The 113750-nt window shown below is 62.0% G+C and carries 110 protein-coding genes and 5 tRNA genes (2 of these 115 cut by a window edge); 29 read left to right on the top strand and 86 right to left on the bottom strand.

Features of this window, described 5'->3' with window-relative positions; translation table 11 throughout:
• On the bottom strand, positions 1-230 hold the beginning of the coding sequence (tgt, locus tag N0P34_RS10075; protein WP_275606884.1) for a tRNA guanosine(34) transglycosylase Tgt. 913 nt of this gene lie to the left of the window's left edge; 230 of the gene's 1143 nt are visible here — the first part of the coding sequence; its start codon is at positions 228-230; its stop codon lies beyond the left edge, outside the window.
• Positions 231-358: 128 nt separating this feature from the next.
• Between tgt and N0P34_RS10070 the strand changes: the two genes are divergently transcribed.
• Positions 359-814, top strand: coding sequence for a hypothetical protein (locus N0P34_RS10070; protein ID WP_275606883.1), 456 nt, complete (start codon positions 359-361; stop codon positions 812-814).
• 19 nt (positions 815-833) lie between these two features.
• Here the strand turns inward: N0P34_RS10070 and N0P34_RS10065 are convergent, their stop codons facing one another.
• The 7 genes from N0P34_RS10065 to proS all read right to left on the bottom strand — a co-directional run bounded on the left by N0P34_RS10065 (position 834) and on the right by proS (position 7101).
• The gene (locus N0P34_RS10065; RefSeq protein WP_275606882.1) at positions 834-1463 is read right to left on the bottom strand and encodes an exopolysaccharide biosynthesis protein; all 630 of its coding nucleotides are present in this window, start codon (positions 1461-1463) and stop codon (positions 834-836) included.
• Positions 1460-2545: a tRNA preQ1(34) S-adenosylmethionine ribosyltransferase-isomerase QueA gene (gene queA / locus N0P34_RS10060; protein WP_275606881.1), complete on the bottom strand. Its 1086-nt coding sequence runs from the start codon at positions 2543-2545 to the stop codon at positions 1460-1462. Before queA ends, N0P34_RS10065 begins: the two co-directional genes overlap by 4 nt.
• Positions 2546-2610: 65 nt before the next feature.
• The gene (locus tag N0P34_RS10055) at positions 2611-3060 is read right to left on the bottom strand and encodes a DMT family transporter (protein WP_275606880.1); all 450 of its coding nucleotides are present in this window, start codon (positions 3058-3060) and stop codon (positions 2611-2613) included.
• 84 nt (positions 3061-3144) lie between these two features.
• Positions 3145-3624: a peptidylprolyl isomerase gene (locus N0P34_RS10050; RefSeq protein WP_275606879.1), complete on the bottom strand. Its 480-nt coding sequence runs from the start codon at positions 3622-3624 to the stop codon at positions 3145-3147.
• A gap of 78 nt (positions 3625-3702) precedes the next feature.
• A complete protein-coding gene (locus N0P34_RS10045) occupies positions 3703-4389 on the bottom strand; it encodes an ABC transporter ATP-binding protein (protein ID WP_275606878.1) in 687 nt (228 codons plus the stop codon).
• On the bottom strand, positions 4382-5689 hold the full coding sequence (locus N0P34_RS10040; protein WP_275606877.1) for an ABC transporter permease: 1308 nt from the start codon (positions 5687-5689) through the stop codon (positions 4382-4384). The genes N0P34_RS10045 and N0P34_RS10040 overlap by 8 nt, the downstream gene beginning before the upstream one ends.
• A gap of 62 nt (positions 5690-5751) precedes the next feature.
• Positions 5752-7101 carry a proline--tRNA ligase gene (proS, locus tag N0P34_RS10035; protein WP_275606876.1) on the bottom strand — a complete coding sequence of 450 codons (1350 nt, stop codon included), beginning with the start codon at positions 7099-7101 and terminating at the stop codon, positions 5752-5754.
• Between the two features lie 294 nt (positions 7102-7395).
• Here proS and N0P34_RS10030 point away from each other — a divergent pair, with 294 nt between their 5' ends.
• Entirely contained in the window at positions 7396-7704 is a 309-nt protein-coding gene (locus N0P34_RS10030; protein ID WP_275606875.1) for an MmcQ/YjbR family DNA-binding protein, read from the top strand.
• A gap of 98 nt (positions 7705-7802) precedes the next feature.
• Here the strand turns inward: N0P34_RS10030 and N0P34_RS10025 are convergent, their stop codons facing one another.
• The 32 genes from N0P34_RS10025 to N0P34_RS09870 all read right to left on the bottom strand — a co-directional run bounded on the left by N0P34_RS10025 (position 7803) and on the right by N0P34_RS09870 (position 38490).
• Positions 7803-8054: a DUF1467 family protein gene (locus tag N0P34_RS10025; RefSeq protein WP_275606874.1), complete on the bottom strand. Its 252-nt coding sequence runs from the start codon at positions 8052-8054 to the stop codon at positions 7803-7805.
• A 64-nt stretch (positions 8055-8118) separates the two neighbouring features.
• The gene (locus N0P34_RS10020; protein WP_275606873.1) at positions 8119-9792 is read right to left on the bottom strand and encodes a ribonuclease J; all 1674 of its coding nucleotides are present in this window, start codon (positions 9790-9792) and stop codon (positions 8119-8121) included.
• 71 nt (positions 9793-9863) lie between these two features.
• Positions 9864-10694 (bottom strand): biotin--[acetyl-CoA-carboxylase] ligase, encoded by an 831-nt coding sequence (locus N0P34_RS10015; protein ID WP_275606872.1) that lies wholly within the window; start codon positions 10692-10694, stop codon positions 9864-9866.
• Positions 10695-12140, bottom strand: a complete 1446-nt coding sequence (nuoN, locus tag N0P34_RS10010; RefSeq protein WP_275606871.1) for an NADH-quinone oxidoreductase subunit NuoN — start codon at positions 12138-12140, stop codon at positions 10695-10697.
• A 9-nt stretch (positions 12141-12149) separates the two neighbouring features.
• Positions 12150-13724, bottom strand: a complete 1575-nt coding sequence (locus N0P34_RS10005) for an NADH-quinone oxidoreductase subunit M (protein WP_275606870.1) — start codon at positions 13722-13724, stop codon at positions 12150-12152.
• Complete coding sequence (gene nuoL, locus N0P34_RS10000; RefSeq protein ID WP_275606869.1) at positions 13724-15850, bottom strand: NADH-quinone oxidoreductase subunit L; 2127 nt, start codon at positions 15848-15850, stop codon at positions 13724-13726. Before nuoL ends, N0P34_RS10005 begins: the two co-directional genes overlap by 1 nt.
• Before the next feature lie 10 nt (positions 15851-15860).
• Positions 15861-16169 carry an NADH-quinone oxidoreductase subunit NuoK gene (gene nuoK / locus N0P34_RS09995; protein WP_275606955.1) on the bottom strand — a complete coding sequence of 103 codons (309 nt, stop codon included), beginning with the start codon at positions 16167-16169 and terminating at the stop codon, positions 15861-15863.
• 15 nt (positions 16170-16184) lie between these two features.
• Positions 16185-16793 carry an NADH-quinone oxidoreductase subunit J gene (locus N0P34_RS09990; RefSeq protein WP_275606868.1) on the bottom strand — a complete coding sequence of 203 codons (609 nt, stop codon included), beginning with the start codon at positions 16791-16793 and terminating at the stop codon, positions 16185-16187.
• Between the two features lie 11 nt (positions 16794-16804).
• Positions 16805-17293 carry an NADH-quinone oxidoreductase subunit NuoI gene (gene nuoI / locus N0P34_RS09985; protein ID WP_275606867.1) on the bottom strand — a complete coding sequence of 163 codons (489 nt, stop codon included), beginning with the start codon at positions 17291-17293 and terminating at the stop codon, positions 16805-16807.
• Positions 17293-18390: an NADH-quinone oxidoreductase subunit NuoH gene (gene nuoH / locus N0P34_RS09980; RefSeq protein ID WP_275606866.1), complete on the bottom strand. Its 1098-nt coding sequence runs from the start codon at positions 18388-18390 to the stop codon at positions 17293-17295. Before nuoH ends, nuoI begins: the two co-directional genes overlap by 1 nt.
• Positions 18391-18399: 9 nt before the next feature.
• Entirely contained in the window at positions 18400-20502 is a 2103-nt protein-coding gene (nuoG, locus tag N0P34_RS09975) for an NADH-quinone oxidoreductase subunit NuoG (protein WP_275606865.1), read from the bottom strand.
• Between the two features lie 4 nt (positions 20503-20506).
• Positions 20507-21814 carry an NADH-quinone oxidoreductase subunit NuoF gene (nuoF, locus tag N0P34_RS09970; protein WP_275606864.1) on the bottom strand — a complete coding sequence of 436 codons (1308 nt, stop codon included), beginning with the start codon at positions 21812-21814 and terminating at the stop codon, positions 20507-20509.
• 2 nt (positions 21815-21816) lie between these two features.
• Positions 21817-22020 (bottom strand): hypothetical protein, encoded by a 204-nt coding sequence (locus tag N0P34_RS09965; protein WP_275606863.1) that lies wholly within the window; start codon positions 22018-22020, stop codon positions 21817-21819.
• A complete protein-coding gene (gene nuoE / locus N0P34_RS09960; RefSeq protein ID WP_275606862.1) occupies positions 22021-23361 on the bottom strand; it encodes an NADH-quinone oxidoreductase subunit NuoE in 1341 nt (446 codons plus the stop codon).
• Entirely contained in the window at positions 23361-24551 is a 1191-nt protein-coding gene (locus N0P34_RS09955; RefSeq protein ID WP_275606861.1) for an NADH-quinone oxidoreductase subunit D, read from the bottom strand. The genes nuoE and N0P34_RS09955 overlap by 1 nt, the downstream gene beginning before the upstream one ends.
• The gene (locus N0P34_RS09950) at positions 24551-25168 is read right to left on the bottom strand and encodes an NADH-quinone oxidoreductase subunit C (RefSeq protein WP_275606860.1); all 618 of its coding nucleotides are present in this window, start codon (positions 25166-25168) and stop codon (positions 24551-24553) included. The genes N0P34_RS09955 and N0P34_RS09950 overlap by 1 nt, the downstream gene beginning before the upstream one ends.
• An 8-nt stretch (positions 25169-25176) precedes the next feature.
• The gene (locus N0P34_RS09945) at positions 25177-25758 is read right to left on the bottom strand and encodes an NADH-quinone oxidoreductase subunit B (protein WP_275606859.1); all 582 of its coding nucleotides are present in this window, start codon (positions 25756-25758) and stop codon (positions 25177-25179) included.
• Positions 25749-26114, bottom strand: coding sequence for an NADH-quinone oxidoreductase subunit A (locus tag N0P34_RS09940; protein WP_275606858.1), 366 nt, complete (start codon positions 26112-26114; stop codon positions 25749-25751). The genes N0P34_RS09945 and N0P34_RS09940 overlap by 10 nt, the downstream gene beginning before the upstream one ends.
• Before the next feature lie 367 nt (positions 26115-26481).
• Complete coding sequence (locus N0P34_RS09935) at positions 26482-27027, bottom strand: hypothetical protein (RefSeq protein ID WP_275606857.1); 546 nt, start codon at positions 27025-27027, stop codon at positions 26482-26484.
• Positions 27028-27252: 225 nt separating this feature from the next.
• Positions 27253-27834 carry a hypothetical protein gene (locus tag N0P34_RS09930; RefSeq protein WP_275606856.1) on the bottom strand — a complete coding sequence of 194 codons (582 nt, stop codon included), beginning with the start codon at positions 27832-27834 and terminating at the stop codon, positions 27253-27255.
• Positions 27835-28153: 319 nt separating this feature from the next.
• Complete coding sequence (locus N0P34_RS09925) at positions 28154-28702, bottom strand: porin family protein (RefSeq protein ID WP_275606855.1); 549 nt, start codon at positions 28700-28702, stop codon at positions 28154-28156.
• Positions 28703-28918: 216 nt separating this feature from the next.
• Complete coding sequence (gene msrA / locus N0P34_RS09920) at positions 28919-29536, bottom strand: peptide-methionine (S)-S-oxide reductase MsrA (RefSeq protein WP_345774460.1); 618 nt, start codon at positions 29534-29536, stop codon at positions 28919-28921.
• 288 nt (positions 29537-29824) lie between these two features.
• A tRNA-Asp gene (locus N0P34_RS09915) sits at positions 29825-29901 on the bottom strand.
• A 218-nt stretch (positions 29902-30119) separates the two neighbouring features.
• A tRNA-Asp gene (locus tag N0P34_RS09910) sits at positions 30120-30196 on the bottom strand.
• Positions 30197-30666: 470 nt separating this feature from the next.
• A tRNA-Val gene (locus N0P34_RS09905) sits at positions 30667-30742 on the bottom strand.
• A 127-nt stretch (positions 30743-30869) separates the two neighbouring features.
• Entirely contained in the window at positions 30870-31142 is a 273-nt protein-coding gene (locus N0P34_RS09900) for an HU family DNA-binding protein (RefSeq protein ID WP_275606853.1), read from the bottom strand.
• 186 nt (positions 31143-31328) lie between these two features.
• The gene (locus N0P34_RS09895) at positions 31329-32576 is read right to left on the bottom strand and encodes a TCR/Tet family MFS transporter (RefSeq protein ID WP_345774459.1); all 1248 of its coding nucleotides are present in this window, start codon (positions 32574-32576) and stop codon (positions 31329-31331) included.
• Positions 32577-32682: 106 nt separating this feature from the next.
• Entirely contained in the window at positions 32683-35109 is a 2427-nt protein-coding gene (gene lon / locus N0P34_RS09890; protein WP_275606851.1) for an endopeptidase La, read from the bottom strand.
• 297 nt (positions 35110-35406) lie between these two features.
• A complete protein-coding gene (gene clpX / locus N0P34_RS09885; RefSeq protein WP_275606850.1) occupies positions 35407-36684 on the bottom strand; it encodes an ATP-dependent Clp protease ATP-binding subunit ClpX in 1278 nt (425 codons plus the stop codon).
• Positions 36685-36854: 170 nt separating this feature from the next.
• Positions 36855-37484 (bottom strand): ATP-dependent Clp protease proteolytic subunit, encoded by a 630-nt coding sequence (locus N0P34_RS09880; protein WP_275606849.1) that lies wholly within the window; start codon positions 37482-37484, stop codon positions 36855-36857.
• Between the two features lie 257 nt (positions 37485-37741).
• Complete coding sequence (locus tag N0P34_RS09875) at positions 37742-37969, bottom strand: hypothetical protein (RefSeq protein WP_275606848.1); 228 nt, start codon at positions 37967-37969, stop codon at positions 37742-37744.
• A gap of 128 nt (positions 37970-38097) precedes the next feature.
• The gene (locus tag N0P34_RS09870; RefSeq protein ID WP_275606847.1) at positions 38098-38490 is read right to left on the bottom strand and encodes a YciI family protein; all 393 of its coding nucleotides are present in this window, start codon (positions 38488-38490) and stop codon (positions 38098-38100) included.
• 150 nt (positions 38491-38640) lie between these two features.
• Between N0P34_RS09870 and N0P34_RS09865 the strand changes: the two genes are divergently transcribed.
• Entirely contained in the window at positions 38641-39897 is a 1257-nt protein-coding gene (locus N0P34_RS09865) for a cytochrome P450 (RefSeq protein WP_275606846.1), read from the top strand.
• A 315-nt stretch (positions 39898-40212) separates the two neighbouring features.
• On the opposite strand, the gene N0P34_RS09860 is transcribed toward N0P34_RS09865, so the two are convergent.
• The 3 genes from N0P34_RS09860 to N0P34_RS09850 all read right to left on the bottom strand — a co-directional run bounded on the left by N0P34_RS09860 (position 40213) and on the right by N0P34_RS09850 (position 43615).
• A complete protein-coding gene (locus N0P34_RS09860) occupies positions 40213-41679 on the bottom strand; it encodes an NAD(P)H-hydrate epimerase (protein WP_275606845.1) in 1467 nt (488 codons plus the stop codon).
• A gap of 125 nt (positions 41680-41804) precedes the next feature.
• A complete protein-coding gene (gene glnA, locus N0P34_RS09855) occupies positions 41805-43214 on the bottom strand; it encodes a type I glutamate--ammonia ligase (protein WP_275606844.1) in 1410 nt (469 codons plus the stop codon).
• A 62-nt stretch (positions 43215-43276) separates the two neighbouring features.
• The gene (locus tag N0P34_RS09850; RefSeq protein WP_275606843.1) at positions 43277-43615 is read right to left on the bottom strand and encodes a P-II family nitrogen regulator; all 339 of its coding nucleotides are present in this window, start codon (positions 43613-43615) and stop codon (positions 43277-43279) included.
• 420 nt (positions 43616-44035) lie between these two features.
• Between N0P34_RS09850 and N0P34_RS09845 the strand changes: the two genes are divergently transcribed.
• Positions 44036-44120, top strand: a tRNA-Leu gene (locus N0P34_RS09845).
• Positions 44121-44168: 48 nt separating this feature from the next.
• On the top strand, positions 44169-45548 hold the full coding sequence (tig, locus tag N0P34_RS09840) for a trigger factor (protein WP_275606842.1): 1380 nt from the start codon (positions 44169-44171) through the stop codon (positions 45546-45548).
• A gap of 248 nt (positions 45549-45796) precedes the next feature.
• Here the strand turns inward: tig and N0P34_RS09835 are convergent, their stop codons facing one another.
• The 6 genes from N0P34_RS09835 to N0P34_RS09810 all read right to left on the bottom strand — a co-directional run bounded on the left by N0P34_RS09835 (position 45797) and on the right by N0P34_RS09810 (position 52249).
• Complete coding sequence (locus N0P34_RS09835; RefSeq protein ID WP_275606954.1) at positions 45797-46336, bottom strand: peptidylprolyl isomerase; 540 nt, start codon at positions 46334-46336, stop codon at positions 45797-45799.
• 44 nt (positions 46337-46380) lie between these two features.
• The gene (gene coaD / locus N0P34_RS09830) at positions 46381-46875 is read right to left on the bottom strand and encodes a pantetheine-phosphate adenylyltransferase (protein ID WP_275606841.1); all 495 of its coding nucleotides are present in this window, start codon (positions 46873-46875) and stop codon (positions 46381-46383) included.
• Positions 46876-47092: 217 nt separating this feature from the next.
• The gene (gyrA, locus tag N0P34_RS09825) at positions 47093-49852 is read right to left on the bottom strand and encodes a DNA gyrase subunit A (RefSeq protein WP_275606953.1); all 2760 of its coding nucleotides are present in this window, start codon (positions 49850-49852) and stop codon (positions 47093-47095) included.
• A gap of 108 nt (positions 49853-49960) precedes the next feature.
• On the bottom strand, positions 49961-51184 hold the full coding sequence (locus N0P34_RS09820) for an MFS transporter (RefSeq protein WP_275606840.1): 1224 nt from the start codon (positions 51182-51184) through the stop codon (positions 49961-49963).
• The gene (locus tag N0P34_RS09815) at positions 51181-51762 is read right to left on the bottom strand and encodes a helix-turn-helix domain-containing protein (protein WP_275606839.1); all 582 of its coding nucleotides are present in this window, start codon (positions 51760-51762) and stop codon (positions 51181-51183) included. The genes N0P34_RS09820 and N0P34_RS09815 overlap by 4 nt, the downstream gene beginning before the upstream one ends.
• 79 nt (positions 51763-51841) lie before the next feature.
• Positions 51842-52249, bottom strand: coding sequence for a helix-turn-helix domain-containing protein (locus N0P34_RS09810; RefSeq protein ID WP_275606838.1), 408 nt, complete (start codon positions 52247-52249; stop codon positions 51842-51844).
• Positions 52250-52389: 140 nt separating this feature from the next.
• Between N0P34_RS09810 and N0P34_RS09805 the strand changes: the two genes are divergently transcribed.
• The 4 genes from N0P34_RS09805 to dtd all read left to right on the top strand — a co-directional run bounded on the left by N0P34_RS09805 (position 52390) and on the right by dtd (position 57104).
• Positions 52390-53268, top strand: a complete 879-nt coding sequence (locus N0P34_RS09805; RefSeq protein WP_275606837.1) for an NAD(P)H-binding protein — start codon at positions 52390-52392, stop codon at positions 53266-53268.
• A 145-nt stretch (positions 53269-53413) separates the two neighbouring features.
• Positions 53414-55834: an MMPL family transporter gene (locus N0P34_RS09800; RefSeq protein ID WP_275606836.1), complete on the top strand. Its 2421-nt coding sequence runs from the start codon at positions 53414-53416 to the stop codon at positions 55832-55834.
• Positions 55835-55935: 101 nt separating this feature from the next.
• Complete coding sequence (locus N0P34_RS09795; protein ID WP_275606835.1) at positions 55936-56463, top strand: hypothetical protein; 528 nt, start codon at positions 55936-55938, stop codon at positions 56461-56463.
• Between the two features lie 200 nt (positions 56464-56663).
• Positions 56664-57104 (top strand): D-aminoacyl-tRNA deacylase, encoded by a 441-nt coding sequence (gene dtd / locus N0P34_RS09790; RefSeq protein ID WP_275606834.1) that lies wholly within the window; start codon positions 56664-56666, stop codon positions 57102-57104.
• Positions 57105-57201: 97 nt separating this feature from the next.
• Here the strand turns inward: dtd and N0P34_RS09785 are convergent, their stop codons facing one another.
• The 3 genes from N0P34_RS09785 to ssb form a co-directional block, all read right to left on the bottom strand.
• Complete coding sequence (locus N0P34_RS09785) at positions 57202-58746, bottom strand: ABC transporter substrate-binding protein (protein WP_275606833.1); 1545 nt, start codon at positions 58744-58746, stop codon at positions 57202-57204.
• Between the two features lie 424 nt (positions 58747-59170).
• Positions 59171-60100 (bottom strand): aldo/keto reductase, encoded by a 930-nt coding sequence (locus tag N0P34_RS09780; RefSeq protein WP_275606832.1) that lies wholly within the window; start codon positions 60098-60100, stop codon positions 59171-59173.
• A gap of 127 nt (positions 60101-60227) precedes the next feature.
• Positions 60228-60767 carry a single-stranded DNA-binding protein gene (gene ssb, locus N0P34_RS09775; protein ID WP_275606831.1) on the bottom strand — a complete coding sequence of 180 codons (540 nt, stop codon included), beginning with the start codon at positions 60765-60767 and terminating at the stop codon, positions 60228-60230.
• A 305-nt stretch (positions 60768-61072) separates the two neighbouring features.
• On the opposite strand from ssb, the gene N0P34_RS09770 reads away from it, so the two are divergent.
• The 9 genes from N0P34_RS09770 to N0P34_RS09730 all read left to right on the top strand — a co-directional run bounded on the left by N0P34_RS09770 (position 61073) and on the right by N0P34_RS09730 (position 70658).
• On the top strand, positions 61073-62569 hold the full coding sequence (locus N0P34_RS09770) for an acetyl-CoA hydrolase/transferase family protein (RefSeq protein ID WP_275606830.1): 1497 nt from the start codon (positions 61073-61075) through the stop codon (positions 62567-62569).
• Between the two features lie 182 nt (positions 62570-62751).
• Positions 62752-63135 carry a rhodanese-like domain-containing protein gene (locus N0P34_RS09765; protein WP_275606829.1) on the top strand — a complete coding sequence of 128 codons (384 nt, stop codon included), beginning with the start codon at positions 62752-62754 and terminating at the stop codon, positions 63133-63135.
• 107 nt (positions 63136-63242) lie between these two features.
• Entirely contained in the window at positions 63243-63887 is a 645-nt protein-coding gene (locus N0P34_RS09760; RefSeq protein ID WP_275606828.1) for a LysE family translocator, read from the top strand.
• 269 nt (positions 63888-64156) lie between these two features.
• Positions 64157-67051 (top strand): excinuclease ABC subunit UvrA, encoded by a 2895-nt coding sequence (gene uvrA, locus N0P34_RS09755; RefSeq protein ID WP_275606827.1) that lies wholly within the window; start codon positions 64157-64159, stop codon positions 67049-67051.
• 530 nt (positions 67052-67581) lie between these two features.
• Complete coding sequence (locus tag N0P34_RS09750) at positions 67582-67734, top strand: hypothetical protein (RefSeq protein ID WP_275606826.1); 153 nt, start codon at positions 67582-67584, stop codon at positions 67732-67734.
• 198 nt (positions 67735-67932) lie between these two features.
• Complete coding sequence (locus N0P34_RS09745; protein ID WP_275606825.1) at positions 67933-68082, top strand: DUF1127 domain-containing protein; 150 nt, start codon at positions 67933-67935, stop codon at positions 68080-68082.
• A 147-nt stretch (positions 68083-68229) separates the two neighbouring features.
• Complete coding sequence (locus tag N0P34_RS09740; RefSeq protein WP_275606824.1) at positions 68230-68790, top strand: type 1 glutamine amidotransferase domain-containing protein; 561 nt, start codon at positions 68230-68232, stop codon at positions 68788-68790.
• Positions 68791-68835: 45 nt separating this feature from the next.
• Positions 68836-70218, top strand: a complete 1383-nt coding sequence (trmFO, locus tag N0P34_RS09735) for a methylenetetrahydrofolate--tRNA-(uracil(54)-C(5))-methyltransferase (FADH(2)-oxidizing) TrmFO (RefSeq protein ID WP_275606823.1) — start codon at positions 68836-68838, stop codon at positions 70216-70218.
• Positions 70215-70658: a YiiD C-terminal domain-containing protein gene (locus N0P34_RS09730; protein ID WP_275606822.1), complete on the top strand. Its 444-nt coding sequence runs from the start codon at positions 70215-70217 to the stop codon at positions 70656-70658. The genes trmFO and N0P34_RS09730 overlap by 4 nt, the downstream gene beginning before the upstream one ends.
• Before the next feature lie 112 nt (positions 70659-70770).
• On the opposite strand, the gene N0P34_RS09725 is transcribed toward N0P34_RS09730, so the two are convergent.
• From N0P34_RS09725 to yajC, 4 genes are read right to left on the bottom strand one after another with little or no spacing between them, the layout of a single operon-like run.
• Positions 70771-71616: a phytoene/squalene synthase family protein gene (locus tag N0P34_RS09725; RefSeq protein ID WP_275606821.1), complete on the bottom strand. Its 846-nt coding sequence runs from the start codon at positions 71614-71616 to the stop codon at positions 70771-70773.
• Entirely contained in the window at positions 71616-72023 is a 408-nt protein-coding gene (locus tag N0P34_RS09720) for an MTH938/NDUFAF3 family protein (protein WP_275606820.1), read from the bottom strand. The genes N0P34_RS09725 and N0P34_RS09720 overlap by 1 nt, the downstream gene beginning before the upstream one ends.
• Positions 72007-74562 (bottom strand): protein translocase subunit SecD, encoded by a 2556-nt coding sequence (secD, locus tag N0P34_RS09715; RefSeq protein WP_275606819.1) that lies wholly within the window; start codon positions 74560-74562, stop codon positions 72007-72009. Before secD ends, N0P34_RS09720 begins: the two co-directional genes overlap by 17 nt.
• Before the next feature lie 57 nt (positions 74563-74619).
• Complete coding sequence (gene yajC / locus N0P34_RS09710) at positions 74620-74973, bottom strand: preprotein translocase subunit YajC (RefSeq protein ID WP_275606818.1); 354 nt, start codon at positions 74971-74973, stop codon at positions 74620-74622.
• A 247-nt stretch (positions 74974-75220) separates the two neighbouring features.
• Here yajC and N0P34_RS09705 point away from each other — a divergent pair, with 247 nt between their 5' ends.
• The gene (locus N0P34_RS09705; RefSeq protein ID WP_275606952.1) at positions 75221-76039 is read left to right on the top strand and encodes an ATP-binding protein; all 819 of its coding nucleotides are present in this window, start codon (positions 75221-75223) and stop codon (positions 76037-76039) included.
• A 155-nt stretch (positions 76040-76194) separates the two neighbouring features.
• On the opposite strand, the gene N0P34_RS09700 is transcribed toward N0P34_RS09705, so the two are convergent.
• From N0P34_RS09700 to N0P34_RS09650, 11 genes are all read right to left on the bottom strand, one after another.
• Positions 76195-77103, bottom strand: a complete 909-nt coding sequence (locus N0P34_RS09700; RefSeq protein WP_275606817.1) for a M23 family metallopeptidase — start codon at positions 77101-77103, stop codon at positions 76195-76197.
• Positions 77104-77779: 676 nt separating this feature from the next.
• The gene (gene surE, locus N0P34_RS09695) at positions 77780-78547 is read right to left on the bottom strand and encodes a 5'/3'-nucleotidase SurE (protein WP_275606816.1); all 768 of its coding nucleotides are present in this window, start codon (positions 78545-78547) and stop codon (positions 77780-77782) included.
• Between the two features lie 3 nt (positions 78548-78550).
• Positions 78551-79879, bottom strand: coding sequence for a serine--tRNA ligase (gene serS / locus N0P34_RS09690; protein WP_275606815.1), 1329 nt, complete (start codon positions 79877-79879; stop codon positions 78551-78553).
• Between the two features lie 117 nt (positions 79880-79996).
• On the bottom strand, positions 79997-80827 hold the full coding sequence (tatC, locus tag N0P34_RS09685; protein ID WP_275606814.1) for a twin-arginine translocase subunit TatC: 831 nt from the start codon (positions 80825-80827) through the stop codon (positions 79997-79999).
• Positions 80828-80829: 2 nt separating this feature from the next.
• The gene (tatB, locus tag N0P34_RS09680) at positions 80830-81555 is read right to left on the bottom strand and encodes a Sec-independent protein translocase protein TatB (protein ID WP_275606813.1); all 726 of its coding nucleotides are present in this window, start codon (positions 81553-81555) and stop codon (positions 80830-80832) included.
• 53 nt (positions 81556-81608) lie between these two features.
• Entirely contained in the window at positions 81609-81821 is a 213-nt protein-coding gene (locus N0P34_RS09675; RefSeq protein ID WP_275606812.1) for a twin-arginine translocase TatA/TatE family subunit, read from the bottom strand.
• A gap of 133 nt (positions 81822-81954) precedes the next feature.
• Positions 81955-82605 carry an SMC-Scp complex subunit ScpB gene (gene scpB, locus N0P34_RS09670; RefSeq protein ID WP_275606811.1) on the bottom strand — a complete coding sequence of 217 codons (651 nt, stop codon included), beginning with the start codon at positions 82603-82605 and terminating at the stop codon, positions 81955-81957.
• Positions 82602-83390, bottom strand: a complete 789-nt coding sequence (locus tag N0P34_RS09665) for a ScpA family protein (RefSeq protein WP_275606810.1) — start codon at positions 83388-83390, stop codon at positions 82602-82604. Before N0P34_RS09665 ends, scpB begins: the two co-directional genes overlap by 4 nt.
• 92 nt (positions 83391-83482) lie before the next feature.
• Positions 83483-85735, bottom strand: a complete 2253-nt coding sequence (locus N0P34_RS09660; RefSeq protein WP_275606809.1) for an SPOR domain-containing protein — start codon at positions 85733-85735, stop codon at positions 83483-83485.
• 77 nt (positions 85736-85812) lie between these two features.
• Entirely contained in the window at positions 85813-87558 is a 1746-nt protein-coding gene (gene argS / locus N0P34_RS09655) for an arginine--tRNA ligase (RefSeq protein WP_275606808.1), read from the bottom strand.
• A gap of 30 nt (positions 87559-87588) precedes the next feature.
• Positions 87589-88782 (bottom strand): deoxyguanosinetriphosphate triphosphohydrolase, encoded by a 1194-nt coding sequence (locus N0P34_RS09650; protein WP_275606807.1) that lies wholly within the window; start codon positions 88780-88782, stop codon positions 87589-87591.
• Between the two features lie 83 nt (positions 88783-88865).
• Between N0P34_RS09650 and N0P34_RS09645 the strand changes: the two genes are divergently transcribed.
• The 3 genes from N0P34_RS09645 to xth are packed head-to-tail and all read left to right on the top strand — an operon-like array spanning position 88866 to position 91171.
• Complete coding sequence (locus N0P34_RS09645; RefSeq protein ID WP_275606806.1) at positions 88866-89219, top strand: iron-sulfur cluster assembly accessory protein; 354 nt, start codon at positions 88866-88868, stop codon at positions 89217-89219.
• A gap of 47 nt (positions 89220-89266) precedes the next feature.
• Entirely contained in the window at positions 89267-90373 is a 1107-nt protein-coding gene (locus tag N0P34_RS09640; RefSeq protein ID WP_275606805.1) for a serine hydrolase domain-containing protein, read from the top strand.
• 18 nt (positions 90374-90391) lie between these two features.
• Positions 90392-91171 carry an exodeoxyribonuclease III gene (xth, locus tag N0P34_RS09635; RefSeq protein ID WP_275606951.1) on the top strand — a complete coding sequence of 260 codons (780 nt, stop codon included), beginning with the start codon at positions 90392-90394 and terminating at the stop codon, positions 91169-91171.
• Positions 91172-91473: 302 nt separating this feature from the next.
• Here xth and N0P34_RS09630 read toward each other — a convergent pair whose 3' ends face one another.
• A complete protein-coding gene (locus N0P34_RS09630; RefSeq protein WP_275606804.1) occupies positions 91474-92274 on the bottom strand; it encodes a tetratricopeptide repeat protein in 801 nt (266 codons plus the stop codon).
• Positions 92275-93055: 781 nt separating this feature from the next.
• On the opposite strand from N0P34_RS09630, the gene N0P34_RS09625 reads away from it, so the two are divergent.
• A complete protein-coding gene (locus tag N0P34_RS09625; protein WP_275606950.1) occupies positions 93056-94741 on the top strand; it encodes an ABC transporter ATP-binding protein in 1686 nt (561 codons plus the stop codon).
• An 84-nt stretch (positions 94742-94825) separates the two neighbouring features.
• On the opposite strand, the gene N0P34_RS09620 is transcribed toward N0P34_RS09625, so the two are convergent.
• The 5 genes from N0P34_RS09620 to N0P34_RS09600 form a co-directional block, all read right to left on the bottom strand.
• Positions 94826-97576, bottom strand: a complete 2751-nt coding sequence (locus tag N0P34_RS09620; protein WP_275606803.1) for a valine--tRNA ligase — start codon at positions 97574-97576, stop codon at positions 94826-94828.
• 136 nt (positions 97577-97712) lie between these two features.
• Positions 97713-98489 (bottom strand): DUF2497 domain-containing protein, encoded by a 777-nt coding sequence (locus N0P34_RS09615; RefSeq protein WP_275606802.1) that lies wholly within the window; start codon positions 98487-98489, stop codon positions 97713-97715.
• A gap of 183 nt (positions 98490-98672) precedes the next feature.
• Positions 98673-100058, bottom strand: coding sequence for a TolC family outer membrane protein (locus N0P34_RS09610; protein ID WP_275606801.1), 1386 nt, complete (start codon positions 100056-100058; stop codon positions 98673-98675).
• Positions 100059-100169: 111 nt separating this feature from the next.
• Entirely contained in the window at positions 100170-100826 is a 657-nt protein-coding gene (locus N0P34_RS09605; protein ID WP_275606800.1) for a protein-L-isoaspartate O-methyltransferase, read from the bottom strand.
• 252 nt (positions 100827-101078) lie between these two features.
• Positions 101079-101152 (bottom strand) — tRNA-Cys (locus N0P34_RS09600).
• A 259-nt stretch (positions 101153-101411) separates the two neighbouring features.
• Here N0P34_RS09600 and N0P34_RS09595 point away from each other — a divergent pair.
• Entirely contained in the window at positions 101412-101675 is a 264-nt protein-coding gene (locus N0P34_RS09595; RefSeq protein WP_275606799.1) for a hypothetical protein, read from the top strand.
• Here N0P34_RS09595 and N0P34_RS09590 read toward each other — a convergent pair.
• Positions 101672-101869, bottom strand: coding sequence for a hypothetical protein (locus tag N0P34_RS09590; RefSeq protein WP_275606798.1), 198 nt, complete (start codon positions 101867-101869; stop codon positions 101672-101674). The genes N0P34_RS09595 and N0P34_RS09590 overlap by 4 nt on opposite strands.
• A 43-nt stretch (positions 101870-101912) precedes the next feature.
• Between N0P34_RS09590 and N0P34_RS09585 the strand changes: the two genes are divergently transcribed.
• Together N0P34_RS09585 and N0P34_RS09580 are read left to right on the top strand one after the other, a co-directional pair.
• Positions 101913-102245, top strand: coding sequence for a hypothetical protein (locus N0P34_RS09585; protein ID WP_275606797.1), 333 nt, complete (start codon positions 101913-101915; stop codon positions 102243-102245).
• Positions 102245-102928: an SOS response-associated peptidase gene (locus N0P34_RS09580; RefSeq protein ID WP_275606796.1), complete on the top strand. Its 684-nt coding sequence runs from the start codon at positions 102245-102247 to the stop codon at positions 102926-102928. The genes N0P34_RS09585 and N0P34_RS09580 overlap by 1 nt, the downstream gene beginning before the upstream one ends.
• Before the next feature lie 697 nt (positions 102929-103625).
• Here the strand turns inward: N0P34_RS09580 and N0P34_RS09575 are convergent.
• A complete protein-coding gene (locus N0P34_RS09575) occupies positions 103626-103775 on the bottom strand; it encodes a hypothetical protein (protein WP_275606795.1) in 150 nt (49 codons plus the stop codon).
• Positions 103776-103927: 152 nt separating this feature from the next.
• Between N0P34_RS09575 and N0P34_RS09570 the strand changes: the two genes are divergently transcribed.
• Complete coding sequence (locus tag N0P34_RS09570; RefSeq protein ID WP_275606794.1) at positions 103928-104353, top strand: thermonuclease family protein; 426 nt, start codon at positions 103928-103930, stop codon at positions 104351-104353.
• A 337-nt stretch (positions 104354-104690) separates the two neighbouring features.
• On the opposite strand, the gene N0P34_RS09565 is transcribed toward N0P34_RS09570, so the two are convergent.
• The 4 genes from N0P34_RS09565 to N0P34_RS09550 form a co-directional block, all read right to left on the bottom strand.
• Positions 104691-105041, bottom strand: a complete 351-nt coding sequence (locus tag N0P34_RS09565; RefSeq protein ID WP_275606793.1) for a hypothetical protein — start codon at positions 105039-105041, stop codon at positions 104691-104693.
• Positions 105022-105549: a hypothetical protein gene (locus tag N0P34_RS09560; protein WP_275606792.1), complete on the bottom strand. Its 528-nt coding sequence runs from the start codon at positions 105547-105549 to the stop codon at positions 105022-105024. The genes N0P34_RS09565 and N0P34_RS09560 overlap by 20 nt, the downstream gene beginning before the upstream one ends.
• 106 nt (positions 105550-105655) lie before the next feature.
• Positions 105656-106033 carry a hypothetical protein gene (locus N0P34_RS09555; protein ID WP_275606791.1) on the bottom strand — a complete coding sequence of 126 codons (378 nt, stop codon included), beginning with the start codon at positions 106031-106033 and terminating at the stop codon, positions 105656-105658.
• A 12-nt stretch (positions 106034-106045) separates the two neighbouring features.
• Positions 106046-106738, bottom strand: coding sequence for a glycosyl hydrolase 108 family protein (locus N0P34_RS09550; RefSeq protein WP_275606790.1), 693 nt, complete (start codon positions 106736-106738; stop codon positions 106046-106048).
• A 247-nt stretch (positions 106739-106985) separates the two neighbouring features.
• Between N0P34_RS09550 and N0P34_RS09545 the strand changes: the two genes are divergently transcribed.
• A complete protein-coding gene (locus N0P34_RS09545; RefSeq protein WP_275606789.1) occupies positions 106986-107225 on the top strand; it encodes a hypothetical protein in 240 nt (79 codons plus the stop codon).
• A 585-nt stretch (positions 107226-107810) separates the two neighbouring features.
• Complete coding sequence (locus N0P34_RS09540; protein WP_275606788.1) at positions 107811-108053, top strand: hypothetical protein; 243 nt, start codon at positions 107811-107813, stop codon at positions 108051-108053.
• Positions 108054-108479: 426 nt separating this feature from the next.
• Here the strand turns inward: N0P34_RS09540 and N0P34_RS09535 are convergent, their stop codons facing one another.
• From N0P34_RS09535 to N0P34_RS09505, 7 genes are all read right to left on the bottom strand, one after another.
• A complete protein-coding gene (locus tag N0P34_RS09535; RefSeq protein WP_275606787.1) occupies positions 108480-109598 on the bottom strand; it encodes a late control protein D in 1119 nt (372 codons plus the stop codon).
• 1 nt (position 109599) lies between these two features.
• Entirely contained in the window at positions 109600-109827 is a 228-nt protein-coding gene (locus tag N0P34_RS09530; protein WP_275606786.1) for a tail protein X, read from the bottom strand.
• Positions 109824-110237, bottom strand: coding sequence for a phage tail protein (locus N0P34_RS09525; protein ID WP_275606949.1), 414 nt, complete (start codon positions 110235-110237; stop codon positions 109824-109826). Before N0P34_RS09525 ends, N0P34_RS09530 begins: the two co-directional genes overlap by 4 nt.
• 5 nt (positions 110238-110242) lie before the next feature.
• Entirely contained in the window at positions 110243-112414 is a 2172-nt protein-coding gene (locus tag N0P34_RS09520) for a hypothetical protein (RefSeq protein WP_275606785.1), read from the bottom strand.
• Between the two features lie 158 nt (positions 112415-112572).
• Positions 112573-112926, bottom strand: coding sequence for a phage tail assembly protein (locus N0P34_RS09515; protein ID WP_275606784.1), 354 nt, complete (start codon positions 112924-112926; stop codon positions 112573-112575).
• Between the two features lie 2 nt (positions 112927-112928).
• Positions 112929-113465, bottom strand: coding sequence for a phage major tail tube protein (locus tag N0P34_RS09510; protein WP_275606783.1), 537 nt, complete (start codon positions 113463-113465; stop codon positions 112929-112931).
• A gap of 18 nt (positions 113466-113483) precedes the next feature.
• Positions 113484-113750 carry the end of a hypothetical protein gene (locus N0P34_RS09505; protein WP_275606782.1) on the bottom strand. It continues 1221 nt past the right edge of the window, so 267 of the gene's 1488 nt are visible here — the last part of the coding sequence; its start codon lies beyond the right edge, outside the window — the gene reads right to left on this strand; the stop codon is at positions 113484-113486.

Here is a 113750-nt window from a genome sequence, read left to right as displayed (position 1 = left end):
CGCTCGGCACCGGGGCGCAGCATCAGATGATAGGTGTTGCCCAAAAGGATATCGGCGCCGGTCTCGCGCACCTGTTCGGGATACATGGCCTTGACCGTCCCCGCAGTGCCCACCGGCATGAAGGCTGGGGTGTGGATGGCGCCGCGAGGCGTGTCGATACGGCCGCGCCGTCCCATGCCATCTTTGGCGAGAAGGGAGAAGGTGACCTGTTTGTCTGTCGTCGTGCTCATGGGCCGGGTTCTAGCCGTTTGCCGGTCTGGGGACAATGACCCCGGTGCCGACGATGCCTCCGAATTCTGCCATGTTCACCGGCAGGACTGTTGGAAGTCGATTTCGATTCTTTTCCCGAGGGATTTTCATGCGCTTTATTGCCCTTTTCGCCGCCAGCGCCGCGCTGTTTGCATCAACCGCCATGGTGATCGCCAAGGACAAGACAAGCACTCCGGTGCGCGAGGGAACGTATTTCGGCTCCGGCGAAGGCGATTTGACGGTCAATCTGCGCCATATCGAGAACGATGTTTATGCAATCGGCATCGAGACAATTGTGCCCATCGAGAACGACATGCCCGGCTGCGCGGGCGGGATCGAAGGCGAGATGATCCTCAGCGCTGCCGGGGGCAATTTCTTTGTCGAGAATGAAGACTATGTCGCCGGCTCGGACAATCGGCTGATGAACGAACGCTACTGCGAAGTCGAACTCGTTTTTGATGCCGACGGCTTTCTCGTGATCAACGAGAAGGATGGATGCCTTGCCTATCACGGGGCGGCGTGCGGCTTCTCGGGTACGCTGGTGCACGAAAGCGCGGCTGGCTGAGCACGCCGCTGCGAGGCGGTCAGCGGACCGCCTCGATCGCATTCATGCCGAGATTTATGACCCCAAGGATCAGGCCAGCCTCGACGCCGAGGCCGATGACACACACAAGCACGCCAAGCACAGTGCCGATTCCGTCGCGGTTGAGCATGGAGAAGGCGAGGATGCAGAGCCCTATATTGGGCACGGCGTTGACGAACGGGATCGGGATGGTCATCGCTACGCTGATGAGCATGGCGAAGATGCCATAGGGCACATTGGCCCCGGCTCCGGTCAGCACACGCAACCGGGGCCGCGAAAACCGCGCAATGATCGACGTCACCTTCGCGACCTGTTCACTGGCCAGCAGCAGCGGCTTCAGCGGCAGTTTCCGCCGCCCGATAATGCCGGGGAGACGGATGGGCCGGTTGAGCACCATGGCCAGGGCCACGGCAAAGGTCGTCCAGGCGATGGTGCCGCCAAAACCCGGCGGACCGGGGATCATGTTGAGCAGGGTCAACATGAGGATCAGCAGGCGATGCGCCTGTGGCCCCATGGCAGCGATGAGATCGGCGAAGGTGAGGTGCGAGGCCTCACCCTCCGCTGAAATGCGCCGCAGCACGGTGATGATGCGGTTGACGTGTCGCGTTATCGGTGTGGACCGAGCGGTCACACCTCGTCCTCGTCGTCGCCGCTCCGATCCCGGAACAGCAGCGAGGAATCGCCATAGGAATAGAACCGGTAACCACCAGCGATCGCATGGGCGTAGGCCGCCTTCATGGTGTTGAGGCCTGAAAAGGCGCTGACCAGCATGAACAAGGTCGACTTGGGCAGGTGGAAATTGGTCATCAGCAAATCGACGGTGCGGAAGCGGAAGCCCGGCGTGATGAAGATGTCGGTATCGCCCATGAAGGGCTGCAACGTGCCGGTTGCGCGCGAGGCGGTTTCGAGGAGGCGCAGGCTGGTGGTGCCGACGGCAACGACGCGACCACCGGCAGCACGGCGGGCGTTGATGCGTTCGACCGTTGCCTGGTCGATCTCGCCCCATTCTGAATGCATGACGTGATCGTCGGTGTCGTCCGCCTTCATCGGCAGGAAGGTCCCTGCCCCCACATGCAGCGTCACCCGCTCGATGGTGACGCCGAGATCGGAAATCTGCTGGAGCAGTTTTTCGGTGAAATGGAGGCCAGCCGTCGGCGCGGCCACGGCCCCATCCTCGGCGGCATAGACGGTCTGGTAGTCGACCTTGTCGCGCTCTTCGACGTCGCGCTTGGCCCCGATATAGGGCGGCAGCGGCATGGCGCCGTGCGACTTGATGGCCTCGTCGAGCTCAGCCCCGCCCAGCTCGAACTCCAGCGTTATCTCTCCGGTGTCGCCCTTGCCCGCCACACGGGCGCGCAGGGCGTCGGCGTCGCCATTGCCGAGCTCCAGCTCATCGAGCAGCGCGAGCTTTTTGGCCGGACGGGCAAAGGCACGCCAGGTATGAGCATCGACGCGCTTGTGGAGGTTGAACGACACATTGGCCCGCAACTCCCCGCGCACCCGCGTACCCCTGAGCTCGGCCGGCAGGACACGGGTGTCGTTGACGACAAGCACGTCGCCGGGCTGCAGGAGGGTCAGCAGATCGGGGATGTGCCGGTCTTCAATGGGCTCGCCCGGACGCACGAGCAAGAGCCGCGCGCTATCGCGGGGCTCGGCCGGATGAAGGGCGATAAGGTTCTCGGGCAGGTCGAAGTCGAATTCTGATACGCGCATGCCGCCTCGTTAGCATTTCTTGCCCCAGGCCGAAACGGGTCAGATGCGGCGAAGTTGCCGGGTTTTCAGAAGATGCGGATCATAAGGGCACCGGCGACGAGGAGCGCCGCACCGGCAAGCCGCCCCATGGAAATCTCGCGGACGGCCATGCCCATGAAGCCGATCTTGTCGAGCAGCATGCCGCCTACCAATTGCCCGGCGACGGACAGCGCCATGACCGCCGCCGCCCCGATCATCGGCGTCAGCATGATGTTGGAAAAGACGTAGATCGCGCCGAGCAGGCCCCCGGCCACGAAGGTCCAGGGCGCGGGGGCGCCGAAATTGATCGGGATATCTGCGAAGTGGCTATAGGCGAAGGCGATGGCCCAGAGCACGACCGCGCCGGCCACGAACGAGACGCCGGCCGCGGCAATAGGCACGTTCAACGCGCGGCCGAGCTGGGCGTTGATCGGCGCCTGGGTGGCGATGCAAGCGCCTGCGACAATGCCGAGCAGCGCCCAGAGGATCGTTTCCATGCGCACCTAAAGCTCCTGAACAGCCGACAACAAAAAGCCCCCCGGCCGCAGGCCGAGGGGCTCAATCATTGCCACGAGTCGGGCTTAGGCCGCGATATCTGCGGCGACCTTGACCGAGATCATCTTGTCCGGATTGACGACGGGCTCGCCGCGCTTGATCTGGTCGACATTTTCCATGCCTTCGACGACCATGCCCCAGACGGTGTACTGGCGGTCGAGGAAGCGGGCGTCGTCAAAGCAGATGAAGAACTGCGAATTGGCGCTGTCCGGGTTCTGGGCGCGGGCCATGGAGGCGACACCGCGGACATGCGGCTCGGCGCTGAACTCGGCCTTGAGATCGGGATACTGCGAACCGCCGGTACCGCGGCCCTGCGGGCAGCCGGTCTGGGCCATGAAGCCCTCGATCACGCGGTGGAACACGATACCGTCGTAGAAACCTTCACGCGCCAGCTTCTTGATGTGGGCGACGTGGTTCGGTGCCAGGTCAGGACGCATCTCGATGACGACATTGCCCTTGGTGGTTTCGATGACGAGGGTGTTTTCGGGATCGGCGTAATCGGCCATTTTCTAAAGCTTCCTTTTTCGGATGGTGCCCGGATGTAGGCGGGATGAATGGCAAGCGCAAGGCAGGAGCGCCATTCACTAGAGGGTGTGGGCCACCACCTGCCCGTTGCGGAGGGTAATGATCCGGTCTGCCCTGCGGGCGAGATCGTAATTGTGCGTGGCGATCAGCGCAGCGGCGCCCTCACTGCGGATCAGCGACTGCAGCGCCTGGAACACCCGGTCGCTCGTTTCGGGGTCGAGATTGCCGGTGGGTTCATCGGCCAGGATCACCCGGGGGTGATTGGCGGCCGCGCGGGCGATGGCCACACGTTGCTGTTCGCCGCCGGACAGTTCCGCCGGGCGGTGGTCGCCACGATGGCCGACCCCGAGCAGCTCGAGCAATTCCTGCGCCCGCACCTTTGCCGCTTCTGGCCCCTGACCGGCAATCAATTGCGGCATGGCAACATTCTCGAGCGCCGAGAATTCGGGCAGCAGATGGTGGAACTGATAGACATAGCCGACAGTCGAGCGCCGCAATTGCGTGCGGCCGCGGTCATTGAGCCCGCTGGTCTTGACCCCGACGATCTCGACTTCCCCCGCCTGTGGTGGCTCGAGCAGGCCGCAAAGATGCAACAGGGTCGATTTGCCGGCGCCCGAGGGCGCGACCAGCGCAACCAGCTCGCCGCTTTCGACAACCATGTCAGCAGCATCGAGCACGCGCACCATGCGCTCGCCTTCGCCATAATGCCGGTGGACACCCGAAAGGCGCAGATGGGGACTATTCATAGCGCAGCGCCTCTACTGGATCATATTGGGCGGCGCGCCAGGCCGGATAAAGCGTGGCGAGGAAGCTTAAACCCAGGGCCAGGGACACGACCACGGCAACTTCCACCGGATCGGTCTTGCTCGGCAGGGCCGAGAGGAAGAACACTTCCGGCGGGAAAAGCGCAATGCCAAGCGTATTGGAAATGGCGGCGCGCAGCGTTTCGGCATTGGCGGCGACGATCAACCCCAGCACCAGTCCGCTGAGCGTACCGATCACGCCGATTGTGGTGCCAGTGATGGAAAAGATGCGCATGATCGCCCCGCGCGTGGCGCCCATTGTGCGCAGCACGGCGATATCCTTGCCCTTGTCCTTCACCAGCATGACGAGGCTGGAGATGATGTTGAAGGCCGCCACGAGGATGATCATCGAGAGGATGGTGAACATCACCACGCGCTCGACCTGCAGCGCCGAAAAGAAGGTTTCGTTGCGCTGCTGCCAGTCGGTCAGCACCATGGGACGCAGCTCGGTCTTGGCCTGCAGGCGTTCGCGCATGGTGGTAATGGCGTCGGGGTTCTGGATGAAGATTTCAACGGCCGAGGCCTGGCCGACGCGCTCATAGGCGGCGTCGATTTCCTCGTCGCTGGCCATCGGATCGAGCGGGCCCATGCCGGGCTTGAGGACGTCTTCGTAGAGCTTGAAATAATCCTGCGCCGGTTCGAGCGGCATATACATGAAATAGCTGTCGAACTCGACCATGCCGACATTGAAGATGACGTTGACCGGATAGGACCGGATCTGCGGGGTCGAACCGAAAGGCGTCATGGCACCGTCGGGATTGATGATCTGCACCTGGTCGCCAATGGTGACGCCCAGCGTCTGGGCCAGGCGATAGCCGATGGCGACGCCATTGACCTCGTCCCAATTGTCATAACCACCGAGCTCGGCCGAATTGTAGAGCAGGCTCAGCTTCTTGAGGTTTTCCTCATCCATGCCGCGAACGCTGACGCCCGCAGAACTGCCCCGCCCCGAAGCGAGCACCTGGCCCTCGACGAAGTACACCGCATAGGTAACGCCCTCGACGGTCTCGATGGCGTCCACAGTGTCCTTGTAGTCGGTGAATTTGCTCTCGATGGGAAAGGCCGTGAAATGGCCATTGAGCCCCAGGATCTTGTCCAGGAGCTCGGCGCGAAAACCGTTCATCACCGACATCACCACGATGAGCGTGGCAACGCCGATGGCCACGCCAACCATGGTGAGGCTGGCGATGACCGAAATGAAGGCTTCCTTGCGCCGCGCGCGCAGATAGCGCCCAGCAATCATCCATTCGAACCGGGCAAAGGGTCGATTTGCCCGGTTAGCCGGGGCCTGCTGAGCGCCTTGGGTCAAATGTCGTCCATCCGCTGGGGTTCGATGAGGGCGCGCAGGCGTTCGACTGCGGCAGAGATCGGCAGCGTCTCGCGCTCACCGCTCTTGCGATGCTTGATCTCGACTTCGCCCGATTTAAGGCCGCGTGGCCCCAGGATAATCTGGTACGGGATGCCGATCAGGTCGGCGGTGGCAAACTTGCTGCCCGCCGGCTGGTCGCGGTCGTCATAGAGCATGTCGAGACCAGCGGCCGTCAGCTCGCCATAGAGCTTGTCGCAAGCGGCGTCGGTATCGGCATCGCCGGCCTTGAGGTTGATCAGCACGGCCTCGAACGGCGCGACGGAAACCGGCCAGACAATGCCGTTCTCGTCGTGGCTCGCCTCGATGATCGCCGGCACGACACGGGTCGGCCCAATGCCATACGATCCCATGTGAACGGGAACGTTCTTGCCATCGGCGCCGGTGACTTCTGCCTTCATCGGCTCGGAATACTTCGTGCCGAAGTAGAAAATGTGGCCGACCTCGATGCCGCGCGCCATGAGTTGCTTGTCGGCAGGCACGGCTTCACGGAACGCTTCCTCGGTCGTCATTTCGTCCGTGGCGGCGAACAGCGACGTCCAGTCCTTGAAGATCGGGTCGAGATCGCCGCGGTAGTCGGTGTCGATCGCCGGAATGGTCTTGTTCAGCAGGTCCTTGTCGAGGAACACGCCGCTTTCGCCGGTGTCGGCCAGCACGTGGAACTCATAGGAGAGATCGCCACCGATCGGGCCGGTATCGGCGCGCATCGGGATACCCACGAGGCCCATGCGCCGGAAAGTGCGCAGATAGGCCACGAACATGCGCTGGAACGCCTTGACGGCGGCGGCCTCGTCCAGATCGAAGGAATAGGCGTCCTTCATCAGGAATTCGCGCGACCGCATCGTGCCGAAGCGTGGACGCACCTCGTCGCGGAACTTCCACTGGATGTGGTAGAGGTTCAGCGGCAGATCCTTGTAGGACTTCACATAGGTCCGGAAGATGTCGGTGATCATCTCCTCATTGGTGGGACCATAGAGGAATTCGCGCTCGTGCCGATCCTCGATGCGCAGCATTTCCTTGCCATAGGCTTCGTAACGGCCGGACTCGCGCCAGAGATCTGCTGACTGGATGGTCGGCATCAAAAGCTGCACCGCGCCAGAGCGGTTCTGCTCCTCCTCGATGATTTTCTGGACCTTCATCAGAACCTTGTAGCCAAGGGGCAGCCAGGAATAGAGGCCAGAGGCCTGCTGGCGGATCATGCCTGCCCGCAACATCAGGCGATGGGAAACGATCTCGGCTTCTTTCGGCACATCGCGGAGCACCGGCAGAAAATAGCGGGAAAGGCGCATGGGAACTCCGGAAGTTACGCGCTTCGACTCATGGGTTTGTTGATGCCCACTCAGAGCCCAACCGTCCATACGTTTCAAGCATGCTAGCTATGCAGAATCCACGTGACAGGATGAAATTCTGTTGTTAGGTTCCCCGCACAATAAAACGAAGCGGCTTAAACCGCTGTACTTCGACAACGTCAAGGGAGGAGCGTTGGCTGCCGCCTCGTAGCGTGCCTAAGACCAACGTATTGTCGAACCAACTCAATCAAGCAGGGCCTAGTGCCCTGCTTTTTTGTTAGAAAGCAATGACTTATGGCAAATGCTTCAGATCTCAGGGCCATTGCGATGAGCCTCGACGGCACCGAAGAGCGGCCCCATTTCGACCGGGCGGCCTTCCGCGTGAAGCGGATTTACGCCACCCTCGCGGCAGATGGTCTCATGGCCAATGTAAAGTTGTTGCCCGACGAACAGTTGCTCAAATGCGAAGTGGCCTCCGAGATCTTCAGTCCTGTGCCCAATGCATGGGGCAAACAGGGCTGGACGCTCGTGGACTTGCATGAGGCCAACATCGATGATCTGCGCGCTGTGCTTGAAATGGCCCATGCACACGCCGTGCGATGAGCCGCGCCGACGGTGATCGGGCCGAGCCATCGGGCTACCGGCGGAGGGTAATAAAAAACCCGCCCTGACATGCGCCGGGCGGGTCATCAGAAACCGGATCAGCGGTTCCAGTAGCGGTGAAGCGTCTCGTTGGACATGCCCCAGAACAACAGGGCGGTCACCACGATCGCAATGCCGGTTGCGAGGAGCATCTTAAACCCCAGGCGCGGCAGCAGGGGTGCGCCCGGGTCCCCGCCGCTGACCACCTCGGACCCTGTCTCGTGGTGGCTGTGCGAGCCGATTGGCAGCACCGCCACAAACGATAGCCACCAGATAATGAAGAAGACCGCGACGAGCGACATGTACTGCATGACGTCTATTATCCGTTAGGACGGGCACGAGCGATAGCTGCTAACTTGTCGCGCCCGTACACCATTACACGCGGTGAACGAAGACGTTCACATTCGGCTTGCGGCCCCAAAAACCATTGATCTCGTTCCGGATGGCCTTGAAGAGCGCCGAACCGAGGACGTCGGGGTCCGAGCGACGCTTTGGCGGCATGGACTTGAGAACGCCGCCGACCGTGTCCTCGACCAGATCGACGATGGATTCGTCCTCGGTTTCAGGCAGGCCTTCGATGACATATTGCGGGCCGGAGACGACGTGGCCGCTGGAATTGACGCAGAGGCTGACCACGACATGGCCGCCGAACGACAGGCGGCGACGGCCTTTGACGCCACTTTCTTCCGGCGTGCAGAGCACCAGGCCATCGAGATAGAGCTCGCCGGTGCGAACTTCGGCGGGATGGGTCATGGGCTCGGGGAAGAGCCGGACCATGTCGCCATTGCGCGCTTCGCAGACATTGGGGATGCCCTCTTCGCGACCCAGCTTGGCATGGGCGGCAAGATGCATGGCTTCGCCGTGAACCGGCACGAGCACTTCCGGCTTCACCCATTTGTAGAGCTGGCGCAGCTCGTCGCGGCGCGGGTGGCCGGTGACGTGCACAAGAGCATCGTTCTGGGTGATGAGCTCGACGCCTTTGTCGATCAGCAGGTTCTGGATATCGATGACTTCGCGCTCATTGCCCGGAATGGCCCAGGACGAGAAGATCATCCGATCGCCGGCATTGAGATCGATGACCGGGTGGTCACCGCGCGCGATACGGGCGATGGCGGCGCGCGCTTCGCCCTGGCTGCCTGTACAGATCAGCACGCATTTGTCGCGCGGCACAGACTTGTAGGCATCCTGGTCGAGCACGGGCGGCAGGCCTTCGAGCATGCCCAGTTCCTTGGCGATGCCCATGATGCGGTGCAGCGAGCGCCCCGACATCACCACCTGGCGACCGTTCTGATGGGCCGCCCGCACGATGGAAACAACGCGACCGACATTGGATGCGAAGGTGGTGACGGCGACGCGATGCGGTGCCTCGGCGATCAGAGCGGCCAGCGTCGCGCCGATTTCGGCCTCGCTCGGGCTCTGGCCATCCTTCATGGCATTGGTCGAGTCGCAGACCAGCGCGAGCGGCAGGTCCGATTCCGTGCCGATAGCCTGGAGGCGTGCAAAATCGGTCGGAGCGCCCATGGTCGGGGTCGGATCGAGCTTCCAGTCACCAGTATGCAGCACGCGGGCGACGGGCGTGGTGATCAACAGCGCATTGGCCTCGGGGATCGAGTGCGCGACGTTGATCGGCTCGATGGTGAACGGGCCGACCGTAAACGGCTTGCCCGGGCGCATGATGGTGACATCGACATTCTCGACGATGCCGTCGCCTGCCCGCTTGGCCGCCAGCATGGAGGCGGTGAACTGGGTGGCATAGACCGGCTTGTCGAACACGGGCCACAGATCGAGCACGGCGCCGTAATGGTCTTCGTGGCTGTGTGTCAGCACGAGCGCGAGGACGTCGTCGGCATTCTCCTCGAGAAACTCGGGATTGGCCATGATCAGTTCGATTCCGGGCAAATCGGGTCCGCCAAAGCTGACGCCGCAATCGACGACGATCCATTTGCGCGAACGCGCCGGACCGAAGCCGTACGCTGCCATGTTCATGCCGATTTCGCCGACGCCGCCAAGCGGCACGAAGACAAGCTCATCCCTTGGGGATTTGGCCATGGGTCATTCTATCCTTGTTCTGGCCGGACGCCGCGCGAACTCTGGTCGCCGGTCGCCCTGCCCTGTAGTGGTCAGCTTTGGGCGCTGGCCGTTGCCCCAAAATGGACGTCGCCGGCGGTGATGGCGATGCGCGCGCCTTCATCGTCGCGCATGATCAGCCGCCCGGCGGAATCGATCGTTTCAAAGATGCCGCGTCGCACGACACCATCCTGTGTGACGGCGACCGGAGCCCCCAATCCTGCGGCCGAATGGCGCCAGAGATCGAGCACTGCTGCGATACCCTTGCCATCGGCCCACAGGCCGAATGCTTCGACCCAAGCCTCGGACAAGGCTTCGAACACATCTTCTGCGGAACGCTCTATGCCGAGCGCCCGGAGAGAGGTCGCTGGATAGGGCAAATCGGAAGGCGCTGCAACGACGTTGACTCCAATACCAATGACAATGGCTTGTCTGCCGTCAGTCGTCCGAGCCGCCTCGAGCAATATGCCCGCAAGCTTGGCGCCATCGGCCAACACATCGTTCGGCCATTTGAGGGCGACGCGCGAGCGCCCATCCATGTCATCGGCACCATCAATGCCAATCTTGACCATTCCATTGGGAAGAATCTTGCCCAGCGCTGTGTTCAGCGCAACACCGGCGACGAAGCCAAGGGTCGCCACGATATTGGGATCGGCATCGGGAATGACAAGCAGGCTTGCTGCAAGATTGCCGGGCGTCGAGTGCCAGGCCCGGCCGCGTCGGCCCCGCCCTGCGGTCTGCTGCAGTGCCGCAAACCAGATCCCGCCCGGATCACCCGCGGCTGATGCCGCGAGTGCTTCAGTGTTCGTGGAGCCAATTTCGTCGAAGCCGGCGACGCGGTATCCCGCGGCCCTGGCCTTGGCGCCAAGGGTAAAACGCGCCACCTAGAACAGGCTTCCCGCGGCAGTCTGCGCCAAGGCGGTCAGCGGATTGCCGATGGTGAAGTAGTAGGTGATGACGAGGAAGCCACTTGCGGCAAGAATGACGTTCAGTTCGCCCGGCACGGCCAGGAACTGGCTCTTGGGCTCATCGAAATACATCGTCTTGATCACGCGGAGATAATAATAGGCGCTGACCGCCGAAGCGAGCATGCCGATCACCGAAAGCACGTAGAGATTGGCTTCGATGGCGGCAAGGAACACCTGCCACTTGGCAAAGAACCCAGCCAGCGGCGGCATGCCGATCAGCGAGAACATGAGCACGGCCATGATCGCGGCCACGAAAGGACGCGCCTGGGCGGCACCGGCCATGTCGTCGATGTTCTCGACATAGCCGTTCTCGGTGCGCAGCGACAGGATACAGGCGAAAAGCCCGGCGGTCATGATCACATAGATCGCCATGTAGATCGCGACGCCCTCGACGCCCACCTGCGTGCCCGAGGACAGGCCCACCAGCGCAAAGCCGACGTGACCGATCGAGGAATAAGCGATGAGGCGCTTGATCGACTTCTGGCCGATGGCAGCGAAGGCGGCCAGCACCATCGAGGCGATGGACAGGAAGATGACGACCTGTTGCCAGTCCCGGCTGATCGGCTCGAACGTATCCATGACGAGACGGATCATCAGCGCCATAGCGGCCACTTTGGGGGCCATGGCGAAGAAGGCGGTGACCGGCGTCGGTGCGCCTTCATAGACGTCCGGCGTCCACATGTGGAACGGCACGGCCGAAATCTTGAAGGCAACGCCTGCAAGCAGGAACACAAGGCCGAAGATCAGGCCGATGGAACGACCCTCATTGGCAATGGCCACCGAGATGGCGCTGAGATTGGTATGGCCGGTAAAACCATAGATCAGCGAGGCACCATAGAGCAGCATACCCGAGGATAGCGCACCGAGGACGAAATATTTGAGGCCCGCTTCCGATGCCTTGGGGTCATCGCGCTTGATGGCGGCCATGACGTAGAGCGAAAGGGACTGCAGCTCGAGGCCGACATAAAGGCTCATCAGATCATGAGCCGAAACCATGATCAGCATGCCCAGCGTCGCCAGAACGGCGAGCACGGAATATTCGTATTTATGGACGCCGTGCTGTTCGGAATTGTTGCGGGCCAGCAGCAGCGCCAGCACAGCGCCACCGATGACGATCAACTTCATGTAGCGCGAGAACGCGTCGGAGATGAACAGGCCGTTGAAGATGACCCCGTCCGACGGCATCACCGCAATGACCACGCCGGCTGCGAGAAGCAGTCCCATGGACAGCCACGACACGAGGTCGGAGCGTTCCTTGTTGATGACAACGCCCAGGAGCAGCAACACGAGTGCGCCGACTGCCAGAAGCAGCTCGGGATAGGCCGGAGCCAGGCTCGCGAAATCAGTAACGTCAGAGTTCACGTTGGTCTCCTAATGCGCAGCGGGCGCGGCCGCAGCCGGCTGTGCCTCGCCCGTGGGCGCGACATATTCGAGGGGAGCCCGGGCATCAGCCAGGGACACGGCCGGGTCGAGCCCGACCGAAGTGGCATAGTGAGCCACGAGGTTGTTCACCGCTGCAGCGGTCGTGTCGAGGATCGGCGCCGGGTAGAAACCGAAGACGATGATCATCACGATAAGCGGGTAGAGCGTGACCTTCTCGCGCAGATTGAGGTCGAGAATGCCCTTGAGGGATTCCTTGGTCAGCGCACCGAAAATCACCCGGCGATAGAGCCAGAGAGCGTAGCAGGCCGAGAAGACCATGCCGAAGGCCGCGCCGAACGCCACCCAGGTATTCACCTGGAATACGCCGATCATGGTCAGGAATTCACCGACAAAGCCCGACGTGCCCGGAAGCCCGACATTGGCCATGGTGAAGACCATGAAGGCGAAGGCATATTTCGGCATGCGCTCGACAAGGCCGCCATAGGCTTCGATGTCGCGAGTGTGCATGCGGTCATAGATGACGCCGACGGCAAGGAAGAGCGCGCCCGACACCAGACCATGCGAGATCATCTGGAACATGGCGCCCTGGATACCCAGCGCATTGCCCGCGAAGATACCCATGGTCACAAAGCCCATATGCGCCACGGACGAATAGGCGATCAGCTTCTTGATGTCGGTCTGCACCAGCGCCACCACGGAGGTGAGGATGATGGCAGCAACCGAAAGGAAGAAGACGAAATTGGCGAAATAGGCCGAGGCGTCCGGGAACATCGGCAGCGAGAAGCGGAGGAAGCCGTAGCCGCCCAGCTTGAGCAGGATCGCCGCCAGGATCACAGAACCGGCGGTCGGTGCCTCCACGTGCGCTTCCGGCAGCCAGCGATGGAACGGCCACATCGGCATTTTCACCGCCAGCGAGGCGAAGAAGGCCAGCCACAGCCAGAACTGCATGCTCTCCGGGAATTCGTGGGTGAGCAGGCGCGAAATGTCGGAGGTGCCGGCATTCCAGTACATGGCCATGATGGCCAGCAGCATCAGCACCGAACCGACGAAAGTGTAGAAGAAGAACTTGTAGGCTGCCTGGATGCGGCGCTTGCCGCCCCAGATACCGATGATCAGGAACATCGGCAGCAGCGTGCCTTCAAAGAACACATAGAACATCGCCAGGTCGAGCGTGGTGAACACGCCGATCATCAGCATTTCGAGAACGAGGAATACGATCATGTATTCCTTGACCCGATGCTCGATGGATTCCCAGCTAGCCAGGATACAGAACGGCATCAAGAGCGCCGAGAGCACCACGAACAGCACGGAAATGCCGTCGACGCCGACGCGATAGCCAATGCTGTCGCCCAGCCAGTTGTAGTTGACGACGAACTGGAAGCCGGGGTTGGACGGATCGAAGGCCGACCACATCCATAGCGACAGCACCAAGGTCACGACCGTGGTGCCCAGGGCGATCCAGCGGATCGCGCCAATTGCCGTCTTGGGCGAGAGCAGGATCAGCACTGCCCCGAGGAGCGGCAGGAACGTCAGAAGCGTGAGGATAGAATTCTCGAAGGTCATCAGATCAGTCCCCCGGCCGCGATGGCCCAGGTCAGCAGCGCCGCGATGCCGATCAGCATGGCGAAGGCATAATGATAGAGGTAGCCAGACTGCAGCCTGACCACCCAGGAGGTGACGTTCTGCACGCGCCGGCCAAGGCCCTCGGCAATCTTGCCGTCAACCAGCCAGTCATCGAACCCCTTCCAGACCGCGCGGCCGAGCCACAGGGTCGGGCGCACGAAGATGAAATTGTAGAGCTCGTCGAAATACCACTTGTTGAGCAGGAATTTGTAGAGCCCCGGATTGGCGGCAGCCAACCGGCTGGGAACGTCTGGACGTGCGATGTACATGTACCATGCGGCCGCAAAGCCGATGATCATGGAGATGGTCGCGCTCCACTTCACCCATAGCGGCACATGATGGGCCTCTTCGATGATGGCGTGATCGACATAGATCGAACCGGCGAAGAAGTGCTCGATGTGCTCCACGTCGTGGAAGAACATGCCGTAGAACACCGCACCGGCAAGGACCGCGCCGACGGCCAGCACATAAAGCGGCACCAGCATGACGTTGGGCGATTCATGGGCGTGCTCGTAGGCCGAGCCGTGGTGATGGGCATCGTCGTGGCTCACGGCCGCGTGGACGTGATCCTCGAGATTGCTGTCATCGAGTGGCTCATGATGGGTTTCCGCGTCGGCATGCGCCGGCTCGGGATGAGCGGTATGGCTGTGCTGCGCATCGCGCGGCGAGCCGTGGAACGTCAGGTGGATCAGGCGCCACGAGTAGAAGCTCGTGAACAGCGCCGCGACAACCAGCATCCAGAAGGCGAAGCTGCCGACATTGCCACCGACGGCGTAAGCGCTTTCGATGATCGAATCCTTGGAGAAGAAGCCGGCAAAACCGAAATTCGTCCCCGGAATGCCGACGCCGGTCAGCGCCAGCGTGCCGATCAGCATCATCGCGTAGGTGATGGGGATCTTCTTCCTGAGCCCGCCCATGTTCCGCATGTCCTGCTCATGGTGCATGGCGTGGATGACCGCGCCGGCGCCGAGGAACAGGAGAGCCTTGAAGAAGGCGTGGGTGAAAAGATGGAAGACACCGGCCGAATAGGCCCCTGCCCCCAGCGCCACGAACATGTAGCCGAGCTGCGAACAGGTCGAGTAGGCGATGACGCGCTTGATGTCGTTCTGGACGAGGCCAACCGTCGCCGCGAAAAACGCGGTGATGGCGCCGATGATCATCACAACCGTCAGGGCGAAGGGCGAGGTCTCGAACAGCGGCGACAGGCGGGCCACCATGAACACGCCGGCGGTCACCATGGTCGCCGCGTGGATCAGCGCCGACACGGGGGTCGGGCCTTCCATGGCGTCCGGCAGCCAGGTGTGCAGCAGGAACTGTGCCGACTTGCCCATGGCGCCCATGAACAGCAGCAGGCAGATGACCGTCATGGCGTCGAGTTCCCACGCGAGGAACTGGATCACCGGCAGGCCGGTTTCGCCAAACGCACCCGCAGCCTCGAAGGCACCATCGAAATCGATATGGCCGAGGACGAGAAAGGCTCCGAAAATGCCGAGGGCGAAGCCGAAGTCACCGACGCGGTTGACGATGAAGGCCTTCATGGCCGCCGCACTTGCAGAGGGGCGGGTGTACCAGAAACCGATCAGCAGATAGGACGCCAGACCCACGCCTTCCCAGCCGAAGAACATCTGCAGGAAGTTGTCGGCCGTCACCAGCATCAGCATGGCGAAGGTAAAGAGCGAGAGGTAGGCAAAGAAACGCGAGCGATGGGGATCCTCGGCCATGTAGCCGATGGAATAGACGTGCACGAGCGCCGAGACGGTGTTGACCACCACGAGCATGATGGCCGTCAGCGTATCGACGCGGAGCGTCCAGCGCAGGTCCATTTCGCCGACCTGGATCCAGCGCATGACCTCGACCTTGAGCACGGCGGCATGACCATCGCCCACGGCGCCCTCCAGCCCGTCGCCAAAGGCCACGGGAAGGAACACGACCCAGCTCAGCACCGCTGCGATGATCAGCAGTCCGGTGGTGAGGAACTCGCTCGGCCGATGACCGATGCTGCGACCGAGAAGGCCTGCAATTAGCGCCCCGATAAGGGGCAGAAAGACAATCGCCTGAATGATCATAGCGCCAGCCTCAGCCCTTCATCATATTGACGTCTTCAACCGCGATGGAGCCACGGTTGCGATAGAACACGACCAGGATGGCCAGACCGATGGCCGACTCTGCGGCCGCCACGGTGAGGATCATCAAGGCAAACACCTGCCCCTGAAGATCACCCAGCTGCGCGCTGAAGGCGACGAGGTTGAGATTGACCGCGAGGAGGATCAATTCCACCGACATCAGGATGACGATGACGTTCTTGCGATTGAGAAAGATGCCGAACACGCCGAGCGTGAACAGGATGGCCGCAACGGTCAGGTAGTGACCGAGCCCGATTTCCAAGCCCATGATAAACCCCTATAGCCCCTGACCGCTTTTGACTTTGACAACCTTGAGCGTCTCGCTGGCCTTGCGGGCCACCTGATCCACCGGGTTCTGCCGCTTGACATTGGTCTTGTGCCGCAGCGTCAGCACGATCGCACCGATCATGGCCACCAGCAGCACGGCGGCCGCCGTTTGGAACAGGAAGACATAGCGCGTGTAGAGCACCTGCCCGAGCTGACGGGTGTTTTCCATCGTCACATCGATCGGCAGCGAAGCCCCGCCCGAAATATCCGGCGTCACCACATAGCTGCCGGCAACCAGCAGCAATTCGAGCAGCAGCACGATGCCGACCAGAATGCCCACGGGCGCATATTGCAGCATGCCCTGGCGCATCTGTGCGAAATCGACGTCGAGCATCATGACGACGAAGAGGAACAGCACCGCAACGGCGCCGACATAGACGACGATCAGCAGCAGGGAGAGGAATTCCGCGCCCGCCAGCATGAACAGACCCGCCGCGTTGACGAAGGTCAGGATCAGGAACAGCACCGAGTGCACCGGATTGCGCGAGGAGATGACCATGAAGGCCGACGCCACGGCAATCGCCGAGAACAGGTAGAAGAAGAACAGTGGAAGGGTCATGCTCTTCCCTCTCAGCGATACGGCGCGTCGGCCGCGATATTGGCAGCGATTTCACGCTCCCAACGATCGCCATTGGCCAAGAGGCGCTCTTTGTTGAAGTAGAGCTCTTCGCGCGTTTCGGTCGCGAACTCGAAGTTCGGACCTTCCACGATTGCGTCCACCGGGCAGGCTTCCTGACAGAAACCGCAATAGATGCACTTCACCATGTCGATGTCGTACCGAACGGTGCGGCGCGTGCCGTCATTCTGGCGCGGGCCGGCCTCGATGGTGATGGCCTGGGCCGGGCAGATCGCTTCGCACAACTTACAGGCAATGCAGCGCTCTTCCCCATTGGGGTAGCGGCGCAGGGCATGCTCACCGCGGAAACGCGGGCTGATATGCCCCTTCTCGAACGGGTAGTTGATCGTCGGCTTGGGCGAGAAGAAGTAGCGCATGGCCAGGAAGAACGCCGAGACGAACTCACGCAGCAGCAGCGTATTGAAGACTTGAGCGGCGCGCATCAGGCAATCCCTCCGTGCCAGCCCCAGCCGGTGAGCTGCAGGACAAAGGCGACGATGACAACCATGATCAGCGACAGCGGCAGGAACACCTTCCAACCGATGCGCATGAGCTGGTCATAGCGGTAGCGAGGCACGATGGACTTGGCCATCGCGAACATGAAAAAGACCAGGCTCAGCTTGATGAAGAACCAGATGACGCCCGGTATCCAGGTGAACGGCGGCAAATCGATCGGCGATGCCCAGCCACCCATGAAAAGGATCGTGGTCATGGCGCACATCAAGAGGATCGAGATGTATTCGCCCAGCATGAACAGCATGTAGGGCGTTGCCGAATATTCGGTCATGAAGCCGGCTACGAGCTCGGATTCGCCTTCGGCCATATCGAACGGAGGACGGTTGGTTTCCGCCAGGGCCGAAATGTAGAAGATCACGAACATCGGGAAGAGCGGGATCCAGAACCAATTCAGGAACGAGAGCCACGGCACGCCCAGCGCATGGGCAAGGCCCATTTCCTGCTGCGCGACGACGATGTCATTGAGGTTCAGCGAACCCACGCAGAGCAGCACGGTGATGATCACGAGGCCGATCGAGACTTCGTAGGACACCATCTGGGCGGCAGCACGGATCGAGCCGAAGAACGGATATTTCGAGTTCGAGGCCCAGCCACCGATGATGACGCCATAGACGCCAAGCGAAGAGACACCAAGCAGGTAAAGGATACCCACATTGATATTGGCCATCGCCCAGCCATTGTCGATCGGCACGACCGCCCAGCCGGCGAGCGCCAGCGTTGCGGTCAGGAGGGGAGCCAGCAGAAACAGCGCCTTGTCGGCACCGGCGGGGATCAGCGGTTCTTTCAGCACGAACTTGAGTAGGTCGGCGAAGGACTGCAGCAGGCCGAACGGACCCACGACGTTGGGACCACGGCGCAGCTGCACCGCGGCCCAGACCTTGCGGTCGGCCAGGAGGATGAAAGCCGTGAACACCAGAAGCGCCACGAGCAGGGCAAGCGCCTTGTAGAGAAAACCGACATGGATGCCCCAGCCGAAGGCCGGGATGCCGAGCAAATAATCGAGGGCAGCGAGAATAAAGTCCATTGTGCTCCCCTACTCCGCCGCCTGCTGCAAGCCCGCGGCCAATGCGGCGCATTCGCCCATGGTCGCCGAAGCGCGCGCGATCGGATTGCTGAGATAAAAGTCGGAGACCGGTGACTTGAACGGCGCCGACTTGGTCTTGATGGCAGCCTTGGCCAGCGCGCCGAGGTCAGCGCCATTGGCCGGCATGATCTCGTCGATACGGGCCAAATGCGGCACTTCAGCGTAAATGGCCGAGCGCAGCTGGCTGAGCGAGTTGAACGGAAGCGGCTTGCCAATCGCACCCGAGAGTGCGCGGACGATGGCCCAGTCTTCCTTGGCATCGCCCGGCGGGAACACGGCGCGGGTCGTCGTCTGCACGCGCCCTTCGGTGTTCACATAGGTGCCCGATTTCTCGGTATAGGTCGCACCCGGCAGGATGACGTCGGCGCGGTGTGCCGCGGCATCGCCATGGCTGCCGATATAGACGACGAAGGCGTTGCCCATGGCGGACATGTCATATTCGTCGGCGCCGAGCAGGAACAGGACATCGAGCTCGCCCTTGCCGGCGAGAGCGATCTGGTCTGCCGAGCAGACGCCACCGTCATGCGGCACGAAGCCGATATCGAGGCCACCGACGCGGCTGGCTGCGTTGTGCAGCATGGCAAAGCCGTTCCAGCCCTCGGCCACATTCGGGCCGCTGGCGAGCTTGGATGCCAGAGCGATGACATCGCGACCGACCTGCTTGCCGAGGCTGGCGTGGGACACGGCACCCTCCCCGACAATGATCAGCGGACGCTGGGCATTGGCCAGGGTTTCAGCGAACGAGCCATTGCCCGCGGCCAGATCGGCCAGGGTCTCAAAGCCTTCGCCGAGATAGGTGTAATTATAGGTGAGATCGGCCTGTTCGCCGATCACGCCGATCGGCAAATTCTTGCCGCGCCAGGTCTTGCGGATGCGCGCATTGAGCACAGCCGCTTCGCGACGCGGATTGGAGCCGATGATGAGAATGGCGTCGGCTTCCTCGATCCCGGCAATCGTCGGGTTGAAGAGGTAGGCCGAGCGCGGCATGGACGGATCGATGCCCGACATGGCTGGACGCACATCGGTCATGCCCGAACCCAGCGAGGCCAGCAGCGCCTTGAGCGCAAACATTTCCTCGACGGCAGCCAAATCCCCGGCGATGGCACCGACCTTGTTGCCAGCCTGCTTGATGCGGCCCGCAACGGCGGCGAAAGCTTCGTCCCAGCTGGTCGCCTGCAGCTTGCCGCCCTTGCGGACATAGGGGCGGTCGAGGCGCTGGTTCTTGAGGCCATCCCAAACGAAACGGGTCTTGTCCGAAATCCACTCTTCATTGATGGCCTCGTTGACGCGCGGCAGGATGCGCATCACTTCACGGCCACGGCTGTCGACGCGGATGTTCGAGCCCACGGCGTCCATGACGTCGATGGATTCGGTCTTGGTCAGCTCCCACGGACGGGCATGGAAAGCATAGGGCTTGGAGGTCAGGGCTCCGACCGGGCAGAGGTCGATGACATTGCCCTGCAGTTCGCTCGACAGCGCGCGCTCGAGATAGGAGGTGATCTCGGCGTCTTCGCCGCGACCGAGGAGACCCATTTCGGAAATGCCGGCGACTTCCGTCGTGAACCGCACGCAACGGGTGCAGTGGATACAACGGTTCATCACCGTTTTCACCAATGGCCCCAGATACTTGTCTTCGACCGCGCGCTTGTTTTCACTATAGCGCGACTTGTCGACGCCATAGGCCATGGCCTGGTCCTGCAAATCGCACTCACCGCCCTGATCGCAGATCGGGCAATCGAGCGGATGGTTGACCAGGAGAAATTCCATCACGCCTTCGCGGGCCTTCTTGACCATCGGCGTGTTGGTGAACATTTCGGGCGGCTCGCCGTTCGGGCCGGGACGAAGGTCCTTCACCGACATGGCGCACGAGGCCTGGGGCTTTGGCGGACCGCCCTTCACTTCGACGAGGCACATGCGGCAATTGCCGGCCACGGACAGGCGCTCATGGTAGCAGAAGCGCGGGATTTCGGCCCCGGCGGCTTCGGCAGCCTGCATCAGCGTGTAGTAGTCAGGAACTTCGACGAGGGTACCGTCGACTTTGATCTGGGCCATTGTCCTACTCCGCCGCAATCGAAGGCACGGCGCCATCGCTGGTGGACGAATATGTATATTGATCGATCCGCGCCTCGATCACGTCGCGGAAGTTGCGGATCAAGCCCTGGACCGGCCATGCGGCCGCGTCGCCAAGGGCGCAGATGGTGTGACCTTCGATCTGCTTGGTCACCGAGAACAGCATGTCGATCTCGCGCTTCTGGGCGCGGCCTTCGACCATGCGTTCCATGACGCGCATCATCCAGCCGGTGCCTTCGCGGCACGGCGTGCATTGGCCGCAGCTCTCATGCTTGAAGAAGGCCGAGATGCGCCAGATCGCCCGGATGATATCGGTGGACTTGTCCATGATGATCATTCCGCCGGTGCCGAAGGACGATTTCTTTTCGCGCATGCCGTCAAAATCCATGATGGCATCCATCATGTCTTCGCCCCGCACGACCGGGCATGATGCGCCGCCGGGAATGACGGCCAGCAAATTGTCCCAGCCGCCGCGAATGCCGCCGCAGTGCTTTTCGATGATGTCCTTGAAGCTTTCACCCAGGGCTTCCTCGAAGGTCGCCGGCTTGTTCACATGGCCCGAGACCATGAAGAGCTTGGTGCCGACATTGTTCGGACGGCCGATGGAGGAGAACCATGCGCCCGAGCGGCGCAGGATTTCCGGCACGACGGCAATCGATTCCACGTTGTTGACCGTGGTCGGGTTGCCATAAACGCCCATGCCGGCCGGGAACGGCGGCTTGAGGCGGGGCTGGCCCTTCTTGCCTTCGAGCGATTCCATCAGCGCGGTTTCTTCGCCGCAGATATAGGCGCCGGCGCCGTGGTGGACGATGATGTCCAGATCCCAGCCGTGGATATTGTCCTTGCCGATCAGCTTGGCGTCATAGGCTTCCTGCACGGCATGTTCGAGCCGCTCGCGCTCGCGCACGAATTCCCCACGGACGTAGATGAAGGCCAGGTGCGCATCCATGGCGCGGGAGGCCAGCAGGCACCCTTCGATCAAATGGTGCGGATCATGGCGCAGGATTTCGCGGTCCTTGCAGGTGCCCGGCTCGGACTCGTCGGCATTGACCAGCAGATAGTGCGGACGCCCGTCGTTCACCTTCGGCATGAAGGTCCACTTCAGCCCGGTCGGGAAACCTGCTCCACCACGGCCACGCAGGCCCGAGGACTTCACCTCATTGGTGATCCAGTCGCGGCCGGATTCGATGAATTCCTTGGTGCCAACCCATGCCCCGCGAGACTTCGCGCCCTCAAGGCGCCAGTCATGCTGGCCATAGAGATTGGTGAATATGCGGTCCTTATCAGCGAGCATGATCAGCTATTCCGCTTCAACAAATAGGAAAACCAGGCAGCGACACCGATCGCCGCCCCGACCGCCACCGAGACATAGCCCGGCAGCTCAACATTGGCGAATTCGGCGAACCCGGAAACGATTATCACGCAGACGACGGCGAAACCGGCACCCACGCCGTATTCAGCCATCCCCAGTCTGCCGAAATCGATTCTGCGTTCAGCCATTTAGCGCGGATCCTTGCCAAATACCTTGCGGTATTCTTCGACCCCGCCGCGCGCCAGGACTTCCGCCTGAGCCAACCAGTTGTCGCGCGCGACGCGACCCTTGAAGTTGAGGCTGGCTTCGACCTTGGCAATATCGTCGGGTGTCATTGCTGCCACCTGGCTCCACTGCGTGATCCCGAGGGCATTGAGACGCCCCTCGAGAACAGGACCGACGCCGGAGATCAGCTTGAGATCATCCGGATCACCGGCGGGAGCGGTAAACAGCGGCTGGATGCCACCCTTCTCCGCGACCGGGTTGACCTCGGCCGGATTGGCCGCGGGCGCGATGATCTCGGGCTTTTCCTTGCCGACCGTGGCGGACGAACCGTCAGCGGCAGGCGGGTTGTCATGCGGCTTGCCGGGAGCCTTGCCGCCGTCGATCTTGCCGCCTTCGACCTCGGCGCCGACAGCGCCTTCGCGCATGGGCTGGCTCGGCGTGCCGTCGGCCTTGGCCTCGACATTGGCCTTGGCGCGTTCGGCCTCGGCCTTGCCTTCGGAAACCTTGGCGTCGGCGGGCGTCCCCTTGATGGCCGGAGCGGATTCTTCCGTCACATCCTTGGGCCGCGCAGCGGTTGTCGGCGCCTGTGCGGGCGCGGGCGCTGCCGGAGCAGCAGCAGGGGCTGCGGCAGGCGCAGCTGCGGCAGCCTCGGGTGGTGGCGGGGGCGGCACGAATTTTTCGCGCGTGGCCGTCGGCATTTCGAGCAGCGTCGACTGGCCGCCTTCGGCCGCAGCATTGAGGCGCTGGATCTGGGTACCGGGCTTGATGGTATCGCCGCGGCCCGCGTGGAAGGCGTCGATGATTTCCTCGAGCCGTCCGGGGGTCAGATCCTCATAGGTATCCTTGAAGATGGTGACCATGGGGGCGTTGACGCAGGCGCCGGCGCACTCGACCTCTTCCCAGGACATCGAACCATCTGCGTTGAGGTGGTGCGGATCGTGGTGGATTTTGCTCTTGCAGACCTCGATCAATTCCCCTGCCCCGCGCAGCATGCACGGCGTCGTGCCGCAAACCTGCACGTGGGCGCGTTTGCCCACCGGCTGCAGCTGGAACTGGGTGTAGAACGTGGCGACTTCGAGCACGCGGATATAGGCCATGCCCAACATCTCGGCCACGGCCTCGATGGTGGCGCGGGAGACCCAGCCGTCTTGCTCCTGGGCGCGCATCAACAGCGGAATGACCGCGGATTGCTGGCGACCGGCGGGATAAAGCGCGATGCGCTTTTCGGCCCAGGCGAGATTTTCTGCGTTAAAGGCGAAACTTGCCGGCTGAACCGACTCGTCCGCAAGGCGACGCGCAACCATCAGCGATCAACCTCTCCGAACACGATATCGAGCGAACCCAGGATCGCCGCCACGTCGGCCAGCATGTGGCCGCGGCAGAGATGATCCATGGAGCTGAGATGAGCGAAACCCGGCGCGCGGATCTTGCAGCGATAAGGCTTGTTGGTGCCATCCGAGACCAGATAGACGCCAAACTCGCCCTTGGGCGCCTCGACCGCGACATAGACCTCGCCGGCCGGCACCTTGAAGCCTTCGGTATAGAGCTTGAAGTGATGGATGAGCGCCTCCATGGACTGCTTCATCTCACCGCGCTTGGGCGGCACCACCTTGCCATCGACCGAGGCCACGGGGCCCTTGCCATCGGCAGCATTCAGCTTTTCCACGCATTGCTGCATGATCCGCGTCGACTGCCGCATTTCTTCCATGCGGATCAGATAGCGGTCATAGCAATCGCCATTGGCCCCGACCGGAATGTCGAAATCCATCTCCGCATAGCAGTCATAGGGCTGCGACTTGCGCAGGTCCCACGCGGCGCCGGAACCACGGACCATGACGCCCGAAAAGCCACGCGCCCAGGCTTCTTCCAGCGGCACCACGCCAATATCGACATTGCGCTGCTTGAAGATGCGGTTTTCGGTGAGGAGCCGATCGAGATCGACCATGAAATCGAGGAATTCGCCGCAGAACACGCCGATATCGTTGACCAGATCCTGCGGCAGGTCCTGATGCACGCCACCGGGGCGGAAATAGGCGGCATGCATGCGCGCGCCGGAAGCGCGCTCATAAAAGATCATCAGCTTTTCGCGCCACTCGAAACCCCACACAGGCGGCGTCAGCGCGCCGACGTCCATGGCCTGGGTGGTGACGTTCATCAGGTGGGCGAGCAGGCGACCGATCTCGGAATAGAGCACGCGGATCAACTGGCCGCGGCGCGGCACTTCGAGGCCGAGCAGCTTTTCGATGGCCAGGGCATAGGCATGCTCCTGGTTCATCGGCGCCACATAGTCGAGGCGATCGAAATAGGGCAAGGCCTGCAGATAGGTCTTGGCCTCGATCAGCTTTTCGGTGCCGCGATGCAAAAGCCCGATATGCGGATCGACCCGCTCGACGAGCTCACCGTCAAGCTCGAGGATCAAACGCAGCACACCGTGCGCAGACGGGTGCACGGGGCCAAAATTGATGGTGAAATTGCGAACGTCGACTTCAGACATCAGTTCTTCGCCTTCTCGTCGCCCGGAAGCACGTAGTCGGTCCCTTCCCAGGGCGACAGATAATCGAACGTGCGGAATTCCTGCTGCAGCGCGACCGGTTCGTAGACGACGCGCCGACGCTCTTCGTCATAGCGCACCTGCACGAAGCCGGTGAGTGGGAAGTCCTTGCGCAGCGGATGCCCGTCAAAACCATAGTCGGTCAGGATGCGACGCAGATCGGGATGGCCGGAGAACAGCACGCCATAGAGGTCATATGCCTCGCGCTCGAACCAGTTCGCGCCGGGGAAGACGTCGACAATGGACGGCACCGGCGTCACATCGTCGGCCTGGAGCTTGACGCGGATGCGCTGGTTCAAATGTGGGCTGAGGAGGTGATAGACCACGTCGAAGCGAAATTCACGGGCCGGATAATCGGCGCCGCACACATCGACAAATGCAATGAAACGGCACTTGGCGTCATCGCGCAGGAATGTCACCACCTCGACGATGGTGTCCCGCTCGACATTGAGCGTGAGTTCGCCATAGGCGACCTCAAACCCGTTGACCGCCGCGCCAAGCGCCCCGGCGATATGCTCGCCCAGCGCCGCCAGCGGCTCGACATTGATAATCTCGTCCATGGCGCGCCCTATCGCTCGATCGTGCCGTCGCGGCGGATCTTCTTCTGCAGCAACAGGATGCCATAGAGAAGCGCCTCGGCGGTCGGGGGGCATCCGGGAACATAGACGTCCACGGGGAGCACGCGATCGCAGCCACGCACGACAGAATAGGAATAGTGGTAATAGCCGCCGCCATTGGCGCAGGAGCCCATGGAGATGACGTAGCGTGGCTCCGGCATCTGGTCATAGACCTTGCGCAGTGCCGGCGCCATCTTGTTGGTCAGCGTTCCGGCGACGATCAGCACGTCGGACTGGCGCGGCGAGGCGCGCGGCGCAGTGCCGAAGCGCTCCACGTCATAACGCGGCATGGACATCTGCATCATCTCGACCGCGCAGCAGGCGAGGCCGGTCTGCATCCACATCAGCGAGCCAGTGCGCGCCCAGGTAATGAGCTGCGCCACGGTGGTGGTCAGAAAACCCTTGTCGGCGAGTTCGTTGTTCACCCCGGTGAAGAACGGGTCGTCAGCACCAATGGGCTTGCCGGTGGAAGGATCCAGCGCGCCCGTCGGACGCGGTGTAACCAAAGTCGAATCGGCCTGGCTCAATCCCATTCGAGAGCTCCCTTACGCCATTCATAAATAAAACCGATTGTCAGCACGCCCAGGAAGATCATGACCGACCAGAAACCGAACCAGCCAATGTCGTGAAAAGCGACCGCCCACGGAAACAGGAAGGCCACTTCCAGATCGAAGATGATGAACAGGATCGACACCAGGTAGAACCGGACGTCGACCTTCATTCGCGCATCGTCGAAAGCCTCGAAACCGGCTTCGAATGCCGATACCTTCTCAGGGTCGGGCCGCCGATGGGCCACCAGCCAGGGCGCAACGAGCAGCGCCAGGCCGATAACGGCAGCAAGTCCGACGAATATGACGATGGGCAAATAATTGCTGAGCAAATCAGTCATGCGGCAGCCTAAAGGTTTGCACCGGCGGGGAGCCGGCATACGTGGGTCTGCCGGCAATTGGGGCCAGCGAACCGACGCTTCTTTTGATGGCTAGGGCTTAGACCTTCCCCCACCCGGTTTCAAGGGAAAGAAAACATGACCATGACAATCATATATCGCGAAATCACGCATTCGCGAGATGAACGCCCCAAAGGCGCAATCGAGAGAAGTATTTTTCGCGCAAACCGGACCTTGTTTGGAAATCCGAAACATTTGGCCCCCGCCCCTGCCCCCCTCTGCAAGCAAAATGGCGAGCCCTGATCGAGCTCGCCATTCAGAAAGTCTGCAATAAGCGTCGGCGGAGCGGTCAGCGCGCCAGACGTGATTCTCAGAAGTGGTAGAATACGCCCACTGTTGCCTTCGCACCTTCGAAGAAGGCGTCGTTGGCATTGTCGAAATCGCCCATGCCGACGAGTTCGCCGCGGACGGTGATCGCGTCGGTCACTGCGAATTCGACACCACCACCAAGCTGGTATTCGCTGACGGTCACGCCATTGCCGGAATAGACGCCAACGCCGCCGATTGCGTAGACGAGCGCGGCATCGGTCACGATGGCACCAGCGCGGATATTGGCGAAGAATTCGCCGGCGCCGACGCCATTGCCCCAGATATAGTCGCCGGTGGCTTCAAGGCCGAGCAGGAAAGGGTCGACAGGAATGAAATTCACGCCGACCACGCCGCCGATCACGCCGAAGCCCACGCTGTTGTAGGATTCGCCGCCGACGCGGGCACCGATATAGAGGCCTTCCCAGTCAAAGCCTGCGGCCGAGTAGATCGGCTGCGGCGTCGTGGGGATGATGAGATCCGCAGCCGAAGCTGCAACAGAACCAAGCGCGGCGATAGACACGCCGACAAGCAGTGCACGTACAGTCATTTTCGCCCTCAAGCAGGAGTAGATGCGCAGAGACTGGCAGAGCCTCTATTTGGTCGCAATCCCCCCACAATTCACAAATGAGGCCGCTCATTACTTCAAGCGAAAGTGTAGCGTGCCGGACACACAGCCAAACGCTGAAAACCAAAACGGCGAACCGATTTCTCGGTTCGCCGAATTGGGTTGCAAGAATAGCAGGCCGAGGGGGTAACCCCTCAGCCCAGATTCTTAGAAGTGGTAGAACACACCGACGGTGGCCTTGGCGGCCTTGAAGAAGTCGCCGCCGTTGTTGTTCAGGTTGCCCTGGCCAACGAGTTCACCGCGAACGGTGACAGCGTCGGTAACGGCGAACTCAACGCCACCACCAAGCTGGAACACGCCGGTCGAGGTGTTGTTCGTGCTCGAAACACCAACACCGCCGATTGCGTACACGAGGGCGGCGTCGGTCACGACAGCACCAACGCGCAGGTTAGCGAAGAATTCGCTGGAGGAGGTAACGTTGTTGCCCCAGAGGTAGTCACCGGTGACTTCAACGCCGACCAGGATCGGGTCGACGGGGATGAAGTTCACGCCGACAGCAGCACCGACAACGCCGTAGGTGGTGTTGTTGATCTGGTTGGCGAAGCCCGGAGCGCTGGTACCAACGAACTGGCCACCGATACGAGCACCGGCATAGAGACCTTCCCAGTCAAAACCAGCTGCCTGGTAGATCGGCTGCGGGGTGGTCGGGATGATCAGGTCAGCGGCAGAAGCACCACCAACCATCAGGGCAGCGGCAGCAACGCCAAGCGAAAGCGAACGTACAAACATATCTTGCACTCCCATAGAGTTAACCGTAGTCGGCTGATACATGACTCAGGGGACACGCTAAGACAACCCCACACCAACGCAAATTGGGCAGTGGGGATAAAATTTGATGACCATTTGCGAGAGGTGTTGCACCAAAGTCGCGCAATTGGTCCAATTTGATACAAATTGCTGGCACATTCCCCCACTTTGCGACGATCGCCGGTCGTTAAAAGTGCCTTAATGTGGCTAGCGAGGGGGACGTTGCCACATTCTTGCCTGAAATGCAAATGGCCCCGATTCGAAATCGGGGCCATTTGTTGAGATTCGGTTATCGCCGGAATCAGAAGTGGAAATTCGCCCCGATCGTGAACTGATCCTTGGGATTGTCGCCCTGAACCGGGAAGGCGTGAAGGTACTGCGCGCGGACCGAAATCGAGTCCGTTACGGCCAGTTCCACGCCACCACCGAGGAGCACATCCTGCTCTTCAGGGGCACCAAGGTCGATGCCATAACCGCCCGCGGCGTAGACGACCACATCATCGGTCACCACGAGGCCGGCCCGACCAAGGATCTGGCCATAGCTGGTCTCGACATTATTTCCGCCGGTAATGCCCTGCACCGCCACTTCGGCGCCGAGCAGGTAGAAGTCGAACTGGGCGTTCACGCCGGCCTGGACACCCAGACCATATTGCGTGCCGCCAATGTCGCTGTTCTGCACGCCGCCATAGACGCCGGCGTAAAAACCGTTCCAGTCAAATCCCGCCTCTTCATAGACCGGCATTTCCACCGGAGTACTCGTCGGCACGGTAATGAGGTCGGCGGCATGCACCGCCCCCACGGGAATGGCGGTGGCGAGTGTCGCCAGTGCGATCCTGGTAAACTTGCGCATCGCTTGTCTCCTTAATTCTGGACCATCTGGGACAACGAAACGCCCCCTTTCGGCAAGTGTTCCGTCGATGGCCTTCTCAGGCGGAAAGGGATGCAATCGAGCAACACGGTGCACCCCTGCCCGCCCGCAAAGAGATGGCGGCGCTTTCTGGCCACTTGCCGACTTCCAGAGGGCCAAAACAAGGCGCCAGGCGATCGTGGCCCATTGGCCACACTGTTATCCGCTGGCTTGCGCCAACTGCCCCACCAATACCGGCTCGGCCCGGAATTCCGAGGGAAACAGCGCCTCGAGCGCGGCGATCTTGGGCAGATCGTGGTGCACGATATAGGGCCAGGTGGGGTTAAGCGTCAGGAAGTCCTGGTGATATTGCTCGGCTGGGTAAAAGCCATTCAGCGCCTCGAGCGTCGTCACGATGGGGCCGTCGAACAGGCCGGTCGCATCGAGCTGGGCGATGTAGGCGCGGACCACCTCTGCCTGCGCATCGTTGCGGTAGAACACCGTGGAGCGATATTGCGTCCCCCTGTCCGGCCCCTGGTAGTTGAGCTGGGTCGGGTTATGCGCCACCGAGAAATAGATCTGCAGCAATTTGCCGAAGCTGACCTCGGACGGGTCGTAGGTGATCTCGACGCTCTCTGCATGGCCCGTCTGGCCGCTGGACGTTAAATCATAGGTGGCCGTCTCTGCCGACCCCCCTGAATATCCGGACACCGCACTCAGCACGCCGCGGACGCGCTGAAACACGCCCTGCACACCCCAGAAACACCCGCCGGCAAAAACGGCGACAGCCTGACCACCGTCTTCGGCCAGATCGCGTTCGGGAGTTGGAATGACCACGGGCTGCTCCTGCGCCATCGTGGCACGCAGAAATGGAAATGCCCCGATCACCGGAAGCGCCGCAAATCCGGCCAACACAGTTCGGCGACTAAGACGAAAGCTTTGCATGGGCGCACCGGCAACAGATCAGCTTGTGCTGACCCCGCCACTATTGCGCAGCTTGCTTCTGGAAGCATCCCCCTCACGCCGATATGACAATCGGGTCGGGCGGCAAAGAATGAAGGAATTTCGGCGACCCCACCGGGCGCCAACCCTTTTCAATCAACCGGTGATTTCGGTGAAGAAGGGTGGCGCGAGAGACGGGGCTCGAACCCGCGACCTCCGGCGTGACAGGCCGGCGCTCTAACCAACTGAGCTACTCCCGCAGCGCTTGCGAACAAGTCATCCGCGCAACGTGTGGTTCATCTACGGGAACCGATTTCCGATGTAAAGGCCTTCAGAAAATTCTCTCGCACTTTCCACATTTTAGCGTGGAAAAGGACGACGGCACGAAAACCGCGCGACATCGCAAAGCGTGCGATCGTGACTGCATATAAAAAGGAAACTGAAGGGAGGAAAAATGTTGCACTACCCTGAAAAAGGGTGGCGCGAGAGACGGGGCTCGAACCCGCGACCTCCGGCGTGACAGGCCGGCGCTCTAACCAACTGAGCTACTCCCGCAGCGCTTGCGAACAAGTCATCCGCGCAACGTGGCTTCCATTTAGCGGGATACAGGACGAAGTCAAGCGCCTTCGCCCGATCGCCAGATTTTATTCACAGCCCTGCCCCAAATCGCGCGAAATAGGCGCCGACGCATTGGAGCGCGGAAAATTTTCGGTGCCCGAAAGACCTGCCTGGCTCGCCAGGGCCCTGTCGGTTGGGAAAAGGCCATTGACCCGAAGCAGCCCGCCCCGATCAAAACGAAATCGGACGAACCGGCTGCCAACCGCGACGACAGCCGGCATTCGAGCCTTGTTCCATGGGCAGCCCGTCCCGAGCGTATTCAGCGGGCCAGTCCGGAAAGGCACCCCCTGTCGTTAGCGACCGCGCCTGTGATCGCAGAGCATCGCAGCCGACACGGCCTTGGTCACGGCGGACGGCGTTCCGCCGCTGTGCTGCGCACCCAACGAACTGTAATGTAAGGGGAAAAATGGTGGGCGATGACGGACTCGAACCGCCGACATTCTCGGTGTAAACGAGACGCTCTACCAACTGAGCTAATCGCCCCCGCCGCTTGTGCGGAGTGGCGCCTTGTTAGGGTGCCCGCCCGCGCGCGTCAACAGGCATTGTGCAAAAACAAACGGCCCCGGCGATAAACGCTCGGGGCCGCTCGAGGATCGAACCTGACACAGGCTTAGTTGATGGCGTCCTTCAGGCCCTTGCCGGGCTTGAACTTGGCCTGGTTGGAAGCCGGAATCTGGATTTCGGCGCCGGTGGCCGGGTTGCGGCCGGTGGAAGCCTTGCGCTGCGACACGGCGAACGTGCCGAAACCGACCAGACGGACTTCGTCGCCAGCCTTAAGGGCCGCGGTGATGGCTTCGAACACTGCGTCAACCGCTTCAGCGGCCTGAGCCTTGGTGATCGTAGCCTTGTCGGCAACGACGCCAACCAGATCGTTCTTGTTCATAGCGTATCCTCACAGTGAGTGCCCGCCCTCGCTGGCGAACCACAATCTCGGTAACCCTTGGTCGATTCTAGCCGAAAGGCAAGGATTTCCGCGTCTTTTGCGGGGGCGAGCGGTGCGGAAACGTTAATGGCGTGGAATTCAGTGCCGAACAAGCCTGCAATGGCCGGTTTTCCGGGCTTTCCACCGTCATTCCGCCCCCGTTCTTGCCACATTTGGCGTGCGCTTGATTCCCAGCAGCAAGGGTAGCGCGAGCAGGTAGATTGCGACCGCAACGATCCAGATCATCCCGGGCGATGAACCGCGCACCTCGGCATAGACCATGCTGAACATCAGTGGTCCGAACACTGCAGCCAGGCTGACGACGCTCGCCAGGACCCCCTGCAATTGGCCCTGCTTGTCCGAATCGACCTGCCGCGTCGTGAGGGACTGGAGCGCGGGCATGCCGATGCCGCCAAGCGCGAACACTGGCGCCATGGCGAACAGCACCCAACCATAGCCGGCGAAGGCCAGGGTGAGCAGTGCCCCCGTCTCGAACGCCATGCCCACCACCATTGCCCAGCGTTCACCCAGCCTCGCCACGGCGGGGCCGGTGAGAAAGGCCTGCGCCAGCGCATGAAACACCCCAAAGGCGCCAAGCGACAGGCCGATGGTCATGCCGTTCCAGTCATAGACGTCCTCGCTGAACTGGGCCCAGGCCGTGCCATAGACGGTGCCGACAAGATTGAGAATCAGGAAGATGGCGATGAGCGGGATCAGCGCCTTGAAGCTGAACGCCCAGGCCAGTGGCTTGAAGGGATTGAGCGTATCCCGGCTGAACCGCGCGTCGCTCTTTCCCGGCCGCGATTCGGGCAGGACGAAGAATGCCAGCGCGAGATTGATTCCATTGAGCACTGCCGCGGCAAGGAACGGCCCGCGCAGCCACATGTCACCCAGAATGCCGCCGAGCACCGGGCCGATGATAAATCCCACGCCGAACATGGCATGGAAAAGCCCGAACCGCTTGGCGCGCTCATCTTCGCTCGAAATGTCGGTGATATAGGCCGTCGCCACGGCCATGTTCGCGCTGGTGACGCCCGCAATGGCGCGCCCGAGCACCAGCACCCACAAATGGGGCGCGAACGCCATGATGAGATAGTCGATGGCCGCCCCCGCGAGCGACAGAAGCAGCACCGGGCGACGACCGAATCGATCACTCAGCACGCCCAGAATCGGCGAAAACAGGAATTGGCAGGCCGAATAAAGCGCCAGCATGATCCCGAGCAGCAGGGAAATACTGTCCGTGTGCCCCACTTCGCGCAACAGCGCTGGAAGAATCGGAAAGATCAGCCCGATACCGATCGCGTCGAGCAGCACCGCAGCGAGAATGACGACGAGGGCCCTGTTCATGAAAACTCTCCTGGCGCCGCAAGGGGCCCACTGAGGTAGAGAGTTCACGCCACCGTTACAAGCGGCCCCCGCATCACTTGCTGACACCTTCTGGCAGCAGAACGCAAAACGGCGGCCCGAAGGCCGCCGTCTGAGAGTGTCGATGATTTGGCGCCTAGTGCGTCAAACCAGCTGTTGTGTCGTCGGCCGGATCGGCCTTGGTGGCCACGGCAGGCTGGGCATCGAAATCCCATTCGATTGCCTCGGGCTTGCGCACCAGCGCCCGCTCGATCACCTGATCCATCCGGCTCACCGGCACGATTTCCATGCCTTCCTTGACGATGTCGGGGATCTCCTGGAGGTCCCTGACATTCTCTTCCGGGATCAGCACGGTCTTGATGCCGCCGCGCAGCGCCGCAAGGAGCTTTTCCTTGAGCCCGCCGATCGGAAGCACCCTGCCCCGCAGCGTGATTTCGCCGGTCATGGCGACATCGTTGCGCACCGGAATGCCGGTCATCACCGACACGATCGCCGTTGCAAGACCGATACCAGCCGAAGGACCATCCTTGGGCGTAGCGCCTTCAGGAAGGTGGACGTGGATATCCCGCGTATCGAACAGCGGCGGCTTGATGCCGAAATCGATGCTGCGCGACTTCACATAGGCCTGTGCAGCCGTCAGCGATTCCTTCATCACTTCCTTGATGTTGCCAGTGACCGACATGCGGCCCTTGCCCGGCGACATCACGCCTTCGATCGTCAGCAGTTCGCCACCGACGGAGGTCCAGGCCAGGCCAGTCACCAGACCCACCTGTGCCTCGGCTTCGATCTCGCCGTGCTTGAAGATGGACGGGCCGAGATATTTGGCCAGACGCTCTTCATCGATCTCGATCGACTTGACCTTGGTGCGGACAATGTCGGTCACGGCCTTGCGCATCAGCTTGGAGATTTCGCGCTTGAGATTGCGAACGCCGGCCTCGCGGGTATAGCCGCGGATGACCTTCATCAGCATCTCGTCGCTCAGCACGAACTCGCCATGCGCGACGCCGTTTTCGCGAGCCGCTTCCGGCATCAGGTGCTGCTTGGCGATCGCGTGCTTCTCCTCTTCGGTGTAACCCGAGAGGCGAATGATCTCCATGCGGTCCATCAGCGGACCCGGAATGTTCAGCGTGTTCGACGTCGTCACGAACATCACGTCGCTGAGGTCGAAATCGACTTCAAGATAGTGGTCGCTGAACGTGTTGTTCTGTTCCGGATCGAGCACTTCGAGCAGGGCCGAGGACGGGTCGCCGCGGAAATCCTGGCCCATCTTGTCGATCTCGTCGAGCAGGAAGAGCGGGTTGTTCTTGCCCACTTTCTTGAGCGACTGGATGATCTTGCCGGGCATGGAGCCGATATAGGTGCGGCGGTGACCGCGGATCTCGGCTTCGTCCCGAACCCCGCCCAGCGCCATGCGCACGAACTCACGGCCGGTCGCCTTGGCGATCGACTTGCCCAGCGAGGTCTTGCCGACGCCCGGAGGACCGACGAGGCAGAGGATCGGGCCCTTGAGCGTGCCGGTACGGGCCTGCACGGCCAGATACTCGAGGATGCGTTCCTTGACCTTCTCAAGGCCATAGTGATCCTCATCCAGCACCTTCTCGGCGAGGTTGAGGTCGCGCTTGACCTTGCTCTTCTTGCCCCAGGGCAGGCCCAGGAGCGTATCGAGGTAATTGCGCACGACGGTGGCTTCAGCCGACATCGGGCTCATGCCCTTGAGCTTCTTGACCTCGCCGTCAGCCTTGGCGCGCGCTTCCTTCGACAACTTGGTCTTGGCAATGCGCTCTTCCAGTTCGGTGATCTCGTTGGCGCCGTCTTCGCCGTCGCCGAGTTCCTTCTGGATCGCCTTCATCTGCTCGTTGAGATAGTACTCGCGCTGCGTCTTCTCCATCTGGCGCTTGACGCGGCCACGGATGCGCTTTTCCACCTGCAGCACGCCGATCTCGCCTTCCATCAGACCGATGATCTTCTGGAAGCGTTCGATGACGGACAGGGTCGAGAGCAGATCTTCCTTTTCGGGGATCTTGATCACGAGGTGGCTGGCGATGGTATCGGCGAGCTTGGAAGCGTTCTCGATCTGCCCGACGGCAGCGACAACTTCGGCCGAGATTTTCTTGTTCAGCTTGACGTAGTTCTCGAACTCGCTCTGGGCGGACCGCGCCAGGGCTTCGACTTCGATCTCGTCTTCAGCCGGCTCCGGCAACGGAGTGGCTTCAGCCTCGAAATATTCTTCGGTCTGCACATACTGGTCGATGGTCGCGCGGCTCAGGCCCTCGACGAGCACCTTCACCGTGCCATCCGGAAGCTTGAGCAGCTGCAGGACGGTGGCGATCGTACCGGTCGAATAGATCTGTTCGGGCGCCGGATCATCGTCCTGCGCATTTTTCTGGGTGACGACAAGAATGTGCTTGTCGTCCCGCATGACTTCCTCGAGCGCCTTCACCGATTTCTCGCGGCCCACGAAGAGCGGCACGATCATGCCGGGGAAGACGACGATGTCGCGCAGGGGAAGAACCGGGTAAACCCGGTCCCGGCTCACTTCGCCGGTGGGATTAACGTCCGACATCACATTTCCTTTCCGGGGCGCGCCGGCAGGAACTCAATTGGCACGCCCGTATTGCGACTACCCAATCCCGAAAGGCTGGGCGATTCAGGTTAATAAATAGGGCTCAGGAGGGGTACCGCAAGTCAGGCAAGAAGCTTTTATGACCACCGAACGGTCTACGCACAGGAGATATGTGATAATCCCGAAAACACCCGTGTGCCTAAGGCACAGCGTTGATATCGTGGATTTTTCTCCCTGAAAGACAAAATGGCCCCCGGCGCGAGCCGGAGGCCATCGATGTCTTGTCCGTCGGTGCGATCAGGCGCCGGCAGGCATGTCTTCCTTCTTGCGCTCGGAATAGATGTAGAGCGGGCGCACATCGCGTCCCTTCACCACTTCTTCCGAGATCACCACTTCTTCCACGCCTTCGAGCGAAGGCAGGTCGTACATGGTGTCGAGCAGGATCGCTTCCATGATCGAGCGCAGGCCGCGCGCGCCGGTCTTGCGTTCGATGGCCTTCTCAGCGATGGCCTTGAGCGCATCCTCGTGGAAGGTCAATTCGACCTCTTCCATCTGGAACAGACGCTGGTACTGGCGCACCAGGGCGTTCTTCGGCGCCGTCAGGATTTCGATCAGGGCCGGAATATCCAGGTCTTCTAGGGTCGCGAGGACCGGAAGACGACCGATGAATTCCGGGATCAGGCCGAAGCGCACCAGATCTTCCGGCGCAACGTCCTTGAGCAGATCGCCAACGCGACGATCCTGCGGATCCTTGACCGTGGCCGCAAAGCCGATGCCCGAGCCTTCGCCACGCGCCGAGATGATCTTCTCGAGCCCGGCAAACGCACCACCACAGATGAACAGGATGTTCGTGGTGTCGACCTGCAGGAATTCCTGCTGCGGATGCTTGCGCCCGCCCTGCGGCGGCACGGAGGCAACGGTGCCTTCCATGATCTTGAGCAGGGCCTGCTGCACGCCTTCGCCCGACACGTCGCGGGTTATGGACGGATTGTCCGACTTGCGGGAAATCTTGTCCACTTCGTCGATATAGACGATGCCGCGCTGGGCCTTTTCGACATTGTAGTCGGCAGCCTGGAGCAGCTTGAGGATGATGTTTTCCACGTCCTCGCCGACATAGCCGGCTTCGGTCAGCGTGGTCGCATCCGCCATGGTGAACGGCACGTCGAGAATACGCGCCAGCGTCTGCGCCAGCAGCGTCTTGCCCGAACCGGTGGGGCCGATCAGCAGGATGTTGGACTTGGAAAGCTCCACGTCCTGGTTCTTGCTGGCGTGATGCAGGCGCTTGTAGTGGTTGTGCACGGCAACGGACAGCACGCGCTTGGCGCGGAACTGGCCGATGACATAGTCATCCAGCACCTTGCAGATTTCAGCTGGGGTGGGCACCCCGTCGGAGGACTTGACCATGGAGGTCTTGTTCTCTTCACGGATGATGTCCATGCACAGCTCGACGCATTCATCGCAGATGAACACGGTCGGCCCGGCGATCAGCTTGCGAACCTCGTGCTGGGATTTCCCGCAGAACGAGCAGTAAAGCGTGTTCTTCGAGGTTTCGCCGTTTGTTGTCTCTTTGGACATCCAGTCACTCCCGGGGGCTAAGGGCCCCCAAAATCAAGCGTTATCGAAAACGGTAACGCCCAAGACATAAAGAAAGTCTAAGCCGAAACGACCTTAAAGGCCGTTCCGGCTGCATGCAATTGCACCAGGATCACACTCCACGGCGCACCGGCATCGTGATTAACGGCCTATCAGACCGTCGGCTCCGGGACTGCGCGCTTTTCGAACACGCTGTCGATCAGGCCGAAGGTCTTGGCTTCTTCAGGGCTGAGGAAGCGATCGCGCTCGAGAGCGGCCTCGATTTCCTCGTATGTACGCCCCGTGTGCTTCTCATAGATTTGATTAAGACGGCGCTTCAAACCCTCGACTTCCTTGGCATGAATCAGGATGTCGGTGACCTGACCCTGGAAGCCGCCGGACGGCTGGTGAACCATCACGCGCGAGTTCGGCAGCGACGTGCGCATGCCCGCTTCACCGGCTGCAAGCAGCAGCGAGCCCATCGATGCGGCCTGGCCCATCACCATGGTGGCGACGGCGGGACGGATGAACTGCATCGTGTCGTAGATCGAAAGGCCCGACGTCACCACGCCACCGGGCGAGTTGATGTACATGGCGATTTCTTTTTTCGGGTTCTCTGATTCGAGGAACAGCAGCTGCGCCACGATCAGCGAAGCCATATTGTCCTCGACCACGCCGGTCACGAAGATGATACGCTCACGCAGCAGGCGCGAATAGATGTCGAAGGCGCGTTCGCCGCGGTTCGACTGCTCGACCACCATGGGTACGAGCGTATTCATGTATAGATCGTGCGAATCCCGCATATTTTGCCCCTTGGCTCCCTCCCGCGTCGCGTGACGGTTGGCAAGCTAAATTGGTTGAACCACGTCTTTGCCCCCGGATGAGTGTGGCAGGGCAGCGTGACGTGTCGAAAATCGAATCGGCGCGACTGGCCGATTGCAGGCGAACCGCCTTGCGGGCGGTAAAGGCAGAGATAGGCGGCAATGGGGCAAGCTTCAATAGAAGATCCCCCTGCCGTGATGATAAGGTGAACGTGCCGTTTGCCTTTGAGTCAATCGGATCAGGCAAACGAAACGGCAATCCCCTTCTTCTTGAAATAGGCCTGCATCAGCTTGCGGCCCTGGCGGTTGGGTTGCGCCAGCTTGCTGGTCTCGAAAACCGCTTCGCTCACACCTTCCCTGGCCATTGCGCTCTTGAGCGCCGCCATGTGCAGGTCGAGCTCCTCGTTATCGTTGCGGATGGAGGCGTAGATGGCCTCGATGGCAGCAGAAACGGTGATATCGCTCACGTTTAGAAATCCTCAGTCGCGTTTGACTGCCTTCAAGACATCATTGCAGTCCACTTGCCAAGGCTTTTTGGTCGGATTTGGGCGCATCTGGGGGCCAGCAGGGCGCGGGCCCCCAGATGCGACGCCAATCAGAGCAGCGGCTCCGGCCTGCCGCCGCCGGTCTGGCTGTGCTCGTCGCCATCGCGAAGCGCCCGGATCTGGATGCGCGCATGCGCGGCGATCGGGTCATCGGCGAAGAGTGCACGCGCCTCGTCCATGTCCCGCGCTTCGACCAGCACGAAGCCGCCGACGACCTCCTTGCTCTCCGAATAGGGGCCATCGATCTGCGACATCCGGACCGGCCTTCGGTCGATGATGGTCTCTTCTGCCACATCGACCAGCGGCGAGGCATAGAGCAGATGTCCCGCCGCCCTCAGCTTGCGGTCATGGTCGATCGTCGCATCATCGATGCGGACCATTTCTTCGGCGCTCACGCCCGCGAAGGCGTCCGGCGCAAAATAGAATAGACAGAGGAATTTCATATCCGATCTCCGTTGTTGGATATCTCGCCAACGAATGCGCAGACGCCGCCTCGACTAATTTGCCAGACTTTTCTTCCCGTTTTTGCACGAAAGATTTGCCGCCCGTTCGGCACCGCTTATGGTGATCCCAGTCTAGCCCACCGGATAACCATGGCCTCCATTCTCCAGATCAAGCCCATCACCGACGTGCCCGCCGATCGCCGGGCCAGTGCCAATCCCAAGGACCCCGTCTTTTTCCAGGACCCCTACCCTTTCTATGCAGAGCGCCACGCCAGCCAGCCGGCCTTTTTCTGGGAAGAGTACGGCCATTGGTGCTTTGCCGATTTCAAATCGGTCAGCGCGCTGTTACGCGATAAGCGCTTCGGCCGGGATATTCTTCACATCGCCAGCCGCGAGGAAATCGGCCTGCCCGAGCCCAAGCCGCATGTCGCCGATTTCGATCTCACCGAAAAATATTCGCTGCTCAATCTCGAGCCTCCGGCGCACACCCGGCTGCGCCTCCTGGTCAACCGCGCCTTTGTGTCCCGCCAGGTCGAGCTCTTGCGCCCGCGCATCAATCAGCTGGCCAATGAGATCATCGATGGCTTTGAGGGCGGAGACAGCGTCGACCTCATAAAGGCCTTCGCAGCCCCGATACCGGCGATCGTCATCGCCGAGATGATCGGGCTGCCGGCGGAGATGGCGCCAAAACTGCTCGAATGGTCCAACCGCATGGTGACCATGTACATGTATGGCGTCACCCACGAGACGGAACTCGACGCCAATCAGGCTGCCGCCGATTTTACCGAATATCTTCGCTCCGTCATCGCCGAGCGCCGGAAAACCCCGCGCGAGGATCTCCTCACCCATATGCTCACCACCGAGCAGGGCGGAGAAAAGCTGAGCGACGACGAGGTCATGTCGACCGCCATCCTCCTCCTCAATGCCGGCCACGAGGCCACCGTCCACACCACCGGCAATGGCGTTAAATCCATCCTTCAAAGCGGGCTCGACCCCAAGACCCTGTTCGCGACACCCGAGCAGGCCGAAGCGACGGTGGAGGAGTGCCTCCGGTTCGACGCCCCGCTGCATCTCTTCACCCGCTATGCCCTGCAGGACATGGATTATGAGGGCATCCCGTTACGCCGGGGTGACGTGATCGGCCTCATGCTCGGCGCCGCCAATCGCGACCCCAGGCGCTTCGCCAATGCCGGCACATTCGACCCATTCCGCACCGACGGAGCCAATGTCAGCTTCGGCGCCGGCATCCATTTCTGCATCGGCGCGCCGCTGGCACGCATCGAGCTGCAGGAGGCCATGTCCACCCTCTTCGCGCGCCTGCCAAAGCTCCGCCTCGCCGAGCCCCCGCGCTACGGCGACGTCTATCACTTCCACGGCCTCGAAAAATTGATGGTCCGCTGGGACTGATCCGGCAACGGCGTTCCGATCACGGCATCGTCCCGTCGGCTTTTCTAGCCCTCTCGCGGTTTGAGATTGCCTCCAGCCCCCCACACACCGGGCTTCCCTCGGGCTTGACCCGAGGGCCACTGTCCACCAGCCCTTAGCTAAGGGGCGACCAAACCGCCCCTCGGGTCAAGCCCAAGGGAAGACAGTGATTTTACCGGCATATTCTCCGAGGGAGAAATTGCCCCTGCAGCCCCCCCCCCCCGCCATTCGAGCGCAGTTCTCATGGCCTTGTTGGCTAAAATCGCTCCACTGGAGCGGTTTTCCCTCCGGGACGCCTCAAAGCCCGACAAGCACGCCCGGCAACAGCAGCGGCAGATCCTCGCTCAGCATGCCGGGCCCGCCAAACCGGTTGGCCGCCTCCGCGTGCAGCCAGACGCCGGCGCATGCGGCTTCGAACCCACCCATGCCCTGGCCCAGGAGGCCCGCCACGACACCCGCCAGCACATCCCCTGCCCCGGCCGTGCCCAGCCAGGTCGGCGCATTGGCATTGATGGCTGCGCGTCCATCGGGCGCCGCGATGACCGTGTCGCTTCCTTTGAGGAGGATAATGGCGCCCGAATGCGCTGCAGCCGCCCGCGCCCGCTCCAGCTTTCCGCCCGGCACATCGCCAAAGAGTTTTCGGAATTCCCCTTCATGCGGCGTCAGCACGACCGGCCTCTGCTCCGCCTGGATAGCGGAAAAGAGCGTCTCACTGCCCTCGGCAAAGCTGGTGATGGCGTCGGCATCGAGAACGGCCGCTGCGCCGGAGGCCAGCACTGCCGCCACCTTGGCCCGTGTCCCGTCGCCCACGCCCGCTGCCGGGCCGATCACAACCGAATTGATCCGGCGATCCTTCAGTAACCTGGCAAGACCATCCGCATCCTCGGCCGGCTTGAGCATGATCGAGGTGACGTGATTGGCATGAACCCGTAACGCTTCAGTTTCCCCAGCCAGCGACACCAGCCCCGCGCCAACGCGAAAAGCGCCATAGGCAGACAGTCGTGCCGCCCCGGTCTCCAATACGCCGCCCGAGACAACCACGACATGGCCACGGTCGAATTTATGCCCATCCGCCAGCGCACCCGGCAGCGACCACAGCGCCGGCGTGTTCTGCCAGGCCCGCGCGCCGATCTTATCCAGCACATTTTCGGGAATGCCGATCTCGGCGAGCACCACTTCCCCGCAATGCTGCCGCCCCGGCAGGAGCAGGTGCCCCGGCTTCAGCCGGAAAAACGTAATCGTCATGTCGGAGATCATCGCCGCGCCGCGAATCGCGCCTGTTGCCCCGTCAATGCCGCTGGGCACGTCGATACTCACGACGGGCAGGCTGGATTCGTTCACCGCATTGACCATGTCGGCATAGGCGCCGGTCAAATACCGGTCGAGCCCGGCTCCGACCATGGCGTCGACCACCAGATCGGCGTCATCGATATCCTTGGGCGTGGGTTCGTCGCAGCGCCCGGTCCAGAGTTCGGCCGCCTGCGCGGCATCACCCTTGAGATCGGCGCGATTGCCGAGGAGCCGCACCTGCACCGGCCAACCCCGCTGTTGCAGCAGCCGCGCCACGATGAACCCGTCGCCGCCATTATTGCCCGGCCCGCACAGCACCAGCACGGAGCGCTGGTAATAGCGCTCGATAATGGCTTCCATCACCGCCTTGCCGGCAGCCTCCATCAACCGGAAGGAGCGCATGCCGCCGGCGACGGCCAGGCGGTCGGCCTGCGCCATTTCCTGAGGGCTGAGAAGAATATCGGCCTGCGACATGGCGTGCTCCCGAACCAGCAAACGATTCCGCCCAACACATAGGGCCTGCGACGCTCCCCGACCAGACCGGACGGCCAAAAAGCAAAAGGGCCCCGAAGGGCCCTTTCTCGTTCCGCTCGCGCCAATCAGGCGGAGTAGTACATTTCGTATTCGACCGGGTGCGGGGTCATTTCGACACGCAGCACTTCCGCCATCTTCAGATCGATATAGGCGTTGATGAAATCGTCATCCATGACGCCGCCGACCTTGAGGAAATCGCGATCCTTGTCGAGGTTTTCGAGCGCTTCGCGGAGCGAACCGGAAACGGTCGGGATGCCCTTGAGTTCGTCCTTCGGCAGCTCGTAGAGATCCTTGTCCATCGGGTCGCCGGGGTGGATCTTGTTCTTGATGCCGTCGAGGCCGGCCATCAACAGCGCGGTGTAGGCCAGGTACGGGTTCGCCAGCGGATCGGGGAAACGCACTTCGACGCGCTTGGACTTCGGCGACTGGCCGAAGGGGATACGGCAGGAAGCCGAACGGTTACGGGCCGAATAGGCCAGCAGCACGGGGGCTTCGAAACCGGGCACCAGACGCTTGTAGGAGTTGGTGGTCGGGTTGGTGAAGGCATTGATGGCCTTGGCGTGCTTGATCACGCCACCGATGTAGTAGAGGCACTCCGTCGACAGGCCTGCATACTGGTCGCCGGCGAACAGCGGCTTGCCGTCCTTCCAGATCGACATGTGGCAGTGCATGCCCGAACCATTGTCGCCATAGACGGGCTTGGGCAGGAAGGTCGCGGTCTTGCCATAGGAATTGGCAACCTGCTGCACGGCATACTTGTAGATCAGCACGTCGTCAGCCGACGCGATCATCTGCTTGTACTTGAGGCCAAGCTCATGCTGGGCGGAAGCCACTTCGTGGTGGTGCTTCTCGATGATGACGCCCATCTGGCCCATCGCTTCGAGCATCTCGCCGCGCATATCCTGGGCGCTGTCCAGCGGCGGAACCGGGAAATAGCCCTTCTTGAGGCCAATGTGGTGGCCGTTATTGCCGTGCTCATATTCGGCGTCGTTATTGGTCGGCAGCTCCGACGCGTCGACCTGGAAACCGACCTTGTAGGTCGAGGTCGAGTACTTCACGTCGTCGAAGATGAAGAATTCGGGTTCCGGGCCGAACACCACGGTGTCACCGACACCCGTCGTCTTGACCAGGGCTTCGGCCTTCTTGGCGATCGAGCGCGGGTCGCGGTTATAGGGCTGGTAGGTGGCCGGCTCGAGAATGTCGCAGTTGATGGCGAGGGTCGAGGCGGCGAAGAAGGGGTCGATATAGGCCGAGTTCGGATCGGGCATCAGGACCATGTCCGACTCGTTGATGGCCTTCCAGCCCGCAATCGAGGAGCCGTCGAACATCACGCCATCTTCGAACAGATCGGCATCAACGACCGAAGCGTCCATGGTGACGTGCTGCAGCTTGCCGCGCAGGTCCGTGAAACGCACGTCGAGATACTTGATGTTCTCGTCCTTCATGCGCTGGATAATTTCTGCTCCGGTCGTCATTAGGTTTCCCCTGTCTATTCAGATGCTTGTTGATTGGCTGTGTGGCTGGTGGGCGTGGGTGGCTAGAGCGCGTCGTCGCCGAATTCGCCGGTGCGGATGCGGATCGCCTGCTCTACGGAATAGACGAAGATCTTTCCGTCACCGATGCGTCCGGTCTGCGCTGCGTTGCGAATGGCTTCGATGGCCTTTTCGGCAAGCTCGTCAGGGCAGACGACTTCGACCTTCACCTTGGGCAGGAAATCCACGACATATTCGGCCCCGCGATAGAGTTCCGTGTGCCCTTTTTGGCGCCCGAACCCCTTGGCTTCGGTCACGGTGATGCCTTGCAGGCCGACTTCCTGCAGAGCCTCTTTGACTTCGTCGAGCTTGAAGGGCTTTACGATAGCCTCGATTTTCTTCAACTGTGCCTCCACTGACCGACTTTGGCCGTTACCGCCAACCTTTATGCACGGGCCGTGCCATTCGTGCCAGGGCGTCGATTTTACTGAAAAATTAAAGACTTAGCATTGCCCGCCACACATGGTCAGCAAGCATCCCGGCAAGGCCTAGCACAAGAAACGAACGCCGTGCACAATTTTTGACCATATTGCTTGACCACGACTGTCTGGATTGTGTCGGAAGTGGTCATTTATGCGCCATACCGCCACCGGGGCGCCAGGGACGCGGCATTTGCGCCAATTTGCCCGCCATCCATCGGCGCGCGAAGTGCCCCTGACACGACCAGGAGTGCGGTCAATCCGGCGAAAACACCAAGCTAGGCTTTGACTGACCCCATCTCTTGATATAGATGCAACCCCAACCCGGCCAGAAGGGGACCCAATGCGGGTGTGGCGGAACTGGTAGACGCACTGGATTTAGGTTCCAGCGCCGCAAGGCGTGGAGGTTCGAGTCCTCTCACCCGCACCAATTTGGTCCTGGCCTTAAGAAGATCAATTCTAACGGGAATAGCCCCCCATGCAGGTTACTGAAACCCTCAACGAAGGCCTGAAGCGCAAGCTCAGTGTCACTATCCCGGCAGCCGACCTCGTTTCGCGCCTCGATTCCAAGCTGGAAGAGCTCAAGGGCCAGGCCAACATCAAGGGCTTCCGTCCCGGCAAGGTGCCGACCGCCCACCTCAAGAAGCTCTATGGCCGTTCGGCCATGTCCGAAGTGATGACCGACGCGATCAACGCGACCGTGTCCGACACGCTGGACCAGCGCTCCGAGCGCGCCGCAGCACAGCCCAAGGTTGACCTGCCCCAGGATCAGGCCGTCATCAATGACGTGCTCGATGGCAAGACCGACCTCGCATTCGAAGTCGAATATGAAGTCCTCCCGCCCGTCACCCTGATGGACCTCAAGGGCCTCAAGCTCGACAAGCCGGTCGTTGAAGTCACCGAAGAAGAAATCGACGCTGAAGTGAACCGCGTGTTCGCCCAGAATCGCGGCTACACCGACAAGGGTGATGGCGCTGTCGTCGAGCAGGGCGATCGTCTTGGCCTCAGCTTCGTCGGCAAGATCGACGGCGTTGAGTTCGCTGGCGGCAAGTCCGACCATGCGCACCTGACCGTTGGCTCGAACGAGTTCATCCCTGGCTTCGAAGAACAGCTCGTTGGCCAGAAGAAGGACGAGACCCGCACCATCACCGTGACCTTCCCGGCAGACTACAACAATGCCGAGCTGGCCGGTAAGGAAGCGACCTTCGACGTCACTATCCTGCATGTCGATGGGCCGAACCAGGGCGAGCTGGACGACGAGTTCGCCAAGAAGCTCGGCCTCGAAGACGTTGCCGCACTGCGCAATGCCGTGAAGGAACAGATGGAAGCCGCCCTAGCCTCCATGAGCCGTCAGCACATCAAGCGCCAGATTCTCGACGCCCTCGACGATGGCCACAAGTTCGACGTTCCGGCCCAGCTGGTCGAAGCCGAATTCGCCACCATCTGGCAGCGCGTCCAGCACGAAGTCGAGAGCCACGGCCGGTCCTTCGAAGACGAAGGCACCACCGAGGAAGCTGCCCGCGAGCAGTATCAGCGCATTGCCGAGCGCCGCGTGCGTCTGGGTCTCGTCGTCGCCGAAATCGGCAACCAGAACGAAGTTCAGGTCACCGACGACGAGCACCAGCAGGCCCTGCTCGCTGAGATCCGCCGCTTCCCCGGCCAGGAACAGCAGGTTTATGACTATTACCGTCAGAACGCCCAGGCCCTCGCAAGCCTGCGCGCTCCGGTCTTCGAGAACAAGGTCGTCGACTACGTTGCCGACCTTGCCGAACAGACTGAAAAGAAGATGACCCGCGAAGAGCTGGCCAAGCTCATCCAGGCCGACGAGGACGAAGTCCCCGAAGAGCACCACCACTAAGCTGGCCTCGCACCGAATCGAAAAGGCCGCCCCCCGGGGCGGCCTTTTTGTTTTCCAGCCCAACTACCGACCATTCCGGTTTATCCGCGGTGTCATTCCCGCGAAAGCGGGAACCCCTGTTGAACGGAGGTCCCCGCTTTCGCGGGGATGACATCGAGCAAACAGCCCGAACGCAACCAAAATACCGAACACAAAAAACCCCGCCGCACCATGTGCGACGGGGCTCTGAAAAACCGGTGACGAACCGCTTACTTGTATTCGATCGTCGCCTTGATGATCTTGTCCGGGTTTGCCACGGCGCCATTGGCCGATTGCGGCCCCTTCTCGAGCGCATCGACAGCTTCCATGCCGGAGGCAACCTTGCCGAACACGGTGTACTGCCCGTCGAGGAAGCTCGCATCGGCATAGGTGATGAAGAACTGCGAGTTGAACGAGTTCGGGTTCTGCGAGCGCGCCGCGCCCAGAATACCGCGCTGGAAGCTCTCCGAATTGAATTCGGCCTCAACGTCGGGCAGCTTCGAACCGCCCATGCCGGCCCGCTGCAGATCGAAATTCGGGGTATTTTCCTTGCCGAATTCCACGTCGCCGGTCTGGGCCATGAAGCCCTCGATCACGCGGTGGAAGACGACATTGTCATATTCGCCGCTTTCGGCCAGCGTCACGACGCGCTCGACATGCTTGGGCGCGAGTTCGGGCAGCAGTTCGATATCGACCGTGCCGCTCTCGAGCGTCAGGATCAGGTGCGGCGTGCCGTCCTGAGCGAAGGCGGGCGCAGCCAGGCTGACCATGGCGGCGAGTGCGAGGCCACCGAGCAGGCGACGGGAGAGAGTGATCATCGTGATTTCAAAGCCTTGAGGACGATTGGCGGGACGAAGGCGGAAATATCCCCGCCCATCTCTGCGATTTGCCGCACCAATGTGGCCGAGATATGCCGCACGGGTGGGCTGGAGGGGAGGAACACGGTCTGCAGGTCGGGCGCCATCTGGGCGTTCATTCCCACCATCTGCATCTCGTAATTATAATCGGTCGTGTCGCGTAGCCCGCGGATGATGAGCTTTGCGCCATGCTCGCGCGCCGCGTTCACCATGAGCCCCGAAAAGTCGACGATGCGGAATTCCGTCTCGGTGCGCAGACCGACCGGCCCGAGCACCTGATGGAGAATTTCAATGCGGTCGACATGGCTGAATAGCGGGTTCTTCTTGGTCGCGCTGATTCCAACGGCCACCACCAGCGTATCGACGAGTTTGCAGGCCCGCTCGATGACATCGAGATGCCCGTTGGTCAGCGGATCGAACGATCCCGGATAAAACCCGACAAGCTTGCTCATGCCGCCCCCTTCCTCTTGTTGTTATTAGGATTTTCTCATGCAGCGGCACAAGAGGCAAGCACGCCGCAGCCAAATTTGGCCACAGCCAGGCCGACCTTTCGTCTATACAGCGGGCAACGCCGCCCCTGCCCCTTCGACTTCAGGAACGGCACTGGGCTGACGCGCGCAGCCCATTGGCGGGACCAAAAAACAAGGGGCGCCGAAGCGCCCCTTTTTCTTATTCTTCCGCAGCCCCGGTATCGGGCGGCGCATCGCCTCCGGTGTCACCGCCGCTGGCCTCGCCATCATCCTCATCGCCTTCCGGCTCGCTGATGCGCTCGACCGAGACCACCTTCTCGCCCTCGGCCGTGTCGAACACGATCACGCCCTGGGTGCTGCGGCCCTTGATGCCGATCGGCTTGTCGCCACCAACCGGCAGTCGGATGGTCTGGCCGCCATCGCTGATCAGCATGATCTGGTCTTCCTCTTCCACCGGGAAGCTGGCGATCAAATTGCCGTTGCGCTTGTTGACGGCCATGGCGACGATACCCTTACCGCCACGCCCGGTGATCCGGTATTCGTGGCTCGAGGTGCGCTTGCCATAGCCGTTCTCGGAGATGGTCAGGATGAACTGCTCGAGAGCGCCCATCTTGGCATAGAGCTCCTGATCCAGCTCGCCGGCCTCGACACCTGCTTCATCCGAAGCATTGTCGTCGCTGTCGACTTCGCCCCTCATGGCGCGGCTGCGCTTGAGATAGGCGGCGCGTTCTTCGGCCGTCGCATCCGAGTGGTTGATCACGGCCATCGAGATGACAGTGTCGTTCTCCGCCAGCTGAATGCCGCGGACGCCCATCGAATCGCGGCCCTTGAACAGGCGCACGTCGTCGACGCGGAAGCGGATGGCCTGGCCCAGCGCCGTGGTCAGCAGCACGTCGTTGTTGACGGTGCAGGTCTCGACACCGACGATCGCATCGCCCTCGTCGAGCTTCATGGCGATCTTGCCGTTCTGGCGCACTTCGACGAAGTCGGCCAGCGAGTTGCGGCGCACCGTGCCGCGCGTCGTGGCGAACATGATGTCGAGATTGCCCCAGCTGCCTTCGTCCTCGGGCAACGGCATGATCGAGGTGATCCGCTCGCCCTGCTCCAGCGGCAGGATGTTGATCAGAGCCTTGCCCTTGCCATTCGCAGGGGCCAGCGGCAGGCGCCAGACCTTGATCTTGTAGGCAATGCCACGGCTGGTGAAGAACAGCACCGGCGTATGGGTATTGGCGACGAACAGGCGCGAGACGAAATCCTCCTCGCGCGTCGACATGCCCGAGCGACCCTTGCCGCCGCGATTCTGGGCGCGGTAGGTGGAAAGCGGCACCCGCTTGATATAGCCGGCGTGACTGACCGTCACCACCATGTCTTCGCGGGCGATCAGGTCTTCGTCGTCAAAATCGGCGACATGGTCGGCGATTTCCGTCTTGCGGGCGCGGCCGAACTGGTCGCGGATCTCCTGGAGTTCCTCGCGGATGATCTGCTGCACGCGCTCGCGGCTGCGCAGGATATCGAGATAGTCCTCGATCTCGGCGCCCAGGCCATTGAGTTCTTCGCCGATTTCATCCCGGCCAAGGGCCGTGAGGCGCGCCAGGCGCAGTTCGAGAATGGCGCGGGCCTGTTCCTCGGAAAGATTGAACGTGCCGTCTTCGTTGATCTGGTGGCGCGGATCGTCGATCAGGCGGATCAGCGGCTCGACATCGGCAGCCGGCCAGCGGCGCGTCATCAGCTGTTCGCGGGCAGTTGCCGGATCGGGCGCGGTGCGGATCAGCGCGATAACCTCGTCGATATTGGCGACGGCCACGGCCAGGCCAACCAGGATATGGGCGCGGTCACGGGCCTTGTTCAGCAGGAACCGGGCGCGACGCGTCACCACTTCCTCACGGAAGCTGAGGAACGCCTCGAGAATCTGTTTCAGATTCATCAGCTCCGGCTTGCCGCCATTGAGCGCCACGAAATTGCAGCCGAACGAACTCTGCAGCTGCGTGAACCGATAGAGCTGGTTCAGCACCACATCCGGCATCGCGTCACGCTTGACCTCGATGACGATGCGCATGCCTTCGCGGCTGGATTCGTCGCGCAGATCGGCAATGCCTTCGACGCGCTTGTCGCGCACCAGCTCGGCGATCTTTTCGACCAGATGCGCCTTGTTCACCTGATAGGGGATCTCGGTGATGACGATGGCTTCGCGTTCCTTGCGAACCTCTTCCACCACCGCCCGGCCACGCACGATGATCGAACCGCGACCCGTCTCATAGGCCTGCCGGATACCGGCGCGGCCCAGAATGACGCCGCCTGTCGGGAAGTCGGGGCCCGGCAGGTGCTCGATCAGCTCATCGGTGGTGGCGAACGGATTGTCCAGCAGCGCCAGGGCGGCATTGATGGTTTCGCTCAGATTGTGCGTCGGCACATTGGTCGCCATGCCGACGGCGATGCCGCTGCCGCCATTGACCAGCATGTTGGGGAAGCGCGCCGGCAGCACAGTGGGTTCGTTCTCGGACCCATCATAGTTGGGCCGGAAGTCCACCGTGTCCTTGTCGAGGTCGTCGAGCAGGGAATTGGTGATCCTCTGCATGCGCACTTCGGTATAGCGCATGGCCGCCGGCATATCGCCGTCGACCGAACCGAAATTGCCCTGACCTTCCGCCAGCATTTCTCCCATGGAGAAATCCTGCGCCATACGGACCAAGGCCATATAGATCGAGGAGTCGCCATGGGGGTGGTATTTACCGATCACGTCGCCGACCACGCGGGCCGATTTGCGATAGGGCTTGTTGTATTCGTATCCGTTCTCGCTCATCGAGAACAGGATGCGCCGGTGCACCGGCTTGAGGCCATCCCGCACGTCCGGAAGTGCGCGGCTGACGATCACGCTCATCGCGTAATCGAGATAGCTCTTGCGCATCTCGTCGGTGATCTGAATCGTCGCTATGCCGGACCGAGGGGTCTCGGCAGGCAGATTATCGGTCGTATCACTCACGGGGTGATTCCGTGTTGGTTCTTGTTAACCGATAGATAGGCGATTCCGGCCGGAAATACCAATTTCCGGCGGTTCAACCTGTGGAGATCAGGCTTTTGCCGGTTGCTGCCGCTTCATCTGGCGAAATGCGGGAACGGCAATCGGCGACAGGGCGGCGACAAGGTACAGCATTCCCGTCAAGACCAGGGCGGGCGAAATACCCGTATTTGTCACGAGCACCCCCGCATAAAGCCCGCCAAACGGCATCAGCACCCACCCGAGCGCTCCCACGAGCGCGATGACGCGCCCCACCATGGCCTTTGGAATGCGCTCGAAAAGGATCGCCCCGACGATGGGGTTGAGAAACCCTGCGGCAAAACCACTGATGGTCAGCACGCCGGCCAGAACCGGCATGGGCAGGCCCGAAGCCAGCGCCACCATCGGCGCCGGCCCGGCAAACACGAACCCCGTCGTGTAGACGAAAAGCCGGGGCAGTTTCTCGGCCGTGGCCGCCGCCACCGTCGCGCCCGCAATCGCACCTGCCGAAAAGATCGCGAGGAGGATCCCCACCCAGCTCACATCCAGCCCCGCCTCCCTCACCCACACGGGCAGCAGCACGATGGCGTAGGCCTGGTCGAAAAGATTGGTCACCGCGATCATCACCACCATCGCCATCAGCACCGGCTCATTGCGCAGCGCCGCCCATCCCGCCGAGAAATCCGCCCGATAGCTCACCGGCTGGCCCGCTGCCACCGCCCGCACCTGTTTCGGCACCCCGGCCGACACCAGAATGGCCGAAGCCAGGAAGGCCCCAGCATTGACCATCAGGGCCGGCATCGGCCCGATCAGGGCGATCAGCCCGCCCGCCGCCGCGGCGCCCAGCGTGCCCGCCAGCCGGTCGCTCGCCCCCATGATCCCCGTCACTCTTTCGAGCGGCATGTTCCCGATATCGGCAACATAGGGGACCAGCGCCTGCTTTGCCGCATCGGCCGGCGCACGCAAGACCCCGATCAGCGCCACGGCCGGCAGCAAGACATAAAATTGCAGTAGCCCGGCAAAGTGCAGCAACGGTACAAGGCCCACCGCGACCATTGATAGCAGGTCGCAGGTGATGGCCATGCGCCGCGCGCCCAGCCGATCGATCAGCGGCCCGGCCAGTGCCTTGGCGACGACATAGGGCAACAGTTCCGCCATCCCCACCAGCCCGGTCAACACCGGGCTTCCGGTCGTTGTCAGCACCAGCCACGGAATGGCGATGACCGAGAGGCGCGTCCCACCCACGGAGGCGACGGTTGCCGCCGCCAGGGCGGCCAGGGGGCGAACGCCGCTCATTTTGCGCCTCTATCATCTGGAGATCGCGGAAACGAATGCAGCATGATGGTCACCGGCTCAACACCCTCCTCGAGCGGCGTACCGAGCTTGGGCGCCGCCTCCATCGCCTCCCAAAGAACGGCATGGAGCTTTTCGAGCAATTGTTCGGCGTCGGCGGCATTGAGGGGGATGATGAAATCGCTGGCCACCGACGCGCGCCGCCACTCCGGGCTGAGCGTGCCCCGACGCGCCCGCGCGTCGCGCATCTGGTCGATATGGGCCGCCAGAATCGCGTCGCCAAAGGCGGGATCGGTGTCTTCGTCTTCGGGGACGCTCGTGGACTCGTGCCGCGACCGCCACCAGCGCTCCCGCCCATTGCCGCGCTCGGTGTCCTCTTCGATGAAACCGTGCCGGGCCAGCTGCCGCAAATGATAACTCGCCGAACCCGAATTGAGCCCCATGCGCTCGGCCAGAGCCGTTGCCGTGCTTGGGCCGTCCACGCGCAACATGGCCAGCATCCGCATGCGTTGTGGATGCGCCAGCGCCCGCAGGGCCATCGCGTCCGGTTTGATCCTCGATATGCTGCGCCGCTCAGCCATGACCGCCTCCGAAATCCGAAGTCAGCCTACAACTGCAAACATATCTTTGCAAATATATCTTTGCGATCTCTGGAAAGTGTCAGGCGACCGTGTCGAACGCCGTCCGCGCCGCGTCTATTCGGCCCTTGCTGTCATTGGCCCAGTCGATCAAATACCCCAGCGGCACGATCAGCGAGTGACCGAGTGCGGTAAGCCGATATTCCACCGATGGCGGCTTGGTGTCGAACACCTGCCGCGCCACGAGCCCATCCCGCTGCAGATCCCGCAGCGTCTGCGTCAGCATCTTCTGGGAAATATCGGGCACCGCGCGGTGGAGTTGGTTGAAGCGCCTGGGCCCACCGGCCAGCGTCATCACCAGCAGCATGCTCCATTTGTCCCCGAGCCGATCGAGCACATTGCGCACCGGGCAATCCTCGGTCTTGCCCTGCCCGCTCGCAGCGTTCCACCGCTCCACATAGATCGCCGCCAATTCCTCGCCCTGCCGCATCCACTTACCTCGCAGTAATCTTCATCCGAAAACGTGCCTCCTTTTCAGCCTCCTCCTGGGAGACTAGACAGCACTCTCCTTTCGAGACTTACTCTCCAACCTTCCGTTGAACAAGCTGCGGACAAACCCAAGAGGGTCCCATGACTGAATTTACCAATTCCCGATTGCTGGTGACCGGTGCCGGCGGCCAGTTGGGCCGCCTCGCCGTTGAAGAGCTTCTGGCCCGTGGCGCGCAAAACATCGTTGCAGGCTCGCGCGACATTTCCGGGCTTGCCGATCTTGCCGCCCGAGGCGTCGAAGTGCGCCATCTCGATTTCGATGATCCAGCGTCTCTGGCGTCAGGCTTTGCCGGGGTCGACCGCGCCCTCATCATCAGCACGCTGAGCGCCAACCGCGCCGCTCATCAGGCGGCAGCCGTCACCGCCGCCCGGGCCGCTGGCATTTCCTACCTCGCCTATACGTCCGCGCCCAACGCCAGGCCGAATGCGGACGCCGCGGGCATTGCCGATCACTACTGGACCGAGCAGGCTATCGCAGCTTCAGGCCTCGACTTCACGCTGCTCCGCAATCACATCTATGCCGAGATGACGGTCGTAGGCGCGGGCCCCATTCTCGCTTCGGGCCAATTGTTCGATGCAACCGGCGGAAATGGCCGCAACTACGTGACCCGCGCCGATGCCGCCCGCACGGCTGCCGGCGCACTTCTCTCAGCCACGGGCAAGGAGATCGTCGATGTCACCGGCCCTTCCCCCGTCACCCAGGAAGAGCTGGCCGCGCTCTATTCGTCCGTCACCGGCAAGCCCGTGACCCGTATCGGCCTCAGTGGGGAACAACTGCTCGAGGCCCTGCAATCTGCTGGCGTCCCGCCCTTCATGGCGACACTCCTCGTCGCCTTTGATCAGGACGCCGCCGCCGGCCATCATGCCATCGTCACCGACACCGTCGAGCGCTACTCCGGCCGCGCGCCGCAGGCCCTGCGCGATTTTCTGCTGGCCAATCGCGCGGCTCTGGCCGCCTGAACGCCAGGGGTGGCTGCGGACCGTCCGCGGCCACTCTTGCAATGCTGCAACGTTACAAAACCAAAATCTGCAACCGCTGGACGCGTCGGCCGCAAACTCGTACAGATTTCGCCAGATTGTCGCCCCATTGCGGAGTCGGGTTTCGGTGTCTTCTGGTTCCCCGTTCAAGCGTTTTCTGGCCCGCCTCACCCATGATCGCTCAATAGGATTCGGCCTCGAGCATCTGGGGCTGGCCACGGTGCGCCGTCCGCGCGTCATGGCCTTCATCGTCCTCGCCTTTTCGATCCTCTGCTTCAGCCAGCTGCCAAAAGCCAATGTCGACGGTGATCTGCTGCGCGTCTACGCCCACTCGGGTCATTATTACGACGCCTATGCCCATTTGTCGGAAACCTTCGGCACATTCGAGAATGACCTCTACGTTCTCGTCAATTCCGAGACCCTGGTCGATCCCCAGACGATCGAGAGGGTCCGCGACCTCGCCTTCGAGCTCGAACTCAATGAGTACGCCGTCGGCACCATGTCGCCCTTCACCCTGCGCAAACCCGCGCCGGGCGGCGGCTCGGAGCCCGCCGTTCCCGAGGGCATGCTGACCCCCGACGAAGTCGCATTCGCCCTGATCGATCTCCAGCAGAACGATCCGATGATGCGCAATCTCATCACGCCCGATCTGACCGGCGTCGTGCTCATCATGTTCCCCAATCAGGAACTGGTGGCCGAGCGCGGTGCCAAGGCGATGATCGAAAACCTGCGCGCCACCATCGCGCCCTTCCAGGCGGATGGGCTGTCCGTGGAAATCACCGGCCCGCCGGTCTGGACCACCGAAATGCTCAACGCCGCGGTGGATGACCAGGTCAAGTTCACCGTCTACGGCTTCCTCCTCGGCTCGGCCATTGCCCTGTTCGCCCTGCGCTCCATTGCCGGGGCCCTCATCGTCGCCGCCACGCCCTTCCTGTCGGTGATGTGGGCGATGGGCATGATCCTCCTCTTCTTCGGCTCCTTCTCCTTCCTCACCATCATCGTAACCACCCTGGTGCTGGTGATCTCCTTTGCCGAGTCGATGTTCTTCACCTTCAACTGGCTCGCCTATTGGCGGGATGGCATGGAGCCCAACAAGGCCGTCGACGCCACCATCAAGCTCGTCGGTCCGGCCACGGCGCTGACCATGCTCGTCTCCATGGTCAGCTTTGCCTCGCTGTCGCTCACCCCGGGACAGGGCGTTCAGGAATTTTCCATGGCCGGCGCCATGGGGGCGTTCCTCCTCTTTGCCTGCACCATGACCTTCCAGCCCCTGCTGCTGAAACTGGCGCTGCGCCTGGGCTTCAAGGCGCCGCCGAAATCGAGCCGCATGCTCAATGCCCCCCTGCCCCTGAGCTGGTTCCTCGCCAGCCGCTTTGGCCGCCCCATCGCCATCACCGGCATTGTGCTGACCGGCCTGCTGCTCATCCCCTATTTCCTCATCCAGCCCCGCTTCTCCTTCGAGGATTTCGTGGCCAATGAATCGACCGCCCTCACCGCGGCCGAGAGCATCGACGAAGGCGTGGGCGGCGTCGCCCCGCTCTACATCCGCGTCCCCCTGATCGAGAACAATCCAAACGTCGGCGAGGTCGACTACCAGCGCATAAAGCTGGTCCACGAAATCCTCGAGGCCGAGCTGGGCGAGAACAAGGTCATCTCCGCCGCCAGCATGACCAACTACACCGATGCCGGCTTTACCCGCGGCGAAGTTCTCGACGCTGTCGGCCCCTTCATGCGCAAGCGCTTCGTCACCGAAGACGGCTCACAGGCCCTCGTCACCGGCTTCATGCCGACCATCATCGAAAGCGATTTGCTCAAGGATCTCGTCCATCGGGTCGAAGCCGAACTTGCCGCCGCAGGCATCGACGACGCCGAGCTCGGCGGCTTCCGCATCCTCACCACCTTCGCCACCGACGATATCGTGCGCGGCCTTCAGCTCGATCTCTCGCTCAGCGTATTGGTCAATCTCGGGCTGATCGGCTTTGCCTTCCAGTCCTTCCGCGTCGCCCTCGCCTCCGCCATTCCCAATCTCTTCCCGATATTGGGCACCGAGGCGTGGCTCTATTTCTCCGGCGCCGGATTGCAGCTGACGACCGTCATCGCGCTCACCATCGCCTTCGGCATCGCGGTGGACGACACGGTCCACTTCCTTTCGCACTATCTTCACGGCCGCCGCGAGGAAAAGCGCAGCCACGAGGACGCGGTCAAGCACACGCTCCTGCGCATCGGCGGCGCCATTGTCGCCACCACGGTCATCCTCTGCGCCGGCACCGCCATCCTCGTCTGGTCCGAACTGCCGCAGGTGGCCATGTTCGGTTCGCTCTTCGTCATCACCCTGGCGCTGGCGGTCCTCGGCGATCTCTTCATCCTGCCCGCCCTGCTCATTGCCGGGGGCAAGTTCTTCCATCCATTGGGCAAAATCAAAGTGCGCACCGCCGATCACGACGCCACCCCCGATGATCCCACCGGCGATACCATCACCGGTGACGGCGATACCATCACCGGTGATGAGGGAACCGGCGGGGCCGCGCCCAGTCCCGGGCGCGCCTGATGCCTGATGCGCCTCCAAAATTTGCACCGAATCTCGCCGTATTTGCTACAAGAAACCGCATGACAGCCGGGGGGCTCGTTGTGACATCTGGAGGCTTTGCCATGACCTTTCTCGGAACCCTGACCCGTGCGCTGGCACTGGCGGGCGTGATTGCTTCTGCTGGCTTGTCGGCAGCTCCGGCCTTTGCGGGCCCCGCCGAAGTCGCCCTGCTGAAATCCTATATCGGCGATTGGCGCGGCCGCGGCACGCTCATTGGCGCTACCAAAGAAAGCGTCGTCTGCCGCCTCGCGCTGACTCAGGGCAATCAGGACAAGGTCAATTACAACGGCCGCTGCACCCTGGCGGGCACCAATCTCTCCGTCGCCGGCACCATCGCCTATGTCGACGCCGCCAGGCGCTACGAAGCGGCCATGACCTCGAACGCCACCTTCACCGGCATCGCCGTCGGCCAGAAGCGCGGCAGCGGCCTTGTGTTCAATCTGCGCGAGCGTGAAGAAGACGAAGAAGGCAAGCCGATGAACATCGCGGCCCAGATCAGCCTCACCAATAGCGGCATCGGCGTCACCTTCGAGGTCGTCTACGTCGAATCCGGCGACAGCCTCCGCGCCGAAGTCCCCTTTTCGCGGTAATTCTCCTGTCATTGCGCGCCCTCTGAGCACAATCATTGTGCTCTGATGCCCGGCAGTCGTCGCCAGCCTCTCGGCTCCTACCACCCTCCCCCTCGAGGGGAGGGCAAGCAAAGCTTGGGTCCGAGGGACCCTAGCGGCGCTCGGGAGGGGGGCTCTATCTCAGGTCAAGTCTGCAAGCCTCCGAACCTGAAGCAGAACCCATGCGAGCCCTCGTCCAGCGCGTCCTCTCCGCCTCCGTCACTGTCGATGGCGAGATCACCGGCCAGATCGATCAGGGCCTTCTCGTCCTCGTCTGCGCCATGCAGGGCGACACCGAGAAACAGGCCGATTGGCTCGCGGCAAAAATCGCGAAACTGCGCATCTTCTCCGACGACGCCGGCAAGATGAACCGCTCGCTGCTCGACATCGGTGGCGCAGCGCTCGTCGTCAGCCAGTTCACTCTCGCCGCCGACACCAGGGGCAATCGCCCCGGCTTTTCCAGCGCAGCCGCCCCCGATCTCGGCCGCGCGCTTTACGAACGCTTCTCCGCGTCCCTCGCCGGCCAGGGTATCCCCGTCGCCAATGGCCGGTTCGGCGCGGACATGAAAGTGGCTCTCGTCAACGACGGCCCGATCACCATCTGGCTCGATACCGAGCAATAACTCTTCCGCTTCCAGACGAAAGAAGGGGCCGCTTGCGCGACCCCTTCCCGTGCCCCGGCTGAGGCAGCCGGAGCACCGCCCATTATACTTGGGCTGATTATTTGAGGCGTGCCGTCCAGATGTCCAGCGCTTCGTCGCGGCGCGGCGTCCAGTCGATGCGGTCCGAAACACCATAGAAGTCCGGCTGGAAGTAGAGGAAAATCCAGGGCGCGTCGTCGTGATGGATGGCCAGCATTTCGTCGACGATCTTGCGCTCGGCGACTTCATCGCGGTCACCCAGCATGGCCCAGCGCTTTTCCCATTCCTCGTTCTTCCACATGCCGGTATTCACCGGCGCATCCCAGGAGGAGAACAGCGACATGTCGAAGATCGCGCTCCACAGCTGGCCACCCTGGCCGATGAAGAACATCGGGCCGGCGCGGTGCTCGCGCGCCATCGGCGAAAACACCGACATGTCCATCAGATCATTGGTGGTCTCGACGCCGACATCGCTCAGATATTGAGCAAGTGCCTGCTGCACCTGGCCGTCATTGAGATAGCGTCCCTGGGGACCCTGCATGGTGACGGTGAAGCGCACCCCGTCCTCGCCGCGCGGATAACCCGCTGCATCGAGCATTTCCTCGGCTTTGGCCGGATCATAGGGATAGGGCTTGATGTTGGGATCGCCCAGATTGGCAAGGCCATTGGCGCGTTCGCATTCGGTGCCCAGCAATTGCTTGCAGATGGTCGGCACGTCGACGGCCATGTTGAGGGCCTGGCGCACTTCTTTCTTCTTGATCGCTTCGCCTGCCGGGGTGCCGTCAAAGGCGCCCGAGAAATTGAAACCGGCGAACATGCGGCGCGTACCGGCAACCGACACTACCTTGGCGCGGCCCGAAGCGTTGACGACATCGCTCTGGTCAGGCGGAATATTGGTGGCGATATCGACATTGCCGGCCAGAAGTTCGGCCGTGCGCGTGCTCGATTCCGGGATCACCTTGAAGATCACGTTCTCGAACGGCACCTCTTCGAGGGTATACTGGTCGTTGCGGGTCAGCACGACACGGTCGGCGCGCACCCACTCCACCAGCTTGTACGGTCCAGAGGCAACCGGCGAAATCGCCGCTTCCTCGACGCTCAGCTTCTCGTAGCTGTCCTTGCAGTGGATGAGGATATCGGCCGTCATCCCCGCAACCGTCGAGGAATAGTTCTTCACCTGGAGGACCGCCACATCGGGCCCCTCGGCACGTGCACCGACAAAGCCGATGGACGAATAGGTAAAGCCGGGCACGTGGCCGATAAAGCCGTTGGCGGGATCGGCTGCACGGTTGAGCGTATAGGCGACGTCTTCGGCGTCCAGTGTCTCGCCGTCTTCGCACTTGAGACCCGGGCGGATCTTGAAGCTCAGCTCCGTGCCTTCGTCGTTCCACTCATAGCTCTCGGCAAAATTCGGAACGATCTCGCCTTCCGGCGTAACCGAAAGCAGCGTGCCCCACAGCGCCATCGCCACGTTCAGCGACGAGGCCTGGTTGAGCATGTCGGGCTCGAGCGACTCGATGTCGACAGACTGGGCAACGACCAGCGTGTTTTCTGATGGTTGAGCCAGGGCAGGCAGGCATGTTGCCAGCAACAATCCCGCTGCAATGCTTAGTCTAGATTTCATGGGTACTCCCTCCAAGGATACAGCCGGCGCAACACCGACGACAAACACCCAGCGACAACGGACCCCTTCTCCGTCACTCACTGTATGATTGCATACTGTATACATTCATAAAATGGAGCATCCCGACGTCTGTCAAGGGCGTTCAAGGGACTAGGATCCGCCAAGATCGAATTTATTGGCCGAGGCGACCGACCATGGCGCGGACGTTTCGCCGATCTGCGATGCAGGAGCCACGAGGATTGAACGTCGATAAGGGGGGAGTGGACAGCGCAACGCTGGTACGGCGATCTCACCGCACCAACGCTGTCCCAGATCTTTAGCGGGAAATTGTCACGCGCCCCGCGAGCGCATCGCACCGCGCGCCGTGGTCACTGGCCCGCGACTGAAATTTGACCATGTCGCCGGGCCACAGCCCGGCGATCTGTCACGGCACTTTATGTCCGGCAGCGCGAAACAGGCGGTACCATTCTTCGCGCGTCAGCTGGATATCGGAACCCGCGACGCAGTCGCGAACCCGTTCCGGCTTTGTCGTTCCAAGCACCACCTGGATATTGGCGGGGTGTCTGACGATCCAGGCAACGGCGATGCCCGTCGGCGTGACCTCGTATTTGCGCGCCAGTTCGTCCAGCACATCATTGAGTTCGGCAAAATTCTCCCGGTCACCGATGAAGACGCCCTTGAAAAAACCTTGCTGGAAAGGCGACCACGCCTGCAGCGTCATGCCGGTGAGGCGCGAATAGTCGAGCAGCCCCACATCGCGGGAAATGGATTGGTCGAGCCCGCCCATATTGGCGGCAATGCCCTGGGCAATCAGGTTCGCGTGCGGAATGCTCAGCTGCACCTGGTTGTAGACAAGCGGCTGCCGGACCGCCGTCTTCAAGACTTCGATTTGTCCGGGCGTGTGGTTCGAAACGCCAAACTGGCGCACCTTGCCCGACGCATGGAGCAGGTCGAACGCTTCGGCCACCTCTTCTGGTTCGACCAGCGCATCCGGGCGGTGGAGCAGGAGGACATCGAGATAGTCCGTCTTGAGAGCCGCCAGCGATCCATCCACCGCTTCCAGAATGTGTTCCTTGGAAAAATCGAACCAGCCGCGTCGGATGCCGACCTTGCTCTGGATGACGACGCGCTCGCGTTCGGCCGGAGAGAATGTCACCGCATCGCCAAAACGCTGCTCGCAGACATGGTCCTTGCCGCCATAGATGTCGGCATGGTCGAACACCGTAACGCCCGCCTCGATGGCACTATCGACCAGGGTCCGGATCGCATCATCCTCCATAGTGGTGATGCGCATGAGCCCCAGAACGACGCTTGAAACCTCCTGCCCTTCCGGCCCGACCTTGTAATTCCGCATACTATCCTCCTCGATAGAATCTGTGCTTGCTGTTCCAGCGCAGAAAAAAGGCCGCTTTCGCGGCCAATTTAATGTCATGGTCTAATTCCCGACGGAAATCTCCGCCGTCTTCCCGAATGAATCTCGATCAGAAGGGGATATCGTCGTCCATGCCGCCGGGCTCGAAGGCCGGTGCATTGGCCGCAGGCCGACGGGCGCCGCCGCCACCCGCATTGTTGTCGCGACCACGGAAGCCGCCATCGCCGCCCCCGCCATAGCCGCCGCCACCACCGCCGAAGCCGCCGCCTTCGCCACCACCGGCGCTGGCACCTTCGCCACGGCCGTCAAGCAGCGTCAGGTTGGAGTTGAATCCCTGCAGCACCACTTCGGTCGAATATTTGTCCTGGCCGGACTGGTCCTGCCATTTGCGGGTCTGCAGCTGGCCCTCGATATAGACCTTGCTGCCCTTGCGCAAATAACTTTCGGCCACGCGGGCAAGACCTTCCGAGAAGATCACCACGCGGTGCCATTCGGTCTTCTCGCGCTTCTCGCCGGTATTGCGGTCCTTCCAGCTTTCCGAGGTGGCGATGGAAAGGTTCACCACCTTGCCGCCGCTCTGCAGGTTCCGCACTTCCGGGTCATTGCCCAGATTGCCCACCAGAATAACCTTGTTCACGCTGCCAGCCATGGCGCTATCCCTTCCAATTCAGTCCCGCCCGGGTTCGGTCGCAGGACCCTCACAAATCTCTCGACCCGTCGCCGCCATATCCCGCGCGGGGCCTCTTGGGCTCATCTTAGCCTCTTTCGCGGCGACAGAATGAACAATTCTACCGACGCCCACATCTTTCCAATCGAGCCTAACCAGCTGACACCAATTAATGTTCACTATATGTTCCAGTCAGCGCATAGTCAATATTGTTACTTGACCCCTCGGCGAAGCCTTGATTTTGGAGGCCCCGGACGCAGATGGTTATGACAATGAGGAGATCGCCAATGGGCGACTTGACCACCCGCATCCGCCATCCCGACCTCATGGGCCGCATCATGACGCCCGAGGCCGCCGCCGCGCTGATCGAGGACGGCATGGTGATCGGCATGAGCGGTTTTACCAAATCCGGCGATGCCAAGGCCGTTCCGCTGGCGCTGGCCGCCCGCGGTCATACCGATCCCTTCAAGATCACGCTGATCACCGGCGCCTCGCTCGGCCACGAAATCGACCGCAAGCTGACCGAGGCCGGCGTCCTCGCCCGCCGCATGCCCTTCCAGGCGGACCCGACCCTGCGTAAGGCCATCAACCGCGGCGAGGTCATGTTCATCGACCAGCATCTGAGCGAGACGGTGGAGCATCTGCGCTCCAACCAGCTCGGCCCGGTCGACTACGCCATCATCGAGGCCGCCGCCATCACCGAGACCGGCGCCATCGTCCCCACCACCTCGATCGGCAATTCGGCCAGCCTCGCCATCCTGGCCAAGAAGGTCATCGTCGAGATCAACCTCGCCCAGCCGCTCGGGCTCGATGGCCTGCACGACATCTACATTCCCTCCAAGCGCCCCACCCGCGCCCCGATCCCGCTCATGGCCTGCGACAGCCGCATCGGCACGCCCTATGTCGAGATCCCGCCCGAAAAGATCGCGGCCATCGTCGTCACCGACACCGTGGACAGCGCCTCGAGCGTGGTTCCCGCCGATGACGACACCCGGGCCATTGCCCGCCATCTCATCGGCCTGCTCGAGCGCGAGGTCGCGAGGGGCCGGCTCAATCTCTCACTGCAGCCCCTCCAGGCCGGCGTCGGCTCCATCGCCAATTCCGTGCTTCAGGGCCTCGCCGACGGCCCCTTCCACAATCTGCGCATGTATAGCGAGGTCCTGCAGGACTCCACCTTTGACCTCTTCGATGCCGGCAAGCTCACCTTTGCCTCGGCCTCCTCCTTCAGCCTCAGCGCCCCCTACGCCTCGCGCATCTATGAGCATTTCGAGCGCTACAAGGACAAGCTGGTCCTCCGCCCACAGGAAATCTCCAACCACCCGGAAGTCATCCGGCGCCTGGGCATCATTGGCATCAATACCGCGCTCGAATTCGACATCTATGGCAACGTCAATTCCACCCATGTCGACGGCACCATGATGATGAACGGCATTGGCGGTTCCGGCGATTTCGCCCGCAATGCCTATCTCTCGATTTTCGTCACCAAATCGCTGGCCAAGGATGGCGCCATTTCCTCGGTCGTCCCCATGGTCAGCCATGTCGACCACACCGAGCATGATGTCGATATTCTCGTCACCGAGATCGGTCTCGCCGATCTGCGCGGCCTCGCCCCGCGCGAGCGCGCCCGGATCATCATCGACAATTGCGTGCACCCCACCTATCGCGACCAGATGAACGACTATTTCACCCGCGCCCTGGCCCGCGGCGGCCACACCCCGCATATCCTCGAAGAAGCCTTCTCCTGGCACACCCGCCGCCAGCAGACAGGCACCATGAAGGCCTAGGCCACAGCCAGGCGCACGCCCGGCGACATGAGCACCGCTGCCACCTTACGCCCGATGCATCCCTCCCCCTGACCAGGGGGAGGTTAGGTGGGGGTCCTTCACCACACCTCAGAAATACCGGCCTCGCTTCCGCCACGCCCCGGCCCTATCCTCACGCCACAACCAGCCAGGGAGAACTCCACATGCCCACCAATGTCAAAGACATGCTTGCCGCAGCCAATGCCGAGGTGCCCCGCATTTCCGCCGACGAAGCCCACCGCATGGTCAAGGAGCAGAACGCTGTCATCGTCGACGTCCGCGATCCCGCTGAGCTGGCTGCCGCCGGCAAGATCCCCGGCTCGGTGAACATCCCTCGCGGCATGCTCGAATTCCGCGCCGATGCCACCTCGCAATATCACGACGCCAATCTCAGCCCCGATCGCCCAATCATCCTCCATTGCGCCTCCGGCGGACGCTCCGCCCTCAGCGGCGCGACGCTGCGCCAGATGGGCTACACCAATGTCCACAATCTCGGCGGTTTCAAACCCGATTGGGTCGACGCGGGCGGCGAAGTCGAAAAAGTCTGACGCCCGGCTGGCCTGCCGACCACTCCCGGCAAGGCATTCCGGATTGTTCCTGACACGCCCTGTCAGCACACCTCGTCCATTCCCCGGTCACACCTGGGGGATGGAACATGGATTACGCACAAGCGCTCTGGATCTACACGATCCTCGTCTTCGGCATCATCGTCGTGCCGGGCATGGACATGTTCTACATTCTCGCCAACGCCCTCACTGGTGGCCGGCGTCTCGGCTTCGCGGCTCTTGCCGGTGTCATGCTGGGCGGTGCTGTCCATGCCCTTTTCGGCGCGGTGGCGGTGGGCGTCCTGGCCCAGCTTCCCAATGCGCTGTTCCAGGCCATGGTGCTTGTCGGCGCCGCCTACATGGCCTGGATCGGCTATACGCTCCTGCGCAGCGCCATTACTGTCGAAGGCATCGGACAGGCGACAACCCGCACCGATTGGTCTGCCTTCCGCCAGGGCGCCATTACCTGCCTTCTCAATCCCAAGGCCTATCTCTTCGTGCTGGCGGTCTTCCCCCAGTTCCTTCGCCCCGAATTCGGCCCGGTCTGGACCCAGGCAATCGCTCTTGGCATCATCACCGTCCTGATGCAGGGCGCTGTCTACGGCGCCCTGGCGCTGGCCGCCGGCCGGGGCCGCGACGCACTGGTCGGCAATCCCGCCGCCACGATCTGGATCGGCCGGGCAGCCGGCGCGCTCTTTATCGTCGTCGCCCTCTTCACCGCCTGGCATGGGCTGACCATGTCAATTGCCGGCTGATCATGGCCCCGAACGCTCCTGACAGCGTCTGTCAGCGCCATCCCGCATAGCGACTTGACCGAATCCCGGATGTTCTGCAAATGTTCACAAGATCAAACGTGCTTTTGCTGGCGCTTCGGGACACGCTAAGGTGAAAGCCGGCTGCGCAAGCCCGAGAAGACGACGGCTTGCAGCCCGGCCCCGCTACGCTTATCTGATGGGCTCTCCAGCCCCTCTTGCCCCCTTTGCTGCTGTGCCTTTCATCGGCACGACAAGCCACGGACGTGAAAATGAAGTCTATGCCCAGTCAGAACCGCGAGATCATTGTTCGCGGCGCGCGTGAACACAATCTGAAGGGCATTGACGTCAAACTGCCGCGCGACAGCCTCATCGTGATGACGGGACTTTCGGGCTCGGGCAAATCCTCGCTCGCCTTCGACACCATCTATGCCGAGGGTCAGCGCCGCTATGTGGAGAGCCTCTCCGCCTATGCGCGCCAGTTCCTCGAGATGATGCAGAAGCCCGATGTCGAGCACATCGAGGGCCTGTCGCCCGCCATTTCCATCGAGCAGAAGACGACCTCGCGTAACCCGCGCTCGACCGTTGGCACCGTCACCGAAATCTATGATTACCTGCGCCTGCTCTATGCGCGCGTGGGCATTCCCTATTCGCCCGCCACCGGCCTTCCCATCGAAAGCCAGACCGTGTCGCAGATGGTCGACAAGGTGCTGGAGCTGCCCGAAGGCACGCGGCTTTATCTGCTGGCCCCGATCGCGCGCGGCCGCAAGGGCGAATACAAGAAGGAACTGGCCGATCTCATGCGCAGGGGCTTCCAGCGCGTCAAGATCGACGGCGAATATCACGAGATCGAGGAAGCGCCCGCGCTCGACAAGAAGTTCAAGCACGACATCGAGGTCGTGGTCGATCGCCTCGTCGTCTCACCAGACATTTCCGGACGCCTTGCCGAAAGCTTCGAGACCGCCCTCAAGCTCGCAGATGGCATTGCCCTGGTTGAACTGGCCGACGAGAAAAACGAAGACGGCACGCCGCGCCAGATCACCATGTCGGAAAAATTCGCCTGCCCGGTCTCCGGCTTCACCATTGCCGAGATCGAGCCGCGTCTTTTCTCCTTCAACAATCCCTTTGGCGCCTGCCCGGTCTGCGATGGCCTGGGCACGGAGCAGAAGATCGATCCCGATCAGATCGTGCCCGATCCCACCCTGTCATTGCGCGACGGTGCCATCCTGCCCTGGTCCAAGACCAGCGCGCCTTTCTATCTCCAGACCCTGCAGGCCGTGGCGCGCCACTTCGGCGCCTCAACCGGCACCGCCTGGAACGAGCTGCCCTTCGAGGTTCAGCACGCGGTTCTCTACGGCACCGACAAGACCAAGATCGACTTCGTCTATGACGATGGCCTGCGCCAGTACAACACCTCAAAAGTGTTCGAAGGCGTCATCGGCAACCTTGAGCGCCGCTACAAGGAAACCGAAAGCGCCGGCATGCGCGAAGAGATCGAGAAATACATGTCGGCCAAGCCCTGCGTGGCCTGTGGCGGCTATCGCCTCAAGCCGGAATCGCTGGCCGTCAAGATCGATGGCTTGCACATCGGCAAGGTCACCGAGATGTCGATCCGCAATGCCAGCAAATGGTTTGTGGGCCTTTCTGAAAAGCTCACCCCCACCCAGAGCCAGATCGGCGAGCGCATCCTCAAGGAAATCCGCGAGCGCCTGAACTTCCTCAACGATGTGGGCCTCGAATATCTCTCCATGTCGCGCAATTCCGGCACGCTGTCGGGCGGCGAGAGCCAGCGCATCCGTCTTGCCAGCCAGATCGGCTCGGGTCTCACCGGCGTTCTCTACGTTCTCGACGAGCCCTCCATCGGGCTGCACCAGCGGGACAATGCCCGCCTGCTCGAAACTCTTCAGCGCCTGCGCGACCTCGGCAATACCGTTATCGTCGTCGAGCACGATGAGGACGCGATCCTGACCGCCGATTATGTCCTCGACATCGGCCCCGGTGCGGGCGTTCACGGCGGCCATATCGTCGCCGAGGGCACGCCCCAGGACATCCTCAATCACCCCGACAGCCTGACCGGTAAATATCTGTCGGGCCGCATGGGCATTCCCGTTCCGGCAGAGCGCCGCGAAGGCAAGAAGGGCAAGTCCCTGTCTGTGAAGGGGGCCACCGGCAACAACCTCAAGAATGTCTCGGTCGACATTCCCCTGGGCCTCTTCGTCGCCATTACCGGTGTGTCCGGCGGTGGCAAGTCGACCCTCATGATCGACACCATGTACCAGGCCATCGCCCGCCGCCTCAATGGCGCCCGCGTCGTCCCGGCCCCGCATGAATCGCTCACCGGGCTCGAATTCCTAGACAAGGTCATCGACATCGACCAGTCGCCGATCGGCCGCACGCCGCGGTCCAATCCGGCGACATATACCGGAGCCTTCACGCCCCTGCGCGAGTGGTTCGCCAGCCTGCCGGAAGCGAAAACTCGCGGTTATGGCCCGGGCCGCTTCTCCTTCAACGTCAAGGGCGGGCGCTGCGAGAAGTGCGAGGGCGATGGCGTCCTCAAGATCGAAATGCACTTCCTGCCCGACGTCTACGTCACCTGCGACGTCTGCAAGGGCAAGCGCTACAATCGCGAGACGCTCGAAGTCCAGTTCAAGGGCAAATCGATCTCCGACATCCTCGACATGACCATCGACGAGGGCGTCGACTTCTTCTCGGCCGTGCCGGTTATCCGCGACAAGTTCGCGACGCTCCAGCGCGTCGGCCTCGGCTATGTGAAGATCGGCCAGCCCGCCACCACCCTTTCGGGCGGCGAGGCCCAGCGCGTCAAACTCTCCAAGGAGTTGTCCAAGCGCGCCACCGGCCGCACGCTCTACATGCTCGACGAGCCGACGACCGGACTCCATTTCCATGACGTAGCCAAGCTTCTTGAAGTGCTGCATGAACTCGTCGACGGCGGTAACACCGTCATCGTCATCGAGCACAATCTCGAAGTCATCAAGACTGCCGACTGGATCATCGACCTTGGCCCCGAGGGCGGCGACGGCGGCGGCGAGATCGTCGCCAGCGGCACGCCCGAGGACGTCGCGTCCAATTCGCGCTCCCACACTGGCCACTTCCTCAAGGAAGTCATGGAACGCCGCCCCCACTTCGCCACCCGGGCAGCTGAGTAAGGTCGGCCGACACACACTGCACCACCACAGGATCATCCCCGCGAACGAGGAGGCCACTGTGAGGTGGGTAAGGCTAACGACGGTGCCAAAGTCGAAGAGCCGCCTCTGACGCAGAATAGTCCGTGGGCACCGAGCTGGACCAAGTGTCAACGGCTCATCGGCTCATGCGCCTCCCTCCCCCTCCGTGGGGAGGGATTGAGGGTGGGGGTCTGTGAGCCACGACCTCTCCCTAGACCTCCTTCCCCCTATGCCACGTAGCGCCCCCGGTGAGGCGCCGTGCCGCATGTCCGCGCCATTCACACTGCACCTCTCTAAATGCTAGCACTCTGCTAACAAATCGGGGCCTCGTGCGACTGCACTCACGGCAATGCCCGCAGATTGACCACTGCCCTCATTTTCGGCATCTTTCAAACACCGTGAAAAACCGCCATGCGCCTCATGCATGCGGCGCCTGCTTTCTCTGCTCTGGCGACACCTCGCAAATCGGCCCATCTTCGATGTGCTGCAACCAGCCCTGAGGGAATATGACCATGTTCGTGCGTGCCGTTTGGCGCCTGAAGCGCCTGGTCGACATCAAGCAGCAATTGCGGGAAATGGACGTCCCCACCACGCGAGATGCCGACATGCTGGGGGTTAGCGGGCCTGACTTCTCTAAGATGACACGGTCGCTCTTCGACCGTTAGGCCTCAAAGCCGCCCCGAAATTCCCTGTGGCCGCCGGATTGCCGTCCGGCGGCCACAGCTTTGCCCGGAGGCTTAACGAAAGCTGAACGGGCAGGATTAACGACTTGCAGAAAACGCATAGCTTCTCTGATCAATTTCCATCTGCTCACCGTCCGAGCCCCGTCCTATATACATTCTCGTAAACGAAAGGGACTTCAAATGGACATCCGCAAGACTTTCAAGAAATGGGCCGCCTATCAGCAGACCGTGCGTGAACTGGCCGCTCTCGACAATCGTCAGCTCAGCGATTTGGGCATCGTGCGTACCGATATCAATCGTATCGCCCGTGACCATGCCAATACGCTCTAAAACTATACTGACGAATATTACAATCCGAACGCCCGCTTCTCACTGAGACGCGGGTGTTTTCTTTTGCCTACTCCGTGATCGACAATCGCGGAACCATCGACTCCACGCCCCGTTGGCTGAACACCCCCCAACAGATGGAGTTTTCCGATGAAAGACCTCACAGGCAAATCGATCGCGATCCTCGCCACCCATGGCTTCGAGCAGTCCGAACTCCAGGTCCCGCTCGAGAAATTGCGTGGGGCCGGCGCCAGGGTCGACATCGTCTCCCTTAAGTCCGGCGCGATCAAGGGCTGGGACAAGGATGACTGGGGCGAGAGCGTTCCCGTCGACAAGACCCTCTCCGACGTCAAAGCCGACGACTACGACGCCATCGTCCTCCCCGGCGGCCAGATTAATCCCGATCTCCTGCGAGTCGAGCAGTCAGCGCTCGATTTCATAAAATCCTTCTGGGACGACAAGAAGGTCGTCGCCGCAATCTGCCACGCACCATGGTTGCTGGTCGAAACCGGCATCATCAAGGGCCGCAAGGTCACCTCCTACCCCTCCGTCAAGACCGATGTGATCAATGCCGGCGGGGTCTGGGAAGACAGCGCCGTCGTCACCGACCAGGGCCTCGTTACTTCCCGCAACCCGGGCGATCTCGACGCCTTCTGCGACAAGATCGCCGAAGAAATCAACGAAGGCCGTCACGAACGACGCGCCGCTTGAACTCGCCCATTGCCGGGGCATGGCGGGCTTGGTATTTGGCTCGCCATGTCACAAGAACCAATTCATATCATCGGCGGCGGCCTCGCAGGCTCAGAAGCCGCTTGGCAGGCAGCTGAATCCGGCGCCCAGGTCATCCTCCACGAGATGCGCGGCGTCAAAGGGACCGACGCCCACAGCACGGACAGCTTTGCCGAGCTGGTCTGCTCGAACAGCTTCCGCTCAGACGATCACGAGCACAACGCGGTCGGCCTTCTCCACGAGGAGATGCGCCGCTGCAATTCGCTGATCATGAAGGCAGCCGATGCGAGCAAACTGCCCGCCGGCGGGGCCCTCGCCGTGGATCGGCATGGCTTTTCAGCGCTCGTCACCAAGGCGCTCGAGGATCACCCCAACGTCACCATCCGGCGCGAGGAAATCGCCGGTTGGCCGCCCGAGGACTGGCGTCACGTCATCATCGCCTCTGGCCCCCTGACCTCTCCTGCCCTGGCGGAAGCGATCCTTGCCAAGACCGGCGAGGATTCCCTCGCCTTCTTCGATGCCATCGCCCCCATCGTCCACTATGACAGCATCAACCACGACATCGCCTGGAAGCAGTCGCGCTATGACAAGGTCGGCCCCGGCGGCAATGGCGCGGACTATCTCAATCTGCCGATGGACCGCGACCAGTATTTTGCCTTCGTCGAGGCGCTGAAGACCGCCCCGCTGCACGAATTCAAGGATTGGGAAAAGGTCCCCTATTTCGATGGCTGCCTGCCCATCGAAGTCATGGCCGAGCGCGGCGTCGAAACCCTGCGCCACGGTCCTATGAAGCCGGTCGGCCTGACCAACCCGCGCAATCCGACGGTAAAACCCTACGCCATCGTCCAGCTCCGCCAGGACAATGCCCTGGGCACGCTCTGGAACATGGTCGGCTTCCAGACCAAGATGCGCTACGGCATCCAGGCTGAAATCTTCCGCATGATCCCGGGCCTCGAAAACGCGCAGTTCGCCCGCCTCGGCGGCCTGCATCGCAATACGTTCATCAACTCGCCCAAGGTCCTCGGGCCCGATATGCGTCTCAAAGCCGATCCACGCATCCGCTTTGCCGGCCAGGTCACCGGCGTCGAGGGCTATGTAGAAAGTGCCGCCGTCGGGCTGATTACCGGCCGCATGACCGCGGCCGAGGCCCGTGGCGAAAGCCTGGCCGTACCGCCGCTCACCACGGCTCTCGGCGCCCTAATCGGCCACGTCACCGGCGGGCATATCGAGGCCGAAAGCTATAGTGGCGCCCGCTCGTTCCAGCCGATGAACGTCAATTTCGGCCTCTTCCCCGAGGTCGAGATTTCCAAGCCCGAAGGCGTCACCCGCTGGCGGGGCACCGAAAAGACCATGGCCAAGCGCAAGGCCATCACCAGCCGCGCCCTCGAAGATCTGAAGGCCTGGCAATGACCGCCTCGGCGCTGGAGGCCTATCTGCATGCCCATATCCCGATCACCCGGGCCATGGGCGTGCGGGCCATCAGCGCCGGAGCAGATCGCGTGGAGCTCGCCGCTCCGCTCGAACCGAACATTAATGTCCACGGCACCGCCTTTGGCGGCAGCGGCGCGACCCTTGCCCTGCTGGCCGCCTGGTCGGTGCTGCACCTGCGGCTCGAGGCGGAGGCCATCGCCAATCGCGTCGTCATCCAGCGTTCCACGACCGATTATCTCCTGCCCGTCGGCGGCGATTTCACTGCGGTAGCGAGCCTCGATGGACAAGACATCGGCCCCTTCCTCGAAATGCTCCGCCGCCGCGGCCGGGCCCGGCTCGCAGTGTCGGCAGACCTCATGCTCGAAGGAAAGCTGGCCGGTCGCCTGACCGGCGACTTCGTGGCCCTTTCAGAGCACTAGAGCGCTTCCGGCAAAATTGGAAACGGCTTCGCGGTTGGGAAAGGCGACAATAAAAGGGCTTTGAGCAATTTCATCGTTTCCACGAAACGGTGAAACGCTCCGAAATCCCGTCTCAACGCCCGCGCAAAGCCCACCAGCTGATCCGGCCGATCTTGCGCCAGTCCGGCTCTTCGGCGGGAATGGCAAAAGGCCCGGCGCTGCTCTGCTCCCAGCGGCGCAATTGCGCCTCCACCACGGGATAGATGGCAAAGGCCGGCCGCAGGCTCTTGGGAAGGCCTCCGATGGCGATGCGCGCCTTGTCGAGATGCTCCTGCGCCAGCTCGGCGATCTGCCCCAGCGCGGCCTGCAGCCCTTCGCTGTCCGTCCCTGAGAAGATTTCCCCCTCCTGGACGCCATTCGCCGCAAAGATCGACCAAGGCAGCATGATGCGGCCCTGCGATGCCAGATGGCCAAAGGCTCGCAAATGGCCGACCATGGCCTGCGCCACGCCCAGATGCCCTGCGGCATCGCCCGGCTCCACCGGCGCACCGTCGTTGAGGATCATCGCCGCCAATTGCAGCAGCGTCGATGCCGTCTCCCCGGCATAGCCCTCAAAGCTCTGCAAATCCGGCATCGGATCGTCGTAGAGGTCGAACCGGCGCGCACCGATCAGGCGCAGCAGGGTTCCAGCCGGAAGCCCGTATCGTGCGAGCGTCACGAGCAACGCGTCCGCGACCGGGTTCTGCCTGATATCGCCGTGCCCTGGGCCGCTGAGCGCATCATTCCACCACTGCAGCCGAATTTCGCCTGCTGCAGGGCCGCTTATGCGCTGGCGAATGGCGGCGACTTCGGCGCTGAATGCCAGGATCGCCGTCACCCCATCGCGTCCACCCGCAGGCAGCACCAAGGTAGACAGATAGCGGTCGCGATCAAGCTCCCGAAGCGTATTCGCCGCCTGCACAAAACTGCCGTCCGTCATCAGCGGGCGTTCTCGACAGCGATGAACGCCGCCGCCACGGCGCGCTGTTCGGCCAGCAGCACATTATAGGTGCGCACCGCGCTGCCCGTGTTGACGGTCTCGATGATCACCTGACGCTCGCGAAACGCCTGCCGAATGGCCGGATCGATGGCCGCGATATCGGAACCGAGGCCAATCAGCAGCACGTCGATACTGTCCGCGATCTCCAGCACCGGGGCGAGGCTCTCGAGCGTCACTTCGGCTGCGCCGGTCACGGCCCAGCCCTGCATGCCCGAAGGCAGGCAGAGCAAGGAACCGCGATGAGACAGATCGGCAAAGCGAAACCCGCCATTGCCATAGGCATCGATGCCGACCTGGTGCGGATAATGCGCCGCACCAGCAAGGCCAGGGTCAGACGGATGCGCCATCCGCCGACTTTTCCTTCTTGGCCGCTGCCAGCTCGGCGTCGGTCTTCTGCTTGAGGCCGAAATTGATCAGGATCGGCCCGTTGATGATGATCGAGGAGTACATGCCCACCAGCGAACCGAAGGTCATGGCGATCGTGAAGCTGCGCAGCGACTCGCCACCAAACAGCACCAGCGGCACGAGCGCGAGCAGAAGCGTGAACTGGGTCAGCGACGTGCGCACGATGGTCTGGTTGATCGACAGGTCGATCAGCTCGGGAAGCGGCATCTTTCGATACTTGACGAGGTTTTCACGGATACGGTCGGATATGACCACCGTCTCGTTGAGCGAAATACCTACCAGCGTCAGAACCGCCGCAATGGATGAGAGGTTGAACTCTAGCCCAGCGATCGCGAACAACCCGATCGTCATGATCAGATCGTGGCTCGTCGTGGTCACAGCCGCCATGGCGAACTGCCATTCGAAACGCACCCAGATATAGATCAGGATGGCCGCCAGCGAGATGATCACGGCGATGGTGCCTGTCCAGGCCAGTTCTCCTGAAACCGTGCCACTCACAGCTTCGGTTCGGCGCACCTCATAATTGTCCGCCGCAAGCGCGTCCGTCACCAGCGTCACGGCGCGTTGGTCGGCCTCGCGTCCACCCTCCTGGGCCTGCACGCGCACCAGCACGTCTTCAGGCGTGCCAAAACCCTGGATCTGGATTTCGCCGACGTCGAGATCGCTCAGCAGCGAACGGACGTGTCCGACATCAGCCGGCCCGCCCACATGCTGAACCTCGATTGCGGTGCCGCCGACGAAGTCGATGCCGAAATTGAAGCCCTTGAAATAGGCGGCGCCGATGGACACGATCGTCATCACGATCGAGAGCGCGATCACCGTCCGCGAGATCTTCATGAACGGAATCTTGGTGCCGTCCGGAATGAAACGGAAGTGCTGGATCTTCAGCACCTTCGGCCGGACGATCCGGAACCACTGGCCCACCTGGAACGAGGTCACGGTGTAGGAGGTGAACAGGGACGTCAGAATGCCCAGGCCCAGCGTCACCGCAAAGCCCTGCACCGGGCCGGAGCCCATGAAGTAAAGCACCACGGCCGCAACGAGCTGGGTCAGGTGCGAGTCGATAATCGTGCCCCAGGCACGCTCGAAGCCCGCCTGGATCGCCTGAACCGGCGATTTGCCCGCCGCCTGCTCTTCGCGCATGCGTTCATAGATCAGCACGTTGGCGTCCACGGCCATGCCGATGGTCAAGACGATACCGGCAATACCGGGCAACGTCAGCGTCGCCCCAAGGGTCGAGAGCGCCGCGAAGATAAGGATGATGTTGAGGATCAGCGAAACGTTCGCAAAAACACCCCAGATGCCATAGGCAATCACCATGAAGGCGAGCACCAGCACGGCGGCGATCACGCCGGCGGTGAGGCCGGCCTGGATCGAATCGGCGCCCAGGCTGGCGTCGACAGTGCGTTCTTCGACGACGTTGAGGCTCGCCGGCAGGGCGCCGGCGCGCAGCAGAACTGCGAGGTCGTTGGCGCTGGCGGTCGTGAAGCTGCCGCTGATCTGGCCCGAACCGCCGGTGATCGGCTGGTTGATAACCGGCGCGGTGATCACCTGGTTGTCGAGCACGATGGCAAAGCGCTGGCCGACATTGCGCGACGTGATTTCACCGAACGTGATGGCGCCGCGCGTGTCGAACTTGAAGCTGACGACAGGGATACCCTGCTGCTGGTCATAGGCCGGCTGGGCATCGACGAGCGATTCGCCGCCCAGCGCTACGTCTTCATAGATCAGTTCGCTGCCGCCGGTCTGGCTGGGCAGGATCATCGTGCCGGCCGGAAGGCCCTGCGCCTCGGCCTGTGCCGCGGTCATGCCCGGATAGACCATGTGGAAGGTCAGGCGAGCGGTCTGCGAAATGATGTTTTTCAGGCGCGTGGAATCGCCGAAGCCCGGGACCTGCACGAGAACGCGCGTGTCGCCCTGGCGCTGGATGGATGGCTCGGTCGTGCCCAGCTCGTCGATACGGCTGCGGATGACTTCCATCGACTGGGCCACCAGCGAACTCATGCGCTGGGTGATGCCTTCGGGCGTCAGCGTGATGGTCAACCGACCGTCCAGCGTCTCGCCAAAGGAGAATTCATCGGTCCCCACGCCACCGAAGAGCGTGTTGCTCAGCGAGTTCTGGAGGCCGCGAATGGCTGTTTCGGCCTGCGGCTTCTGGGTGGGATCGGTCAGCTCGATGTAGAGCGCGTTGCGCGCCTCATCGGTGGTGATGATATTGCCGATGCCGTTCTGGTTGGCGAGCACGTTGCGCGCATCGCGTCGCACGTCGCTCAAGCGTTGGCGGACAATACCCTCACGGTCCACTTCGAGCAGCAGATGCGAGCCGCCCTGCAAGTCGAGACCCAGGACCATGCCCTGCTTGGGGAACCACCCCGGCAACGCATCGAGCGTCGATTTGGGGAGGAAGTTGGGAACGGCGAAGAGAATCCCCGCGATCGCAACGAGCAGAATCAGGGCTGCGCGGAACGGCGAATGCTGCATTTTAGGTCCTGGAAAAGGCGAAAGCCGGGGCTGCTGGGCCCCGGCTGAAAACTGTGTTTAGGCAGGCTTGTTGTCGTTGACCGGCTCGGCCTTGGACCGCACATCGGCAACCATGCCGCGCACGACCTTGACCTTGACGCCCTGCGAGATCTCCACTTCGAGATCTTCGCCATCAACGGCCTTCGTCACCTTGCCGATGAGGCCACCTGTGGTAACGACCGTATCGCCCCGGCGAATGGCCGACAGCATGGCCTGCTGGGCCTTGAGACGCTTCTGCTGCGGGCGGAAGATCAGCAGCCAGAAGATCACCACCAGCAATGCGATCGGCATCAGCTGGATGAGGATATCGGCAAACCCTCCGGGGCCGGCAGCGGCACCTGCGTCCTGCGCGAAGGCGGGCGTTACGAACATTAAGCAAACTCCTTATTGTTTCTTCTTGGCATTTGGAGGAATGGAGCGGCGACAGCTGTGAGCCATAAACTGGACGCCATCGGGGTCTTGTGCACTTGCGCCCCAGCCAGAAATCGCGCGGACTATACATTTGGGCCCTCGTGATTGCAAAGCCAATCAGGGGCAAGTGAATGACCGCGCCGAAACGAGGGAAGTTGCCGTGAAGACCGAAGACTATCTGGACCGAATTGCTGGTGCACTCGAGGAGATTGCACGCGCACTCGATCTGCGGAACCAGCCGCCGGCTTCCTTCCAGCTGGACGAAGCCGATGCTTACCACTGGCAGGGCGAAGCCGGCACGCTCCTTCCGGTCCCGCGCGTCAGCCGGGTGCCCCTTGCGATGCTGCGGGGCATCGACCAGGTCCGCGACATTCTCCTGCGCAATACCGAGCAATTCGCCCGCGGCCACGGCGCCAACAATGCCCTGCTCTGGGGCGCCCGCGGCATGGGCAAGTCGTCCCTCGTCAAGGCCATCCACGCCGATATCGAATCGCGGACCGGCTTTGAGCGCCTCATCCTCATCGAAATCGCCCGCGAGGATCTCGAGACCCTGCCCCAGCTCATGCGCGCCATTTCCGGCCAGCCGGCGCGCTTCATCGTCTTTTGCGACGACCTCAGCTTCGACAGCGGCGAAACCAGCTACAAATCGCTGAAAACGATCCTCGATGGCGGGCTCGAAGGCCGGCCCGACAACGTGCTCTTCTATGCCACCTCCAACCGTCGCCACCTGATGCCGCGCGACATGATCGAGAATGAGCGCTCGACGGCCATCAATCCCAGCGAAGCGGTCGAGGAAAAGGTCTCGCTCTCCGACCGCTTCGGCCTCTGGCTCGGCTTCCACAATTCAGACCAGGACAATTACCTCGCCATGGTCTCCGGCTATGCCCAATATTATGGCCTTGCCGTCGACGCCGAGACCCTGCGCGCCCGGGCCATCGAATGGGCCGCCACGCGCGGCGCCCGCTCCGGCCGCGTCGCCATCCAGCTCGTGCGCACCCTCGCGGGTGAGGAAGGCAAGACTGCCTGACCGCCCGGGCGGTTCACCCACACTGTCATCCCCGCGAAAGCGGGGACCTCCATTTCGCGATGGCAGGGTCACCCTTCAAACGCCCTGCCCCCAAAAAACAAAAAGCCCTCCCCCGGATCCGGGAGAGGGCTCAATTGTAAAGGCCTGTCAGCCGATCAGCTTGCCAGCAGCGGCACCGGATCGACCGGGGTCGCACCTTTGCGCAGCTCGAAATGCAGCTGCGGCTTGGACACCGAGCCGGTCATGCCCACGGCGCCGATATTGTCGCCGCGACTGACCACTGCGCCCTTGGCCACGCTCATGCTCTTGAGGTGGGCATAGGCGGATACGAAGCCGTTCGGGTGACGGATAAGGATCAGGTTGCCATAGCCCTCGACGCCCGAGCCGACATAGATCACCGTGCCGTTTTCGGCAGCCTTGACGGTCGAGCCTTCCGGCACGTCGATATTGATACCGGTGCCGCGCGATGCCGCAAAATCGACGATCACGCGACCGCTTGCGGGCCAGCGGAACTTGTCATTGCCGGACATTGCCGGCTCGGCAGGCGGCACATTGGCGACCTGCGTCGGCTGGGCCTGGGTCGGCGCCGCAGTCGGAGCCGGCTGCGTCGTTGGCACGGTTGCCACCACGGGGGCGGGCTGCGCCGTCGGCTGGGTGAGCGGCGCGGGCGCCGAGGCCGGCGTCGGAGCGATGGCAGCGACCTGGGTGGGGGCCGAATTTTGCGGCGTACGGATCAGGTCCGGACGGCCCGGAATGATGATGCTCTGGCCGACCACGATCTTGTCGGGCGAGCTCAGATTATTGGCCTGCACCAACGCCTGGGTGGTCACGTCATAGCGGCGGGCGATCGTATAGAGCGACTCGCCACCGGCGATGGTGTGCGTGTATGCGCCGCCACTGGACGTCGCCGGTGCGGAAACCGGCACGCTGCTATTGACCGGCAGTGCGGCGGTCGTGGTTGCGCCTGGATTGGCGGCGGGCATAGGCATGCTGCCCGGAGTGGCACCGAGAGCAACTGCGGCCGGAGCCGATGGCATGGGGGCGAAGGTTTGTGTTGCGGGCATGGCTTGCGGGGTTCCCATGGAAGCGGAATTACTCAGTACAGGAAGATCCTGGGATTGGACCGTGGGCGCGCTTGCCCCGAGCGCGACGGGCGACGTGGCCCCCATCGGCTGAGCGAAGCCCGACTGCACGGGCGACATTTGTTGAGCACCTCCGCCCCACGCTGATCCGACCGGAGCGGGCGGCAAGAACTGCTGCTCGGCAACCTGCATGGCCTGGGGAGCACCCAGGGAGGATGGCATGGGCTGATTAAGCGTGGGCGGGGCGGATTGCGCGACCGAACCGGTAACGGTTGGATCGCCGAAACTGCGCGATCCGAGACTGGAGCAACCAGAAAGTCCGACGGCAGTCACGACCAGACCAGCCAGGACAACCGCGCCTTTGGGGACCCTGAGGGACAGGCTTTTACGCATGGGCTCACTCGTACGCAGGTACTTAACAACTGAGTGAAAGCTACGCCGGTAAGGTAAAGACGAGTTTAAAGCCGATGCGTTTTGAGTGAAATCCCAGCCGCCCAATTGTCAATTGGGTAAGGTTAAGATCGTCCCAGACACCGCACGACGCCGGAGACGATTTCCCACGGCACCGGCTCCGGGCGCGACGCTTGAGTACGACCGGAGACAGATTGGCCGTCTCCGGAATTTTTCCTTATGCGACAGGATGATAGAAAAGGGAGGCCTAGCGTCCCTTGAGCGCGATCGTCCCCAGCCGGTCGAGCGCCGCGTCATGGCTCTGCTGCAGACCGAACGGCGTCACCGTGATCCGATTACCCCGGCGCAGCACTTCGAAATCGGCTTCCGGATCGAGCGGCATCGGCGTTTCGGGAATGGCGACGAAGAATTTTCCTTCATTGTCGCTCGGATAATAGCGGAACGGCGAGCGCGAGAACCGCTGATGGGCAACGGCTGCAATGCCCGCCACCTCTTCAGGTGCGCAGAACGGGAAATTGACGTTGTAGAACACGTCGTGCCCGCCCTTGGCCGCCAGGATTGCCTTCACTGTCGCCGCTCCGAACCGGCTGGCATTGGACCAGTCGACTGTGCGGCTCACCTCGTAATTCATCGCCTGGCTCATGGCGATGCCGATGGCGCCCTGGAGGGCACCCTCGCGAGCACCCGCGGCCGTGCCGGAGCAATTGACGATATCGCCGAGATTCTGCCCCGCATTGACGCCGGACAGGACCAGATCGGCCGGCTTGTCGCCGAGAAGATGGGTCATCCCCACGACGACGCAATCGGCGGGCGAGCCGCCGATCACAGCAAAGCGGCGCGGTCCGCGTTCCTCGAGCGAGAGTTCCCGACCGAGCGTAAAACGGTGGCTGGCGCCCGATTGATTGCCGTCGGGCGCCACGATCCAGACATCGTCGGACAGCGACTGGGCAATCTGCGCCATGATGGCGATGCCGGGCGCATCCACACCATCGTCATTGGTGATGAGGATGCGCATGGTCTATTTGCTCCCGATGACGGTGAGGCCGCCCATATAGGGCTGCAGCACTTCAGGAACCAGCACGGAGCCGTCTTCCTGCTGATAGTTTTCGAGCACCGCGATGAGGCACCGGCCGACAGCCGTACCCGAGCCGTTCAGCGTGTGAACATAGCGCGGCGCCTGTTTCTCGCCGGACGGGCGATAGCGGGCTTCCATGCGGCGGGCCTGGAAATCCCCGCAGACCGACACGGACGAAATCTCGCGATAAGTGTCCTGCCCCGGCAGCCACACTTCCATGTCATAGGTGCGGCGGGCGCCAAAGCCCATGTCACCAGTGCAGAGCTTCATCACCCGATAGTGGAGGCCCAGCTTCTGCAACACCGCTTCGGCAGCGGCGAGCATGCGCTCATGCTCGTTCTCGGCTTCTTCCGCCGTCGTGATGGCGACCAGCTCGACCTTGTTGAACTGATGCTGGCGCAGCATGCCGCGCGTATCGCGACCGGCGGAACCGGCCTCGGAGCGGAAGCACGGCGTCAGCGCAGTAAAGCGCAGCGGCAGTTCTTCCTCGGAGAGAATGGATTCTCGTACGAAATTGGTCATCGGCACTTCGGCCGTCGGGATCAGCGCAAGTCGACCATCGCCATGCGGCGTGAAGAACAGATCTTCCTCGAACTTGGGCAACTGTCCGGTGCCGAACAGCGCGTCGTCGCGCACGAGGACCGGCGGCTGCACTTCGAGATAGCCGTGTTCGGTCGTGTGCAGATCGAGCATGAACTGCCCAAGGGCGCGCTCCAGACGGGCGATCTGCCCCTTGAGCACCACGAACCGGCTGCCCGATAGCTTGGCTGCGGTTTCAAAATCCATGTTCTTTTCAACGACGCCGATGTCGAAATGCTCCTTCGGCGCGAAGCCGAAACTCGGCTTGGCCGGGCGCACTTTTGCAGCAGTCTCGGCAGAACCGTTCTGGCCGAAATATTCGACATTGTCGCTCTCGTCGTCGCCCTCGGGCACGTCGTCGAACGCCATGTTGGGCAAAGCCGACAGGATGTCGCGCAGTTCCTTTTCGACAGCCCGCTCTTCGGCTTCACCGCTCGGGATGAACTCCTTGAGCTTGGCGACTTCCGCCATCAGCTCGGCGGCCTTGGCCTCGTCCTTCTGGGCCTTGGCCTGGCCGATCTGCTTGGAAAAGGCGTTGCGCTTTTCCTGCGCCTCGTTGAGACGCACGATGATCTGGCGGCGGCGCTCGTCGATGGCGATGAGATCGGAAGAGCGGACGGACACGTTCTTGCGCTGCGACATGGCCTTGTCGAAGGCGTCAGGATTGTCTCTGATCCACTTGATATCGAACATCGGTGCTCACGGGCCCCTGCCCGCCTCTGGTTGGACGCAGGTCGAAGGGTTCAAGACCCGGGGCACGCCTGCGAGCGCCACGGGCACAATGTGCTGTGCCCGCTTGGCGCGGCACAGCTATTCGGAGGATGAGCCGTTGAGCTCTTTTTCCTGGGCGGCGAGCGCGGCTTCACGCCGTCTCTGAATCCACCGGACCGAAAGAATGGAGAGTTCGTAAAGTCCATACATCGGCAGCGCAAGACCGATCTGCGAAATCGGATCGGGCGGGGTGATGAAGGCGGCGACGATCAATATGCCCACGATCGCATAGCGCCGGCCCTTCTTGAGCTGATCGACATTGATCAGGTCGATCTGGGCCAGAAGCGTCAGCACGACCGGCAGCTGGAAGCAGACGCCAAAGGCCAGGATCAGCGTCATCGCAAGCCCGAGATATTCGGACACCTTGGCGAGAAGCTTGATCTCGTCGGTCTGCATGCCGGCGAAGAACCCTAGCGCCATGGGCAGTACGACGAAATAGACCATCAGCGCACCCATCAGGAAGAAAACGGGGGTCGCGACCAGGTAGGGCACCAGCGCCCGGCGCTCATGCTTATAGAGACCCGGGGCCATGAAGCCGTAGATCTGGGTCGCCAGATAGGGGAAGCCGAGGAAAATGGCGCCAAACAGGGCCAGATTGAGCTGGGTGAAGAAGAATTCCTGCGGGGCCGTATAGATCAGCTGCATGTCGCCCGGATCGGCATAGATCGACCGATAGGGGTTGAGCAGGATATCGAAGATATTGCCGGCCAGCAGGAAGCACACGACCATCAGCACGACGATGGCGATGGCGCAGCGGATCAGGCGCTTGCGCAGCTCGATCAGATGTTCGAGCAGAGGCGCCTCGCTCCCTGCGAGCTCGTCCTCGACGTCCTTGCTCTTGTCCGTGATCTGGGACTTTACCTCAGCCATCGTCAATTCTTCTCTGCCGGATCAGTCGGCTTCTTGCGGGGAGCGCGAGGCTTTGCGGCCGGCTTTTCAGTGGCGACGACTTCCGCCGGGTTCGCAGCTTTGGCCCGCGATGCCCGCGGCTTCTTGGCCGCCGGAATAACGGCATTGTCGTCCGATGCGGTCGCGGCACTCTTGAGCGGCGCACGCGGCTTCACACTCGCCGGAGCCGGCGGCGGCACGGGAACGCTGGCCCCGACCGTCGGCAGATCGCTGGCGACGACGGGCGCGGTGGGTGCCGGCGTGGCGCTGGGTGCCGGGGTCACCTGCGCGGCCTTGATCGGCTGCGTCGGCTTAAAGCCGGCCTCGGCCGCGATTTCATCATTGGTTTTCTTGGGCGCCGGGGGCATGCCGGCGGCATTGCGCAGTTCGTCCACCACGCTCTCGGCCTTCGGATCGGCGGGCTTGATCACCCCGCTGGGCTTTGGCCCGGCAGGCGTCATCGCGTTGAATTCGCGACGGATTTCGTCGGCCGACTTTTTCAGCGGCTCCGTGATCGAATTGCGCAGATTGCGGACCTCATCGAGGCCGGTGGAACGGTTGATTTCGCGCTGGAATTCATTGCCCATGCGCTTGATCTGGCCCATCACCTTGCCGATACGCCCCATGACGATCGGCAGGTCTTTCGGTCCAATAAAGATCAGCGCAACGACGCCGATCACCAGCATCTCTGTCCAGCCTAGGCCGAGCATATGGATAGTCTCCGAGAGCCCTCGCGACGGGCGCGGTCAGCAGAAAGACGCGCTCAGGCGTCTTTGCTCTTGTCCACTTCACGAGCGTCGACCTCGGCGGTCGTCGCTACACGTTCGACCGGCTTGTCGTCGTCCCGCATACCCTTCTGGAAGGCTTTGATGCCGGAGGCAACTTCACCCATCATGCCAGAGATCTTCCCGCGACCAAACAGCAGAATGACCACCACGGCGACGACAAGAATGCCCCAAATAGACGGCGCGTGCATATTTTTCTCCCTGGATATTCATAGAACGCGTTACACGCGGCTTGATAACCGAGAAATAGGTTCAATCTCCGGCGAACACAAGGAAATGTTCCCCACTGCGGCTCATCAATGCGTGTTGCTCCACACCATGGCGTTACTGGCCCTCTTCGCCTTCGCCGGGATCGTCGGGGTCGAGGGCATCTTCATCGTCCCGCAGCGCGCCCGTGAACGGCAATGGAATCTGCAGCTCCGGCGGCAGCATGCCGGATAGCAGTCCCGCCCCCTTGAGATCGTCGATCCCCGGCAGATCGGTCAGTGCCTCAAGCCCGAAATGGTCCAGAAACGCCTCCGTCGTGCCATAGGTCACCGGCCGGCCCGGCGTCCGCCGCCGCCCGCGCATGCGTACCCAGCCGGTTTCGAGCAACAGATCGAGCGTTCCCTTGCCCGCCGCAACCCCGCGCACTTCCTCGATCTCGGCCCGCGTCACCGGCTGGTGATAGGCAATGATGGCCAGCGTTTCGAGCGATGCCCGGGTCAGGGGTCGCGTTTCGGCCTGCTCGCGCCGCAGCAAATGCCCCAGATCCTCCGCCGTCCGGAATGCCCATCCGTCCCCCCGGCGCACCAGATTGACGCCGCGCGGGGCGTAGCGTTTCTGCAATTCGAGCAGCAATTGGCGCACATTGGCGCCCTCGCCCAAATAAGGCGCGAGGTCGGCGGCATGCACCGGTTTGTCCGAGGCAAACAATAGCGCCTCGATCACGCGCAACTGCCGCTCGCGCACTTCGGGAAGATCATCCTCGCTCATGATTGGTCTTTGGCCCGCCGCCTGAGGAATATGGGCTCAAAGGTGCCGCCCTGCCGGATGTCGATTTCGCCCTGCCGCACCAGTTCCAGCGTAGAGGCGAAGCTCGATGCCCTCACCGTGCGCCGCTCTTCCGGCCGGGCGAGATATTCGGCGAGGCACTGGTCGAGCGCCATCCACTCGCCACTCTCCCCGATCAGCCGCTGCAAGATGTCCCGCGCCTCCTGCAGCGACCAGACCGTCCGCGTCGCCGGCCGGTAATCGACCACGGCGTTTCGTTCCCGCTGGCTCGAATAGGCCTTGAGCAGTTCGTAATAATTCGCTTCCCAGATCGAACGGCGGGCAATCTGGATCGCCTCCGGCGCCCCGCGCGCATGCACATGCACGCCAAGAAGGCTTCGCCCCATCAGCCGGCTCGCCGCCAGCCGCATCGCCTCCAGCCGCTTGAGCCGAAACTGCAGCATCGCGGCCAGCATCTCGCCGGAAGGCTCGTCGTCGCTGGCGGTCTGCGGCACCATCAGCCGGCTCTTGAGATAGGCCAGCCACGCCGCCATCACCAGGTAGTCGGCGGCGATCTCGATGCGCTTCTCGCGGATCGTCTCGATGAATTTGAGATATTGTTCGGCCAGTGCCAGGATGGAAATCGAGGCAAGATCGACCTTTTGCCGCCGCGCCAGGTCGAGCAGCAAATCGAGCGGGCCCTCATAGCCCCCGACATCGACATGCAGCACGTCCTCGGCGTCGGGCTGTGCCGGAGCGTCGATCCAGTCCGCCTGCAGCCCCGTCATTGGCCGTTCCTGAAAAAGCATGATGCACCCTCGCCATCCTTGGCGGCTGGCGCGAGCATCGTCAAGCAGGGCCACCAGGGGCCCGGCATTCCTTACATGGTGAAGCAGTCGCCGCCGGCAGCCTTGATATTGTTGCACAGCGAATTGGCGCTCTGCAGCGAATCTGCCGGCACCCGCACGCGATAGAAGATCCCGCGTTCGCCGAGGTCCACGCGCTGCACTTCCAGATTGGCGCCGTTAAAGATCGGCCCGAACCGCGACGCAATCGACTGCGCAGTCTCGCGCGCAGCTTCCTCGGAACGCTGCGAGGCCAATTGCACATAGGCCGGAGCCGATGAGACCGGAGCCGAGACCGCGCTGGGCGCAGGCGTTGGTGTCGCCGCAACCGGTGCGGCCACAGGCGTCGTAGTGGCGGGGGTAGTCGCCGGCGGCGTCACCGCAGCCTGACGGGCAAAATTGGTCGGCCGCACCAGCGGCACCGGTGCCGTCTTGCCGGCGATCGGATTGCCCGCCGCATCCACGGCCGGAACCGTCGTGCCCGGCTGAACGGGAACCACTGGCGGAGCCGCCTGCGCCGCCTCGGCAGCGGCATTTTCAGCCGCCGTCGCCGATGGATCGACACTGCCGATCAGCTCGGGTGTCGAAAAGTCGGCGCCCGGAACATCGGGCACGCTCGGCCGGTCGACGGGCAGCATGGTCGCGCCTGCAACGCTGTCCCCGCCGCTGACGATGGTGCCATCCGGGCGCACGGTCACGGTGCGAACCTTGCGGTTCACGAGGCCCTCTTCGCTCGTGGTCGGCGGCACGAAATTGTTCACGGCGTCCGGGTCGGCCTGGTCGCGCGATACCAATTGCTCATTGGCGCCGCTGTCGACCCCGGCAATTTCGTTGAACACTACCGATTGCGATTGCTCTTCCGCCTCGGGGTCGGGCACCGGCTCTTCCTTGATCGGCGCCGTGTCGGCCACGATGAGCGGCGCCGGTCCGTCGGTCGTGCCGCTCCCCAGCCCGAGCACCGCGTAAAGCCCGATCGCGGCCACACCCAGCAACAGCGTCGCCACCAGCGGGCCGGCCAGGGATCTCGTCATTCCCAGCACGCGGTTCCGGCGCGCTCTCGGGGCCACTTCGCCCTCGCCGTCGACATCGCCGACACGCGCAGGGATTTGCGGCTCCACCCATTCCACGCGCGCGCCCGATGTTGCGGCGGCAGCCAGGATGGCCTCGTCGACCGAGGACACTTTCGGCACGCGCGGCTTTTCAGAAATCGGTTGAGGCGCCGGCTGGGGCGGCAAAGTGGGCGTGGCAAGGCTGCGCAGCGCCGCGCTCGGCGCCTGCTGCCGCGTCTCTGGACGCACGGCCGGCCCGATCAGGCGTTCGATTTCTTCCAGCGGATCGGGCTCGGAGCGCCGCGACACCGGGACCTCCGGCTCCTGCTGGGTCACTGGTGCGGCCACCACCGCCTCCGGCGCTGGCTGCTGCACCGGCTCGGGCTGTGGCTTTTTCTGCTCTACAGGCTGGCCAGAACCCACGCCGAATACGGGGGGGATGGCAAAAACATCACTGCTCTTGTGCGTGAACGCATCGGCCTGCTCGTCGACCGGCCCTGGCGTTTCATTCGGCTCCGCTTCCGGCGCATTGGTCTCGGTGGCAAATTCGGCGGCGATCAGATCTGCCAGGCTGTCCTGGTCAAGATCGGGCAGCGAAGGCTCGGCCACCGAGGGGGCGACGACCGGCGCGACTGGCTCGGCCCTGACTGCAATTGGCTCTTCGCGCAGGGGAGCTGGGCTGGGAGCCACAGGCTCGAAACCGGGTTCCCTGCGGGGCGAGACGCCAGGCTGCGGCGCCTGGCGCGCCTCGGGAGCGGCCTGCACGGATGGAGCGGTCCGCCCATCTGGGGCAGTCCGCGTCTCGGCCTGATGGCGGACTTCCGGAACCGGGCCCGGACGGCTCCGGGGATCGGCTGCATCCGGATGGGCAAGCCGCGGGTCGACGGAGGGTGCTGCGCGCGCGACGTCCACCCGCGGTAGCGGCTGCGCCACGGGCTGTGCCGTTCGCGGCTGGGCGGGTGGCGTAAAGGGCTGCCCGGGGATGCGGATGGGCGCGCCGGGCGTCTCCACCATCACCTTGGGCGCTGGATTTTCTGGACCTGCTGATCCCAGACGCTGGCCAGGCTGCGACAACGGGGCCGGTTGGGCGGCCGGTTCGCCGGGAATCCGAACAGGCTGGCCTTCCGCCTTGGGCTTGTCCGACTGGGCGTCTTCCGCCATCAATCGGGCCAGTTCAGCAATGAGATCGTCCGCAGAGTCGGTTGGTCCGGCCATAGGTTTCGGTTTCGCTGTCGTCATTTGCCAGCGCCCCTGAATTGCTGCAAGCCCCCTTCTTACGGGGGTTTGCCGCGAGTTTTCACACTAATACGCCCGAATTATGAAAGCTCCTCTGGAGCCGCAACACCCAGAATACCCAGGCCATTGCGAATTACTTGGCGTACGGCATCGACGAGCGCGAGTCGAGCCAATGTCAGCTTTGGATCGGTCGGGTTAACAAACCGCAAACCAACATCATCCTTACCCTTCGCCCAGAAGCCGTGGAAGGCCGCTGCAAGGTCGTGGACATAGAAGGCGATCCGGTGCGGTTCATGCGCCACGGCAGCTGCCGCAACCGTGCGCGGCCAGGCCGCAAGCAGGCGGATCAGCTCGAGATCGGCGGCCGAACTCAGGAGCTCCACCTCTGATCCTGCAAGCGCTTCACCGGACACGTCGAGGTCGGCCATGTCGCGTGCCGCCGTCCGGAAAATCGAGCAGGCGCGGGCATGGGCGTATTGCACATAGAACACCGGATTGTCGCGGGTCTGCTCCTTGACGACCGCGAAGTCGAAATCCATCGAAGCGTCATTGCGGCGGAACAGCAGCATGAAGCGCGTCGCGTCAGAGCCCACTTCTTCCACCACGTCCGCCAGCGTCACGAGATCGCCGGAGCGCTTGCTCATCTTGAACGGCTCGCCGTTCTTCAAGAGCCGCACCAGCTGGCAGATCCGCACGTCCATGTCGGCTTCGCCATGCGACACGGCTTTCACCGCCGCCTGCAGGCGCTTCACATAGCCCGAGTGGTCCGCGCCCAGCACATTGATCATGTGCTTGAATCCGCGGAGATATTTGTTGCGGTGATAGGCGATGTCAGCCGCGAAATAGGTGTAGGACCCATCGGACTTGATCAGCGCCCGGTCGGTGTCGTCGCCATAATCCTTGGCCCGGAACAGGGTCTGCTCGCGATCTTCCCAATCTTCGGGCGTCTTGCCCTTGGGCGCTTCGAGCCGGCCTTCATAGACCATGCCCTGCTCGCGCAGCCAGTCGAGGGTCGTCTGGATATCCCCGCCCTGCCCGTGCAGCGTGCGCTCGGAAAAGAAAACGTCGTGATGGATATTGAGCTGGGCGAGGTCGGCCTTGATCAGCTCGAGCATGGCGGCCAACACCCGGTCCTTGATCAGCGCCAGCGCCTCGGTCTCGGGCATGGAGAGCAGGCTGTCGCCGAACTCGGCCTTCAGCGCTTCCCCGACCGGCACCAGATAGTCGCCGGGATAAAGCCCGGGCGGAATTTCAATGCTCTCGCCCAGCGCCTCGCGATAGCGCAGCATCGTCGATTGGGCGAGAATGGTGATCTGCCCGCCGGCATCGTTGATGTAATATTCGCGCGTCACGTCATAACCCGAATAGATCATGAGCGACGCCAGCGCGTCCCCGAACACCGCGCCGCGCGTGTGGCCCACATGCATCGGGCCCGTCGGATTGGCGGAGACGAACTCGACATTCACCCGCTCGCCCTTGCCCATATCGGACTTGCCGTAGGCTTCCTTCTCGGCCCCAATGGTGCGCAGTACCTGGTGCAGGATCGAATTGCCCAGCCGGAAATTGATGAAGCCCGGGCCGGCAATATCCACCGACACCACGTCCGGATCGCCCTTGAGACGCTCCACCAGCGCAGCCGCGACGTCGCGCGGATTCTTGCCCAAAGGCTTGGCCACCACCATGGCGGCATTGGTCGAGAGATCGCCATGGGCCGCATCTCGCGGGGGCTCCACCACGACGCGCGCCAGCAGATCGGCATTCAGATCCGGGTAGTCGGCAAGAAGCGCCTCGGTGACCCGAGCGGTGAAGTGGGCGAAAATATCCATGACAAACTCGTGGGAAAACTTGAATGCCGGTTAACGGAAATCCGGTCGAGCGTCAAACAAACGCTGATATTCGTCGAGCGCATAGGGGTCGGTCATCCCCGCCACGAAGTCCGCCACGACCCGCGCCCTGGCTGCCGCGTCAGGGGCTTCCACCATGGCTTCACCCCAGCGCCCGGGCATCTCCGCATCGCCCATATAGGCGGCAAAAAGCGCCTCCACCACGGTCTCGCTCTCCCGCACCGGCACCATCACCGTCTCGTGCCGATAGACCCGTTCAAAGAGGAAAGTCTTGAGCCCCTTTTCCGCCGCCGCGACATCAGGGGAAAAGCTCACCAGCGTTTTGCCGGCCAGCCGCACTTCCTCGGCGCTCGTCACGCCAGCCGCGGCAATCGCCGCCGCACTGGTCTTGATAACGTCCTCGACCGCCCGGGTGATCATCCGCCGCTGCACTTCATGCGTCTGCCGGTTCGCGGCAATGCCGGGATAAAGCCCCAGCACCTCTTCCACGATCGGCCCCGCCATCGGCACGCCGACAAAATCGTCGAGCACCACCAGCCCCGCCCGCAAGGCGTCGTCGATATCGTGGGAATTATAGGCGATATCGTCGGCAATCGCCGCCGCCTGCGCCTCAAGGCTCGCATGGGTATCAAGCCGAAGGTCCGCGACCGCGGCAATATCATCCAGCCCCACCGGCAGGCCTTCCTCCACATAGCGTCCCACCGGCGCCCCATCGGCCGAAATCAACGGCCCATTATGCTTGAGAATGCCCTCCAGCGTTTCCCAGGTCAGGTTCAGCCCGTCATGTTCGGCATAGCGATTCTCGAGCCGCGTCACCACACGCAGCGCCTGCACATTGTGGTCGAACCCGCCATACGGCGCCATCGCGCGGTGCAGCGCCCGCTCCCCGGCATGCCCGAATGGCGTGTGCCCAAGGTCATGGCTCAGGGCCAGCGCCTCTGCCAAATCCTCATTGAGGCCCAGCGCCCGCGCGATCGAGCGCGCGATCTGGCTCACCTCCAGCGTATGGGTCAGCCGATTGCGAAAATGCCGCCCCTCGTGATGCAGAAAAACCTGCGTCTTGTGCTGCAGCCGGCGAAACGCCGTCGAATGGATGATCCGGTCGCGATCCCTTTGGAATTCCGAGCGCGTCGGGCTCGGCCCGGTGCCATAAAGCCGGCCCAGCGACGCTTCGGGTTTGCTGGCATAGGGTGCAGTATCAGTCATGTGTTGTCGCAGGCCTTTGCAACGGCGCTCCAAGCGCCTATCTTAGCAGCAGTGTTATGACATAACGACCGTCCGGACCTTCCATGACAGACGCAGCACTTGCCACATCTCCCGCCGTAACCCTTTCGGATCGCGCCGCCAAGCGGGTTGCGCGCATCATCGCAAAGGAGGCGCCCGGCACCGTGCTGCGCATTTCCGTCGCCGGCGGCGGCTGCTCCGGTTTCCAGTACGAATACAATCTCGTCCAGGAAACCGCGACCAAGGATGATCTCGTCCTCCAAAAGGGCGACGCCGTGGTGCTGATCGATTCTCTCAGCCTCGAATTCATGGGCGGTGCTGAAATCGACTTCGTCGACGATCTCATCGGCCAGGCTTTCCAGATCAAAAATCCGAACGCGGTTGCCTCCTGCGGCTGCGGCACCAGTTTCGCGGTCTGACGCGACGCTTTCTAAAAAAATCACATAAATCTCTGAGGGGGGATGAGATGGGCGCCCATGTCGACGCCGTGATGGACACTGCCATCGCCAACGAAAAGATCGTCGGAGCCGAACTCGTGGTATTCCGCGACGGCACCGAGATCATCCGCCGCACAGCCGGCTGGTTTGACCGCGAAGCCGGCACCCCGATGCAGGCGAACGCCATCTACCGCCTCGCCTCCGTGACAAAACCCATCGTCGCCGCCACCGCCCTCGCCATGATCGACAAGGGCCTGCTCTCCCTCGACGACGAAGTCTCCATCCACCTGCCCTATTTCACGCCGACCGCGCCCGATGGCACGCCGGCGCGGATCACCATCCACCACCTTCTCACCCACACATCGGGCCTTGCCTACGCCTATCCCGACGACCCCTCCATTTCCGGCGGCCTCGGGCCCACCGACAATGATTTCGAGACCAATTTCAGCCGCGTCGCGCGCCAGCCGCTTCTGTTCGCCCCCGGCACTGGCTGGACCTATTCGATGGCTATCGACGTGCTCGGCGCCGCCCTTGCGGCCATCTCCGGCGGCACGCTTGAAGATGCGGTGCGCACCCACGTCACTGGCCCGCTCGGCATGAGCGAAACCGGCTTCTTCGTCGCCGACCGCGCGCGCCTCGCCAAACCTTATGCCGACGGCACGCCGCCTCTCCCGATGGGCGAACCACACCTGGTCTACAACGAGGCCGGCGCGGCCACCCACTTCTCGCCCGCGCGGATTTTCAGCGACAAGGCTTTCCAGTCTGGCGGCGCCGGCATGGCGGGCACGCCCGGTGACATCGCGCGCTTCCTCGAAACCCTGCGCATCGGTGGCGGCACGATCATCAAGCCCGAAACCATCGCCCTCGCCTTCTCCAACCGCATCGGCACCATCGCGCGCGCCGATGCACCCGGCCAGCGCTTCGGCTATTTCGGCGCCGTCGTCGACGATCCGGCTGCGGCCAATTCGCCCTCTGCCCCTGGCACGGTCAATTGGGGTGGGGTCTACGGCCATTCCTGGCTTGTCGATCCGGCGAACAGGCTTACCATAGTGTCGATGAGCAATACGGCGCTCGAGGGCTGCACCGGGCAATACCCCAAGGACCTCATCCGCGCCGTCTATGCCGATCTAAACTAAGGATTTTTCCCCATGGCCCTGCGCATCGCCACCTGGAACATCAACGGCATCAAGGCCCGGATCGAGCTTCTGCTGCGCTGGCTGGAAGAGGAAAAGCCCGACATTGTCGGCCTGCAGGAAATCAAGACCGTCGATGAGGGCTTTCCCCGCGCCGAGATCGAGGCTCTGGGCTACAATATCGAAACCCACGGCCAGAAGAGCTGGAACGGGGTCGCCCTGCTCTCAAAACTTCCCTTCGACGAGGTCCATCGCGGCCTGCCCGGCGACGACAGCGACGAGCAGTCCCGCCTGATCGAAGGCGTGTTCTCGGTCGACGCCGGCATTGTCCGCGTCTGCAATATCTATTTGCCGAACGGTAACCCGGTCGATACCGAAAAATTCCCCTACAAACTCCGCTGGATGGACCGCCTCCACACCTTCGTGGAAGAGCGCCTCACCTGGGAGGAGCCCTTCATTCTCATGGGCGATTTCAACCTCATCCCGGCGCCCATCGACGCCCACGATCCCGCCGTCTGGTGGGGCGATGCGCTTTACCGCCCCGAAAGCCTCGAACGTTTTCGCGCCCTGAAGAATATCGGCATGACCGATGCCCTGCGCGCGGTCAACGGCGAACAGGCCTTCACCTTCTGGGATTTCCAGGCCGGTGCCTGGCGCCGCAACGCCGGCATCCGCATCGACCACCTGCTTCTCTCCCCCCAGGCCGCCGACCGCCTCGACGACGTCAGCGTCCACAAGGACGTCCGCGGCTGGGACAAGCCCAGCGACCACGTCCCCGTCGAAGGCGCTTTTAGTCTCTAGGCACTCGCGGCCCCATCCCCTCCTTCCCCTACCCTGGGGACATGCCGACCGATATTTGTAATCGCCCTCGTGGCCTCCTCGCCCACCGGCAGATACCCTCCCCCTGGAGGGGAGGGTTAGGGAGGGGGGATCCTTCCGTCCCAAATCCCTCCGCCCCATCGCCTCCTCCCCCTGACAAGGGGGAGGATAGCAAAGCCGGGCCGCACGACCCTGGCGACGCTGAGGTGGGGGTCACCCCCCCACAAACAAAAACCCCCGCTCACGCGGGGGTCTCATTCTCGCCTCTAACGACCGGAAAAGACTCAGAAATCTGCAAACTGCGGTGCAATGCTCTCGGCCATGGCCGCAGCGCTTACCCGGTCCTCTGGACGCGCCACTGAAGATGCGCGATTGAGCAATTCGTCCACCTGCGCCTGGTCCGCCGTGCCGGCGCAGCGCACATGCGACAGGTTGAGCCACATCAGCCCTTCCACGGGCTGTGCCTCGATCCCTTCCACGCCGTTGAACAGCATGTCGCCGAGCCGGGCCTGGGCCGCACAATGACCCTTGCGGGCTGCGAGGGAAAACCAGCGCGCGCTCTGCAGCGGGCTCACGCCAAGCCCGTCTTCCTGCGAATAGAGCAGCCCCACCCGGTATTGCGCATCCGCGTCGCCGAAATAGGTCGCGGCATGCAGCAGCAGCGCATGCGAGCGCTCGATATCGGCCGGAATGCCCGCATCGGGCACACCCTGGCGGTAATAGTCGCCGACCTTGACGAAGGATTGCGCCACGATGTCGGACTCGACGCCACGCGGCGCCGCATCGGCATGCTGGTTGGCGATCTGCGCGAAATATCCGAAGGCCCGTGCAGGGTCCTTGGCCACGCCTTCGCCGTTTTCATACATCGTGCCCAATTGCCACATGGCCATGGGCTGGCCGGCCGCCGCCGCATTTTCGAGCGCCGACAGATAGGCATCGCCGGACACGCCGCCGCCTGCCCCATCGAGCATATTGGCAAGTTCCAGCGCAGCGTCAGCTGCCGTTTGCGCCTGTGCGGGAAGCACCAATGCCATTGCGGCGAACGCAAAACCGGCCACTGCGGAAGCCAGGCTATTAACCGGCAAGGTCCGCATATTACTCCTTTTGCCCATCCTCGAATGGGCTGATGTCAAAGTCGGCATTCGCGAAAATGCCGTTCGGGCTGCCCACAGGGGAGTGAGGCCCTCATGTCTCATTGATGAGCTTGCCCTCAACAGCGTGCTGAGCCAAGCAAAGTATGAAGAAGAGGTAAACGCGCATTGCGGCAGGATTTGAGCCGACCCGATCACAGAGATGCGCGCTGTATTCTGCAGATGAGGCCGTCGGCCGTCGCCCGAAATTGATGCCTTGATATGCACGCGCTCACCACGATCTGGCGGAATCCGCCGGCTTTGACATATTTTGGGCGAGTTCAAGCGCGGCGACACCCAAAGGTGGCCCATTTGCTGCCGGCACTCGCCCCCGAATGCCTGGTCTTGTTTAGGAGCAGATTGTGGCGGGAAACATCGCCAAAACATTGACAGCTCTCAGGCTCGACGTGAATCGCTGCGCCTGTTGCTGAATCGTCACATTGCCTGATCCAGTGCGCGCTCACCTTGCCAGCGCCGATATCCCCTCCCATACTCGGCCCATTCACTCTCCCAGGGGAACCCGAGATGAAAACGATCCTGTCCCAAGCCGCAGCCCAGATCCGCCATCAGGACATGATCGTACATGCATCCGAAATCCTTCTCCGGGGAGCGCCGCGAACGCACTAGCGCCCTCGCCCGGCTTTTCCGCCCCCGCACCGCCCAGCCGGCCAAGCGGGTCGTTGCCCGGCTTCGCGCCAAACGCTTCCTTTCCTATTATCGGCCCCATCTACCCTTGATGGCGCCTGTCATTGCCTGCGCCATTTTCGTGGCCGGCACGGCCGTGGCCATGCCGCTCCTGGCCAATTATCTGGTGTCCCATCTGCCGGTGCTCGCCGCAGCGCCCGATGCAGGCTCGCGTCTGCTTACCCTGGGGGCGGTCATGCTGGCCGTCGTGCTGTGTCAGGCCCTTGCCACCTATTTCGTCGACTACCAGGGCCATGTCATGGGCGCCAGGATCGAGGCGCAGGTCCGTCACGAGCTGTTCGAGCATACCCAGAAACTGTCGTTCTCATTTTACGATCGGCAGCGCACTGGCCAGCTGATGAGCCGCATCAGCAACGACTCGCTGTGGCTGGGCGAACTTTTCCATCACGGACCCGAGGACATGGCCATCGGTCTCCTCAAGTTCGTCGGGGCCATGGCCGTCGTCTTCTGGATCGACCCGGTCATCGCCGCCTGCGTCGCGCTTTTGATTCCCTTCGCAATCGCTTATGCCATGCACTTCAACCGCCACATGAACACGGCGCTGCGCACCGGCAAGGAACGCATGGCGGCCATCAATGAGCGGGTCGAAGATTCCCTCGGCGGGATCCGGGTCGTCCAGTCCTTCGCCAATGAGGCCGTCGAACTCGAGCGCTTCGATGCTGAAAATCGCAATTTCCTGCAAAGCCGAAAGGACAGCTATCGCAGCGAAGCCATGCTCTGGAGCGGCATGGATAGTTTCGGCCAATTGGTCACCGGGGCGATCCTCATCCTTGGCGCGTTCCGCATCGTCTCGGCCGAACTGACGGCCCCCGACCTTCTCACCCTGCTGCTCTGTGTCGGCGTCCTGCTCGATCCCATCAAGCGCTTCGATAATTTCATCCGCCTCTGGCAGGAGGGCTACACCGGCTTCGTGCGGGCCATGGAACTGCTTGAGGTCGAGCCCGACATCGTCGACCGCCCCGGCGCGAGCGCACCAGCTAAGGTCTGCGGCGCCATCGCCTTCCACGATGTCGATTTCAGCTATGATGGCGAAAACAGCCGCGTCCTGCGCAAAATCTCGCTCGATATCAGACCTGGCGAGTTCATAGCCCTGGTCGGTCCCTCTGGCGTCGGCAAGTCTACCCTCTGCGCCCTCATCCCGCGCTTTTACGAAATCGACGCGGGCGCCATCACCATAGATGGTCGCGATATCCGGGATATCCCCCTCGCCGCGCTCCGCCATATGGTGGGCGTAGTCCAGCAGGACGTTTATCTCTTCAGCGGCACGGTCAGGGAAAATCTACGCTATGGTCGGGCCAATGCGACCGACGCCGACATCGTCGCCGCTTCCCGCGCCGCCAATGCGCATGAGTTCATCATGACCCTGCCCCAGGGCTATGACACCGATATCGGCCAGCGCGGGGTCAAACTCTCGGGCGGGCAAAAGCAGCGGCTGACCATTGCGCGGGCCTTCCTCAAGAACCCGCCGATTCTGATTTTCGATGAAGCCACCAGCGCCCTCGACAATGACAGCGAGCGCGCCGTTCAACAGGCCCTGCTGGGCCTCGCCAAGGGGCGAACGACCATCGTCATCGCCCACCGGCTATCCACCGTCCGCCATGCGGATCGGATCCTGGTTCTTACTGGGGATGGGATTTCAGAAGAAGGCAACCACGAGGCACTCATGGCCGCCAATGGCGTCTATGCGCGGCTGCACGACACGCAGGCGCGAATTTAGCATCGGACGGTCGTAAACGCTAACAGTCTGCTAACCAATTCCCCTCTCGCGCTAACGCGAGAGGGGCTGTTTGACCCGAAGCCTTTAGAGCAGCGCAAGAGCCGCCTTGATGCGATCGCGACGGTCGGTCGCGGCCTCGCGGCGCGCCTTTTGCTCCTCGATCACCTCTTCAGGTGCCTTGGCCACGAACTGCTCATTGCCCAGCTTCTTGTCGATCTGGGCGATCTCGGCGTCGAGCTTGCCGACATCCTTTTCGAGCCGCGCCTTCTCGACCGCAAGGTCGATAACGCCGGCCAAAGGCAGCGCGAAGTTCGCGTCACCGACGACGAATTGTGCTGATTCACCAGGCACTTCGTTCTGTGGCGTGATTTCTTCCAGACGCGCCAGGCGGGTAATCAGCGAAGTGCCACCGACGAGGCGACGCAGCGTTTCATCCCCTGCCCCGGTCACAACCAGCTGCAGCTTGGCGCTGGCCGGCACGTTCATTTCCGCCCGCACAGAACGCACATTGGAGATCACATCGATCAGCCAGGCCAGCTCAGCATCCGCCGCTTCATCCTCAAGTCCTTGATATTCCGGCCATTCCGTCAGGATCAGCAGGTTCTCACGCGCCGAACCAAACTTGCCGGTCTCGGCCCAGAGCTCTTCGGTCACGAAGGGCATCATCGGGTGCAGCATGATCAGAATCTGGTCGAGCGCCCAGGCCGCGGTCGCCCGCGTCTCGGCCTTCGCAGCCTCGTCCTCACCGTTGAAAACCGGCTTGGCGAACTCGACGAACCAGTCGCAGAACGTGCCCCAGACGAAGTCGTAAGCAGCGTTGGCCGCCTCATTAAACTTATAATCTTCAATGCCTTGGCGGACATTGCGCAGGGCGCGGACTGTCGAGCCGACGATCCAACGATTGAGCGGCAGGCTGTTGGCCTTGGGGTCATAACCCTCTACCCGACGGGCTTCGTTCATCTCGAGGAAGCGCGCGGCGTTCCAGATCTTGGTCACGAAATTCCGGTAGCCCTCGACCCGGTTGATCGAAAGCTTGAGGTCGCGGCCCTGCGCGGCCATGGCCGCCAGGGTGAAGCGTGTGGCGTCGGCCCCGTACTCGTCGACGAGCTTGAGGGGATCGATCACGTTCCCCTTGGTTTTGCTCATCTTTTGGCCCTTCTCGTCTCGGACGAGAGCGTGCATGTAGACGGTGTGGAACGGCTCTTCCTCGAGGAATTCCAGCCCCATCATCATCATGCGGGCAACCCAGAAGAAGATGATGTCGAACCCGGTGACCAGCACGCTGGTCGGATAGTAGCGCGCCAATTCCGGCGTCTCATCCGGCCAGCCCAGGGTCGAGAACGGCCACAGTGCCGAGGAGAACCAGGTGTCGAGCACGTCGGGGTCGCGGGTCAGCTCGACCGGCTTGCCATAATGCTTCTCGGCCAGCGCCTTGGCCTCGGATTCGTCATAGGCAACAAAGGCTTCGCCATCCGGCCCATACCACGCCGGGATCTGGTGACCCCACCACAGCTGGCGCGAAATGCACCACGGCTTGATGTTCTCGAGCCAGGCGAAATAGGTGTTTTCGTACTGCTGGGGCACGAATTTAGTGCGGCCTTCCCGCATCGAGGCGAGTGCCGGTTGGGCCATCACATCGGCCTTCACCCACCACTGGTCGGTCAGGAAAGGCTCGATGACGACGAGCTTGGACTTCTCGTCATGCGGTACCATGATCTTCTTGTCCTCGATGTGATCGAGGCCGCGGATCGGATTTTCTTCAGCAATAGCAGTCAGATCGGCGACAATCGCCTTGCGCGCATCGAACCGGTCGAGGCCGCGATACTTGGCAGGAATGAACGCGTCTTCGACAATCGCGCCGCGCGTCGTGAAGACATTGATCGGCTCGATCTCCGCGCGGGCACCAACCTCGAAGTCGTTGAAATCATGGGCAGGCGTGATCTTGACCGCGCCCGTACCGAGCGTGGGGTCGGCATAATCATCGGCGATCACCGGGATACGGCGCCCCACCAGCGGCAGCTCGACAAACTTGCCGATAAGGCCTTGATAACGCTCGTCTTCCGGATGGACAGCAACGGCCACGTCGCCCAGCATCGTCTCCGGACGCGTCGTGGCGACAATGATGTAGTCGCGGGTCTCGTTCCCCGTGACATTACCCTCCTCGTCCTTGACCGGGAATTCATAGGTCACGCCGTCCGCGAGCGGATAGCGCAAATGCCACATATGGCCCTTGACCTCGATGTTCTCGACTTCAAGGTCGGAGATCGCGGTCTCGAGGCCCGGATGCCAGTTCACTAGGCGCTTGGCGCGATAGATCAGGCCGCGCTTGTGCAGCTCGACAAACACCTTCGTCACTGCACGGACCATCTGGTCGTCCGGCGCGCCGTTGGCACCCATTGTAAAGCGCTCACGCGAAAAATCAGCCGAAGCACCCAAGCGCTTCAATTGATTCATGATTGTGCCGCCGCTCTCGGCCTTCCATTCCCACACGCGCTCGATGAATTTGTCGCGGCCCATGCTGCGGCGGTCGAGCTGCTTTTCGGCAAGCTGGCGCTCGACGATCATCTGCGTGGCGATGCCGGCATGGTCGGTGCCCGGCTGCCATAGCACATCCTTCTTCAACATGCGGTTGAAGCGAACGAGGATATCCTGGACCGTGTTGTTGAGCGCGTGGCCGATATGCAGCGAACCCGTCACATTGGGTGGCGGGATCACGATGGTGAAGGTCTCGGCACCCGGCTTTGCCCCGGCGCCCGCTGCGAAAGCTTTGGCCTCAAGCCAGGCCTCGTAGATGCGGTTTTCAACCGCTGCGGGCTCGTACGTCTTTTCAAGCATCGGATCACTCACAACAGCATTGACCCGCCAGGCGGAACATGGCGGGCCGAAAATAGGTCTCAGACTTCAATCAAAAGCGGAGCGCAGGGTCAACTGCGCCGGAGGAAGGAAATGCCCATTCCTGCCGGCACCTCGACTATTCGCCGCGAGAAACGCGGGAAATTTCCTTCTCGACCATGCGCTCGACAACGGAAGGCAGATTTTCATCCAGCCATTCCTTGAGCATAGGGCGGAGCATGTCGCGGATCATCGACTCGATGGTCGCGCTGCCATTGCCCAACGCGGGCGACGGCACGACGCCAATGCCAGCCGCATTCAACTTGCCGATCGAACTGCGGACTGCGGCCTTGGTCGCGGGCTCGAGCAAGCCTTCTGCGATTTCGGCACTCAGCGTGGCGTCAGGCATGGGCGCTGCTTCGGCAATCGAGGGGCGATCCGTGTCGAGGTTTTCCGGCGCGAACGCATTTTCAAGATCGGCGTCGGACTTGACGGCATGCAACATAGTAAAAACAGGCTCCTCGTCAGCCGCAACTTCAGGCTCGACAATGGTTTCAGGCGCGGGATTGAACGTTGGCAGATCGGCCTCGACGACCTCCGCACTGTCCACCGCAAAGCTGACGTCGTCGGGGACGACCAGTTCGGGCGCCGGCTCTTCCGCTTCCCGCTCCGCATCGGCAAGCAGGGCCTCGAACCCGAAACTAGAAACCGGATCGGCTTCGGAAACGATCTGCTCGGTCGAAAGGGTCAGCGGCTCGTCGGCAGAAAGCGGCACCGGAGTGGCTTCCATTGGATCGGGAGCGGCATGCAGCGACGGTCGACGGGGCGTTGGCGCATCATCGTCATCAGCAATAATCTGCCGGATAGACGACAGGATTTCGTCCATTGACGGTTCTTTGGGGGCCGGCTTGTTCATAAGTGCCTCTTACGTATCCGCACAGGGAAGGCCAGGACCCGCATCCAGGTCGACCGATTCGTTACGAACAGCTTAACCCGTTAACGCAGCATTAGGAATCGATCACTCGGAACGATGATCAACATCCCCAAAAAATTATGGCCGGGACTAACCCGGCCACAAAGCGAAGATTTTTGACCCGGCCTATTCGGCGACGGTGCGCAATTCCTGCCAGACGTCGTCGACGGTCTGGGTGTAATTCACCGCAGACTTGACCACCACGGGAAGACCCAGATTGCCAGCTGTCAGCCGGCCCATGGCCGAAAGCAGCGAGAACGTCGCAATGACCTTGTTGCTGGATGCATTGATCAGCCCTTCACGCGCGCTGGTCAGTTCGGCCTGGGAATTGAGCACATCGAGCGTCGTGCGCGTACCGAGGTCGCGTTCCTGGACGACACCTTCCAGAACCGTGGAGCCGGCAGAAACAGCGGCCTGTGCGGCCTGGATCTGGGCCTCGGCACTCTGGATACCCGCCCAGGCGGTGATCACCGCTTCCCGGACGCGATCATAGGCAGCCATCGCGTCGACTTCGGATTTGACCTGCTCAAGATTGGCCTTGCGCACGCTCGATCCCAGTGCACCACCCGCATAGAGGGGCACGGTAACCTGGAAGCCCAACTGGCCGCTGAGGCCATCGCTGGACAAGGGGCCGCTGCTGCCGGTCCACCGCGAGCCAACCTGGCCGTTGATCGTGGCAGTCGGCCCGAAAGCGGCCTCGGCCGCATCCGAACCAGCCTGCGCGGCACGGATGGCGGCCTTCGACATCAGGATCGCCGGATGCCCGACTTCGGCCTCCGCGATCGCCGATTCCAGGCGCGACGGGATGAGCGACGCATAATTGTGGCCCGTGGAAAGGTTTTGCGGACGCGTTCCGACAAAGCGCTGGAAGGTCGCCTGGCTGACCTCAAGGCTGCTCACGGAAGCACGATAGGACGCCTGTCCCTGCGCAAGGCGGGCTTCGGCCTGCGCCACGTCGATACGTGTGCCCTCGCCCACTTCCAGCCGGTCGCGCGCGGACTGCAGCTGTGCCTGGAAGAACTGGATGTTCTCTTCGCGCAGCGCCACCAGCTGCCGGTCGGTGAGCACCGACATATAGGCCTGCACCACTGAGAGCAGAACATTCTGCTCGGTGTTGCGGATCTGGTACTCGGCAACTTCGGCGGCCGCACGGGCGGCTTCGATCTGCGCCTCGGTCTTGAAATTATCGAAGATGGTCTGGTTGTAGCTCAGCCCAGTGGTAACCGAACTGCCGGTGGACCAATTGCCACCCGACAGGCTCCAGCTCTGATTGCCAGCGATCGACGCACCGATCGTGGGCAGCTTGCGCGACTGTGCCTGGGCGATATTCTCAGCCGAGGATTTTGCCGACAGCAACGCGGACTGCAGGTCCGGCGCATGGTCATATGCGGCTGTCAAAGCCTGGGTAATGGATTGTGCATGCGCCGCACCGGCCGATGTGGCGGCCAACACCATGGCTATCACGCTCGCCTTGATCATATTCTGCAACGTCACCACCCCGGCCTTTGTCATTCCACACTTATGCCCACGCGATACGGTTAACAACCCGCACGAACAACACTTTCACTCGTCTTACGTCTCGTTCTCCCAGCCGCGTGGCTGCAGAGCAACAGATTAGACAAACTAGAATACGAAATCCTGAATCAATGCCAGATGAGGGCCATGTGGCAGATTCGCGTCGAATTCCGCGCGCGCCGCCACACTGCCTTCGGCGCAGACATAGATATTTGCCACCCCGATTCCCCCCGAGTTTATCACAGCAACGAGCCGACCACCCGGATTAAGTCGCGCGAGCAGCGTCGTCGGCACTTCAGTCAGGCTCCACCCAACGTGGATAACGTCGAATTTGCCCTGCTCGGGGAGAGATTGCTCGCTTTCGATTACGCGAGCATTACCAAATCCCAATTTGGCCAGATTCTGGCTCGCTTGCGCCGCTAGAACAGGATTGGGCTCCACACCGATCACCGTCTTCGCCAGCAGCGACAGAATTGCGGTGCTGTAACCGAGGCCGGCACCGATATCGAGTACGGAATCGTCCTCCCGCACTTCCGCCAATTGCAGCAGACGACCGAGGGCTGCCGGCGCGCCCATCTGACGAGGGTTAGGGGCGTCCTCAAGAGGCTGGAAGCCATCAATATAGGCGACGGCGCGGCGCGAGGCAGGAACAAACTCCTCCCGCGGCACGCTCATGAAAGCCGAAAGGACGCGACCGTCCAGAACGCCGTTGGTTCGCAACTGGCTTTCGACCATTGCCATGCGCGCGATTTCGAAGTCGGACAAGAAGACCACTCCACTCTCACTCATATGTTGGACGTGAATATCCCCGGCAATGACGGCACGCAAGTCATCACAGCGGCCGATCCCCTTCCCCGCCAGGCAGCACCCCCCCAACAAGCTCCCCACAGCGCCCCGCGCTGACCGCAGACAGAGAGGAAGCTGGCTTTCGCCGAGCCAAAAAGATGAACGATAGGCGCGCGTTAGCACCGCCCGAAGGTATGAGCCAATCGTAATGCAGAATATGAAGGGAGAGAATGGAGGCCACGTCCGGAATTGAACCGGAGTACACGGATTTGCAATCCGCTGCGTAACCACTCCGCCACGTGGCCTCACGGCTGGCTTATCAGGGGTTTACCGATTTCCGTCAAGAGGCGGTTTGCACACAAACTCCGCTGTGTGTGCAAAATCTGTTCCGGCACTGTTCTTTGGAGGCTGTGGAAATTCCTGCCCGCCAGGCGAACCACGGCCGTCTTCACGCCGCCAACCACTCTCCGAGATATCTGACACGATGATGAGCGCATCAAGCAGCAAGGGGCTTTACAGAGCGAGCCCTCCTCCGCATCCTCGGCTATCCGCCGGGAGTTGCCAATGAACCTCTTACCGTTGCGAGATCTCGACCCGATCTTCCGAATGAGCCCGAAGGAGGCAGCGGCCTTCATCCGCAAATGCGACAGCGCCATGAAGTCTCATGCCAGCGACTTCGACATGGGCTGGGATAAGGAAGCCGCGCTATCGGCATTTGAGAGCGTAATGGCAACGCTCCTAGAAATCCGGCCCGCCTACCCCGCCGAGCGCGCGAACATCGACGAGGTTCTGAGAAGGCATGGCTACGGTGGCGTGATAGGGCATTAGGACTTCTTGCCCTTCCCCACGCAGACCGAGTTGTGGCCATCCCACCCGCAATAGTTGAGCCGGCCTTCGGCGCGGGCACGTCCAAAGACAGCGTTCGGCGCACCACACTCCTCGCAGAAGTAGATCGGGAACTTGTGTTCGGTGGTCTGAACGGGAGAAATATCGCCTTTTTCAGATTGGTACTTGGTCGTCATGGCCCTGGGTGGAATCGGTTCAGATGTGTGGCATCATCCCTACATGACCAATATCTATCAGTGGACCACGCATGACGACGAAATTGCCTTGGATGCAATCATCGTCGGGATTGGCGGGACGAGTGCCGAGATGGTCAGCTTCGGACTGACATATGTAGAGCCGCAGGCGAGCATCTACTGGTCGGCCTGGTTCGGTTCTGATGGACAGGTGACGGATGCAGACTTCCATCCTGGCCCGTTCGACGTACCGGCGGCGCTGAAGAAGGCTGAAGAACTGCGTGTGCGCTTTGGCTTCCCGCGCGTGGTCATCGCGCTCGAGGAGCGGGGCATGTGGCGCCATGATTGGGGCGAGCTTGCTGAAGAGGAGGGATACTGATGTGCGGGCGCTTTACCAATGAACTGAGCTGGTCCGAACTGCACGCTCTCTACAAGCTCTCCGATGAGATGTTCCCAACCAAGTCCAACATGCAGCCGCGCTTCAACATCGCGCCGACGCAGGACGTTGATTTCGTGCATCTCGACAAGGCCGGGAACATGGAGCTGGATCGCGGCCGCTGGTGGCTGGTTCCGTTCTTCGCCAAGGAGATCAGCAAGAACGCGATGTTTAACGCGCGCATCGAGACGATCGACACCAGCGGGGCGTTCCGCGAGGGCTTCAAATCCCGTCGCTGTCTCATCCCTGCCGACGGCTATTTCGAGTGGACCAAGGGCGAAGACGGCGGCAAGGATCCGTGGTTGCTGCAGATGCCCGGCGGCGCGCCATTCAGCTTCGCCGGCATATGGGCGCACAATGACAATCTCGGCGTCACCAGTTGCACCATTATCACGGCGCCCGCGGTGCCAGAGATCGAGCACATTCACACCCGCATGCCGGTGATCCTCGAAGAGCACGCGTACGAGCGCTGGTTGTCGGGGGAGGATCAGGGCAGCCAGGCCAAAGCCCTACTGCTCGGGGCGCAGATCGATAGCCAGCTTGAGTTTCATCGGGTCGGCCGCGAGGTCAACAATAGCCGGTATGAGGGTACTGACACCAAGAAGCCGCTACTGAACTCGCTATAGGCAATCGCGCCTTCGGCCTGACTTGCTGCTGCTAACCCAAGTTAAATGCGGACTCGAAAAACTGCGCATAAGGGGGTAGAGCTTTGGCATGCTCAGGTGCTGGCTGAAAGCTGGTACCAGAAGAAAATAGCCCCGAAAGAGCGGGCGCTTTCGTTATGGCGGGGAAGTTCAATGCGTCAAGAATCCACGGTCGAATGTACCTGCATCTGTCCCGGTTGCGGCACGACCAACACTGTCGTCGTGGTCGGCTTGCCCCCTGGTACCATCGTGGCTTGTTCTCATTGTTCTCAGGAACTAGGAAGCATCGAGGACTTGGTCCAGGCCGATGCTTCGGAGCGTGAGGTCAAAGGCGACAGCTCAGTTTGATATCCGCTGCATGCCGGAAAACCGGTTCAATCCCGCTAGTATAGCTCCCATTTCCACAGTTGCCGCACCCCGGCAGGCCTCCGCAGCCGCAGCCTGCCCCGGTCCAGATCTGTCGGGAAATAGGGCTGCACATGCACCGGGCCGCCGCACCGGCCGCACGGCGCCGGCGGCTCATAGACGCGCATCTCTGGACCCCAGATGTCAACGACGTCCGATGCCAGAAACGCAGTGACTGTGCGGCAGGCCCGGCACCGATAGACAAGTGCCCAGCCATCTTCTGCCAGGTGCTTGAGGCGCACAGCCTCGAGCTTCCTTCGGCTGGGCGTCATGCTCATTTGGCAAGCGGTCGCTTCGTCGTGAGGGCGCGCTTGATTTCGGCGGCGCTATAGCCTGTCAGCACCTTGATATCCTGGGCGTCGAGGCCGGTCTCTGCCAGACGCCGGATGTTGGCTGCAGGGGACGGTTTGATGGCAATGTTCATCTCGATTCTCCGATACGCAATACGAGAACGAAATAAGAACACCGAGCATCGTAGAGTCAATGCGGCAGGCGATCACGTATGCAGAGGAACGCGGTTTCCCCGCGGATCGAATGCCGTTATGCAGAGGGTACGTTTTGGGGAAGGACCGCCGCTTGTTCCGTCAATTGCTCTCCGCCGCCACGCTCGCAACCCTCATGGTATCGCCTGCCCTGGCGGCAAATCTCACAATGAGCATTTGCGCCCCTAAGCAGCGCAATACGCCGACTAAGACCTGCATCGTTGATGGCGACACGATCTGGCTCAACGGGCAGAACCTGCGGATGAAAGACTACGATACCCCGGAACCAAGCACAGCGATTTGCGGGGGAGCCGCGGAAGTTGCACTGGCGAAGAGAGCTACCGCCCGTCTTCGCGATCTGCTGAACGCTAACCCATGGACTGTGGAGACGTTTGGTCGGGATCGTCACGGCCGGACGCTCGCAACCATTCGAATAGATGGCATGGACGTGGGTGACATACTGATTTTAGAGCAACTGGCTCGACGTTGGCCCGATGGTCACGAGTGGTGGTGCCAATAGACGACCGACCGCCGCCGTTTTCCGCCAAGTTTCCCTTGAATAGCGCCCGGATGCATGAGACCAATTGAAATATCATGCACAGGGGGATGCAATGAATACGCTGAGAATTGTTCTACTTCTCGCCTTCTCGATTTCAAGTTCGATTATTTTGACAAGCGCTGCCAACGCTCACGGCGGCGGATGCCGAAAAGATTCTCCGCCAGGTCAGTGCTGTCACATGCAGAAGTCTGTTGGCCGGATGCACTGCCACTAGGTTCACTTCAGCCAGCCGTGGCCACCGGTGCCCGTCCTTCGCTTGGCGGCGCTATTGATCCACTGCCATAGGACAGGCGCCGGCCTAGCGCTTGTCCTTTAGCTGCCTCGCTACCTCTTCTGCGATCTCGCGGTCCCGCTGCTCTTCCGCCAGGTGTTTCTCATAGGCCTGGACCAAGTGGTGGATGCCCTTGGACGTTTCCTCGAGGGCGATATTGGTCCGCACCATCTGCTGCATGACGAGCCCGACGCTCTCGACCAGCTCCTTTACCGGGCCCATGTCGGCAAGCTGGCCAGAGGCATAGAACTCCTGCACCTTCGGCGCCGGTGGCCCCTCCTTCTTCCCGAAGACCTTGGACCATGCGGCCAGAACGGCTATGGCAATGGCGAAAGCGGCTCCGCCCAGCCATTGAAAGTCAACGGGTATGCTGTCCATTGGTCCCTGCCCGTCCTACGTCTCTCCAGGCGTGGAACACACACCATATGCTCAGAGCCAGAGGCAGCGGATAGATGCCGCTCCCCGATGTTTGGGCAGTCACCACAGAGGTGTAAACCAAGAACCAGATCATGGCAGCAGCGCCGGCCATACAGCCCCGCACCACCGGCGAGTAGCGCGAGTACCACGTGTTGCCGAAAGTGCCGTTGATGGTCAGGGCCAGAATCCACAGCCCACCAACGGCGAGGCATATGGCGCCCCAAGTCTCTTCCGAGGCGATGCGCAACATGCCTTCCCAGGCGGCCGGATTAGCCCACGCTCGGCTATCCCCTACGAGATTGAAGCCCCAGAATGTTAAAGTGGTCGCCATCACCCACTCAACGAAGCGCGCTTCAAAGTGAGACCGGACACCGGTGACAATCTTTATGAACATACTGGCACGATTGTATGTTGCGATACTACTTTTGAGCAAAGCAACATCTCCCAAATAAACATTTGCTACTTCCAATTCACTTTAAATGCGCTAGTATTCTACTTGGCGAAGGGGCGAAGAATTAATTCAGCACCAAAGCTGGCTCGGTCTCTCCCCCCGGCGCGACCGGGCCTCTTGCTGTTTATCTTTGCGTAAGTCGCTCCCAGAGCGTGCGAGGCTTAGGAGCAGCGGCAGCAACCGCATCAGCCTGGCGGGCGGCGGAAGACCCCTTGGGAAGCTCCGCTTTTCTGCCGTCCTGGGTAACCACCTGCGGGGCCACGGTGGCCCGGTAGGACTGCCACTGCGTCCAGAGATACCAGAGGATGCCGAAGGCCGCCGAGATGGTCAGACCCCCACCTTGCCCCGTGAAGATAGCTTGGACGTCCTGCTGCATGGAGGGCGGCATAGCGAGGTAGATCGGGATAAGGGCGAAGGCCAACCCGGCAAGCTCTTGGGCGCGGCGCACAAGCCAGCCCATGACGACGTTCTGAGCGATAGCGGCTGCAATGCTGGTGATCATGGTGTCGGCCTCCTAGAACCTGACAAAGAAAAAGGCCGCTGCAAGAGCGGCCAGGATGACGATTGCGACGATGACGGTGGCGGGCTTGATGCCGGCGGGCTTGGCGGGCTCAGGGAGGCCGCTTGTGGGGATGGGTGAGGGCTTCGGTGCCGGAGCGACAGAAGCGCCGCCAGCCGGTGCCGCTGCGGCCATGGCGATCGATTGCTTGCGCACCTCGGCAACGCGCCGTGACCAGCCCTTGCCAAATGTCGGCCAGGTCGACAGCCGCTCAAGGAAGGCCAGGCGCTGAGAGCAGAGTTCGTTAACCAGCTGCGCGGCGCCGAACTTGGCACAGTAGGCATTGACCGCCTTGATGGTGAGCGGTCCGATCTTGCCATCTGGGGCAGTGCCAACGATGTTCTGGAGATAGATCGCCGCGCGCGCTGGACCGCTGTTGACGGCGAAGTCGAACACGGCCAGGTCGACGCCGGCGGGCAGATCGTCGCCGCGCAACTTGTTCCAGTAGCCGTCGCGGTAGATGAGCAGCAGCTCATCACTGCTGATATTGCGGAGCCGCTGTTTGGTGGCGCCCGGCCGATACTGGCGATAGGTGGCCAGCGTGACGCCCTTCATGGTGGCGCCGCCTGGGTCTTTCGGATGGTCAGCCCATTCGCCCTCATGGACGAGCACCGCCGACAACGCGCCAGCAAAGTTAATTTTGGCCATGACGGCCTCCTATCGATGTTGCAAGTGGGTGCGGGCAATTAAGCGATCATTTACTGTCCGCTGGCAGTGTTGATCGGCGCGCCAAGTACTGAGTTCGCGCATCCGTCCTTTTGAAGCCTGTCCTGTTGCCACGCGGGGCAGGCTTCTCGTTTGGTGCCAAGAATTTCTGTCAAATTGTCAGACCGGCGTTCTCCGCCGCGAAACTAGTGCGGTGCAGAACGCTCGTGGGGACAGTGGAGAGTGAGAAATGAAGCCAACCACCCCGCCTCACCTCCTCTATGTGCAAGCGAGAGACCATCTCGAACGGGCAATGGCGGTTCTGTCTCGCGAGCCTGGCGCTGCACCGTTGATCCATCTGCTTGACGAAGCGGTCGATATCACTATCGAGCTGGCGCACTTGCCGCCGGCATGCGAAACGCCGCTGCGTCCTTTTCTCATCGATGCCGGGGTGTCACAGTCCCGGCCATGCCTGCCTCCTGTGATGTGAAATATTGTGAACGGCGAAAACTGCTAGGCGGCCTATACTGCAGTTGCGAGCTTGCCCCGGCCCGCTTAGCAGTCCTGGCACTTGGTGCGCCGGGGCTGCTTTTCTTTTTCAAAGTCCGTGGTAAGGTCAGGGCATCACGTCAGCGCTTGGGGCTTAAGCCGCGACGTGAAGACCCCGCCATGGGCGGCACTGGCGGGGTCTACTTCGCACGTTGGGAGGCGAACGGGATGGACCGGTTTCTCTACGGCTTAATTGCGCTCTGTTTACTCGTGGGCCTTGTTGCCCTCGCCGGTTTGCTTACCTCCTTGGCTTTAGTTACCCCCGTGTGACAGGATAAGGGCCACCTCAAGGCACACGCCCCCATGCCCTCAGGTGAGAGCCCTGCTGGTTTGCCCCAGTGGGGCTTTTTACTAAGCATTCGGCTTATTCCGACCAAGCCGGAGAACAACGGCGCCGGTCCATATCAGCGATCAGCGACGCCAGGATTGAGGTTACTCAGCTATAGTGAGTATTGTAGACGCCACACTTGCCGGGCCATTCGTGGTTCGGCAAGCTCCGATAGAGAGATCACGAGGGGAGGCGTGAGTGGAACAGCGAAATCTCGTCTATAATGTCGAAGCGGTCGTCGACGGCGCTACGCACAGGGCGACTTACTTCGTCGAGCAGAACGTCATTCATGCAAGAATTAACGGACGGACCTATCTGTCACCCGTCGGCCCTCTAGGCGCCAAGGAAACAGTGAGAGCGCTGCTGAATGCCATGGTTTTGGAACAAAACCGAAAGCTGAATGCTGCCCAAGGATGGCATCGCGTCCTACGCAAGCCGTGAGTTTCGGCCCGGATTGGAAGCCCCACAGCCGACCATTGGGACACGAACCGCGCCGGTAGGCACCCACCTGAGCCCAAAAGCCATGACGCAGTTCCTAACCACGGAAGGCCTCCTGTGCGGTCCAATTCTTGCCCCTCGCCCTGCCCGCTGCGTCCATTGCCGAGCGGGGAAAGGCGATGACAATCTGGGCGGTTTATGCACTTGCCGTTATTCTAGCAGCCAGAGTCTTGGGAATGTCATCGGACGGCTGGCCGGGAGCCTATGCGGTCGTCGACCTGCTTAACATGATGTCATATTGAGCAATCGGTTTCGTACCTAACCGGTGAGTACCTCCACCCTCATGGACGAGCACCGCCGACAACGCGACAGCGAAGTTGTGTTTGGCCATGAAGGCCTCCTATTTGATGGGGTGGGATTCGACGGAAGTCAGACGGTCGAGCCGCCGAAGCCGCCACCTACTGTTTCGATGCCGTTTCGCGTTCCAGTCGTGGAGCCGGCGCTTGAGCTACTACTGGCGCTGCCACGTGCATCTTTGCCTGCGCCCTCTGATGGCAAGCGCAATGTCAGGGATGAGCGGAAGCCCTCGCCCTTGGAATAGCTATGCGTCACGGAATCGAGCAGATAGGTGCCGTCGATCCCGGCGCGTGTGCCGGACACAGTGACAGAGGCCTCAGGTTCCGCGGCATAATCGCCGGTGATCGTTACACTGCCCTGCCCCTTCTCGCGCTCCGAATCCTTAGACACGGATTTGCTCGATTGGGTCGCGTTGTCCTTCGTGGCGCTGCCAATCAACTGCCGGAAGTCGATGTCGATTCCGGCGTCCTTAACCGCCTGCTCGACCTCCTCCCATTTCGCCTTCTCGATATCGTAGAAGCGCCCCTTGACCTTGCCGTATTGTGGGCGGCCGAGCATGGGCGCGATGTCCCAGTCGATCAGGTTCTCTCCCCACGCGGCTCGGATACCCGTGAGCTGCTTTCCCGAGGCCGAAATGCCCTCGTTGAGCGGGGCGAAGAAGGCTCGGCCGCCGATCACTTTAAACGAGGCGCCAAGCTCGCGCGCCATGCGCTGGCCCCAACCCATGAAGCTCTCTTGCTGCATGATCCAGAAGTCGCGGAATTCTCCGGACAGAGAACCAGCCACCGTGACATTGAGGCCAGCCTTCTGACCCCATTCTTTGGCAACATCGCCAAAGGTCGCCTCTGCCTTGCTGCGTAAGCCCGGAGCCTTCACCTTCGACTTGTTGTCGACCGATGTGCCGTCGATCGACAGCTTGCGGCCCTTGTCCTTGCCGCCGCTGGATCGCACCGAATCTACAAATCCTTCAAAGACCTGGCCGGAGCCGCGACCGACATGGCCCATCTCCACGACGATGGGTGCCCCGGTGTCAGGCATAAGCGTTGTGCCGTCTGGGTCGGCGAGCAAAATCTGGATGGTGTCGCTGGCCTCGCGAGCAGCGCGCGAGACAGAGACGGTCTCTAGCCGCGGGCTGAAGCGGGAGGTGACATCCTGCCCCCCGACTATAACCTTGACGATGCCTGTGAGCATTTCAGTCCCAGAGCCGGATTAGCGGGCGCTCTGCCTCATTGGATGGGATGGCCTCGAGTGGAAACACAACGACAGTCCCCACGGGCAGGATCGGGCCGAGATCAGCCAGGCCCGGGTTGTGTGCGAGGACGGTTTCCGCATAGCCGACCGGCTGCCTTTTCAGGAGCTGCCAGACGATCGTCGCGAGCGTGATGCCCTCGCCGGTGACGGTGATGGATTTCGTGTTCATGCGAAGAGGCTCAAGATTGCTGGCGCCAGCGCAACAGTGGGGCGATCGGTGAGAACGAGCGTAGCGGTGAACCCCACTTCCGTGCCGATGCCGAACTGGCCAATTTCACTGTCAGAGATCTCAAGGGCCTCGATGAGAACCCAGCCCAGAGGAACGAGGTTGCCCCGCATGAATGGAACGGGCGTGTGAGCCTGGCGGGCAATTTCGAGGGCCGCCAAACCAAGCCGTCCTCCACCGAAGTGATGGGGGAACACCACGCCCGTGATGGAGAAGGTGCCGTCGCCCTCGCCGGTAAACTCGCGAATTGGCCGGGCGCCGACGACGGGGTGAACCGCGTACGGGGTCTGCGTCTTCCGCGTCACTTCCTGCGGGTTGACCGCAAGGTCAAACTCCACAGGACCAAGTCTCATCAGGGTCACGGTGCAACTCCATAATCAGGATAGGCCGCCGTTACGCGGCTGGAGAGGTTCCCACCACTGGCCGGCCCCGATCCGAGCTGCCGCTGAAGTGCCACGGCGCGCTCAAGCAGCGCTATCAGGCGGGTGATGGGGTTCACGTCCACCATTGGCCTGAGCGTGGTGCTCAGGGCGCCCAGCTTCGCTGCTGCGACGTCGGCTTCCGTTCCCACGGCGCTGATGCCAGAGGTGTCCACACTGGTTGCGTCGGGGTTGAGTCCCCAGCTCGCGCCCTGACCGCGAAATTGCTCGTAAGGACTGGGGTCAGCAGGGCCCGGGTTGGACGTGAGTGAGTTTATCCAGTCCCACATCTGGGCCTTAATACGTCCCTGCTCCGCAACCTGAGCGTCAAAGTCCTCGACACTAGAGGGGCTTCCGCTGGTCAGCTCGGACAGCACGCCCGGTCCGGCCGCCACGGCAACTGTTGCTCCAAGGCCAAGAAGGTTCTGGAGCCAGTTGCCTTTGCCCTTGCCGCCGTTGCCTAAGTCCGTCAACCCACCTCCCTGTAGGGACGTGGCAGCGGCTTGGAGCATGGTCGCGGCAGTCTGCAGGCTCGGGCCGGCCGAAATCCACGACCAGGCCACGCTGCCAATTGCGAAGGCGCCCGCGCCAGCAGCAGCAACGCCACCCGCCGCAAGAAGGGGGTTCTCTTTGACGGCATTGGCCAAGCCATTGAGCATGTCGGTCATGGAATTCAGACCGGGGACGATAATGTCCATATGCTCGGCGATTGCGCCCGACAGATTGGACATCGAGGACAGGAATCCCTCATAGGCAACGAATGGATCGCGTTCCGAGGCGATGGCGCCTGCCTCTGGCCCCATGGCTTGGGAATACAACTCCATGTTGCGGTCGATCTGGTCTTGCTGAGTGATCATCCGCGTCCAAAGCCCGGTAGCCATGGTGTTGCGCGAAATCTTGGCGACCGCCTGGGAGACAGCCGTCTCATCGGCCATATTGACGCCGTCCCTCTCCAGCGCAGGAACAAGGTGTTCCTTGATCCACTGGTACGGATTCTGGCCATATAGACCGGCATCGACTAAGCCGCCAAAGCCTTGCGGCCCGCCCTCGCCAGAACGAAGCCCAAGGCGACGCTGTTCAGCGAGGTTGACCTTGCTCGCGACGGCGCTGCTACCAGTCACCAGAGCCTGATAGCCGCTGGCGATGGCAGTACCTGCACCGTGAGCTGTCATGTCCTGCATAAGCGCCGGCGCGACCGACGTCATGAAGTCCGCGGAGAGCGCTGGGCCAGCGATCTTTGCGCGGCGCGCGAAATCAAAGTAGGTGCCCATGTCGAGTTCGTAACCCTCGATCTGAACCGCCCGCACAGCACCAGCGATGATCTGCTGCATATGCTCGATGCCGATCTCGCCGCCGGCGTTGAAACCGAGATTGTCGAGACCACGGATTAAGCGGCCAATCTCTTGAGGAGCCGCATCAACCCCCTTGGCCGACTGGGTGGCCACATAGCCGGCGACCATCTGTTCGAGAATTTCCAGACCGCGTTCGGTCGTGCCCATCGTGTTGCGGGCCGTGCGTGCCAGTTCCATGATCTGGGTGGCGTCCACACTGCGATATCTCTGCGAAAGCTCCGCGGCCTTGGCCTGAATTGCAGCCTGTTCGTTTAGCGGAATCCCGGCCATGTCTTGGCGGAAGATTTCACGCTCTCTCTCGCTGCCTGCGGTTAGACCGCCACGGACGAGAAGGCCGCCACCATACGCAGCGGTGTAGAACCCACCCGCCACCATCAAGGGCTTCATATAGTCGCTAAGGCGACCAGCAAATTTCCGGGCACGCGCCTCCGTCTGCGCCATTGCGTTCCGCACATCTGCGAAGTGCGCAACGGTGGATGTGCGCCAGTCAGCGATGGCGGAGCGCTTGTTCTTGCCCGAGAGCCCAGCGTTCTGAATGCTGGTCATCAGGTTATCCCAGCTCCGGCGGACCGCCGCAGCCTCCTGAGGGGAGACTTTGAGCAGTTCGAGCTGGCGCTGCATGCGCGCACCCCAGGGCATATTGCCCAGAGCGCGCGCCTTGCTTTCGATGCCGCCGAGGGCCTGTTCGACTTTACGCGCCTCTGCGGTCACATTCTGCTGCATGCGCAGAATGAGCTGGCCGATCAGCGTGCGTGCCATCGTCTATTTCCTCGGTTTCTTCTTGATCTGGGCGCCAGCAATTGCGGCCTGGAACTTGGCCTTGCTGTCGTCGATATGCCGGGCCTCGGCGTACCATTCGAGCGTGGTGTGCCAATCCCAAGCCTCTATGGTCGGGATCGGCGTGCTGAAGACGTGGGCTACGAGTCCGACGACTCGCTTGCAGCTACCGGGGCCGACTCGACCAAGGCCTGCAAGCGTCGGGGCAAAAAAGCCCTAAGCTCCTCCTGGAGCGCGTAGGAATCGTCGTCATCCATAGCCTCGATGACAGCCTGGGGAACGTCGAATAACGGCAGGTCGGGAACGGCGCCCCCTTCAGCCAGATCGCGATAATACTGGCTGACTTCGGCGGTGCTGAGCCGACGGATCGTGACGCGGTCGATCAGCTTGCCGTCATATTCGAAGGGAAACTCGAGCATGACGACCTTGGAGCGATCCTTGGTGAACCTGACCGTTGCAGCGCCGGCCGTGGCGTTAAGAGCTTCGTCTGTCACGATCATACCAGCCCGAGGTTGGCAGCGACTGTGCGGAAAACTTGGACGCCGTTGATGCGCACGCCGGGATAACCTTCGAGGGCACTGAAATATTCGAGCTCCTGATTGTTCAGGAACGTCTGCCAGTAGAAGATTTCGGAGATGCGGTAGTCGCTCTCGACCCCGTCGTCGGTGCCCAGCTCTCCCATCTCGATCTGTGTCATGCGACCCTCGACAATGGCCTTGAAGGGCAGATCGACCTGGCGGGCGATATCACGGACGTTGGCGCGAACGGTGTAGACCGTGCGCTGGAGGGGCATGAACTTCGGCCGAACGGACGGATTGAGCCCTTCCAGCTTGAAGGTCATCTCCAGCGCTTCCAGCTTACGCATACCCAGTTGGAGCCCCATCGGGGCGCCACCAGGGCTGAAGTCGCGCAGCCGTTCAGTCAGCGTGGCCAGCTTAACGCCCTTCATGACGAGGTGCTGGCTGTTGGTCGGGTCGTCATCGCCCACGAAGATCGTGGCCGCGTCGATATGGTTGATGGTGGCGGCAGCCATGGCATCGTCTCCTTGGGGTTAAGCGGCGGCGCCGAGCTGGACCGAGATGGTCTGCACCAGGGCATCGAGCGCGGGCAGATGACGGCGCGAGCGGAGGATCAGCTTGCGCAGCACAGGAGGCTCTTCGACGGCGAAGCTGATGTCGATTTCACCATCACGAAGCTCTCCGGCCGAGTTGTACTGCGGCTCGAAGTCCACCTTGAAAGGCGACAGGATGTGCTGATCGGCAGCGAGCCGAGCGAGGTCCATCCGGATCGTGTTCATGATCGCTTCGATGGTCTGCAG

The organism is Devosia sp. FJ2-5-3 (genome assembly GCF_029201545.1).
Lineage (GTDB): Bacteria > Pseudomonadota > Alphaproteobacteria > Rhizobiales > Devosiaceae > Devosia.
The sequence above is the reverse complement of the archived record's forward strand: the minus strand, read 5'-3'. Positions and strand labels throughout refer to the sequence as shown.

Excerpts from the sequence above, each read along its gene's own strand:
- N0P34_RS09860 (WP_275606845.1), bottom strand. The coding sequence starts at position 41,679 with ATGTCGCAGGCCGATATTCTTCTCAGCCCTCAGGAAATGGCGCAGGCC.
- queA (WP_275606881.1), bottom strand. The coding sequence starts at position 2,545 with ATGCGCGTATCAGAATTCGACTTCGACCTGCCCGAGAACCTTATCGCC.
- ssb (WP_275606831.1), bottom strand. The coding sequence starts at position 60,767 with ATGGCTGGCAGCGTGAACAAGGTTATTCTGGTGGGCAATCTGGGCAAT.
- nuoE (WP_275606862.1), bottom strand. The coding sequence starts at position 23,361 with ATGGTTGCGCGTCGCCTTGCGGACGAGTCGGTTCAGCCGGCAAGTTTC.
- N0P34_RS09580 (WP_275606796.1), top strand. The coding sequence starts at position 102,245 with ATGTGCGGGCGCTTTACCAATGAACTGAGCTGGTCCGAACTGCACGCT.
- N0P34_RS10005 (WP_275606870.1), bottom strand. The coding sequence starts at position 13,724 with ATGACCTTCGAGAATTCTATCCTCACGCTTCTGACGTTCCTGCCGCTC.
- lon (WP_275606851.1), bottom strand. The coding sequence starts at position 35,109 with ATGTCGGACGTTAATCCCACCGGCGAAGTGAGCCGGGACCGGGTTTAC.
- N0P34_RS10070 (WP_275606883.1), top strand. The coding sequence starts at position 359 with ATGCGCTTTATTGCCCTTTTCGCCGCCAGCGCCGCGCTGTTTGCATCA.
- N0P34_RS09645 (WP_275606806.1), top strand. The coding sequence starts at position 88,866 with ATGACAGACGCAGCACTTGCCACATCTCCCGCCGTAACCCTTTCGGAT.
- nuoG (WP_275606865.1), bottom strand. The coding sequence starts at position 20,502 with ATGGCCCAGATCAAAGTCGACGGTACCCTCGTCGAAGTTCCTGACTAC.
- secD (WP_275606819.1), bottom strand. The coding sequence starts at position 74,562 with ATGCAGCATTCGCCGTTCCGCGCAGCCCTGATTCTGCTCGTTGCGATC.
- N0P34_RS09740 (WP_275606824.1), top strand. The coding sequence starts at position 68,230 with ATGAAAGACCTCACAGGCAAATCGATCGCGATCCTCGCCACCCATGGC.
- tatC (WP_275606814.1), bottom strand. The coding sequence starts at position 80,827 with ATGGCTGAGGTAAAGTCCCAGATCACGGACAAGAGCAAGGACGTCGAG.
- N0P34_RS09900 (WP_275606853.1), bottom strand. The coding sequence starts at position 31,142 with ATGAACAAGAACGATCTGGTTGGCGTCGTTGCCGACAAGGCTACGATC.
- N0P34_RS09780 (WP_275606832.1), bottom strand. The coding sequence starts at position 60,100 with ATGCGGAATTACAAGGTCGGGCCGGAAGGGCAGGAGGTTTCAAGCGTC.
- N0P34_RS09750 (WP_275606826.1), top strand. The coding sequence starts at position 67,582 with ATGTTCGTGCGTGCCGTTTGGCGCCTGAAGCGCCTGGTCGACATCAAG.
- N0P34_RS10055 (WP_275606880.1), bottom strand. The coding sequence starts at position 3,060 with ATGGAAACGATCCTCTGGGCGCTGCTCGGCATTGTCGCAGGCGCTTGC.
- N0P34_RS09650 (WP_275606807.1), bottom strand. The coding sequence starts at position 88,782 with ATGACTGATACTGCACCCTATGCCAGCAAACCCGAAGCGTCGCTGGGC.
- clpX (WP_275606850.1), bottom strand. The coding sequence starts at position 36,684 with ATGTCCAAAGAGACAACAAACGGCGAAACCTCGAAGAACACGCTTTAC.
- tatB (WP_275606813.1), bottom strand. The coding sequence starts at position 81,555 with ATGCTCGGCCTAGGCTGGACAGAGATGCTGGTGATCGGCGTCGTTGCG.
- surE (WP_275606816.1), bottom strand. The coding sequence starts at position 78,547 with ATGCGCATCCTCATCACCAATGACGATGGTGTGGATGCGCCCGGCATC.
- glnA (WP_275606844.1), bottom strand. The coding sequence starts at position 43,214 with ATGACGACCGGAGCAGAAATTATCCAGCGCATGAAGGACGAGAACATC.
- N0P34_RS09520 (WP_275606785.1), bottom strand. The coding sequence starts at position 112,414 with ATGGCACGCACGCTGATCGGCCAGCTCATTCTGCGCATGCAGCAGAAT.
- N0P34_RS09660 (WP_275606809.1), bottom strand. The coding sequence starts at position 85,735 with ATGACGACAGCGAAACCGAAACCTATGGCCGGACCAACCGACTCTGCG.
- N0P34_RS09640 (WP_275606805.1), top strand. The coding sequence starts at position 89,267 with ATGGGCGCCCATGTCGACGCCGTGATGGACACTGCCATCGCCAACGAA.
- uvrA (WP_275606827.1), top strand. The coding sequence starts at position 64,157 with ATGAAGTCTATGCCCAGTCAGAACCGCGAGATCATTGTTCGCGGCGCG.
- nuoH (WP_275606866.1), bottom strand. The coding sequence starts at position 18,390 with ATGGACTTTATTCTCGCTGCCCTCGATTATTTGCTCGGCATCCCGGCC.
- N0P34_RS09555 (WP_275606791.1), bottom strand. The coding sequence starts at position 106,033 with ATGATCACCAGCATTGCAGCCGCTATCGCTCAGAACGTCGTCATGGGC.
- N0P34_RS09745 (WP_275606825.1), top strand. The coding sequence starts at position 67,933 with ATGGACATCCGCAAGACTTTCAAGAAATGGGCCGCCTATCAGCAGACC.
- dtd (WP_275606834.1), top strand. The coding sequence starts at position 56,664 with ATGCGAGCCCTCGTCCAGCGCGTCCTCTCCGCCTCCGTCACTGTCGAT.
- N0P34_RS09785 (WP_275606833.1), bottom strand. The coding sequence starts at position 58,746 with ATGAAATCTAGACTAAGCATTGCAGCGGGATTGTTGCTGGCAACATGC.
- N0P34_RS09940 (WP_275606858.1), bottom strand. The coding sequence starts at position 26,114 with ATGACTGATTTGCTCAGCAATTATTTGCCCATCGTCATATTCGTCGGA.
- N0P34_RS09590 (WP_275606798.1), bottom strand. The coding sequence starts at position 101,869 with ATGACGACCAAGTACCAATCTGAAAAAGGCGATATTTCTCCCGTTCAG.
- N0P34_RS09965 (WP_275606863.1), bottom strand. The coding sequence starts at position 22,020 with ATGGCTGAACGCAGAATCGATTTCGGCAGACTGGGGATGGCTGAATAC.
- N0P34_RS09820 (WP_275606840.1), bottom strand. The coding sequence starts at position 51,184 with ATGAGCGGCGTTCGCCCCCTGGCCGCCCTGGCGGCGGCAACCGTCGCC.
- N0P34_RS09765 (WP_275606829.1), top strand. The coding sequence starts at position 62,752 with ATGCCCACCAATGTCAAAGACATGCTTGCCGCAGCCAATGCCGAGGTG.
- N0P34_RS10050 (WP_275606879.1), bottom strand. The coding sequence starts at position 3,624 with ATGGCCGATTACGCCGATCCCGAAAACACCCTCGTCATCGAAACCACC.
- N0P34_RS09615 (WP_275606802.1), bottom strand. The coding sequence starts at position 98,489 with ATGAACAAGCCGGCCCCCAAAGAACCGTCAATGGACGAAATCCTGTCG.
- trmFO (WP_275606823.1), top strand. The coding sequence starts at position 68,836 with ATGTCACAAGAACCAATTCATATCATCGGCGGCGGCCTCGCAGGCTCA.
- N0P34_RS09870 (WP_275606847.1), bottom strand. The coding sequence starts at position 38,490 with ATGAAATTCCTCTGTCTATTCTATTTTGCGCCGGACGCCTTCGCGGGC.
- N0P34_RS09575 (WP_275606795.1), bottom strand. The coding sequence starts at position 103,775 with ATGAACATTGCCATCAAACCGTCCCCTGCAGCCAACATCCGGCGTCTG.
- N0P34_RS09585 (WP_275606797.1), top strand. The coding sequence starts at position 101,913 with ATGACCAATATCTATCAGTGGACCACGCATGACGACGAAATTGCCTTG.
- N0P34_RS09700 (WP_275606817.1), bottom strand. The coding sequence starts at position 77,103 with ATGCCCGCAACACAAACCTTCGCCCCCATGCCATCGGCTCCGGCCGCA.
- N0P34_RS09525 (WP_275606949.1), bottom strand. The coding sequence starts at position 110,237 with ATGAGACTTGGTCCTGTGGAGTTTGACCTTGCGGTCAACCCGCAGGAA.
- N0P34_RS09530 (WP_275606786.1), bottom strand. The coding sequence starts at position 109,827 with ATGAACACGAAATCCATCACCGTCACCGGCGAGGGCATCACGCTCGCG.
- yajC (WP_275606818.1), bottom strand. The coding sequence starts at position 74,973 with ATGTTCGTAACGCCCGCCTTCGCGCAGGACGCAGGTGCCGCTGCCGGC.
- N0P34_RS09815 (WP_275606839.1), bottom strand. The coding sequence starts at position 51,762 with ATGGCTGAGCGGCGCAGCATATCGAGGATCAAACCGGACGCGATGGCC.
- N0P34_RS09675 (WP_275606812.1), bottom strand. The coding sequence starts at position 81,821 with ATGCACGCGCCGTCTATTTGGGGCATTCTTGTCGTCGCCGTGGTGGTC.
- tig (WP_275606842.1), top strand. The coding sequence starts at position 44,169 with ATGCAGGTTACTGAAACCCTCAACGAAGGCCTGAAGCGCAAGCTCAGT.
- N0P34_RS09565 (WP_275606793.1), bottom strand. The coding sequence starts at position 105,041 with ATGGACAGCATACCCGTTGACTTTCAATGGCTGGGCGGAGCCGCTTTC.
- N0P34_RS09620 (WP_275606803.1), bottom strand. The coding sequence starts at position 97,576 with ATGCTTGAAAAGACGTACGAGCCCGCAGCGGTTGAAAACCGCATCTAC.
- N0P34_RS09595 (WP_275606799.1), top strand. The coding sequence starts at position 101,412 with ATGAACCTCTTACCGTTGCGAGATCTCGACCCGATCTTCCGAATGAGC.
- N0P34_RS09545 (WP_275606789.1), top strand. The coding sequence starts at position 106,986 with ATGAAGCCAACCACCCCGCCTCACCTCCTCTATGTGCAAGCGAGAGAC.
- N0P34_RS09510 (WP_275606783.1), bottom strand. The coding sequence starts at position 113,465 with ATGGCTGCCGCCACCATCAACCATATCGACGCGGCCACGATCTTCGTG.
- N0P34_RS09535 (WP_275606787.1), bottom strand. The coding sequence starts at position 109,598 with ATGCTCACAGGCATCGTCAAGGTTATAGTCGGGGGGCAGGATGTCACC.
- N0P34_RS09625 (WP_275606950.1), top strand. The coding sequence starts at position 93,056 with ATGGCGCCTGTCATTGCCTGCGCCATTTTCGTGGCCGGCACGGCCGTG.
- N0P34_RS09725 (WP_275606821.1), bottom strand. The coding sequence starts at position 71,616 with ATGACGGACGGCAGTTTTGTGCAGGCGGCGAATACGCTTCGGGAGCTT.
- N0P34_RS10040 (WP_275606877.1), bottom strand. The coding sequence starts at position 5,689 with ATGATTGCTGGGCGCTATCTGCGCGCGCGGCGCAAGGAAGCCTTCATT.
- N0P34_RS09935 (WP_275606857.1), bottom strand. The coding sequence starts at position 27,027 with ATGACTGTACGTGCACTGCTTGTCGGCGTGTCTATCGCCGCGCTTGGT.
- N0P34_RS09770 (WP_275606830.1), top strand. The coding sequence starts at position 61,073 with ATGGGCGACTTGACCACCCGCATCCGCCATCCCGACCTCATGGGCCGC.
- N0P34_RS09795 (WP_275606835.1), top strand. The coding sequence starts at position 55,936 with ATGACCTTTCTCGGAACCCTGACCCGTGCGCTGGCACTGGCGGGCGTG.
- nuoL (WP_275606869.1), bottom strand. The coding sequence starts at position 15,850 with ATGATCATTCAGGCGATTGTCTTTCTGCCCCTTATCGGGGCGCTAATT.
- N0P34_RS09865 (WP_275606846.1), top strand. The coding sequence starts at position 38,641 with ATGGCCTCCATTCTCCAGATCAAGCCCATCACCGACGTGCCCGCCGAT.
- N0P34_RS09760 (WP_275606828.1), top strand. The coding sequence starts at position 63,243 with ATGGATTACGCACAAGCGCTCTGGATCTACACGATCCTCGTCTTCGGC.
- N0P34_RS09955 (WP_275606861.1), bottom strand. The coding sequence starts at position 24,551 with ATGTCTGAAGTCGACGTTCGCAATTTCACCATCAATTTTGGCCCCGTG.
- N0P34_RS09925 (WP_275606855.1), bottom strand. The coding sequence starts at position 28,702 with ATGCGCAAGTTTACCAGGATCGCACTGGCGACACTCGCCACCGCCATT.
- N0P34_RS10045 (WP_275606878.1), bottom strand. The coding sequence starts at position 4,389 with ATGAATAGTCCCCATCTGCGCCTTTCGGGTGTCCACCGGCATTATGGC.
- N0P34_RS09880 (WP_275606849.1), bottom strand. The coding sequence starts at position 37,484 with ATGCGGGATTCGCACGATCTATACATGAATACGCTCGTACCCATGGTG.
- N0P34_RS09835 (WP_275606954.1), bottom strand. The coding sequence starts at position 46,336 with ATGGTCAGCCTGGCTGCGCCCGCCTTCGCTCAGGACGGCACGCCGCAC.
- N0P34_RS10030 (WP_275606875.1), top strand. The coding sequence starts at position 7,396 with ATGGCAAATGCTTCAGATCTCAGGGCCATTGCGATGAGCCTCGACGGC.
- scpB (WP_275606811.1), bottom strand. The coding sequence starts at position 82,605 with ATGAGCGAGGATGATCTTCCCGAAGTGCGCGAGCGGCAGTTGCGCGTG.
- N0P34_RS09990 (WP_275606868.1), bottom strand. The coding sequence starts at position 16,793 with ATGACCCTTCCACTGTTCTTCTTCTACCTGTTCTCGGCGATTGCCGTG.
- N0P34_RS09805 (WP_275606837.1), top strand. The coding sequence starts at position 52,390 with ATGACTGAATTTACCAATTCCCGATTGCTGGTGACCGGTGCCGGCGGC.
- N0P34_RS09610 (WP_275606801.1), bottom strand. The coding sequence starts at position 100,058 with ATGACAAAGGCCGGGGTGGTGACGTTGCAGAATATGATCAAGGCGAGC.
- N0P34_RS09550 (WP_275606790.1), bottom strand. The coding sequence starts at position 106,738 with ATGGCCAAAATTAACTTTGCTGGCGCGTTGTCGGCGGTGCTCGTCCAT.
- serS (WP_275606815.1), bottom strand. The coding sequence starts at position 79,879 with ATGTTCGATATCAAGTGGATCAGAGACAATCCTGACGCCTTCGACAAG.
- coaD (WP_275606841.1), bottom strand. The coding sequence starts at position 46,875 with ATGAGCAAGCTTGTCGGGTTTTATCCGGGATCGTTCGATCCGCTGACC.
- nuoF (WP_275606864.1), bottom strand. The coding sequence starts at position 21,814 with ATGCTCGCTGATAAGGACCGCATATTCACCAATCTCTATGGCCAGCAT.
- nuoI (WP_275606867.1), bottom strand. The coding sequence starts at position 17,293 with ATGCGCGCCGCTCAAGTCTTCAATACGCTGCTGCTGCGTGAGTTCGTC.
- N0P34_RS09730 (WP_275606822.1), top strand. The coding sequence starts at position 70,215 with ATGACCGCCTCGGCGCTGGAGGCCTATCTGCATGCCCATATCCCGATC.
- N0P34_RS10020 (WP_275606873.1), bottom strand. The coding sequence starts at position 9,792 with ATGGCCAAATCCCCAAGGGATGAGCTTGTCTTCGTGCCGCTTGGCGGC.
- N0P34_RS09720 (WP_275606820.1), bottom strand. The coding sequence starts at position 72,023 with ATGGCGCATCCGTCTGACCCTGGCCTTGCTGGTGCGGCGCATTATCCG.
- proS (WP_275606876.1), bottom strand. The coding sequence starts at position 7,101 with ATGCGCCTTTCCCGCTATTTTCTGCCGGTGCTCCGCGATGTGCCGAAA.
- N0P34_RS09665 (WP_275606810.1), bottom strand. The coding sequence starts at position 83,390 with ATGACGGGGCTGCAGGCGGACTGGATCGACGCTCCGGCACAGCCCGAC.
- N0P34_RS09930 (WP_275606856.1), bottom strand. The coding sequence starts at position 27,834 with ATGTTTGTACGTTCGCTTTCGCTTGGCGTTGCTGCCGCTGCCCTGATG.
- N0P34_RS09945 (WP_275606859.1), bottom strand. The coding sequence starts at position 25,758 with ATGGGATTGAGCCAGGCCGATTCGACTTTGGTTACACCGCGTCCGACG.
- argS (WP_275606808.1), bottom strand. The coding sequence starts at position 87,558 with ATGGATATTTTCGCCCACTTCACCGCTCGGGTCACCGAGGCGCTTCTT.
- N0P34_RS09950 (WP_275606860.1), bottom strand. The coding sequence starts at position 25,168 with ATGGACGAGATTATCAATGTCGAGCCGCTGGCGGCGCTGGGCGAGCAT.
- N0P34_RS10025 (WP_275606874.1), bottom strand. The coding sequence starts at position 8,054 with ATGCAGTACATGTCGCTCGTCGCGGTCTTCTTCATTATCTGGTGGCTA.
- N0P34_RS09810 (WP_275606838.1), bottom strand. The coding sequence starts at position 52,249 with ATGCGGCAGGGCGAGGAATTGGCGGCGATCTATGTGGAGCGGTGGAAC.